Origin of the sequence: Paenibacillus sp. 37 (assembly GCF_008386395.1) — a bacterium.
In the GTDB taxonomy this organism is placed as follows: domain Bacteria; phylum Bacillota; class Bacilli; order Paenibacillales; family Paenibacillaceae; genus Paenibacillus; species Paenibacillus amylolyticus_B.
Genome location: NZ_CP043761.1, coordinates 6,224,880 through 6,340,222 on the forward strand (window position 1 = coordinate 6,224,880; position 115,343 = coordinate 6,340,222).

General features: G+C 47.0%; 94 protein-coding genes, 1 tRNA gene and 3 rRNA genes (2 of these 98 cut by a window edge). 12 read left to right on the forward strand and 86 right to left on the reverse strand.

The features are described from left to right. From rplK to F0220_RS26845, 14 genes are all read right to left on the reverse strand, one after another. A protein-coding gene (gene rplK, locus F0220_RS26780) for a 50S ribosomal protein L11 (protein ID WP_017692062.1) crosses the window boundary here: on the reverse strand, positions 1 to 308 show its 5' portion. 118 nt of this gene lie to the left of the window's left edge; the window shows 308 of its 426 coding nt (coding positions 1–308); it begins with the start codon at positions 306 to 308; the stop codon falls past the left edge of the window. A 68-nt stretch (positions 309 to 376) separates the two neighbouring features. Further along, a complete protein-coding gene (gene nusG / locus F0220_RS26785; protein WP_024633599.1) occupies positions 377 to 910 on the reverse strand; it encodes a transcription termination/antitermination protein NusG in 534 nt (177 codons plus the stop codon). A 21-nt stretch (positions 911 to 931) separates the two neighbouring features. Next, positions 932 to 1,123, reverse strand: coding sequence for a preprotein translocase subunit SecE (gene secE, locus F0220_RS26790; protein ID WP_017692060.1), 192 nt, complete (start codon positions 1,121 to 1,123; stop codon positions 932 to 934). Positions 1,124 to 1,140: 17 nt separating this feature from the next. Continuing rightward, positions 1,141 to 1,290, reverse strand: coding sequence for a 50S ribosomal protein L33 (rpmG, locus tag F0220_RS26795; protein ID WP_072735843.1), 150 nt, complete (start codon positions 1,288 to 1,290; stop codon positions 1,141 to 1,143). A 304-nt stretch (positions 1,291 to 1,594) separates the two neighbouring features. Continuing rightward, positions 1,595 to 2,239, reverse strand: a complete 645-nt coding sequence (sigH, locus tag F0220_RS26800) for an RNA polymerase sporulation sigma factor SigH (RefSeq protein WP_017692059.1) — start codon at positions 2,237 to 2,239, stop codon at positions 1,595 to 1,597. A 171-nt stretch (positions 2,240 to 2,410) separates the two neighbouring features. Continuing rightward, a complete protein-coding gene (locus F0220_RS26805) occupies positions 2,411 to 2,932 on the reverse strand; it encodes an NYN domain-containing protein (RefSeq protein ID WP_091020528.1) in 522 nt (173 codons plus the stop codon). Between the two features lie 5 nt (positions 2,933 to 2,937). Next, the gene (gene rlmB / locus F0220_RS26810; RefSeq protein WP_017692057.1) at positions 2,938 to 3,684 is read right to left on the reverse strand and encodes a 23S rRNA (guanosine(2251)-2'-O)-methyltransferase RlmB; all 747 of its coding nucleotides are present in this window, start codon (positions 3,682 to 3,684) and stop codon (positions 2,938 to 2,940) included. Between the two features lie 43 nt (positions 3,685 to 3,727). Beyond that, positions 3,728 to 4,201 (reverse strand): Mini-ribonuclease 3, encoded by a 474-nt coding sequence (locus F0220_RS26815; protein ID WP_105602470.1) that lies wholly within the window; start codon positions 4,199 to 4,201, stop codon positions 3,728 to 3,730. Next, positions 4,198 to 5,598, reverse strand: a complete 1,401-nt coding sequence (gene cysS, locus F0220_RS26820) for a cysteine--tRNA ligase (RefSeq protein ID WP_105602472.1) — start codon at positions 5,596 to 5,598, stop codon at positions 4,198 to 4,200. Before cysS ends, F0220_RS26815 begins: the two co-directional genes overlap by 4 nt. A 42-nt stretch (positions 5,599 to 5,640) precedes the next feature. Next, positions 5,641 to 6,300, reverse strand: coding sequence for a serine O-acetyltransferase (cysE, locus tag F0220_RS26825; RefSeq protein WP_091020522.1), 660 nt, complete (start codon positions 6,298 to 6,300; stop codon positions 5,641 to 5,643). A gap of 536 nt (positions 6,301 to 6,836) precedes the next feature. Beyond that, a complete protein-coding gene (gltX, locus tag F0220_RS26830) occupies positions 6,837 to 8,294 on the reverse strand; it encodes a glutamate--tRNA ligase (protein WP_036607153.1) in 1,458 nt (485 codons plus the stop codon). Between the two features lie 33 nt (positions 8,295 to 8,327). Then, complete coding sequence (gene ispF / locus F0220_RS26835) at positions 8,328 to 8,804, reverse strand: 2-C-methyl-D-erythritol 2,4-cyclodiphosphate synthase (protein WP_017692052.1); 477 nt, start codon at positions 8,802 to 8,804, stop codon at positions 8,328 to 8,330. Then, positions 8,801 to 9,496: a 2-C-methyl-D-erythritol 4-phosphate cytidylyltransferase gene (ispD, locus tag F0220_RS26840; protein ID WP_105602474.1), complete on the reverse strand. Its 696-nt coding sequence runs from the start codon at positions 9,494 to 9,496 to the stop codon at positions 8,801 to 8,803. Before ispD ends, ispF begins: the two co-directional genes overlap by 4 nt. Before the next feature lie 82 nt (positions 9,497 to 9,578). Beyond that, a complete protein-coding gene (locus tag F0220_RS26845) occupies positions 9,579 to 10,664 on the reverse strand; it encodes a PIN/TRAM domain-containing protein (protein WP_047841132.1) in 1,086 nt (361 codons plus the stop codon). 173 nt (positions 10,665 to 10,837) lie between these two features. Between F0220_RS26845 and F0220_RS26850 the strand changes: the two genes are divergently transcribed. Beyond that, entirely contained in the window at positions 10,838 to 11,233 is a 396-nt protein-coding gene (locus F0220_RS26850; protein WP_017692049.1) for a nucleoside triphosphate pyrophosphohydrolase family protein, read from the forward strand. A gap of 126 nt (positions 11,234 to 11,359) precedes the next feature. On the opposite strand, the gene pssA is transcribed toward F0220_RS26850, so the two are convergent. The 12 genes from pssA to F0220_RS26910 form a co-directional block, all read right to left on the reverse strand. Further along, positions 11,360 to 12,091, reverse strand: coding sequence for a CDP-diacylglycerol--serine O-phosphatidyltransferase (pssA, locus tag F0220_RS26855; protein WP_091020519.1), 732 nt, complete (start codon positions 12,089 to 12,091; stop codon positions 11,360 to 11,362). A 45-nt stretch (positions 12,092 to 12,136) separates the two neighbouring features. Then, positions 12,137 to 13,213, reverse strand: a complete 1,077-nt coding sequence (gene disA / locus F0220_RS26860) for a DNA integrity scanning diadenylate cyclase DisA (RefSeq protein ID WP_091020517.1) — start codon at positions 13,211 to 13,213, stop codon at positions 12,137 to 12,139. Positions 13,214 to 13,226: 13 nt separating this feature from the next. Next, positions 13,227 to 14,594, reverse strand: a complete 1,368-nt coding sequence (gene radA / locus F0220_RS26865; protein WP_036671578.1) for a DNA repair protein RadA — start codon at positions 14,592 to 14,594, stop codon at positions 13,227 to 13,229. A gap of 271 nt (positions 14,595 to 14,865) precedes the next feature. Beyond that, the gene (locus F0220_RS26870; RefSeq protein ID WP_036607223.1) at positions 14,866 to 17,328 is read right to left on the reverse strand and encodes an ATP-dependent Clp protease ATP-binding subunit; all 2,463 of its coding nucleotides are present in this window, start codon (positions 17,326 to 17,328) and stop codon (positions 14,866 to 14,868) included. Between the two features lie 184 nt (positions 17,329 to 17,512). Further along, the gene (locus F0220_RS26875; RefSeq protein ID WP_017692043.1) at positions 17,513 to 18,583 is read right to left on the reverse strand and encodes a protein-arginine kinase McsB; all 1,071 of its coding nucleotides are present in this window, start codon (positions 18,581 to 18,583) and stop codon (positions 17,513 to 17,515) included. Positions 18,584 to 18,611: 28 nt separating this feature from the next. Then, complete coding sequence (locus tag F0220_RS26880) at positions 18,612 to 19,136, reverse strand: protein-arginine kinase activator protein McsA (protein ID WP_105602475.1); 525 nt, start codon at positions 19,134 to 19,136, stop codon at positions 18,612 to 18,614. Positions 19,137 to 19,167: 31 nt separating this feature from the next. After that, complete coding sequence (locus F0220_RS26885; protein WP_036607135.1) at positions 19,168 to 19,629, reverse strand: CtsR family transcriptional regulator; 462 nt, start codon at positions 19,627 to 19,629, stop codon at positions 19,168 to 19,170. A 461-nt stretch (positions 19,630 to 20,090) separates the two neighbouring features. After that, positions 20,091 to 21,266 (reverse strand): GNAT family N-acetyltransferase, encoded by a 1,176-nt coding sequence (gene eis / locus F0220_RS26890; RefSeq protein WP_105602477.1) that lies wholly within the window; start codon positions 21,264 to 21,266, stop codon positions 20,091 to 20,093. A 179-nt stretch (positions 21,267 to 21,445) separates the two neighbouring features. Beyond that, positions 21,446 to 21,562, reverse strand: a 5S ribosomal RNA gene (gene rrf, locus F0220_RS26895). Positions 21,563 to 21,645: 83 nt separating this feature from the next. Next, positions 21,646 to 24,695: ribosomal RNA gene (locus F0220_RS26900) — 23S ribosomal RNA — on the reverse strand. Positions 24,696 to 24,903: 208 nt separating this feature from the next. Next, positions 24,904 to 24,979 (reverse strand) — tRNA-Ala (locus tag F0220_RS26905). 108 nt (positions 24,980 to 25,087) lie between these two features. Further along, a 16S ribosomal RNA gene (locus tag F0220_RS26910) occupies positions 25,088 to 26,640 on the reverse strand. Together the 16S, 23S and 5S rRNA genes with 1 tRNA gene alongside form the textbook arrangement of a ribosomal RNA operon. 599 nt (positions 26,641 to 27,239) lie before the next feature. Between F0220_RS26910 and F0220_RS26915 the strand changes: the two genes are divergently transcribed. Then, on the forward strand, positions 27,240 to 28,613 hold the full coding sequence (locus F0220_RS26915; RefSeq protein ID WP_105600041.1) for a molybdopterin-dependent oxidoreductase: 1,374 nt from the start codon (positions 27,240 to 27,242) through the stop codon (positions 28,611 to 28,613). Positions 28,614 to 28,747: 134 nt separating this feature from the next. On the opposite strand, the gene ligA is transcribed toward F0220_RS26915, so the two are convergent. From ligA to uvrB, 15 genes are all read right to left on the reverse strand, one after another. Beyond that, positions 28,748 to 30,769 (reverse strand): NAD-dependent DNA ligase LigA, encoded by a 2,022-nt coding sequence (ligA, locus tag F0220_RS26920; RefSeq protein WP_105600043.1) that lies wholly within the window; start codon positions 30,767 to 30,769, stop codon positions 28,748 to 28,750. Positions 30,770 to 31,180: 411 nt separating this feature from the next. After that, the gene (pcrA, locus tag F0220_RS26925) at positions 31,181 to 33,535 is read right to left on the reverse strand and encodes a DNA helicase PcrA (protein WP_105600044.1); all 2,355 of its coding nucleotides are present in this window, start codon (positions 33,533 to 33,535) and stop codon (positions 31,181 to 31,183) included. Between the two features lie 537 nt (positions 33,536 to 34,072). Then, positions 34,073 to 34,759 (reverse strand): heptaprenylglyceryl phosphate synthase, encoded by a 687-nt coding sequence (locus tag F0220_RS26930; protein WP_374954415.1) that lies wholly within the window; start codon positions 34,757 to 34,759, stop codon positions 34,073 to 34,075. A gap of 186 nt (positions 34,760 to 34,945) precedes the next feature. Further along, positions 34,946 to 35,821, reverse strand: a complete 876-nt coding sequence (locus tag F0220_RS26935) for a phosphatidylinositol-specific phospholipase C/glycerophosphodiester phosphodiesterase family protein (protein WP_105600048.1) — start codon at positions 35,819 to 35,821, stop codon at positions 34,946 to 34,948. Positions 35,822 to 35,956: 135 nt separating this feature from the next. Then, positions 35,957 to 36,838 carry a dTDP-4-dehydrorhamnose reductase gene (rfbD, locus tag F0220_RS26940; RefSeq protein WP_105600049.1) on the reverse strand — a complete coding sequence of 294 codons (882 nt, stop codon included), beginning with the start codon at positions 36,836 to 36,838 and terminating at the stop codon, positions 35,957 to 35,959. Next, positions 36,835 to 37,860 (reverse strand): dTDP-glucose 4,6-dehydratase, encoded by a 1,026-nt coding sequence (gene rfbB / locus F0220_RS26945; RefSeq protein WP_105600051.1) that lies wholly within the window; start codon positions 37,858 to 37,860, stop codon positions 36,835 to 36,837. Before rfbB ends, rfbD begins: the two co-directional genes overlap by 4 nt. Positions 37,861 to 37,914: 54 nt before the next feature. Next, a complete protein-coding gene (rfbC, locus tag F0220_RS26950) occupies positions 37,915 to 38,463 on the reverse strand; it encodes a dTDP-4-dehydrorhamnose 3,5-epimerase (protein WP_105600052.1) in 549 nt (182 codons plus the stop codon). A gap of 180 nt (positions 38,464 to 38,643) precedes the next feature. Next, the gene (gene galU / locus F0220_RS26955) at positions 38,644 to 39,522 is read right to left on the reverse strand and encodes a UTP--glucose-1-phosphate uridylyltransferase GalU (protein WP_105600054.1); all 879 of its coding nucleotides are present in this window, start codon (positions 39,520 to 39,522) and stop codon (positions 38,644 to 38,646) included. A 297-nt stretch (positions 39,523 to 39,819) separates the two neighbouring features. Beyond that, the gene (locus F0220_RS26960; protein ID WP_105600056.1) at positions 39,820 to 43,470 is read right to left on the reverse strand and encodes a DEAD/DEAH box helicase; all 3,651 of its coding nucleotides are present in this window, start codon (positions 43,468 to 43,470) and stop codon (positions 39,820 to 39,822) included. A gap of 106 nt (positions 43,471 to 43,576) precedes the next feature. After that, entirely contained in the window at positions 43,577 to 46,090 is a 2,514-nt protein-coding gene (locus tag F0220_RS26965) for a U32 family peptidase (protein ID WP_105600057.1), read from the reverse strand. Positions 46,091 to 46,472: 382 nt separating this feature from the next. Continuing rightward, positions 46,473 to 48,425 carry a stalk domain-containing protein gene (locus tag F0220_RS26970; RefSeq protein ID WP_223199785.1) on the reverse strand — a complete coding sequence of 651 codons (1,953 nt, stop codon included), beginning with the start codon at positions 48,423 to 48,425 and terminating at the stop codon, positions 46,473 to 46,475. Beyond that, positions 48,412 to 49,581, reverse strand: coding sequence for a S1C family serine protease (locus F0220_RS26975; RefSeq protein WP_223199786.1), 1,170 nt, complete (start codon positions 49,579 to 49,581; stop codon positions 48,412 to 48,414). The genes F0220_RS26970 and F0220_RS26975 overlap by 14 nt, the downstream gene beginning before the upstream one ends. A 277-nt stretch (positions 49,582 to 49,858) precedes the next feature. Then, complete coding sequence (locus F0220_RS26980) at positions 49,859 to 50,071, reverse strand: hypothetical protein (RefSeq protein WP_017692026.1); 213 nt, start codon at positions 50,069 to 50,071, stop codon at positions 49,859 to 49,861. Between the two features lie 338 nt (positions 50,072 to 50,409). Further along, complete coding sequence (uvrA, locus tag F0220_RS26985; RefSeq protein WP_091013108.1) at positions 50,410 to 53,268, reverse strand: excinuclease ABC subunit UvrA; 2,859 nt, start codon at positions 53,266 to 53,268, stop codon at positions 50,410 to 50,412. 739 nt (positions 53,269 to 54,007) lie between these two features. Next, positions 54,008 to 55,999, reverse strand: a complete 1,992-nt coding sequence (gene uvrB, locus F0220_RS26990) for an excinuclease ABC subunit UvrB (protein WP_091013102.1) — start codon at positions 55,997 to 55,999, stop codon at positions 54,008 to 54,010. 169 nt (positions 56,000 to 56,168) lie between these two features. On the opposite strand from uvrB, the gene F0220_RS26995 reads away from it, so the two are divergent. Together F0220_RS26995 and F0220_RS27000 are read left to right on the forward strand one after the other, a co-directional pair. Then, positions 56,169 to 56,966 carry a flagellar motor protein gene (locus F0220_RS26995; RefSeq protein WP_091013100.1) on the forward strand — a complete coding sequence of 266 codons (798 nt, stop codon included), beginning with the start codon at positions 56,169 to 56,171 and terminating at the stop codon, positions 56,964 to 56,966. Beyond that, positions 56,950 to 57,792, forward strand: coding sequence for a flagellar motor protein MotB (locus F0220_RS27000; protein ID WP_105600062.1), 843 nt, complete (start codon positions 56,950 to 56,952; stop codon positions 57,790 to 57,792). Before F0220_RS26995 ends, F0220_RS27000 begins: the two co-directional genes overlap by 17 nt. Before the next feature lie 113 nt (positions 57,793 to 57,905). Here F0220_RS27000 and F0220_RS27005 read toward each other — a convergent pair whose 3' ends face one another. The 4 genes from F0220_RS27005 to F0220_RS27020 form a co-directional block, all read right to left on the reverse strand. Continuing rightward, complete coding sequence (locus tag F0220_RS27005) at positions 57,906 to 59,609, reverse strand: molecular chaperone HscC (protein ID WP_105600064.1); 1,704 nt, start codon at positions 59,607 to 59,609, stop codon at positions 57,906 to 57,908. Between the two features lie 296 nt (positions 59,610 to 59,905). After that, positions 59,906 to 61,084 (reverse strand): ABC transporter permease, encoded by a 1,179-nt coding sequence (locus F0220_RS27010; protein WP_149846822.1) that lies wholly within the window; start codon positions 61,082 to 61,084, stop codon positions 59,906 to 59,908. Then, a complete protein-coding gene (locus tag F0220_RS27015; RefSeq protein ID WP_105600067.1) occupies positions 61,077 to 62,273 on the reverse strand; it encodes an ABC transporter permease in 1,197 nt (398 codons plus the stop codon). The genes F0220_RS27010 and F0220_RS27015 overlap by 8 nt, the downstream gene beginning before the upstream one ends. A 12-nt stretch (positions 62,274 to 62,285) precedes the next feature. Beyond that, positions 62,286 to 63,221, reverse strand: coding sequence for an ABC transporter ATP-binding protein (locus F0220_RS27020; RefSeq protein WP_105600069.1), 936 nt, complete (start codon positions 63,219 to 63,221; stop codon positions 62,286 to 62,288). A 212-nt stretch (positions 63,222 to 63,433) separates the two neighbouring features. On the opposite strand from F0220_RS27020, the gene F0220_RS27025 reads away from it, so the two are divergent. Next, positions 63,434 to 64,645: a sensor histidine kinase gene (locus tag F0220_RS27025; RefSeq protein WP_105600070.1), complete on the forward strand. Its 1,212-nt coding sequence runs from the start codon at positions 63,434 to 63,436 to the stop codon at positions 64,643 to 64,645. 21 nt (positions 64,646 to 64,666) lie between these two features. Continuing rightward, positions 64,667 to 65,356 carry a response regulator transcription factor gene (locus F0220_RS27030; RefSeq protein WP_091013085.1) on the forward strand — a complete coding sequence of 230 codons (690 nt, stop codon included), beginning with the start codon at positions 64,667 to 64,669 and terminating at the stop codon, positions 65,354 to 65,356. A 91-nt stretch (positions 65,357 to 65,447) separates the two neighbouring features. On the opposite strand, the gene F0220_RS27035 is transcribed toward F0220_RS27030, so the two are convergent. The 5 genes from F0220_RS27035 to ftsE all read right to left on the reverse strand — a co-directional run bounded on the left by F0220_RS27035 (position 65,448) and on the right by ftsE (position 71,510). Beyond that, positions 65,448 to 66,776 (reverse strand): PDZ domain-containing protein, encoded by a 1,329-nt coding sequence (locus tag F0220_RS27035; RefSeq protein ID WP_091013083.1) that lies wholly within the window; start codon positions 66,774 to 66,776, stop codon positions 65,448 to 65,450. Positions 66,777 to 66,840: 64 nt separating this feature from the next. Continuing rightward, positions 66,841 to 68,313 carry a S41 family peptidase gene (locus F0220_RS27040; protein WP_074096593.1) on the reverse strand — a complete coding sequence of 491 codons (1,473 nt, stop codon included), beginning with the start codon at positions 68,311 to 68,313 and terminating at the stop codon, positions 66,841 to 66,843. Positions 68,314 to 68,448: 135 nt separating this feature from the next. Beyond that, positions 68,449 to 69,729 carry a murein hydrolase activator EnvC family protein gene (locus tag F0220_RS27045; protein WP_091013080.1) on the reverse strand — a complete coding sequence of 427 codons (1,281 nt, stop codon included), beginning with the start codon at positions 69,727 to 69,729 and terminating at the stop codon, positions 68,449 to 68,451. 187 nt (positions 69,730 to 69,916) lie between these two features. Further along, positions 69,917 to 70,834 (reverse strand): permease-like cell division protein FtsX, encoded by a 918-nt coding sequence (ftsX, locus tag F0220_RS27050; protein WP_091013078.1) that lies wholly within the window; start codon positions 70,832 to 70,834, stop codon positions 69,917 to 69,919. Beyond that, positions 70,824 to 71,510 (reverse strand): cell division ATP-binding protein FtsE, encoded by a 687-nt coding sequence (gene ftsE / locus F0220_RS27055; protein ID WP_024631580.1) that lies wholly within the window; start codon positions 71,508 to 71,510, stop codon positions 70,824 to 70,826. The genes ftsX and ftsE overlap by 11 nt, the downstream gene beginning before the upstream one ends. Before the next feature lie 254 nt (positions 71,511 to 71,764). Between ftsE and F0220_RS27060 the strand changes: the two genes are divergently transcribed. After that, positions 71,765 to 73,198, forward strand: coding sequence for a VanW family protein (locus F0220_RS27060; protein WP_091013075.1), 1,434 nt, complete (start codon positions 71,765 to 71,767; stop codon positions 73,196 to 73,198). Between the two features lie 230 nt (positions 73,199 to 73,428). Here F0220_RS27060 and F0220_RS27065 read toward each other — a convergent pair whose 3' ends face one another. The 4 genes from F0220_RS27065 to F0220_RS27080 all read right to left on the reverse strand — a co-directional run bounded on the left by F0220_RS27065 (position 73,429) and on the right by F0220_RS27080 (position 77,139). Next, positions 73,429 to 74,982, reverse strand: coding sequence for an MFS transporter (locus F0220_RS27065; protein WP_105600072.1), 1,554 nt, complete (start codon positions 74,980 to 74,982; stop codon positions 73,429 to 73,431). Positions 74,983 to 75,054: 72 nt separating this feature from the next. Then, positions 75,055 to 75,738: a hypothetical protein gene (locus F0220_RS27070; RefSeq protein WP_105600073.1), complete on the reverse strand. Its 684-nt coding sequence runs from the start codon at positions 75,736 to 75,738 to the stop codon at positions 75,055 to 75,057. Between the two features lie 34 nt (positions 75,739 to 75,772). Beyond that, positions 75,773 to 76,501 carry a polymer-forming cytoskeletal protein gene (locus F0220_RS27075; protein WP_105600075.1) on the reverse strand — a complete coding sequence of 243 codons (729 nt, stop codon included), beginning with the start codon at positions 76,499 to 76,501 and terminating at the stop codon, positions 75,773 to 75,775. A gap of 14 nt (positions 76,502 to 76,515) precedes the next feature. Next, on the reverse strand, positions 76,516 to 77,139 hold the full coding sequence (locus tag F0220_RS27080; protein ID WP_105600077.1) for a YhbD family protein: 624 nt from the start codon (positions 77,137 to 77,139) through the stop codon (positions 76,516 to 76,518). Between the two features lie 298 nt (positions 77,140 to 77,437). Here F0220_RS27080 and F0220_RS27085 point away from each other — a divergent pair, with 298 nt between their 5' ends. Next, the gene (locus F0220_RS27085) at positions 77,438 to 78,226 is read left to right on the forward strand and encodes an alpha/beta hydrolase (RefSeq protein ID WP_105600078.1); all 789 of its coding nucleotides are present in this window, start codon (positions 77,438 to 77,440) and stop codon (positions 78,224 to 78,226) included. A gap of 205 nt (positions 78,227 to 78,431) precedes the next feature. Here F0220_RS27085 and argH read toward each other — a convergent pair whose 3' ends face one another. The 8 genes from argH to argC form a co-directional block, all read right to left on the reverse strand. After that, complete coding sequence (gene argH, locus F0220_RS27090; RefSeq protein ID WP_105600645.1) at positions 78,432 to 79,835, reverse strand: argininosuccinate lyase; 1,404 nt, start codon at positions 79,833 to 79,835, stop codon at positions 78,432 to 78,434. 106 nt (positions 79,836 to 79,941) lie between these two features. Further along, the gene (locus F0220_RS27095; RefSeq protein ID WP_017692004.1) at positions 79,942 to 81,177 is read right to left on the reverse strand and encodes an argininosuccinate synthase; all 1,236 of its coding nucleotides are present in this window, start codon (positions 81,175 to 81,177) and stop codon (positions 79,942 to 79,944) included. Between the two features lie 93 nt (positions 81,178 to 81,270). Then, complete coding sequence (gene argF, locus F0220_RS27100) at positions 81,271 to 82,236, reverse strand: ornithine carbamoyltransferase (RefSeq protein ID WP_047840650.1); 966 nt, start codon at positions 82,234 to 82,236, stop codon at positions 81,271 to 81,273. After that, positions 82,199 to 82,354 carry a hypothetical protein gene (locus tag F0220_RS32655; RefSeq protein WP_181155498.1) on the reverse strand — a complete coding sequence of 52 codons (156 nt, stop codon included), beginning with the start codon at positions 82,352 to 82,354 and terminating at the stop codon, positions 82,199 to 82,201. The genes argF and F0220_RS32655 overlap by 38 nt, the downstream gene beginning before the upstream one ends. 81 nt (positions 82,355 to 82,435) lie before the next feature. Continuing rightward, positions 82,436 to 83,689 carry an aspartate aminotransferase family protein gene (locus F0220_RS27105; RefSeq protein WP_105600080.1) on the reverse strand — a complete coding sequence of 418 codons (1,254 nt, stop codon included), beginning with the start codon at positions 83,687 to 83,689 and terminating at the stop codon, positions 82,436 to 82,438. Between the two features lie 324 nt (positions 83,690 to 84,013). Beyond that, positions 84,014 to 84,841 (reverse strand): acetylglutamate kinase, encoded by an 828-nt coding sequence (argB, locus tag F0220_RS27110; RefSeq protein WP_223199787.1) that lies wholly within the window; start codon positions 84,839 to 84,841, stop codon positions 84,014 to 84,016. Positions 84,842 to 85,187: 346 nt separating this feature from the next. Next, a complete protein-coding gene (gene argJ / locus F0220_RS27115; protein WP_105600083.1) occupies positions 85,188 to 86,426 on the reverse strand; it encodes a bifunctional glutamate N-acetyltransferase/amino-acid acetyltransferase ArgJ in 1,239 nt (412 codons plus the stop codon). Between the two features lie 129 nt (positions 86,427 to 86,555). Further along, positions 86,556 to 87,605, reverse strand: a complete 1,050-nt coding sequence (gene argC, locus F0220_RS27120) for an N-acetyl-gamma-glutamyl-phosphate reductase (protein WP_091013046.1) — start codon at positions 87,603 to 87,605, stop codon at positions 86,556 to 86,558. Between the two features lie 330 nt (positions 87,606 to 87,935). Between argC and cls the strand changes: the two genes are divergently transcribed. Further along, a complete protein-coding gene (gene cls, locus F0220_RS27125; protein WP_091013043.1) occupies positions 87,936 to 89,384 on the forward strand; it encodes a cardiolipin synthase in 1,449 nt (482 codons plus the stop codon). A gap of 251 nt (positions 89,385 to 89,635) precedes the next feature. Here cls and F0220_RS27130 read toward each other — a convergent pair whose 3' ends face one another. The 3 genes from F0220_RS27130 to secA all read right to left on the reverse strand — a co-directional run bounded on the left by F0220_RS27130 (position 89,636) and on the right by secA (position 94,775). Next, on the reverse strand, positions 89,636 to 90,544 hold the full coding sequence (locus tag F0220_RS27130) for a YitT family protein (protein WP_091013287.1): 909 nt from the start codon (positions 90,542 to 90,544) through the stop codon (positions 89,636 to 89,638). A 134-nt stretch (positions 90,545 to 90,678) separates the two neighbouring features. Further along, positions 90,679 to 91,792 (reverse strand): peptide chain release factor 2 gene (prfB, locus tag F0220_RS27135; RefSeq protein WP_101313559.1). Its coding sequence is split into 2 segments (ribosomal slippage): positions 90,679 to 91,719 and positions 91,721 to 91,792, totalling 1,113 coding nucleotides; the frame shifts between segments, so codons are not numbered across the junction. A 478-nt stretch (positions 91,793 to 92,270) separates the two neighbouring features. After that, positions 92,271 to 94,775, reverse strand: coding sequence for a preprotein translocase subunit SecA (secA, locus tag F0220_RS27140; RefSeq protein ID WP_105600085.1), 2,505 nt, complete (start codon positions 94,773 to 94,775; stop codon positions 92,271 to 92,273). An 88-nt stretch (positions 94,776 to 94,863) separates the two neighbouring features. Here secA and F0220_RS32660 point away from each other — a divergent pair, with 88 nt between their 5' ends. After that, a complete protein-coding gene (locus tag F0220_RS32660; RefSeq protein WP_188310506.1) occupies positions 94,864 to 95,031 on the forward strand; it encodes a hypothetical protein in 168 nt (55 codons plus the stop codon). A 531-nt stretch (positions 95,032 to 95,562) separates the two neighbouring features. Here F0220_RS32660 and hpf read toward each other — a convergent pair. Together hpf and F0220_RS27150 are read right to left on the reverse strand one after the other, a co-directional pair. Continuing rightward, entirely contained in the window at positions 95,563 to 96,126 is a 564-nt protein-coding gene (gene hpf, locus F0220_RS27145) for a ribosome hibernation-promoting factor, HPF/YfiA family (protein ID WP_017691993.1), read from the reverse strand. 410 nt (positions 96,127 to 96,536) lie between these two features. Continuing rightward, positions 96,537 to 96,734, reverse strand: a complete 198-nt coding sequence (locus tag F0220_RS27150) for a cold shock domain-containing protein (protein ID WP_017691992.1) — start codon at positions 96,732 to 96,734, stop codon at positions 96,537 to 96,539. Between the two features lie 596 nt (positions 96,735 to 97,330). On the opposite strand from F0220_RS27150, the gene F0220_RS27155 reads away from it, so the two are divergent. After that, the gene (locus F0220_RS27155; protein WP_105600086.1) at positions 97,331 to 97,852 is read left to right on the forward strand and encodes a hypothetical protein; all 522 of its coding nucleotides are present in this window, start codon (positions 97,331 to 97,333) and stop codon (positions 97,850 to 97,852) included. A gap of 440 nt (positions 97,853 to 98,292) precedes the next feature. Here the strand turns inward: F0220_RS27155 and F0220_RS27160 are convergent, their stop codons facing one another. From F0220_RS27160 to F0220_RS27235, 16 genes are all read right to left on the reverse strand, one after another. Further along, entirely contained in the window at positions 98,293 to 99,414 is a 1,122-nt protein-coding gene (locus tag F0220_RS27160) for a hypothetical protein (protein WP_105600088.1), read from the reverse strand. A 157-nt stretch (positions 99,415 to 99,571) separates the two neighbouring features. Then, positions 99,572 to 99,913: a flagellar protein FliT gene (locus F0220_RS27165; protein ID WP_074096609.1), complete on the reverse strand. Its 342-nt coding sequence runs from the start codon at positions 99,911 to 99,913 to the stop codon at positions 99,572 to 99,574. Next, on the reverse strand, positions 99,906 to 100,316 hold the full coding sequence (gene fliS, locus F0220_RS27170; protein WP_105600090.1) for a flagellar export chaperone FliS: 411 nt from the start codon (positions 100,314 to 100,316) through the stop codon (positions 99,906 to 99,908). Before fliS ends, F0220_RS27165 begins: the two co-directional genes overlap by 8 nt. Positions 100,317 to 100,333: 17 nt before the next feature. Next, entirely contained in the window at positions 100,334 to 102,211 is a 1,878-nt protein-coding gene (gene fliD / locus F0220_RS27175) for a flagellar filament capping protein FliD (RefSeq protein WP_105600091.1), read from the reverse strand. 17 nt (positions 102,212 to 102,228) lie between these two features. Then, the gene (locus F0220_RS27180; RefSeq protein ID WP_105600093.1) at positions 102,229 to 102,615 is read right to left on the reverse strand and encodes a flagellar protein FlaG; all 387 of its coding nucleotides are present in this window, start codon (positions 102,613 to 102,615) and stop codon (positions 102,229 to 102,231) included. A gap of 135 nt (positions 102,616 to 102,750) precedes the next feature. Then, the gene (locus tag F0220_RS33325) at positions 102,751 to 104,502 is read right to left on the reverse strand and encodes a flagellin N-terminal helical domain-containing protein (RefSeq protein WP_105600095.1); all 1,752 of its coding nucleotides are present in this window, start codon (positions 104,500 to 104,502) and stop codon (positions 102,751 to 102,753) included. A gap of 145 nt (positions 104,503 to 104,647) precedes the next feature. Continuing rightward, positions 104,648 to 104,893 carry a carbon storage regulator CsrA gene (csrA, locus tag F0220_RS27190; RefSeq protein WP_074096614.1) on the reverse strand — a complete coding sequence of 82 codons (246 nt, stop codon included), beginning with the start codon at positions 104,891 to 104,893 and terminating at the stop codon, positions 104,648 to 104,650. Between the two features lies 1 nt (position 104,894). Next, positions 104,895 to 105,323, reverse strand: coding sequence for a flagellar assembly protein FliW (gene fliW / locus F0220_RS27195; protein WP_223199788.1), 429 nt, complete (start codon positions 105,321 to 105,323; stop codon positions 104,895 to 104,897). A gap of 103 nt (positions 105,324 to 105,426) precedes the next feature. Further along, entirely contained in the window at positions 105,427 to 105,996 is a 570-nt protein-coding gene (locus F0220_RS27200) for a DUF6470 family protein (RefSeq protein ID WP_105600096.1), read from the reverse strand. Positions 105,997 to 106,013: 17 nt separating this feature from the next. Further along, positions 106,014 to 106,934 (reverse strand): flagellar hook-associated protein FlgL, encoded by a 921-nt coding sequence (flgL, locus tag F0220_RS27205; protein WP_105600098.1) that lies wholly within the window; start codon positions 106,932 to 106,934, stop codon positions 106,014 to 106,016. 24 nt (positions 106,935 to 106,958) lie between these two features. Further along, on the reverse strand, positions 106,959 to 108,497 hold the full coding sequence (flgK, locus tag F0220_RS27210) for a flagellar hook-associated protein FlgK (protein ID WP_105600100.1): 1,539 nt from the start codon (positions 108,495 to 108,497) through the stop codon (positions 106,959 to 106,961). A gap of 19 nt (positions 108,498 to 108,516) precedes the next feature. Continuing rightward, positions 108,517 to 109,020: a flagellar protein FlgN gene (locus tag F0220_RS27215; RefSeq protein ID WP_076333996.1), complete on the reverse strand. Its 504-nt coding sequence runs from the start codon at positions 109,018 to 109,020 to the stop codon at positions 108,517 to 108,519. Positions 109,021 to 109,031: 11 nt separating this feature from the next. Continuing rightward, positions 109,032 to 109,316, reverse strand: a complete 285-nt coding sequence (gene flgM / locus F0220_RS27220; RefSeq protein ID WP_047840678.1) for a flagellar biosynthesis anti-sigma factor FlgM — start codon at positions 109,314 to 109,316, stop codon at positions 109,032 to 109,034. 174 nt (positions 109,317 to 109,490) lie between these two features. Further along, positions 109,491 to 109,898: a TIGR03826 family flagellar region protein gene (locus F0220_RS27225; RefSeq protein ID WP_105600101.1), complete on the reverse strand. Its 408-nt coding sequence runs from the start codon at positions 109,896 to 109,898 to the stop codon at positions 109,491 to 109,493. 149 nt (positions 109,899 to 110,047) lie between these two features. Further along, positions 110,048 to 110,575, reverse strand: a complete 528-nt coding sequence (locus tag F0220_RS27230) for a fibronectin type III domain-containing protein (protein WP_146117081.1) — start codon at positions 110,573 to 110,575, stop codon at positions 110,048 to 110,050. A gap of 161 nt (positions 110,576 to 110,736) precedes the next feature. Beyond that, positions 110,737 to 111,327, reverse strand: coding sequence for a ComF family protein (locus tag F0220_RS27235; RefSeq protein WP_223199789.1), 591 nt, complete (start codon positions 111,325 to 111,327; stop codon positions 110,737 to 110,739). Between F0220_RS27235 and F0220_RS33065 the strand changes: the two genes are divergently transcribed. Beyond that, on the forward strand, positions 111,307 to 111,720 hold the full coding sequence (locus tag F0220_RS33065; protein WP_223199790.1) for a hypothetical protein: 414 nt from the start codon (positions 111,307 to 111,309) through the stop codon (positions 111,718 to 111,720). The two genes, F0220_RS27235 and F0220_RS33065, sit on opposite strands and share 21 nt — an antisense overlap. Before the next feature lie 31 nt (positions 111,721 to 111,751). Here F0220_RS33065 and F0220_RS27240 read toward each other — a convergent pair whose 3' ends face one another. The 3 genes from F0220_RS27240 to F0220_RS27250 form a co-directional block, all read right to left on the reverse strand. Further along, positions 111,752 to 113,641, reverse strand: a complete 1,890-nt coding sequence (locus F0220_RS27240; protein ID WP_105600106.1) for a helicase-related protein — start codon at positions 113,639 to 113,641, stop codon at positions 111,752 to 111,754. Between the two features lie 456 nt (positions 113,642 to 114,097). Beyond that, entirely contained in the window at positions 114,098 to 114,475 is a 378-nt protein-coding gene (locus F0220_RS27245; protein WP_036612497.1) for a hypothetical protein, read from the reverse strand. Between the two features lie 357 nt (positions 114,476 to 114,832). Continuing rightward, positions 114,833 to 115,343: the 3' portion of a response regulator transcription factor gene (locus F0220_RS27250; protein ID WP_026081439.1), read on the reverse strand. Its footprint extends 212 nt past the window's final position; only the last 511 of its 723 coding nucleotides appear in the window; its start codon lies beyond the right edge, outside the window; it ends in the stop codon at positions 114,833 to 114,835.

Here is a 115,343-nt window from a genome sequence, read left to right on the forward strand (position 1 = left end):
TCACGTTTAACTGTAGCAACTTTTTTCTTGTTCGGTTCGCCGGATCCTTTTTCAACTTTAGCTGCCACTTTCAACAGAACTGCTGCTGGTGGAGTTTTAGTGATGAAAGTAAAGGAACGGTCCTCGAATACAGAAATTTCAACTGGAATAATCAATCCCGCTTGATCAGCTGTACGAGCGTTGAATTCTTTACAGAATGCCATGATGTTGACACCTGCTTGACCCAAAGCCGGACCTACTGGTGGTGCTGGGTTTGCTTTACCTGCTGGAATCTGCAGTTTTACCATTTTAATAACTTTTTTCGCCATGATTGACACCTCCTTGCAAAATAGTGGTTAACGGGTTTTTCAACCCTCCCACAAGAAACTTGAAGAGACTATATCTTCTCCACTTGTGTGTATTCCAACTCAAGCGGTGTTTCCCGTCCAAACATGTTCACGTGCACTTTCAACTTGCTTTTGTCTACCAAAATCTCTTCCACGGAGCCTACGAAATTCGCAAAAGGGCCGACTTTAATACGTACGGATTCCTTAATATCGAACTCAATTTTCGGCTTAGGTTCAACCATACCCATGTGCTTCAGAATTTGTTCCACTTCTTCAGGCAACAATGCAGTTGGTTTGGACCCAGAACCTGTCGAACCGACAAATCCTGTAACACCTGGTGTGTTGCGAACAACATACCAAGAATCATCCGTCTGTACCATTTCCACCAAGACATAACCGGGGTAAACTTTACGCATAACGGTTTTTTTCTTACCGTCCTTGTTTACCACTTCTTCTTCCATAGGAACAAGAACGCGGAATATCTTGTCTTCCATGCCCATAGACTCTACGCGTTTTTCCAAATTGGCTTTGACCTTGTTCTCATACCCTGAATAGGTATGAACGACGTACCATCTTTTTTCCATATCAAGCCACCGGAACCCTTCTTAAATAATCGCTTCGATCACAAAGGAGATGCCAATGTCAATGACCCAAAAAAACAGCGTCATAACCACAACAGTACCAAGTACGATCAATGTGTAGTTGGTCAGCTCTTTACGATTAGGCCAGCGAACTTTTTTAAGTTCAGCCCAGCTTTCTGAGAAAAAGGAAATCAGAGATTTGAAACTTCGTTTCACGCCGACACCTCCAAAAACTATCTGGTTTCGCGATGAGAAGTCTGCTCGTTACAAAACTTGCAAAATTTCTTCATCTCCATGCGGTCGGGGTGATTACGCTTGTTTTTTGTCGTAGTGTAATTTCTTTGTTTGCAGTTAGTACAAGCCAAAGTAATAATTACCCGCATGATGTACACCTCCCGAAGACTTCCACATTCAAGCAGAGTCTCTAAATTGATCCTGAAAAAAAGCCATAAATTTAGGCCTACCTAAAACACTTTATCACAAGGGTATAACCATGTCAATGAAAGAATAGCCTTTCATTCATTGGGTATTACTTCCGTACAACGTACATTCGTTTCTCATCTCTGTTTTTCTCTTCTCCTGCATGGACCGAGCGATTACTAGTATGAACATTCTTAGATTTTATAAACTTGAGACACTAAAAAAAGACTCAAACACCGAGCCTTTTCCGTCAACGACAACATGTGTTTAATTATCTCGAACTTCCAGGTACTTTTCAAGTTTGCGCTTGACGCGCTGAAGTGCATTATCAATGGACTTCACATGTCTGTCCAAATCAACTGCAATCTCTTGATAAGATCTCCCGTCCAGATACAACATCAATACTTTACGTTCCAGATCACTCAGAATCTCGGACATTTTATCTTCCAGGCCCACAAACTCTTCCTGATTGATGATAAGTTCTTCCGGATCACTGACCTGGGTTCCACAAATCACATCGAGTAACGTACGATCAGACTCTTCGTCATAAATAGGCTTGTCCAGAGATACATAAGAATTAAGCGGAATATGCTTCTGACGTGTTGCTGTCTTAATCGCCGTGATGATCTGTCTTGTAATACACAGTTCGGCAAAAGCCTTGAACGAAGCCAGCTTGTCCCCTTTAAAATCTCGAATGGATTTGTAGAGGCCAATCATTCCTTCTTGAATAATATCTTCCCGGTCTGCCCCAATCAGAAAATAAGATCTTGCCTTGGCGCGTACAAAGTTGCGATATTTGTTAATTAGAAACTCTAACGCTTCGCTTTCGCCTTCACGGAAAGCTTCGACAATGTCTTCGTCACTTTGGTAATCATACTTGGATAACATGATATCTTTGAGGTCGACACTCACAGACAATCCCTCCGGCTGCAACGCAAGGTACCCCGTTACTCTACTCTATGAAATATAGGATCAGTATATATGATGGTACCTCACACCGTCAACCACGCTCTGCCTAAAAAAGAACATCAATAACATAAATGTCAAGAGTTTCAATATTCTAAATTCTGTAAAAACGTGCTGTTATTCCCGGCGCCATCGCTCAAACTCTTTTAATACATCGGGACTCAACTTGCCACCGAGTGTGTTACGCGTGGTCCTCGCCTGATCTTCTTCCAGCCGTTTTTTTAAATCTTTTTCGTTCTGCTCAACTTCAATTAGCAACTCCCTCGCAGATACACGTAGCGCTCCCTGTCCAAATATAACATGTTGCTCTACCATATCGCTCGTAGCCACATAGATTTGGCGTCTTCGCATGCTTAGTTCCCGAACGAGTCTCTCAATGCATTCGTCTGCCGTCTCTTTTTCCTTTGTAAAATAGATCTGCACTTTGCTCTGAGTAAAGGATTTACCGAGTCCAGGCACGAGGTAGGCGTCAAACACAACAATGACTCGCCGGCCGGAGAAAGCCTGGTAGTCTGCTAGACGAAAGAGAAGCCTGTTACGTGCCTCTTCGAGCCCACTTTCCGCCAGTTTGGTTAATTCCGGCCAGTCGCCAATCATGTTGTACCCGTCTACAAGAAGCACATCACGGGAATCAGCCATACCTTCTATTCCTGCGCTTGACGCGAACGGAGCACTTCATACATGACAACCCCGGCTGCCACGGAAGCATTCAGGGAATTAATCTGACCTTGCATTGGTAATTTGATCAGTACATCGCATTTCTCACGAATAAGTCGTCCCATTCCCTTGTTCTCATTTCCGATTACCAATGCCACAGGGCCAGTAAAGACTCCATTACCAAAGACACCTTCATGAGCCGTGACATCTGTCCCTACAACCCATACACCTTCCTCTTTGAGGCGATCAATGGTCTGTCCAAGATTACTTACTCGAGCCACTGGCACGTACTCCACAGCGCCTGCTGATGTTTTGGATACTGTCACGGTTACCGCTGCCGAGCGACGTTTGGGTACAATGACGCCATGCGCACCCGTGCAATCTGCTGTCCGCAAAATTGACCCCAGGTTATGAGGATCTTCAATCTCATCCAGCAGAATCAGGAAAGGATGCTCATTCTTCGCTTTTGCTGCGGCAAGAATGTCTTCTACCTCCACATAAGCGTAAGGTGCCGCTTGAGCAACTACACCCTGATGCTGAATGCCTGGTACCGTTTGATCCAGCTTACGCTTGTCCACGTGTTGAATGACAATACCTAGCTTTTTAGCTTCCGAGATAATAGGTTGAGTCAGATGTTTCTGTGCTGTATCGGCAATCCATATTTTATTAATGGTCCGGCCTGAACGCAGCGCCTCCGTCACGGAGTGTTTACCGGCGATCCATTCTTCTTCCATCGTTGTTCGATCCTCTCTGTAATGCGTTGTTTTGTTGAAATTTCTATTTTTGTGTCGGTGATTGTTGCTCCGCGTGCTCAATGCCAAGCCCGATCAGTTCAATCATGCGGTCGTGATGACCACTGCTGTAGAGGTAACCAATGAGACATTCAAAAGCCGTGGCATGTCTGTATTCCAACACATCTGCATTTTTGGGTACACTACCCGACTTGGCATTCCGCCCTTGCCGGACAATATCACGTTCTTCCTCTGTCAGTTCAGCCTCAATCGTTGTAAGTATGCGGCTCTGTGCCTTCGCTGATACCAACCCGGTTGCACTACGGTGCAAATGATTGGGACGCATGTTGGCCTTCGACAACAGATATTGACGAACAGCTACCTCATATACCGCATCACCAATATAGGCCAGTGCAATAGGTGGAATCAACCTCGCAGGTCTGGAAGGAGGATATGGGAACCATCCTCCGTCTGTGACCTGCTCCTGTTGTTTTGGTGTATTTGGATGTCCTTCGCTCATTTGCGCCGCCATCTCATGCCCTGCGCCGTATCTTCAAGCAGAATGCCACGTGCAGACAATTCATCACGAATTTCATCCGCTCTTGCCCAGTTTTTCGACTTACGCGCTTCTACACGCTCTTCAATCAGACGTTCCACTTCCTCATCCAGAAGTTCCGGCTCTGCGTCAGTATAGATGCGCAGCACAGCATTCAATTCACTGAACAACTCGAGGAGCGCACGAATGTCTGCCGCATTAACTACTTCTTGCTGCAACAGTTGGTTGGCTTCCCCTGCCCACTCAAACATCGCAGTAATTGCATCAGGAGTATTGAAATCATCCTGCATCTTCTCGTGATACTGCTGACGAATTTGGTCGAGTCTTGCCGCAAACTCTGCTGTGATATCCTGATCAACAGTTACTGCATTCAGACGATGGTTCAAGTTACCTACCGCATTCGCAATCCGGTCCACACTGTTCTGTGCCTGCTCCATCGTATCATCCGTGAAGTTCAATGGGTTACGATAGTGGGTAGACAACATGAAATAACGAATCGCTTCGCGTTTATATTGATTCCGCAAGTCTTTAACCAAAACACCATTACCGAGTGATTTTGACATCTTCTCGTTATCAATCCGGATGAATCCATTATGCATCCAGTAGTTCGCAAGTGGTTTACCTGTTAATACTTCGGATTGGGCGCATTCGCACTCATGGTGCGGGAACTGCAAATCCTGTCCACCCCCGTGAATGTCCAGTGTATCCCCAAGGTACTCCCTAGCCATGGCGGAGCACTCAATATGCCAGCCTGGTCGACCATCGCCCCAAGGACTGGACCAATAGATCTCACCTGGTTTGGCAGCCTTCCAGAGCACAAAATCTTCGGGATGCTCTTTGCGCTCATCCACACCCACACGGATTCCAAATTGCAGCTCCTGCAGGTTTTGTTTTGAAAGTTTGCCATATTCGCTGAATTTGCCTGTGCGATAATAGACGTCACCGCCATTTTCATACGCAAAGCCTTTTTCAACGAGCTCACGGATAAAATCAATGATCAGCGGCATGTTTTCCGTTACTCTCGGATTGCTGCTTGCCTTTGGAATACCCAGTCCCTCAAGGTCTTCATAATAGGCAGCAATAAATTTCTCAGCCACGTGAGGAACATCTGTTCCAAGTTGTTCTGCTTTGCGAATCAGCTTATCGTCCACATCCGTGAAGTTCACCACATAGTTCACATCATGTCCTGTCTGTTCCAGGTATCCGCGAACTGTGTCGAAAAAGATAACCGGGCGTGCATTCCCGATATGAATGTAGTCATATACCGTTGGTCCGCAAACATACATTTTCACTTTCCCTGACTCTTGGGGAACAAATTCCTCTTTGGTACGACTCATCGTATTATAAATCTGAAGCGTCATGGTCACTTATCCTTTCATCCTATACTGCCTTATTTTATTGTATCACGTATCACGCACAGTCTCATTTTCACGGGCATTCTGTAGTGTACGTACTTCTTTCTGCAATCGTTCAAGTTCTTTTTGCATACTGCGCAAGGAGTCAACGACCGGATCGGGCAATTGCTGACTGAGGCGATCTACCCGTCGGCCATCCTGTTTAACAATTCTGCCCGGTATACCTACCACGGTGCTATTGGAAGGGACCTCCTTAAGCACAACGGAGTTTGCTCCAATGTTGCTTTGATCCCCCACGCTAAATGAACCCAGCACTTTGGCTCCAGATGAGATAACCACATTATTGCCAATGGTCGGATGTCTCTTTCCTTTTTCTTTCCCTGTTCCGCCCAGGGTAACCCCCTGATAGATAACAACATCATCGCCAATCTCACATGTTTCCCCAATAACGACGCCCATTCCATGGTCAATAAACAACCGATTTCCGATCGTAGCTCCAGGATGTATCTCAATTCCTGTCATGAATCGACTTACCTGTGAAATGAACCTGGCGAACGAGAACCATCTTCGTTTGTATAAAAAATGTGCAATCCGGTGTGCCCATATCGCGTGCAGCCCTGAGTAGGTAAATACCACTTCAAACCATCCCCGGGCTGCCGGATCGTTCTCAAACACCGCCTGGATATCTGATCTGATCTTCTTGAACATGCTCGTTCCCCTCTTGTTCAGGTTCCCGTCCTCCGGCTTACCGGACGGCGCGTTCCTTGGTAGTGTACTGCACACTCGCCTAAACAAAAAACGCCCCTGCAGCATTTAGCTGCAGAGGCGTTTATCGCGGTCCCACTCTGCTCGGTCCATTCTTAAATAGAATGAGCCCTCAAGCGGTTTGGTAACGGAAACCAATCGTCACAACCTATCCTAACGTTTTCCCATGTCATGATCGACAAAGGCGGGGCTGGATTCGGCTATGCAGCTCACGGGTGCATTTCGACTGATGGACAGTGGATGGCTCACAGCCACCGCAACCAAAGAAATCTTTCTTTGCCACGGGACCATCCTCTCTGAATCTGTCCGGGTCAGTCTACTTCTCCCGATCTTTGCTGTTCTATTAGATAAATCATATCAATTATTCGTTGTGTTGTTATTATAGCGAAAAGGCCTCAGACTGACAACAGCCTCCTACGTAATCCATACTTCATAGACTGCGTTCAGATTCCAAATAAATGGAATGTCCTCAACTAAGATTATTTTACTTGTGCAAGCAAACGTTCGATCACCGTATCCCGACCCAGAAGTACGATCGTTTGGTTCAGATCCCGTCCATGTGTCTGTCCAGTCAAGGCTACACGAATTGGCATAAAGAGCTGTTTGCCCTTAAAGCCGGTTTCTTTCTGTACTTCCTTGATCAATGCAGCCATTTTGCTCGGAGTAAACTCTTCGCTTGCCTGTACTTTATCCGCAAATGCCTTCAGTACGGTTGGCACCTGCTCCTCCGCAAGCACTGCTTCTCCTTCACTTTCAAGCTCCAGATTGGAACGGAAGAATACTTCCGACAATTCGACAATATCAGAGGCAGAATTCATTTGCTCCTGGTACAGGTGTACCAGAGTATAAGCCCATTCTTTTTGTTCAGCAGACAGCTCGGAAGAAATACGTCCAGCCTTTTGCAGATGCGGAATGGCCATTTCGGCAATCCGTTCCGGGTCAGCATGTTTGATATAGTGGTTGTTCAAGTGAGCCAGCTTGTGGGTATCAAATACCGCAGGGCTCTTGGACAGGCGTTTCGTATCAAAAATGGAGATCAGCTGCTCTTGCGAGAAGATCTCTTCTTCCCCTTCCGGCGACCAGCCAAGCAGGGAAATGAAGTTAAACATCGCTTCAGGCAAATAGCCGAGCTGATCATACTGCTCAATAAACTGAATAACGGATTCATCCCGTTTACTCAGCTTCTTGTGATTTTCATTCACGATCAGCGTCATATGGCCGAATTGCGGCGGCTCCCAGCCAAGCGCTTCATAGATCATCAGTTGACGCGGCGTGTTCGAGATGTGATCTTCCCCACGCAGGACGTGGGAGATCTTCATCAAGTGATCATCCACAGCAACGGCATAGTTGTATGTGGGAATGCCGTCTTTTTTCACAATGACGAAGTCACCGGATTCCTTGCTGTTGAACGAGATTGTGCCTTTAACCATATCATCAAACGTATATGTGCGCTCTTCCGGCACACGGAAACGAATACTCGCTACACGGCCTTCCGCTTCAAACGCACTAATTTGCTCTGGAGTCAGGTCACGGTGTTTGCCAGAATAACGCGGTGTTTCTCCACGTGCTGACTGTTCCTCGCGCTCTTGCTCCAATTCTTCTTCCGTGCAGAAGCAACGGTAAGCCAGACCTTTATCCAGCAATTCCTGCGTATATTTACGATAGAGGTCCAGACGTTCCGTTTGACGGTATGGTCCGTATTCTCCGCCCACGTCAATACTTTCGTCCCACTCAATTCCGAGCCATTTCAGGTATTTCAGTTGGCTTTCTTCACCACCGGCAATATTCCGTTTCACGTCCGTATCTTCAATACGAATAATGAATTTACCGTTATTATGTTTGGCATATAAATAGTTAAACAGCGCCGTACGGGCATTCCCGATATGCAGGTGTCCCGTTGGGCTCGGCGCGTAACGCACACGAATATCCGTGCTCATATGATCCCCTCCGTCACTAATTTATTGATGATATCACACACGTACAAGGCAAACAACGGACTGAGCGGCAATGCCCTCTCCCCGTCCAGGGAATCCCAGTTGCTCTGTTGTGGTTGCTTTCACGTTCACCTGTGTTACATCCGCTTCCAGTGCCTTGGCAATAACCTCAGCCATCTGTGGGATGTAAGGAGCCATCTTCGGCTTTTGGGCAATAATCGTTGAGTCAATATTCCCCAACTTATAACCGCGATCCTTCACAAGCTGCCATACATGCTCCAGCAATTTCAGGCTGTCGGCATCTTTGAATTCCGGATCGGTATCCGGGAAATGCTTGCCAATATCCCCGAGTGCCAGCGCACCCAAAATAGCATCACTAATCGCGTGCAACAGCACGTCTGCGTCCGAGTGACCCAGCAGTCCTTTTTCATAAGGAATCGTTACTCCGCCAATAATACACGGGCGTCCCTCTACCAGCTGATGTACATCAAATCCCTGTCCTACACGTATCATCGCTTCTTCTCTCCCCCCAGCAAAAACGCAGCATATTGCAAATCTTCCGGCGTTGTTAATTTGATATTGGTATAATTGCCTTCCACAACCTTGACCGACATTCCCTGACGTTCAGCCAGCATGGCATCATCTGTCCCCAGAAATCCGTCCTGCTCGGCTGATTCGTAGGCGGAGAGCAGGGAAGAAAGACGAAAAGCCTGCGGGGTTTGAATGCTCCACAGACTGCTGCGGTCTGGCGTCGCCGTAACGACTCCTTCCGCATTCACTTGTTTGATCGTATCCTTCACGGGAACCGCAAGTACAGCTGCTCCACCACCGGCTATGGCGGCCGCCATGCATCCCTTGATCTGCTCATGGTTTACAAAAGGACGTACCCCGTCGTGAACGAGAACCCAATCCGTCCCAAGTGCCTCAAGGCCTTTATGGACAGAATGTTGTCTCTCTTTCCCTCCCGGGATAACACGGACACGTGAATCCAGTTGGTATTCTTTTACCCAATCCTGGCAACGTTCAACATCTACGGTTCCTGTGACCAGCACCATCTCGCGGATCTCGTCCAGCGCAGCAAATACCTCAAGCGTATGTATGAAAACGGGCTTGTCCTGCAGCAACAGAAACTGTTTGCTCTCGGTCGTCCCCATCCGGGTTCCGCGACCTGCTGCCACAATGACAACGCCCCACCCTTTATCCATGCTGCAATCCCTGCCTTGTCTGTCAGTTTATCGTCCAAAGATATACAATATCATTCAACGATACACTACCCATCATACCGCTTTATTGGGCTTTTTCCAACAGTTTCGGCTTGGCAAAAATCATTCGTCCTGCTGAAGTCTGCAACACACTGGTCACCAGCACTTCCATCATCATGCCGATATACTCGCGTCCGCCTTCCACAACGATCATTGTGCCATCATCCAGATAAGCTACACCTTGACCATGCTCCTTGCCATCCTTGATGATCTGCACCATGATCTCCTCACCTGGCAGAACAACCGGCTTAACCGCATTGGCGAGATCATTAATGTTCAACACAGATACACCCTGGAGTTCGCACACTTTGTTCAGGTTAAAGTCATTGGTGACCACTTTTCCCTGAAGCACTTTTGCCAGTTTAACCAGTTTGCTGTCCACCTCGGAGATTTCCTCGAAATCCCCCTCGTAGATCAGGACTTTTACATCAAGTTCCTTCTGGATTTTGTTCAAAATGTCCAGTCCACGCCGTCCTCTGTTCCGCTTGAGCAGATCCGATGAATCAGCAATATGCTGTAACTCCTCCAGAACAAATTCCGGAATTACGATCGTGCCTTCAATAAATCCGGTTTTGCATATATCAGCGATACGCCCATCGATAATAACACTGGTATCCAGAATTTTATGTTCTTCCATCCGTCTGTCCTCGTCCACCTCGGGATGACCCCATCGTCCAGACATCCAGAAGGCCCCCAGATCGTCTTTCTTCGCCATGGCAAGGGTATAACCGGAATAAGCACTAATCACCGTCAGCGCCACTTGCAGCACTTCTCCTGCCGTCCCCATCCATCCCACAACAGGGTAAAGTAACAAGGCCACGAGCAATCCTGCAACTGTACCTGCGGCACCTGCAGCCAATTCGTTCATAGGTACTTTTGCCAATGAGTCAATTCCACTATGCAACCTGTCTGCCATCAATGTTCCACCAATATTACATACAGCCATAAACATTACAGCTCCCAGCAGCGTTGATATACCAGCTCCCAGTAATCCTGCTGACTGAATCCACTCCGCCATCCATGGGACCGATTTTCCTGCCAGATGATATGCCGTGTAGCCGAACCATGCACCGCACAATCCTGTAAAAGTTAAAATGCCTTTTTTCCACATTAGTCCCTGCACCTCCTTCAATGTATCTTGATCTTTATATCCAGTATGATCCAATTCCTGAATTGCTAATCCCATCTGGAAGAACTTTTTGGAAATGTTGCAATCGTCAGTTGAAAGTAGGTAAATTATTGGCATATAATGAATTCAATTCATATCCCGAGGTGAGTGGCAAAATGAGTACGCTAAGTTTACAGGCTTTCCAGGATCAAGTTTCTGAACTGTTGTTGCGTCATCGCAGCCTGATTGATGTACTGTCCAAAACGGGACAAGCCGGAGCGTCTGTTAACCGTGCCGTGTCCAAAGCCATTACCGAATGCGGCTGCATTGAGCTGCACGCCACCAAGCAGAAATATGCCCCGGAGAGCGATATCGCTCAAACCAAGGGCCTGCTGGAAACGCATGTGGAAGGTGAGTTGTGTGAGAACTGCAGAGAGGTCATCAGCTCTGAGCTAGGGCGGAACCTGTTCTACATGTCGGCTCTCTGCAATCTGCTGGACATTAACATGGAAGAGGTCGTAAATCACGAATCACAGAAGTGTTCAACGTTAGGGATGTTTAATCTGTCGTAAGAAGATATGTATGTCGTTCGCAAGGGTTTCTTTTACCGTAAATAGATCTGAATAAACAAAAAGCACGCATTCTCCAGTTCAGGAGAGTACGTGCTTTCTTTATATAGTGTCTGTCCCCGAGGCGACTTAACGATCGGAAGGACGGGAAGATTTCTCATCCTTGCGCTTTTTCGCCCGACTACGTGAGGCCGCTGTTCGCACATTATGCTTCATTCCATACAGGGCGTATAACACCAACGGAATAAAGATCAATTTGGATAACTGCTCCGGGAAAATAACGGCTACGGCTATGGCAAATAACACAACCCATGGTGCAATCCAGATTGCCTTTCGTGGCAAACCGACCTTTTTGAAATTGGGATATTTAAGCGAACTCACCATCAGATACGATAACAGCAATGTAGCAATCATCATGCTAACCGGGCCAATATCCTTATTGAACAAGGACAGTGTGGCCAGTACCCCGCCGGCTGCCGGTATCGGCAGACCTGTGAAGTATCCAGGAATACCCGGACGAACGTTAAACCGTGCAAGACGAATGGCTCCACAGATCGGAAAAGCCGCTGTTGCAATCCAGGCGAGGATCGGCATCGACTCTTGAAACGACACCATAAATATGATCAGAGCTGGTGCTGCACCAAAGGAAACCATGTCAGACAAGGAATCAAGTTCCTTACCGAATTCACTTTGGGCATTAAGTGCACGTGCCACTCGGCCATCCAGACCATCAAGCAGCATCGCTACAATGACCATAATGGCAGCCAAACTGTAATTTCCATCAATCGCAAGCAAAATTGCCATCATTCCAAGAAACAGATTACCCAGGGTAAAGAGATTCGGAATGAATCTGGTTAGCATCGTTGTTTCACCTCATCCATTTCAAGCCTTTATATAGGCAAACCCTTACATCTGTCTGTCGATAAACATTTGCTCCTGCAAACGTTTGAGGCCTTCCTTAATGGTCCGGGCACGAACTTCACCAATACCATCCACTTCGTCCAGTTCTTCAATTGTAGCCATAATAACATGAGGCAATTGTTCGAATTGATCCACCAGGTTATGGATAATGACATTGGGCAGGCGGGGGATCTTATTTAATACCCGGTATCCGCGAGGTGCAACCGAATCCTCTGAAGTGGCCGCCGATGAAGGATAACCGAGCAGACGGACAATATGATGTGCATCCAACAACTCATCGTCCGACAATCTTTTCAGTCCCACAATAATTTCACGGATTTTGTCATCACTGTCGTCACGGGCATAGTCTTTATACAATAACCAGGCTTCTTCTTCCGTTGTACCCACGAGCTCTTCCATTTGCATGGAGATGAGTCGTCCCTCATTCCCGAGTTCATGAATATATCGTTTGATCTCCGTTTTGATCCGCATCACCATTTCGGTACGCTGAATCACATTAACCACTTCAGGAATCGTCACCAGTTCCTCAAATTCAGAGGCACTCAGATTCGTAAGAGACTGTGTTAATACCGCTTTGTATTTCTCCAGGGTTTGAATCGCTTGATTCGCTTTGGTCAAAATAACCCCAATTTCCTTGAGGGAATAACGAAGTGTTCCCTGATACAAGGTAATGATATTCCGACGCTGTGATATGGATACGACCAATTTACCCGTTTGCTTTGCTACACGCTCTGCCGTCCGGTGACGAATCCCCGTCTCTGATGAAGAGATAGATGAATCCGGGATTAACTGGGTATTGGCGTAAAGAATACGCTTCAAATCTTCGCTAAGAATAATGGCACCATCCATCTTGGCGAGTTCGTACAGGTAGTTTGGGGAGAAATCACAGTTAATCGAGAATCCCCCGTCCACCACTTCCATGACTTCAGGGCTGTATCCTACAACAAGCAGTGCGCCCGTCTTGGCGCGCAGCACATTTTCCAGACCTTCGCGGAAAGGTGTACCTGGTGCGATCAGCCTTAACAACTCATTCATATTATCCAGTTGGCTCATATCTTTCATCTTGTTATGCCCCCTAATCTAAAGCAACCGCTAGTGCATCTGCCACGGTATTCACACCGATCAGTTGTATCCCGCGAGGATGTTTCCAGCCCTTTAAGCTTTTTTCCGGTAAAATGACTCGTTTGAAGCCCAACTTTGCGGCTTCCTTCACTCGTTGTTCGGCCCGTGATACGGCTCGAACTTCACCTGTCAGACCGATCTCGCCAAAGATGACGTCGTCCGGCTTGGTCGGTACATCTCTCAAACTGGATGCAATGCTGACGGCAACCGCCAAATCTACAGCGGGCTCATCCAATCGTACTCCACCAGCCACGTTCAGATACGCATCCTGGGTCTGTAAGAACATACCCATCCGTTTCTCCAGCACTGCAATGATCAGATTTAATCGATGCAGATCTACCCCTGTTGCCATACGGCGGGGAGAAGGGAAATGGGTGGTTGAGATCAACGCCTGCAATTCCACGAGCAGAGGGCGTGTACCCTCCATACTGGCAACTACCGTTGAACCTGCTACACCCAGTGGACGTTCTGACAAAAAGAGTTCGGACGGATTGCCCACCTCACGAAGTCCATCCTCACCCATTTCAAAAATACCAATCTCATTGGTGGAACCAAAACGGTTCTTCACCGCACGCAGCAGGCGATACGTATGATGCCGTTCTCCTTCAAAATAAAGCACGCAATCCACCATATGTTCTAACATACGTGGACCGGCAATGGCACCTTCTTTGGTAACATGCCCCACAAGAACCGTTGCAATGCCTCTGCCTTTGGCAATCCGCATGAACCTTGACGTACATTCCCTTACCTGTGCTACACTACCCGGCGCACTGGTAACTTCGGGAAGATATACCGTCTGAATGGAGTCGATGACCAGAAAATGCGGCTGGATCTGATCCACCGCTTCCTCTACGCGTTCCATATTGGTTTCACACAATACATACAACTCGGCAGAGAGTGCCCCGAGGCGGTCTGCCCGCAATTTAGTCTGCTTGACTGATTCCTCACCGGAAACATATAACACACGCAAACCCGAATGCGTCAAAGCATGGGACGTCTGCAACATCAACGTTGATTTACCGATACCCGGATCTCCGCCCACCAGAACGAGTGAACCCGGAACAATTCCGCCACCCAATACCCGGTTCAACTCTCCGATTCCAGTCTGTACACGCGGTTCCTGACCGCTATCTATATCTATGATAGGAAGCGGTTTATCTTTACTGTCAAACAGAGGAGAATTTCTCCCTTGTGTTTTGACCACCGTCTCTGTTTCTTCCACCATTGAATTCCATGACTGACAACCCGGACACTTACCGTACCACTTGGGGGCTTCATAGCCGCATTCCGTACATTGAAACTTGGTTTTAACTTTGGCCACTTCAGCACTCCTATAATTTAGTTTTATAACAGCATTTTGCATTATTCGACGAATTTCACCCAAACTCCCTGACGTGCAGGGTTACTAAAAGTTTACCATTGTTTGAGATTTTTCGTAAAGGATTATCGCAAACTTTACACATGTTCCTGACATAATCATGTCCGTCTTCTGTCCAAAGTGCAAAAAATCCTCCCCGGCCGAAGCCGAGAAGGATTTGATTATGGAATAAGGATTAATACAAGCTGAAGCTCACTCCAAAGCTTGATGTATATTATTTGGTTTCGATTTCCTCATTGGACGGAACGACCACGTCTTTTTTCGTAACAGACAGTGCACCGTTCTCTTCGTCGATGAGCAATGAATCCCCTTTGGTTACGTTACCTGTGAGCAACTCTTCGGACAATTTGTCCTCAATATGCTTTTGGATCGCCCGACGAAGCGGACGCGCACCGTAAGCTGGATCAAAGCCTGACTTCGCAAGGAAAGACTTGGCATTATCAGTGAGTTCGAAATCGACCTCATGTTCGAGCAGTCGTTTACGAAGTTCTTCACTCATAAGCGTAACAATTTCAGCGATGTGTTTTTCTTCGAGTGAGTGGAACACGATAATTTCATCAATCCGGTTAAGGAACTCTGGACGGAAGCTTTTCTTCAGCTCATCCATCACTTTCCCCTTCATGTTGTCATAATCCGCTCCTGCATCTACAACTGCAGTGAAGCCCAGTGTAGAGTTACGTTTGATCGCTTCGGCACCCACGTTGGATGTTAGAATGATCAGCGTATTGCGGAAGTCAACGACGCGACCTTTGGAATCCGTCAGTCGACCATCCTCAAGCACTTGTAACAAGATATTGAATACTTCTGGATGTGCTTTCTCGATTTCATCGAGCAGGACTACGGAATATGGTTTGCGACGAACTTTCTCTGTCAGCTGGCCACCTTCTTCGTACCCAACATATCCTGGAGGCGCTCCGACAAGTCGGGAAGTCGAGTGCTTCTCACCATACTCGGACATATCAATCCGGATTACTGCATTTTCATCGCCGAACATCGCTTCAGCCAGAGCACGAGCAAGTTCTGTTTTACCTACCCCTGTAGGACCGAGGAAAATGAATGAACCCATCGGACGTTTCGGATCTTTAAGTCCTGCACGAGCACGACGAACCGCACGGCTGACAGACTTCACTGCCTCATCCTGACCGATGACACGTTCATGTAGAATAGACTCCAGATTCATCAGACGCTGTGTCTCTTCTTCTTTCAGTTGGTTCACAGGGATTCCTGTCCAGCTGGCTACCACTTGTGCGATATCCTCAGGAGTAACCTCGGAATCGGTGCGACCTTGTTTCTCTTTCCACTGGTTCTTCGTTACATCCAGCTCTTCACGAATTTTTTGTTCCGTATCACGCAGAGCTGCTGCTTTTTCGAACTCCTGACTTTGAACTGCAGCGTCTTTTTCCTTACGGATATCTTCCAGACGGCTTTCCAGTTGTTTCAGGTTTGGTGGGATCGTGTAAGAGTTCAATCTTACTTTGGAACCCGCTTCATCAATCAGATCAATCGCTTTGTCTGGCAAGAAACGGTCTGTAATGTAACGGTCAGACAGTTTAACCGCCTGCACAATTGCTTCGTCCGTAATTTTCACACGGTGATGCGCCTCATAACGGTCACGCAAGCCATGTAAGATTTGAATCGCTTCTTCCGGAGAAGGCTGATCTACAGTAATCGGTTGGAATCGACGCTCAAGCGCTGCATCCTTCTCGATGTATTTACGATATTCATCCAGTGTTGTCGCACCGATACATTGCAATTCTCCACGAGCCAGAGCCGGTTTCAAAATGTTAGAAGCATCGATGGCACCTTCAGCTCCGCCTGCGCCAATCAAGGTATGCAATTCGTCGATAAACAGGACAATGTTACCTGCTTGGCGAATCTCATCCATGATTTTTTTCAGACGATCTTCGAACTCACCACGATATTTGGTTCCAGCGACTACAGAACCCATATCTAGGGTCATTACACGTTTGTCGCGCAATGTTTCCGGAATCTCATTTGCAATGATTTTTTGTGCAAGGCCTTCAGCAATCGCTGTTTTACCTACACCTGGCTCACCGATCAATACCGGGTTGTTCTTGGTACGACGGCTGAGCACCTGGATGACACGTTCAATTTCTTTACTACGCCCAATGACTGGGTCCAGGTTGTTCTCTCTCGCATAAGCCGTGAGGTCACGTGCCAGACTGTCTAGCGTTGGTGTGCTTACATTGGCAGGTGTGCCATTATGGCTGGATACAGCTTCACTGCTGCCAAGCAATTGCAGCACTTGTTGACGTGCTTTGTTCAGGCTAATTCCCAGGTTATTGAGCACACGTGCTGCAACACCCTCGCCTTCACGAATCAATCCGAGCAGGATATGCTCTGTGCCTACATAGGTATGGCCCAATTTTCGAGCTTCATCCATAGATAGTTCAATTACTTTTTTCGCACGTGGCGTATATGCAATGTTGGTAGGTTGCTCTTGGCCACGGCCAATCAGCGTTTCTACTTCATCCTGAATTTTTTCCAATCCGAGTCCCAGGCCGATCAGTGCTTTGGCTGCGATACCTTCGCCTTCACGAATGAGGCCGAGCAAAATATGCTCAGTACCGATGTTATTATGACCGAGACGGACAGCTTCTTCCTGCGCGAGTGCGAGCACCTTTTGGGCCCGTTCCGTAAATCTTCCAAACATCATATCTCCTGCACCTCCATGGTTTTGGATAAAACGAGGTCATGTAATGAAATAACCGTCGTATTCTTCATATCATTTTTGTTTGCAGCCGTGCTGCGAATAAAGTCATTTGGCATTTGTACATGCCTTATTATATAAAAGCCGCAATGCGGCATGAAACCATATTTCAATACAAAATCAGGCTAAACTAGGACTGCTTCGCTGCATTGATCGTATCACGAATCAACTGAGCTCGGTAGATATCTCGCTCATCTGTGCGCATATCTTCCCCGAATGTTTTCTGCAAAAATCCCGGCTGTGTCATCACATTCAACTCATTCATTACCGTGATGGACAGTCCATCCAACAAGCCGAGATCCACGCCAAGGCGTACATCCGATAAGCGCTGTGCAGCTTCCTTGGAATCAACAATAGCTGCATGAGACAATATGCCGTAAGAACGCATGACCCGATCCGTAATCCGAAGTCTGGAGTCGGTCATTAACCGTTCTCTGGCTGTACGCTCATGACCTATCATCTGTAACACAACACCATGCAGGTTCTCGATGACTTCCTGTTCGGTCTGTCCCAATGTAATCTGGTTCGAGATCTGGAACAGGTTACCCATCGCCTCGCTACCTTCACCGTATATCCCCCTTACAGTTAATCCTACTTGGGAAACTGCGGTTAAAATGCGGCCAATCTGCTGTGTCATCACCAGGGCAGGCAAGTGCATCATAACCGATGCTCTTACACCTGTACCTACATTAGTAGGACAGCTGGTTAAGTATCCTCTGCGGTCATCAAAAGCATAATCCACGTGCGCTTCAAAAGCATCATCTATTGCGGAAGCTTTCTCCCAGGCTTCCTTCACCTGGAACCCCGGATAGAGGCACTGGATACGAAGATGATCCTCTTCGTTAATCATAATACTGACAGACTCATCCTCACTGAGAATAACCGCACCATTCCTGGATTCATTCGCAAGACTTGGACTGATGAGGTGTTTCTCCACCAGCACCCGTTTGTCGAGTTCGTCAATATCGATCAGATCCAACGTATGAAAATCCCCAAAGGCATGAACGTCATCGTATTGAAGTACTTCGCTCAGCTTATTCAGCACCTCTTCCGATTGCTCATTGGAAGCCAGCATCGGAAACGGAACATGCTGAAGGTTGCGTGCAATCCGGACACGGCTGCTAATGACGATTTCGGAATCAGCCGCATCACTGCGCATCCAGTCGCTGAGCGCCTTCTCTGTAAAGCGCAGATTAGGCATTACGCATCCCTCCTACTCATGACAAACTTTACTCCTGAGCTATTCCTTTTTCAAGTCCTCTGATCTGGTCACGGATCTGGGCCGCCTCTTCAAATTCCTCTTGCGCGATACTCTCCTGGAGCTCCCGCTTCAGATCAGCGATTTGCCGTTTCACCTTGATGCGACCACCAGCTCGTGCAGGCACTTTGCCTACATGGGACGTATTACCGTGAACCCGCTTGAACAAAGGATCCAGACGGCTGTCAAAATATTTATAACATGAACTGCAGCCGAACCGGCCTATCTTGCTAAATTGTGCGTACGTCATACCACACTCTTCACATTGAAGTGCTTTTGCAGGTGGTGTTCCTGCCGATCCACTTTTGCTGGCTGGATCAAAATCAAGCAATCCGGACAACAAGTTGTGAATGGAAAACCCACCTGCTGTTCCAGGGATCATTTCCCCTTTTTCACGGGCACATGACTCACAAATATGGAATTCCGTCTTCTCCCCATTTACGATTTTCGTGAAATGAAGTGTCGCCGGACGTTTATTGCATTCTTGGCACAGCATATTGATGTACCTCCTTTGACCCCGATAGTTTTCATTTACCGAGCAAAGATATTAACATCGCCTTCAACATTCTGGCACGAATTTGATCCCGGTAAGGAAGTTTGACTAATATAACCTCTCTAGATACAGCAGCTCGCATCAACCCGGCTTCCCGCTTGCTCAAGAAGCGCGCTTCTTCCAATTGATAGATCAGACCTTCGGCAGCTGTCTGCCCGATCTCTTCACCAATACTATGGTGCAAATGATTATGCAGAGCTGATTGGGCCGGTAATTCAATACGCTGTATGCGAACATAACCACCACCGCCGCGTTTACTCTCTACCAGGTATCCCTTCTCGAGTGTAAAACGTGTGCTGATGACATAATTGATCTGGGAAGGTACACATGAGAATTGATCTGCCAGATCATTACGCTGAATTTCAACCATTCCTTCGGGACTTTCATGCAAAATACTCTTCAGATATCGTTCGATAATATCAGAGATATTACGCATCCAATCATCCTCCACTGTCTGAAACGTTAAGTCAATAAGGACCCACACGCCCCCACAGAGTACACCTTCTCTACCCATTTAACCAATCAGGGAAACAGCGAATCTTGCTTCCACAGGTGTCAATAGGAGAGCGAAGGAAGCACGAAGGTCCTTTAATATTCCCTTGATCCTCCGATGAGATGAATCCCGTATATTGGCGATCATGCATCAGATTGTAGAAAGAAAGCTACTTAAGTATTAAACCTTTAGTTGACTTTGACTTTCTTTGACTTTATAACCATTATAGCATATTTTGTGGTTTTGCCAAGTGGGGTCACTATTCATTTTTTACGATTTTACACGAAATATTCCCCAGACACAAAAAAACCTCCCCAAAATTGCTGGAGAAGTCCATTTGTCTTTCAATCACGCCGTATTTCTATATAAGCTAATCAAGTTAAATGGAGCAGTGGGAATAGTCATCAGAAGAAATCGAGCAAATAGGTTTCCCGTTCAGGAATCACTTGTTCCAAAGCCTTGATTGCTGCTTCTGGTCCGTGAATTCTTCCGATCCGTGCCATTTCCGTTGGTCTGCGATACCCCATCAGCACTGCGGTAAGGGATTGAATATCCACCTTAATGGTCTGATCATCAGTAATTGGTTCCGAAGTTTTCCATATGGACGCTGTTCCGTTCATTGCCACGTTTAATTGCCATACCCCTTCATTCCATGGAGCGTGTGCATCTTCTACCTGAAGAACAATCTGCAACGGTGAGTCCTGATTTGCAAAGGGATACTGGGATATAAACTGCTCCACACTAACGATACGCGCCATAAAATAAGGTACAATCTCCTGCTGAATCCTCGGGTTATCCAATTGGAAGGCAAGTGTATCACTGGCAGGTGCCTGCAACGTAACTTCCTCGATCATGGAATCATGGTTAGCAATGAAGGTCCACAGTCCTTGCCTAGCCTCTTCGTTCAGATAGATGATCTCTTTAATAGTAAACTTATTTTCCTTAACCTCATATAAAAGATAACCTTGTGCTGCATCAGCTTCATCGTAATATACAGCCTTCTGGCTGCTTCCATTAACCAGAACTGAATTCTCCCACCTTGCATCATCCCGAACCAGAGTTCCGTTATAACGCTCAGCATAAGCACTGTATACTTCCTTTAATATGCTGAGGCCCGGATCCCCACGCCGAATTGTTCCAGGTGTCGCTTTTTTCATAGGCAAATGAGCTGTAGGTACTTTATAACGTTTAAATTCAACATACGTCTCCCATCCATACTTCCGATAGAAACCAAAAGAGAATGGATGCAAGAATGATATGCTCTGTTTGTTGCGATTCATTTCTTCCAACGCATGCTTCAGTAGACCCGCTACCCAGCCTTTGCGTCTATACTCTGGCCAGGTGGCTACACCCGCAATACCGCCCATCTCGAACGCTCTGCCATGAATATAGGTGTGAAAAGGAATGATGTGAAGTTTGGCTCCTAGCTGCCCGTCCTCATATACACCCCATATATCTTGTGACGAAAACTGACTCCGCCGCTTTTCTTTTTGTTCATCATTCATTACCACCTGAAAAGCATATTCGGAGAGTGCCATCGCTGGTTCAAAATCATCTACCGTCAATTTCTGAATTTCCATGTTGTCCTACACCCCATTCGCTAGAGTTATTATCAATCCAAATCATAGCCTGATATGTGATATATGTACCCCTTAGAGTGTGTCAGAGGATTCTTACAAAGTCAAATAAGAGATGCTTTCGCATCCCCTTAAATAAACAAATAAAAACCACCACCGAATAACATCGGCAGTGGTTCTTCGCTTGGCGGCGTCCTACTCTCCCAGGACCCTGCGGTCCAAGTACCATCGGCGCTAGAGGGCTTAACGGTCGTGTTCGGGATGGGTACGTGTGGAACCCCTCCGCCATCGCCACCAAACGCATAGCTTAACTAACATTTCAGAGTTGTTGTTCTCTGAAAACTAGATTCGAAACGAAACACGCGAATTGTCACTTGCATATTTGGATAAGCCCTCGACCGATTAGTACTGGTCAGCTCCATGCATTGCTGCACTTCCACCCCCAGCCTATCTACCTCGTCGTCTTCAAGGGGTCTTACATACTGGGAAATCTCATCTTGAGGGGGGCTTCACGCTTAGATGCTTTCAGCGTTTATCCCGTCCGTACATAGCTACCCAGCGGTGCTCCTGGCGGAACAACTGGTACACCAGCGGTACGTCCATCCCGGTCCTCTCGTACTAAGGACAGCTCCTCTCAAATTTCCTACGCCCACGACAGATAGGGACCGAACTGTCTCACGACGTTCTGAACCCAGCTCGCGTACCGCTTTAATGGGCGAACAGCCCAACCCTTGGGACCTACTTCAGCCCCAGGATGCGATGAGCCGACATCGAGGTGCCAAACCTCCCCGTCGATGTGGACTCTTGGGGGAGATAAGCCTGTTATCCCCAGGGTAGCTTTTATCCGTTGAGCGATGGCCCTTCCATGCGGTACCACCGGATCACTAAGCCCGACTTTCGTCCCTGCTCGACTTGTAGGTCTCGCAGTCAAGCTCCCTTATGCCTTTGCACTCTTCGAATGATTTCCAACCATTCTGAGGGAACCTTTGGGCGCCTCCGTTACTCTTTAGGAGGCGACCGCCCCAGTCAAACTGCCCACCTGACACTGTCCCCGCACCGGATTACGGTACCAGGTTAGAACCTAGATACGATCAGGGTGGTATCCCAACGTTGCCTCCACACAAGCTGGCGCTCATGCTTCAAAGGCTCCCACCTATCCTGTACAGATCGTACCCAAATTCAATATCAAGCTGCAGTAAAGCTCCATGGGGTCTTTCCGTCTTGTCGCGGGTAACCTGCATCTTCACAGGTATTAAAATTTCACCGGATCTCTCGTTGAGACAGCGCCCAAGTCGTTACGCCATTCGTGCGGGTCAGAATTTACCTGACAAGGAATTTCGCTACCTTAGGACCGTTATAGTTACGGCCGCCGTTTACTGGGGCTTCGGTTCACAGCTTCGGGATTACTCCCTAACCACTCCCCTTAACCTTCCAGCACCGGGCAGGCGTCAGCCCGTATACTTCGCCTTACGGCTTCGCACAGACCTGTGTTTTTGCTAAACAGTCGCTTGGGCCTTTTCACTGCGGCCCCCTCGTGCTATTCACACTACCGGGGCACCCCTTCTCCCGAAGTTACGGGGTCATTTTGCCGAGTTCCTTAACGAGAGTTCTTCCGCGCGCCTTAGAATACTCTTCTCGCCTACCTGTGTCGGTTTGCGGTACGGGCACCATCACCTGGCTAGAGGCTTTTCTTGGCAGTGTGAGATCATGACCTTCGCTACTATAATTTTCGCTCCCCATCACAGCTCAGCCTTACAATGTGCGGATTTGCCTACACATCAGCCTTACTGCTTAGACGGACATCCATCAGTCCGCGTCACTACCCTACTGCGTCCCCCCATTGCTCATAACGGCTTACGGTGGTACAGGAATTTCGACCTGTTGTCCTTCGACTACGCCTTTCGGCCTCGCCTTAGGTCCCGACTTACCCTGAGCGGACGAGCCTTCCTCAGGAACCCTTAGGCTTTCGGCGGATCAGATTCTCACTGATCTTTTCGTTACTCATACCGGCATTCTCACTTGTATAATGTCCAGCGCTCCTTACGGTACACCTTCAACCCTTATACAACGCTCCCCTACCCCTGGATCGACTTCACTCCAGCTTCGAAGTCCTGTGTTTATCCCCTGGGAAGCATTTGGTCATCCAAGATAGAGTCTCTTGTCAGACAAAAATGTCCTTGTGGTAAACACCGCCTCAAAGAAGCAGTGAAGTCGATCCAAGCCATAGCTTCGGTGGTGTGTTTAGCCCCGTTACATTTTCGGCGCAGAGTCACTCGACCAGTGAGCTATTACGCACTCTTTCAATGGTGGCTGCTTCTAAGCCAACATCCTGGTTGTCTGTGCAACTCCACATCCTTTCCCACTTAACACACACTTGGGGACCTTAGCTGATGGTCTGGGCTGTTTCCCTTTTGACAATGGATCTTAGCACTCACTGTCTGACTCCCGGAAGTAAGTCTATGGCATTCGGAGTTTGACTGAGCTTGGTAACCCTTGCGGGCCCCGCACCCAATCAGTGCTCTACCTCCACGACTCTGTTTTCCGAGGCTAGCCCTAAAGCTATTTCGGGGAGAACCAGCTATCTCCGAGTTCGATTGGAATTTCTCCGCTACCCCCACCTCATCCCCGCATTTTTCAACATGCGTGGGTTCGGGCCTCCAGTGCGTGTTACCGCACCTTCACCCTGGACAGGGGTAGATCACCCGGTTTCGGGTCTACGTCCACGTACTATGTCGCCCTATTCAGACTCGCTTTCGCTGCGGCTCCGGCTCTTCACCTTAACCTTGCACGGGAACGTAACTCGCCGGTTCATTCTACAAAAGGCACGCCATCACCCCTAAAACGGGCTCTGACTTTTTGTAAGCACACGGTTTCAGGTTCTATTTCACTCCCCTTCCGGGGTGCTTTTCACCTTTCCCTCACGGTACTGCTTCACTATCGGTCGCTAGGAAGTATTTAGCCTTGGCAGATGGTCCTGCCGGATTCATACGGGGTTTCACGTGCCCCGCACTACTCGGGATCCGTCTCGGAGGGAACAGACTTTCAACTACAGGGCTTTTACCTTCTTTGGCGGGCCTTTCCAGACCTCTTCGCTTAACCGGTTCCTTTGTAACTCCATGTGAGACGTCCCACAACCCCAAAGAGCAAGCTCTCTGGTTTGGGCTTCTCCGCGTTCGCTCGCCGCTACTGACGGAATCACTATTGTTTTCTCTTCCTCAGGGTACTTAGATGTTTCAGTTCCCCTGGTATGCCTCTACACAACCTATGTATTCAGTTGTGAGTAACTGGAAATTACCCCAGCTGGGTTTCCCCATTCGGACACCCCCGGATCAAAGCTTGCTTACAGCTCCCCGAGGCAGTTTCGTTGTTCGCCACGTCCTTCATCGGCTCCTAGCGCCTAGGCATCCTCCGTGTGCTCTTAGTAGCTTAACCATTGCGCTTGTGTTCGAGCTGTCGCTTCCCTTGTTTTGGACTACGTCCAAAGCCAAAAGTCACTCCATTTCGATCACTCGCTCCAGCAATCTACCTTATAAACACTTCACTTGTTTACACAAGATCAGCTTAAAGGAATGTTCTAATTCGCGTTTGTTTCGTTTCGATATCTAGTTTTCAAAGAACAAGCCAAATAGATGAAATTGTTTGGTGGAGCCAAGCGGGATCGAACCGCTGACCTCCTGCTTGCAAGGCAGGCGCTCTCCCAGCTGAGCTATGGCCCCTCAAATTCCATCAAAACTGAACAAATGGATAAGTAACTGTGTTGCTGGTGCAGGTTCTAAGAACCTGCGTATTTGAATGTTTCCGTTGCAGGAAACGATTCTCCATAGAAAGGAGGTGATCCAGCCGCACCTTCCGATACGGCTACCTTGTTACGACTTCACCCCAATCATCTATCCCACCTTCGGCGGCTGGCTCCTTGCGGTTACCCCACCGACTTCGGGTGTTATAAACTCTCGTGGTGTGACGGGCGGTGTGTACAAGACCCGGGAACGTATTCACCGCGGCATGCTGATCCGCGATTACTAGCAATTCCGACTTCATGCAGGCGAGTTGCAGCCTGCAATCCGAACTGAGACCGGCTTTGTTGGGATTGGCTCCATCTCGCGATTTCGCAGCCCGTTGTACCGGCCATTGTAGTACGTGTGTAGCCCAGGTCATAAGGGGCATGATGATTTGACGTCATCCCCACCTTCCTCCGGTTTGTCACCGGCAGTCTATCTAGAGTGCCCACCCGAAGTGCTGGCAACTAAATATAAGGGTTGCGCTCGTTGCGGGACTTAACCCAACATCTCACGACACGAGCTGACGACAACCATGCACCACCTGTCTCCTCTGTCCCGAAGGAAAGGTACATCTCTGTACCGGTCAGAGGGATGTCAAGACCTGGTAAGGTTCTTCGCGTTGCTTCGAATTAAACCACATACTCCACTGCTTGTGCGGGTCCCCGTCAATTCCTTTGAGTTTCAGTCTTGCGACCGTACTCCCCAGGCGGAGTGCTTAATGTGTTAACTTCGGCACCAAGGGTATCGAAACCCCTAACACCTAGCACTCATCGTTTACGGCGTGGACTACCAGGGTATCTAATCCTGTTTGCTCCCCACGCTTTCGCGCCTCAGCGTCAGTTACAGCCCAGAGAGTCGCCTTCGCCACTGGTGTTCCTCCACATATCTACGCATTTCACCGCTACACGTGGAATTCCACTCTCCTCTTCTGCACTCAAGTCACCCAGTTTCCAGTGCGATCCGGGGTTGAGCCCCGGGATTAAACACCAGACTTAAATGACCGCCTGCGCGCGCTTTACGCCCAATAATTCCGGACAACGCTTGCCCCCTACGTATTACCGCGGCTGCTGGCACGTAGTTAGCCGGGGCTTTCTTCTCAGGTACCGTCACCTTGAGAGCAGTTACTCTCCCAAGCGTTCTTCCCTGGCAACAGAGCTTTACGATCCGAAAACCTTCATCACTCACGCGGCATTGCTCCGTCAGGCTTTCGCCCATTGCGGAAGATTCCCTACTGCTGCCTCCCGTAGGAGTCTGGGCCGTGTCTCAGTCCCAGTGTGGCCGATCACCCTCTCAGGTCGGCTACGCATCGTCGCCTTGGTGAGCCGTTACCTCACCAACTAGCTAATGCGCCGCAGGCCCATCCCCAAGTGACAGATTGCTCCGTCTTTCCAGTTCCCTTCAGGCGAAGAAAACAATTATTCGGTATTAGCTACCGTTTCCGGTAGTTGTCCCAAACTTGAGGGCAGGTTGCCTACGTGTTACTCACCCGTCCGCCGCTAACCATCAGAGAAGCAAGCTTCTCATCAAGTCCGCTCGACTTGCATGTATTAGGCATGCCGCCAGCGTTCGTCCTGAGCCAGGATCAAACTCTCCAATAAAGTATTGAAAAGAGCGATAAGCTCATTTTGAATCTGACGATTCATTGTGAATCAAAAGTTACTATCCATTTGTTCAGTTTTCAAGGAACTTGTATGTCCGTTTATGTTGACGTTTGTCAACCGGACAGGAATCTTATCGTATCATGTTAACTAACTTACTGTCAACACTTTGTTTTCATCACCTTTAAAATGATTATGACAATCATTCGTTTGAAGCGACAAGAAATAATATATCATGTCATGATTTATTTAGCAAGCATTTTTAATCAACCTTTTGATATCATGATATCTTCATCTACGGTGTCTTGTCTCCAACCTGAATTCGACAGATTAGCACATTCTCTGAACCCAAGATGGGATAACGATCCCCTCCCTTCTGTTCGTTTGAAGAAAGTGATCCAAAAACTCTATAATAAGGTATATAGATATAGAGATAAGGTTTAGCAGTCAAGTGTACTACTTTCATAAGTAGCCCATGAACAATCGTATAACCATCTCGCATTGCACCTTTACACAGATCACGTACTCCATTCACAGCTAGCTATTACATATTAAAGTTCTGAATAAACTCATTACTAACCTATATGGGGTGATCGCACTTGAAGCAATGGTTAAAGAACAGACGCAAAGGTTACGGCAAAAAATTGGTTTCCATCCATGCTTGGAATGCCTGGATTGTTGTGATCCTTGCTATAACAGGTCTTATGCTGGTAGGCGGCTTTTGGCGCGAGATACTCGGAATTGGACGTGTCTGGTTAAAATGGCTACATATCATCGTTGGGCTAGCTATGCTGGCACCCGTAGTATATTACTTGATTTTGGCCGGAAAGCACTGGAAACAGCTTCGTAACAGACCATGGCAGAGGGTGAACACCATCTTTGTTCTTGCTCTGCTGGTAGGCTGGCTCCTCTCGGGTATTGTATTATGGCAGTTCAAGCTGGCTGGACCTCGATGGTCGAATGCTGCACTTTTGATCCATGACCTGCTGACTTGGGTGGGCTTACCTTATATTATCTATCACTCCATCACTCGGACCAAATGGTTAAAGGACCCTGCACGTCGTGCGGTTAAAACCACTACAGCTTCAACACGAACTCAAAATACAGCTGATCCATCTGATTCAATATCGGATGAAAAAGAAACTCCAGCTGCTGTATCTTCTTCCCAGTTTGATCGCAGTTCCGAGAGAGATCCCCTCAAATCTGTGGAGCGACCTCAACCGTTGTATACACGACGAGCTTTTATCCGCTCTGCTGTGGGGGTTGGTCTCGCCGTGACTCTTGGTCCTACTTTTATATCCTGGGTAGGACGAAATCTCAAGATCGATAATAGTATTGATAGCATGCTGGAGAACGATCCTAACCGTATGGTTCCTCTGCCACAACCGCTGTCCGCCTCTTCACCTCCCCTTGGAGGCGGGGCTGAAGGTCATTTCCGCGTATATACGGTTACGCCCATACCGACCTTCTCCAATGCTAACTGGTCTTTCCGTATTGATGGATTGGTTGAACGGGCACAGGTCTGGAACTGGGAACAGTTCGTGAAGCTCGCGCGTACCGTACAGGTTAGTGATTTCCACTGTGTGACAGGGTGGTCTGTATATAAAAATACCTGGGAAGGCATCTCACTTGCACAGCTTTTGAAGCAAGCCGGGGTCAAACCAGAGGCTCATAGTGTGAAGTTTTATTCCGGTGATGGTGTGTATACAGATGCGATTACGATGGATCAAGCACAAATGGAGGATATTATGGTGGCTGTCATGCATGATGGCAAACCCATCCCAGCTGATCTTGGCGGTCCGGTACGGCTCGTCATTCCTCAGATGTATGCCTATAAATCGGTAAAATGGTTAAATCGCATTGAACTCATCGACAGCGAACATATCGGTTACTGGGAAGAGCGAGGATATGACAAGGATGCATGGCTTACAGGCGCATCTCAGCGCATCCCTAACAATTTAAGTGGATCATGATCAGATAAGATAAGATTGATGAGCGTTCTTTCGTTGTATCAAATAATTCAATAAACAGCAAAAGCCCCCGATCACATATTCGTGTCTTCGGGGGCCTTTTTCTTTTTCCTCATTATGAACTCTCTGATTACACTTTAACCCTGTGGGTTCAAAAGACGTACAAGTTCGTCCTCATCCTCAATCGTAGGAATACCGAGATCATGGGCTTTGGTTAGTTTACTACCTGCCTTCTCTCCGGCAATAACCAAATCTGTCTTTTTCGACACACTGCCAGTCACCTTCGCTCCGAGCGCTTCCAGTCTTTGCGTTGCTTCTTCCCGCGTCAATTGGTGCAGCGTTCCGGTCAAGACGACCGTTTTACCACTGAAGAAGGAATCTTCCACAACAGCAACGGTTGGTGCCTCAGGTGCCTGTGCTTTCACACCCAAGTTAAGCATTTTCTCAATCGCAGCCTGTGTAAACGGATCTGCAAAGAAAGTTACGATGCTCTCTGCCACAATACCACCGACATCGGGTAGTTCAACCAGTTCTTCCACGGTTGCATTCATAATGGCGTGCAGATCTCGATAATGATCAGCGAGCATGCGCGTTGTCGATTTACCTGTGTTCGGAATACCCAGTGAGTATAAGAAGGAAGCCAAGTCTCTATCTTTACTAAGCTCCAGCGCAGCGATAAGGTTGTTCGCTTTCTTTTCCCCAAACCGCTCCAGCTTCACCAGATCATCAAACTGTAACGTATACAGGTCGGCAGGCTCACGTACGTTCAATTCATCATACAACTGAATCGCCGTTTTCTCACTGAACGTCTCGATGTCCATGGCATCACGGGAAGCAAAATGGGAAATACGTGCCACCGTTTGTGGTTTACACGCAAGTCTATTGTTACAGAACAGATGCGCTCCGCGTTGCTCCAGTGGGAATCCACATGCCGGACACTGCTCAGGGAAGACGATCTCCTCGCCATCACTTTCCTCCGTCACTTTACCCAGAATTTCTGGAATGACATCATTGGAGCGACGGATAAAGACCCGAGTGCCCAGAGCAAACTTCAGATTTTTGCGTTCAATATCGCCGACATTGTTCAGCGTACAGTTCTGTACCGTTACCCCGGCAAGTTCAACCGGTTCTACGCGTGCCAGTGGAGTGACTTTGCCGGTACGACCTACATTCCATACCACAGCATTAAGAACCGTCGTGGTCTCTTCTGCCTCAAATTTATATGCCACCGCCCAGCGAGGGAATTTATCGGTATAACCCAACACCTCGCGGGTGCGCATGTCTGTAATTTTGATAACCGCCCCATCAATCAGATAGTCCAACTGACCCCGGTTCTCCTGAATTGCAGCCAATTGTTCCATCACATCATCAAACTCATGGAAATAAGTAATGGATGGATTCACCTTGAAGCGGTTCTCACGCAGGAAGTCCATCATCTGCTGATGATTGGCGAACTGAATCTCATCTGAATAACCTACGTTATAAAAGTAAGCATTCAGTCGACGCTCAGCCGTCGCCTTCGGATTCAGGTTACGCAGTGCTCCCGCTGCTGCATTCCGCGCATTCTTGAGCGGTTCAGCCGCTGTCTCGTTGTATCGCTCCAGGACAGACAGGTTCATGATACCTTCACCTTGTACTTCAATCGTACCGCTTGTGTATGGAATTTTGAGCGGAACCGATCTGATCGTTTTTACCTGTGCTAAAATCCCTTCGCCTACGGTACCGTTCCCTCTTGTAGAGGCTTGTACCAACTCACCGTTGGTGTATGTCAGGTTCAGCGTCAATCCGTCAAACTTTAACTCAATGACATAACCTGGTTCCGGTAAAGGCGTATCGGGATTTTTACTGTTATAGTCGTTAATCAGTTTCAGTACACGGGTATTCCAGCTGCGCAGCTGCTCAATATTTTGCGCTTTGTCCAGACTCCATAATGAAGATAAATGGCGATGTGGGGTAAACCCTTTGAGCAGTTCGCCGCCCACACGCTGTGTTGGAGAATCAGGCAGAACCATGCCGCTTTCCTGTTCCAGCGTAACCAGTTCATCGTACAGAAGATCATACTCCTTGTCGCTAATCTGTGGCTGATCCATCGTGTAGTACTGATAATTATGCTGGTTCAGCTCGGTAACGAGTTGCTCCATCCGGTGCATCGGGTCCATACAGGGCCATCCCTCCGTTAATTTGATCTATGTAGAACGAACACTCCTATTGCACGTGAACTCCGATAACAGTATAACTTTCCATCGTTGATATCACTACATAATTTTAATGAATGAATATCCACACTGACACTCCGATAACAGAATAACATTCCGATCGCTGTTATCCCCGGATTTCTTTTAATCCATTTTAAAAGGTGGAAATCCGGGGATAAAGGCGAACGCTATGCTTCTTCAAGTTATTTCTGCTCTCTCCGTTATCGTGTGGATGTTAGATTGAACTTATATAGATTTCTATTCATATCAATCAAGGTTAGAAAACCCGTTACAAAACGAGGAAGATGCTTAAAAAGCAGTTTTCCTTATGGAAGTTATTTCTGTTATCGTGCAAAAGGAAGTTTCGTTCAAAAATTATTCCACTTTCGTAATTGGAGCAAACCCGGCAAGCAAACGTTTCACACCCACCGGAGCCGGGAAGGCAATCTGCAGTTCGGTATCATTACCCGTCCCTTTGACCGCAACAATGGTGCCTGTCCCCCATTTGCCATGCTGTACTTTATCTCCTGCCTTGAATCCTGTTTCACCATCAGAAGCTACCGGCTTGGAAGCAGACGATGGCGTAGAGTATGTTGGGCGGGAGGTACTTGTGGTCACACGCGAAGTTGGCGTGGATGAGGTAGCAGATGAACCGCTCTTGCTTTGGTGATCAAAGAGCTTGGTGCCACCACCGAAGTTACTTCCTCCACTGGACCCCAGTCCCCGTCCGCCATATGAGCCGCCTCCGCTACTTCCGCGACGGTAACGATCACGAGCCATGGAAGTGTCTTCCTTCAGCTCATCCGGAATTTCATCCAGGAAGCGGGAAGGTGGGTTCGCTGTGGTACGTCCAAACAAGGTACGCATCTGGGCACACGACAGGAAAAGTTGCTCTTCCGCACGAGTGATCCCAACATAAGCAAGTCGGCGTTCTTCTTCCAGTTCTTCATTGTCCATAAAGGCACGGCTGTGCGGGAAGACGCCTTCCTCCATACCCACGATAAAGACAACCGGGAACTCCAGTCCTTTGGCACTGTGCATGGTCATCAGGGTAACCGCATCGCTCTGGTCCTCTTCATCATCGTTCATGCTGTCGATGTCCGCAATCAATGCAAGATCAGTGAGGAACGATACGAGCGTTTTGTCTTCATTATTTTTCTCAAATTCCATGGTTACGGACAGGAACTCATCAATGTTCTCGAGCCGTGCACGAGATTCGAGTGTGTTTTCATTTTGCATCTCAAGACGATATTGGCTCATCTCAAGGATCTTCTCGGTTAATTCAGTTACAGACAGATATTCTACCATCTGATGCAACGCAGCAATCATGTCATAGAACTCCACCAGCGCATTCCGCGTACGGCCAGCAAAACCAAGATCATCCACGACCTGTAGCACTCGGAAAATGGAAATTCCACGCTCTCCAGCCGCAGCCGCCAGCTTCCCTACCGTTGTATCACCGATACTACGCTTTGGTACATTAATGATCCGGGTAAGGCTGATATCATCGTCAGGGTTGGATAACAGGCGCAGATACGCCAGAATGTCCTTGATCTCTTTACGATCATAGAACTTGATGCCGCCGACAATCTGATACGGAATATCAGACTTGATCAGAATTTCCTCTATAACCCGGGACTGGGCATTGGTACGGTACAAAATGGCATGGTTCTGATAGGATTTGCCGTTCTTCACATTTTTACTAATCTCGGAGGTTACAAAATACCCCTCATCATGTTCGGAATCCGCACGGTACACCTTGATTTTTGAACCACCCTCTTTGTCCGTCCACAGTTTCTTCGGTTTACGCCCTGTATTCAGGCCGATCACTTCGTTCGCTGCATTCAGGATATTGGAAGTAGAACGGTAGTTCTGCTCCAGCAAAATCGTATTTGCTTCAGGGTAATCTTTCTCAAAGTTCAGGATATTACTGATATCCGCCCCACGCCAGCGATAGATCGACTGGTCACTATCCCCTACAACGCAGATGTGGTGGTGACTGTCCGCGAGCATGCGGCACAACATGTACTGTGCACGGTTCGTATCCTGATACTCGTCCACGTGAATGTACTGGAATTTCTTTTGGTAAAAGTCGAGGACTTCCGGCACTTCCTTGAACAGTTGAATGGTCTGCATAATGAGATCGTCGAAATCAAGTGAGTTGTTGGCTCTTAACCGTTTCTGGTACATCTTATATACCTTCGCCACAATACCTTCGAAATAATCTCCCGACTGCTTCTCATATTGCTCCGGACTGATCAGTTCATTCTTGGCCGTGCTCATCATCGATTGAACTGCTTTGGGCTCAAATTTCTTGGTATCAATATTCTGATCTTTCATACAGCTACGAATTACAGATAATTGGTCCGATGAGTCCAAAATACTGAAGTTGGAGGTAAAGCCAATACGTTCAATGTCACGGCGCAAAATACGCACACACATGGAGTGGAATGTGGATACCCAAATGTCGCGGCCCTGAGATCCACCTACGAGTTGGGATACACGATCTTGCATCTCACGCGCGGCTTTGTTCGTAAATGTAATCGCTAAAATGCCCCACGGGGGTGCCTTCCGTGTTGCAATGAGATAGGCAATCCGGTGTGTCAGCACCCGCGTCTTGCCAGAGCCCGCTCCGGCCATAATCAGCAGCGGGCCATCCGTCGCCTCGACGGCTTGCCGTTGAGGGGTGTTAAGCCGTGCAACGGCATCATGTATATTTACAGGTTGCATGCATGCATGCTCCTTTCGTTGGTTGGTCTATAAAGCAAAATTAATAGGTTACACTCGCCACTCCGATGACAGAATAATCTTCCGATCGCTGTTATTCCCGGATTTTTCGATCTACTTTTTCAAAGGTAACAATCCGGTAATAAAGGCGAACGCTCCGCTTCTCCAGCTTATTTCTGTCCTCTGCGTTCTCGTTCTCGTGTAAAAATTAGTTTAGCTTATATTTAAGGGTAGTTGAATTCACAAGAGAGAACACTTCGTTTCTTCAGATTGCTTCTGGGACTCTCCGTTTTTGTGGAAACATAGTTCCTGTATACGAATTGCTTAGTAAAAGAACAATATCGGATAATAAGAGATTGCTTAGAATTTAGCTTTTGTACAGAAAGCTTATAACGAATGCTTCGCTTCTCTAGCTTATTTCGATCCTATTCGTACTCGTGTAAACGACATTACGCTCATATAACTTCTTTACTTAGTAAGGGCAAAGTTCTATTTTAACAGATCATAAGGGGAAAATGGGGGAATGGTAAACTAAACCGATTAAATGGTTTCTTTTACGGCCAACACCGTCTCAAGTGCTTTGTTCAGATCACTATACACAATGTTGCCTACCACGATGGTATCTGCAACCTGGGCAGCTTGCGTGGCTTTCTCCAGATCATCAATTCCGCCGCCGTAGATGAGATGTGCCCGCTCCAATTGTCTGTGTGTCTCACCAACAAGCTCCATATCTCCGAACGTTCCGCTGTACTCCATGTATACAATTGGAAGATTGAGCAGACGCTCCGCAGCCTGGGCATATGCCACCGCAGCTCCTGTCGTCAGATCCGTATCTGCCCCAGTCAACCGCGCTACCGTGGAGTTTGCATTAAGCACAATATAACCCTCGGCAATCAGGAGATCCCAAGGGATAAGATAACCGTAACGCTCTATAGCTTGCTGGTGGTGCCCAATCACCCATTTGCTGTCCGTTGCATTCAGGACCATTGGGATCAGATATCCATCAAAGCCGGGAACAACAGCCTCCAGATCGGATACTTCAAGCACACATGGCAACTCATAACGACGCACACGGGACATCAGGTCTACCGTGTTCTCGTAAGTAATTCCCGAAGATCCACCGACGATAATTGCATCGGTCCCCGACATGCAGACCAGATCGAGTTCTTCGTCTGTAATCTCCCGGTCCGGGTCAAGCTTAAACACATGTCTCCACTGCTTAATCATGTCTATCAACGAACATTCCTCCAGAGGTTCTTCTGCATCCTAGAAAGCTTGTAAACTAAGTCTAAGTCAGCAGGCAGTGAGTGTCAATGTTCGTATAAAAAGGGGAACAGAAAATCACAGACATTTCCCGGTCCTGGTAGGGAAAAGCCTATGATTTGGAATTTGCATAATTATAATTACGACATTTTACGGTCTCCAGGCAAACCGTGTATTCATCTCATCCAACTCTTGCTCCGTCAGCACGTCTGAGTATACTCCGTACACGCCCCACTTCTCATAGTTAGCCACCTGTTCAGTATCGTTGATGGTATGCACGTAGGTGACTGAGCCTGCACTATTCAGCTTGGCGACGAAATTCTGGTTTACTTTATATTCCGGCATAGTCACGGCATCAATATCATTCTTTTGCACAAAATCAACGACCTGATCTTCTGTATCCTGTGTGGCATATAACGTATAGATAATGGAAGGGAATGCATAGACTTCTTTCACCGTTTCGAGCATCGGTTCGTTATAGATTTGTACAACCACTCGATCCAGCACGGATGGATCATGTTCTTTGGCTGCATCCACGAGGGACCTTAACACCTGCTGAATATCCTCATCCTTCTGTTCCTTGGTGTCGGTTACGATATACATATCCGGGTACTGAGCCAGTACATCTATAATGCCGTCGGCATCCATGGGTTGATACATGCCCAGAATGGGCGTATTCATGAACTCATCATGTGTCAGCGCCCCGGCTTGTTTTTCCTCGGGAAGCTCTTGGTCCTGTTCTAGCATTTTGCTCATATTAGCGGTCCATTCATGTCTGGCTACAGCTATGCGATCCGAGGTCAGCATAAAGTCGATCTCAAAGACACGTGTGCCTTTCTCGTAATTGGCAATCATCGCTTCATAGGCGTTGGTATATGGTTGATCCCTGATGCTGCCCATCGCATGGGCGATTAATCTATAAGCGGTAAATCCGTCCCGTTGTTCCTCACTCTCGCTTTCATAGGCGAAAAAGAGTGTGCCCACGGTGACGATCAGTAGTATTAACACGGCGGCAATGCGTTTCATATCACATTCACATCCTCAGTACCTTTTTGTTAGCTAACTACCCGAATTAATTAGGTGTAAAACAAAATAGCCGCCCGGAGGCGGCTGTTAAATGGTGGATAGACTTTTAGGATAAAGCGCGGACCATCAAGATGCTCAGTTCTTTTGCTGTACACTTAACTCTTTCAAAAATGCAATCAGCGCCTCACGCCAAGGTCTCAGAGGTTCCAGACCGTTCGTTCGAATCGCCATATGATCCATCACCGAGTATGCAGGACGAGGGGCTGGACGCGGAAACTGATCGGTTGTGCATGGTGTAAGTTCGGCTGTCGGCTCGAACCCACTCTGCTTACCGGCCTCCTCTCTTATTGCCTCTGCAAACTCGTACCATGTGCAAGTTCCTGAATTGGAAGCATGATAGATGCCATACTTTTCACTTACGGAAAGGAGATAGATGAATCGTGCAAGATCCACCGTATAGGTAGGCGAACCTTGTTGGTCATGAACAACTTGCAGTTGTGGACGCTTCGCCATAAGTTCCAGTATGGTTTTGACAAAATTACTGCCATGCACGCCAAACACCCATGATGTTCGAATGATGAACCATTGCGTACACAAACTTTGAACCAGCCTTTCCCCGGCAAGCTTCGACTTGCCATAAACACTCTGCGGATTCGTTACATCGTACTCTCGGTATGGTGCACTCCCGCTCCCATCAAATACATAATCGGTGCTGATATATACCAGTTTTGCTTTCACTTTCTCGGCGGCAACAGCGATATTTCTAGTACCTGATGCATTGATTGCGTATGCTGTATCTTCATCTACCTCAGCTTGATCGACCGCCGTGTAAGCAGCGCAGTGAATAATGATGTGAGGTCGGAACGTTGTAATCCTATCTGTGCACTGCTGTTGATCGGTAATATCCATCTGGTTCTTGTCACAGGCCAATACCTGATGACCCTCTGCTTCGAAGGTCTTCACCACATCATAACCCAGCTGTCCGGCTGCACCAGTCACCATAACTCTATATTTCATTTGGACGAATCACCCATCCGCTTACCGTACTGAAGCTGAACATAGTCCTGATATGTGCCTGATTGAATTCTCGTCCACCAATCTTGATGTTTCAGATACCATTGGATCGTCTCCTTGATCCCTGTCTCAAAATTGTGTGCAGGTTGCCAGCCAAGCTCTGTACGTATCTTGGTAGGATCTATACCGTAACGTCGGTCATGTCCCAACCGATCTTGTACATATTGTATCAAACTCGCTGGCTTACCCAGTTGCTCCAATACGCTCTCCACAATGTATATATTAGTACGTTCATTATTACCACCAATGTTGTATACCTCTCCAGATTGTCCATTATGAATCACCAGATCAATCGCGCTGCAGTGATCCTCGACATAAAGCCAGTCACGAATATTGAGCCCGTCACCATATACCGGGATGGCTTCATCATTCAATGCACGGGATATAATCAGCGGAATCAGTTTCTCCGGGAATTGAAAAGGCCCGTAGTTATTGGAGCAACGTGTAATATTTACGGGAAGTCCATAGGTTTCATGATAGGCTCTTACAAGCAGATCCCCGCCAGCTTTACTTGCAGAGTAAGGACTGTTTGGCATCAGAGGTGTATCTTCAGTAAATAAACCCGTTGTACCTAGAGATCCATATACCTCATCCGTCGATACCTGAACAAATTTGGTGACTTGATACTTCTTTGCCGCATCCAGCAGAACCTGAGTACCCATCACATTGGTACGTACAAAGATATCCGGGGACAGAATACTTCGATCCACATGAGACTCGGCAGCGAAATTCACAACCACATCGATGCCTTCGGAAAAAACAGCTTCCATCTGCTGTACATCTGCAATATCTGCTTGGATGAAGGTATATCGGGGATTGGACTCTACCGTATGCAAGTTCTCCAAGTTCCCCGCATACGTTAATGCATCCACATTGATAATCTCATAACTCGGATGTTCACGAAGCATATATAGCACAAAGTTGCTGCCTATAAATCCGGCCCCACCCGTAACCAGTAGTTTCATGCTGTCACTCTCCCTCTACCTCCAGATACAGAAGTATCTGAATAGTCTGATTAATTAGTCGAAGTTCAGTTCAGCATCTTTCAGTAAAGGATGCTTCTGATCCTTCTCCGATAATATAGGTTTCGTCACAGGCCAATCAATGGCGAGCGCCGGATCGTTCCACAGAATTCCACGGTCATGTTCAGGAGAATAATAGGCGTCTACCTTATAAGTTACCTGAGAATGAGGCACCAAGGTACAGAATCCATGAGCAAATCCTTGAGGAACAAGCAGCTGCCGCTGGTTATACTCACTTAGAATGACACTTTTCCATTGACCAAAAGTCGGGGATGAAGTGCGGACGTCCACGATCACATCATATATAGCCCCTGATATAACCCTCACCAATTTAGTCTGTGCTTTGGGGTGAAGCTGGTAATGAAGCCCACGCACAACACCTGCTTCAGCCGACAAGGATTGATTGTCCTGAATAAAGATGTGCTTTATCCCCTGTTCATGAAGAACCTGCTCATTATAACTCTCCATAAAATATCCACGGTGATCACCATAAACCTGGGGTTCCAAGATGGCAGCGCCATCCATAAACAGCGGAAGTACCTTCATGACATCCCTCCGTTTTGCTGTTGACATTATTTCTTCATATTGACTATGTATATGTAAAGTGTCGAGTATGTGTTTGTTCATTGGCCTGTATAACACTCATATTTACTCTTCCATAAAATAAATTAAAGCCCAGCCGCGATATCATTCTTCGGCTGGACTTCAAGGCATGCGAGAAACCATTTATTGATCCTTTACGACCTGTTCCAAATACTTTAAGAGATCTTTCCGTAGATCCGGGCGCTGCAATGCGTAGTGAATCGATGTCTCAATAAAACCCAACTTCTCACCAACATCATGACGCAATCCATCAAAGTGATAGGCGAGAATCTGACGTTGCTCATTCAATCGGGACAAGGCATCCGTAAGTTGAATTTCTCCTCCGACGCCAGCCGATTGCTGACCCAGGATCTCAAAGATATCCGGCGTAAGAATATAACGTCCCATAATGGCCAAGTTTGAAGGCGAATCCTCGGTCTTCGGTTTCTCAATTAAGCGGCGGGCACGAAAGACACGATCATCGGTAGGGGTCAGCAACTCTCCGTCCACAATCCCGTAGCGGTACACCTCGCTCCAATCAACAGGCTGTACACCAACGATTGGAGACTGCAGCTCATCGTAGACTTCGATCATCTGCTTCAGGCAGGGATGGTCCGCTTCCACAATATCATCCCCTAACAGGACGGCAAAAGGCTCATTACCGATAAACTTGCGTGCGCACCAGATGGCGTGACCAAGTCCCTTCGGTTCCTTTTGACGGATATAATGGATATCTGCCATCTCGGAGGGTTTGCGAACCTCATTCAGCAAGTCCCACTTCTGTTTATCCGCTAGATTCTGCTCCAGCTCAAAAGAGTAGTCGAAGTGATCTTCAATGGCGCGCTTCCCTTTACCTGTCACAATAATGATATCTTCAATTCCTGAAGCTACGGCTTCTTCAATAATGTACTGAATCGTTGGCTTGTCCACGATCGGCAGCATTTCCTTAGGCATTGCCTTGGTCGCAGGCAAAAACCGGGTACCCAGCCCCGCAGCTGGAATAATCGCTTTGCGAATACGCACACGAACCCACTCCTTTTGTTAAACAAGTTGAACTAAAGCATATTTACACTTACCACTCCGGGTGACAGAACAACCTTCCGATCGCTGTTATCCCCAGATTTTTAATTCACTTTTACAAAGGTGAAAATCTGGGGATAGCGTATGCTTCCGATGCAGCTTTCTTTCAGAAAGCTTTTAGGCGAGCGCTCCGCTTCTCCAGTTTTTTTCTGTCCTTTACGTTTCTCGTGTAAATGATTAGTCCAACTTGTATAGATTCATATATTTAATGATTCTTATTGCTACGATGCTTGGACTCCATTATACCATCAACAATTCGCGGATATCCTGTTCCGATAAGGTCGTTGATCCTCCGTCTCCCGGTTCGATCACTTCGGCAATCAAGTCCTTTTTCCTCTGCTGGAGTTCCAGAATCTTCTCTTCGATCGTACCTTCGGTAACCAAGCGAATGACTTGTACCACTTGTTTCTGTCCCATGCGATGGGCACGGCCAATCGCCTGTTCTTCCACCGCGGGATTCCACCACAGATCATATAATATAACGGTATCTGCCCCTGTTAAGTTGAGTCCGGTCCCGCCAGCTTTCAGGGAGATTAAGAACAGTTCAGCTTCACCTTCGTTAAATCTGTGGCACATCTCGACCCGGCTCTGTGCAGGGGTCTGACCATCGAGGTAAAACAGGTTTCTTCCCTTTGCCGCAAGGGTCTGACGAATCAGGTTCAACATGCTCGCAAATTGGGAGAAGATGAGAATTCGTTTGCCTGCAGCCAAACAATCCTCGACCGTTTCAAGCAACTGTTCCATTTTCCCGGAATCGCCTTGATATCCTTCGACAAAGAGGGCCGGATGACAACACAACTGACGCAAACGCGTGATGCCAGCCAGAATTTTGATACGATTCTTCTGGAATCCGTTATCCTCCATGTCCTTCGATGCTTCATCCTGAAGCTGGGAAAGGTATGCGGCGTACAGTTTCTTCTGTTCAACCGTAAGCTCTGAGCGCTGTACCGTTTCAATTCGATCAGGCAATTCTTCCAACACATCCTTCTTCAGGCGGCGCAGAATAAACGGACGCACCATCCGCGAGATCCGTTCCGGAGGAAGGTCGCGGAATCTTCTGTAACTTGGAAATAACCCAGGGAATACGGCTTCAAAAATGGACCACAATTCATCCAGCGAGTTCTCTACAGGCGTTCCTGTAAGTGCAAAACGACGCGGGGCCTGAATTTGTTTCACTGCCTGGGCGGTCTGGGAAGAAGCATTTTTGATTGCCTGAGCTTCATCCAGAATGAGCGTATGGAAGGTTCGGCCCAGGTAGGTGTCCAAATCCCGGCGCAACAGAGGATAAGACGTCACAATCACATCTGCCTCATCCATTCCAGAAAGCATGCTGGCTCGTTCTTCTTTCTGACCGGCTGCGATCAGGACTTTCAGATGCGGGGCGAACCGCGCAAACTCATTAGCCCAGTTGTAGGTCAGCGAGGCAGGCGCCACGACAAGTACCGGGGGATGAATGACCCTCGTTCGGATTGTCAGTCCATCCTGCTGCATCGTGGACCATAAACCATCCTTATTCTCTGAAGTCATCTTATTCAATGGGAGTCCAGTTTCTAGATCGATGTCGGAAGTCACCAGCGTTTCAACGTCCCATAATGATCCGCTCTCCCGGTATTTATCAACGCCCGTATGGTCGATGTTGTACTCGGGTTTCTCCTGAAGAACCGCTGTGATATAGGCGATGCTTTGCAACGTTTTGCCAAGTCCCATATCATCCGCGAGAATGCCGCCAAAACGATAATAAGCGAGGGTACGCAGCCACTGATATCCGCTGTTTTGATAATCCCGCAGGATGGGGGTCAATGCTTTTGGTAATGCAAAATCCATCCGTTCAGGATCGCGCAGATCATCAAGGAAACGTTTCAGGGAGCCTCCCCACTTCACATGACCGGAAACTTCATCCCTGCCCGGCAACTGTAACGCCCGAACAGCTGGCAGCCGGATATGGCTGCTCTTGATGTCATCTGCTCCAAGTCCAAGCGAATCAGCCATGTGAGCGAAGCTGTCTGCACCTTCATTTTCAAGCGAAAGAAAGACACCGCTCTTGAGACGGAAATATGGTTTCTTTTCCACAATGCGGCGCATGAGTTCCTGAAGTTCCTGCTCGTCCACACCTTCCATCTCAAATGAAATCTCCAGCCAGTCCAAACCCCTTCCCAAATCTGCTCGTACTTTCGGCGGTGTTGGATAGGATTGCACCATCGCCTTCACGGCGTTTGGCATATAAATATCTGCCTGTTTCTCAAGCTCAGGCAACAGATGATACATGACATCATAGATGGCATCTTCGCGTTCGCTCGCCCAAACACTACCGTCTCTTTCGAGAAAGGATCGATCAAGCCGTTCAATCAAGTTTCGCTCTTTGTATCGATCACGCACCAAAATAACCTTTTTCTCTTCTTCATCAATCAAGTACTCTGCCAGCGGATTAATAACCATGACCTCATAGTCGAATTCCAGACGTGCTGTAATGCGTTCACGATAGAAGTCGATGTATAGTTTCGGTGAAAGTTCCGGTTCCGCAATCTGTTCACGCACCTGCGAATCAATGGACAGATGTCCAAGCGTACGCAGTTCTGGCACCACATGTTGTACAAACTCGTCCACCTGCTGGGGCGAAATATCGATGCTTTCCTTGATTCCATATGAAGTGAGTGCACCACTCAAGTCCTCCAGACTTCGCATCTGCATCGGCTCCAACATATGCAACTGTCCTTCCACCACAGCGGCATCATAAGCAGGGAGAAGAATCAGTTCACGCAGTCCCGAAATTTCAAGCTGATACCCTTCATTCGTTCCCTGGGCAATCCGGTAAAACAAAGGCAATACTCCCTCACCGAGCGTGAGTGGTCCATTGGCAAATCCTGTACCCTCCATCCGACTGTCGGCCTGTAGTAGCAATTCCAGCAATGGCTTCCATACGAGCGGAGCAATCAGTATATCCCGTCCGTCCGACGCTCCCAAATAACCGGAGATGGATTCGCGGTATGCCTCTTCACTCTGTCTCATTCGAATAAGCATCGAGAGAATGGCCTGATCCTGCGGAGTGAAAACATGCATCAATGGATCATAGTGGAACAGCTTGGTAAATGACATTGGCTCGCCCTTCTCGATACAGTTCAGGAATTGTTTCACTTTCTGCACCACATACAGACGTTTGTTACCCACTTTCAATTCAAGAGCAAGTTTCCCACCACCCTTGTGAACCTGTGTCAGCTTACATATAAACTGAACCTGCAATTCTTCCCGCAGGAAGGAACGGCTGACAGGGGCAGTGTATTTACGATCATTTCCATGCAGCGGTCTCCGATCCTTGGCAAACATGGACAGAATCTGATCCGCCGTACGGTAAGAAGGTTTATCTGCCGAGCGGCCCCACCCCGAAGCTGAGCTTGGCCGACCTGCTTGGGCAAAATGAACCGGAGGACGCTCTGGAACATCATTCGGTTGCTCTCGTTGTGAATCAGACTGTGGTCGCTCCCACCTGCTCTCTTCCACTAACGTCCCGACCCTGGACTTGGAACCTATGCTGGAACTGGTACTGGCTCCTTGGCCTGTAGCAGGTTGAGGAGGCTTCCCAGAGGCAACTGTGGCATTCCGTTCCTGCTGCTCACCCCATTCATGAATAGCCAACAGGACAGCAGCAACATGTTTACAGTAGTCATAGTGTCTGCCGTCACCCGGACAACTGCAGCCTGCCACAACCTCTCCAGCTTCATCTATATCCACCGTCACCTGATAGCGCTCCGATCCACGCACCTGTGCTTCATAATGAAGCTGATCGTTACTGACCACCAGATTGGTCACCCTGCCAGATTGGTTATAATCTTCTCCGCGCTTGAATGCCGTGACCCCGCACAGCAATTTGATATCCATAATTGTGAATGGCGCCACGCTTCTTCGCCTCCTGTATCATGATGTAAAAAAACCCCAAGAGCTCCTTGAAGCAGAGATTGGGGTTCCTTCATACTTGTAACTGTTGTTGTACCATACAATCTAATTATTTCACCAATTGACCACGTGTAACGCCCAGTTGGTTCGTTGCTTTGAGTGTTTTCCACACTTGTGTACCACTGATCTCGCCGCGCAATGCACGGTTGTACAGATCAATGACTTCGCGTACCTGCTCCGTTGTCTCTTCCAGGAATTCCACACGGTAACGGGATACACCCAGATCCATGAAGTTGGTCAGATACTCGGCACCTGACTGCTCCACTGCGTTGTATACCGTATTACGGCAGCCTTCATCCACACGTACTGGGTGGGACATGCCGATCCGGTCTTGCAGTGATGCACGCTGTTCCTCACAAGGACGACCACAGTTCGTATAGTCCGTTCCTTCACTCATAAACGTACAATACACACAGTGCTCGGTGTGGAACATTGGCAGATGCTGATGGATAACCACTTCGGTCTGACTTGTACGGGAGTGGCCCAGCAAATCAACCATTTGTTGAATGTTCAGGTCATAGGATGGCGTAATCCAGTCACATCCGGCTTCCAGGAACAATTCAACGGCTTTGTGATTGGCGATGTTCAATGAGAAGTCGCCGATCAGTTCCGGGTGCGTTGCATCCGGGTTTTCCATCCGGTGGCGAAGGTAGAAGTACAGTGCGCCTGTATTACGTACCAATACCGCATCCGGCTTCAGACGCAGGATGTTGTTATGATATCCGTTCTCCCCAGGCATGTGAATACGCGGTGTTGCCAGCGCGATCTTGCGACCAGCGGCATGCACAGCTTCCACGGCTGCCGGGAACTGCTTGATAAACTCGAAGTCGGCATAGATCATGCCGATGCCCGCTTCAATCGCTGCCTCCACTTGTGGCAGGCTGCGACAGAGCGCAGTCAGCTCTGCTTGACCGCGAGCGACTGGCGATGCCGGTTTAACCGAATCGCCGTACACATCGACCGCCCGTTTCACGTAGACAGGTGGTTTAGGACGTTCGCCCGCAAGTTGTTCTACCGCCTGACGGCGAATGTTATTCAACTCGCGCATCGGGATGATGACGTCACCGTGAAGATTGACGTCCATTCCCTCCAACTGGAACACGGTGCCTCCCAGACGTCCGAACTGCTCTTCGAGCAATTCATGCGTCATTGGACGCTTCTGCGCAATGTCCAGTTCCATCTCGGAATCAATACGGACGGTTGTGCCCTTCTGCACGTCTGTCCACCATGTGCTAAGCGGCTGGCCTGGGCTGCCGATGACCTTCACCTTCACCGGGAATACACGGTACGGTTTCTCGGTTTCGAAGCTTTGACGCAGACGTTTGTCCAGCGCCGGATCATTCGTTTTCCACACTTTGTCGCCAACTTTCACGCGTCGCAGATCCACATCACTGCGGCCTGGTACGACATCAACGATCCAACCCTCTTCGGCTTCGCCTTCGAGTTTTACGCCTTTGCGACGTACATCGTATACACGTCCGCCCTCTTCCTTCTGAGTCGGGTCTCCGGCGTCAAATACAATTCCGTCTCCACGTTTCACGGGTGCATCCAGCTTCAGGACCACACCATCGCGCAACACTTGATCTACACGACCAAGGTAGACGCCACGGCTTTTCGGGAACGTTCCATCCACCAGTTCTTTGTTGTTCGTACCACTGAGGAATCCATGCGTGAATCCACGGGAGAAGCTTTGCTGCAATTCGCGAACTTCTTCCTTGCTTGGCGGTGTGTTATCTCCATCAAAATAACGGTCAATCGCTTTACGATATTTGCTTACCACGTTCGCTACGTATTCCGGCGTTTTGAGACGTCCTTCTATTTTGAAAGAAGTCACTCCTGCTTCGATCAGTTCCGGCATCAGATCAATCGCTGCCAGATCCTTCGGAGACAACAGATAGGCTACATCACCCATCGGTTTGTGCACTCCATCCACCATTAGATCGTATGGAAGACGACAAGCTTGTGCGCACTCCCCGCGGTTCGCCGAACGTCCTCCCCACATTTCAGAAGTCAGACACTGCCCCGAGTAGGATACACACAACGCACCGTGAACGAACACTTCCATTGGAAGCTTCGCCTGTTCACCGATCTTCTGGATCTGCTTCAGGTTGTTCTCCCGTCCCAGAACGACACGTTCCATATCAAACGGCTTCGTGAACTCGACCGCTTCCGGTGACGTAATCGTCATCTGTGTTGAACCGTGAATCGGGAAATCCGGCGAGATCTCGCGGATCATCTTCACCAAACCCAAATCCTGAACAATTACAGCGTCCACACCTGCATCGACACATGCATCAATCAGTTCTTTGGCATCCGTCAATTCATTTTCAAAAATCAATATATTAAAGGTCAAGAAACCTTTTACGCCATAACTGTGCAAAAACGCCATAATCTCCGGCAGCTCGTCCATGCGGAAATTGTTCGCTCGTGCCCGTGCATTAAACTTTTCGACTCCGAAGAAAATTGCATCTGCGCCATTGGCTACCGCCGAACGCATACAATCCCAGTCACCAGCAGGTGCCAGAAGTTCAACGTCTTCTCTTCGTATTGTTGCTGTTTTCATGTAGATCCTCCCCATAACCGGCTATCCGCCGGATTTCATCCCTATATCCTTAAACGCCTGAACATACCAAGCCTAAGACTGCACCTTATCGGGTACACCTGCATTGTCACGGTATTACAATATCTATCTATTATGTCTGTATTGCCTGAACTCCAAGCTTACAGTCATTCATATTCACCAGATCAGCAGTCATAACTCCTGAACTAGTATAGTGTACCACTTCTGCACCGACTCTTCTACGTTTTCCTGAAAAAACCGTTTACCATTTTCATTTCCATTAAGATTTACACTAGGCACTCCGATTACAGTGTAAATATTTAATTTATCTTATACAGACAACAAATAAGCCGGAAGGTCTTTTGACCCTCCGGCTCCGCTACAATTATTTAATAAAAGTAAATGAGTTCACTGCTTTTTCCAAGGCTGCCGCCTGAACTTCTGTCTTGTTGGCATCATTCAGGCCACTTGTAATCGTATAGGTTGTTCCGTCCTTTTCAAACACGATCTGGCGACCCGCATATGGCACGCCTTTGTCCAGTTCATGATACGTAAAGGAAAATGCAGGCACACCCGCAAACGTCAGCTCCTCACTGCCAAGCAACTTGAAGTTCTTACGGGTTTTGGTGGCTTCGGCATAAGCTTCTCTCAGTTGGCTGACCGTCATTTCGATCGACTTGTCTTCGCTCGCCGCAATGGAGAATTCTCCGCCGGTAAAGGTGTACACTACAGGTGAATATTCGAATCGATCACTGTAAGGTGTCCAGTAACGCGGAATATCTACACTGTATTTATAACGTTTGGACGTACGTGTAAGTGTCTTCGTTTTGTCTGTCAGATAAGGATCTTCATCCAGCTGACCGAAATTATCGGCAACCGTATCAAAATCAATCTCCACACTCTTCATAATCCGTTCAAACCATGCCCGATCTGCAATCTGCTCCTCAGGAAACGTATACTCTGCATAATAGCGATACCCATTCTTCTGCAAAAGAACATCAAACTCGGTCTGCCAGCCCCCGCCAAAGTTATAACGGAATTCATTCACCTCGGCAGTCTCTCCCGAGATATCCATCGTATATGAACCAATTGGCTCGTAACTCTCTGGTGTAAATGTCTCACGCATCCACTTATCCAGTTGGCCGCTCCAGTCTTTTACCGTAGTACCTGCCTTCGCCGATGTGACACGCCATTGCAGATATGCACCATCCTTGGCTTCATAGATCATCTGATTGTTGTCAATCGACCAGCCGGCAGGAATCATCAACTCAATACCATAGTCATCGTTCCACGCGGAGCGCATGCCATTATCTACGGTAGACAGATCCTTGATCGTTCGATCCGATTCCGCATAGGTTGGCTGGAATGAATTGAGTAGCGCTGCACGTTTGCCCAGATCTTTATAATTCAATGCTTCGTAATCCGCGAGATACACATCATATTGACGACCTTCGCTCAGATACTGACGCATCTCCCATAACATACCGTCTACATCTTTCACGATAATCCGTGCATAAGGCGTTTTGCCTTTCGACACCGCTTCACGATCCAGCACCGTATCTCCCGATTGTTTGGCCTCCTGGACGAGTTGCTGCAACAAATCATCCGCATCCAGAGCCACATCCTGATCGCTGACGTACACCTCAAGATAATAACTGTTGTCTGCAGCGCCGAAAGTCATCATGCGCTCCTGCTCACCGGTCTGGAAAACCATAAGGTCTGCCGGGTAGTTAATGGACCAGCCGTAAAAACTGTTGCCGATTCTGGTTTTGCCTTCATCCGGATGAATGCCATCCTCGTCATCCACCGAATCATCGGTTTGCAACAGACGAATGACCATTTCTCCAGAGCTGGTTGGAGCTAGCGTCGCTCCGATACCGGCAGCAACCGGACGAAGTGGGACCATGAGTACGCCATTCACCATCTTGGGAGCGGCACCCATCTCATGTTTCACACCATCCACCCAGGCAATTGGACTTCCAATCGTTAGGGTAACCGTGTGCGGACCTTCCTTGATTTTGACGACATCATTTTTCTCCAGCCGGATTTCACTGCCAAATGCTTTCTTGAACACACCAACAGGCACCATCGTAACACCCTTGAATTTGTAAGGTTTGGCTATGGCCTGCTTATCACCGTTAATGTAGGCGCTCGTGCTACCCGCTTTGACCCGTAGTTCACTTGTCGTCAGATCAGATGCCCATACAGGCAATGCCGCGCCAATGGTCAGCATCCCGGTTAATACACCTGTGCTTAGCACACGTATCCATGACTTTTTCATTCCGTTCTTTCGTCCTCTCTCCATCCGGGCTGATCGCCGGGCTTTATTGTTCTTCATCTGCAAGGAACGCTTCATCTTCCTCGTCTACGATGTCTGCGCGATCAGCAAGCACCAACGTGCGGGTGACGATATCACCATCCGTTTGCATTAACAGCTTTACCTTTTGCCCAGGCAGATACTTTTTGAGCAACTCATTGATATCCACTACTGAAGAGACACGTGTGCCCGCGACACTGTAAAGGACATCGCCCTCTTTGATTTTGGCTTTCTTGGCTTCAGGAGACAGTACGCCCGTAATCGTTAAGGGATCATCTGTAGGCAGGCCCACAATTGCAGACCAGCTTTCTTCCAGCTGTAGTCCCAGACTTGCACGTTTTATTTTGCCATATTTAAAAAACTGATCGATGATATATTGAACGGTATCCACTGGAATCGAAAATCCCAAACTCTCTACGCCTACCGCAGAGAATTTCATGGAATTGATACCAACCACTTCACCTTTCAGGTTGACCAGTGGTCCTCCGCTATTTCCTGGGTTAATGGCTGTGTCGGTCTGAATCAACCGGTAAGTCGCCTCAACACCACGATTCAAGCCGCTAATTACCCCTACCGTTGCCGAGTTGCGCAAAGAAAAGGAAATCGGCGTACCCAAGGCGATCACCGTTTCTCCAACAGTAGTTTGTGAGGCTTTGGCAAAGCTCGCCGGTTTGAGTGATTTGGCATTGATTTTGATTAGCGCCAGATCACTGAGTGCATCACTGTATGTTTTCGTAATTTTGTATGTATTGCCATCCGTCGTTACGACAACCGGATTCGTTAATCCGTCGACCACATGTGCATTTGTTACGATCCATCCGTTCGACCGGATAATGACACCTGTACCATGTGCAAGATTATAACGGTCGTCTGATGTTGCACCGTCCTGCACTTCGGTAGATTTCCCAATAATGCCTACGACCGAAGGAGATACCTTTTCGATCACTTTGGGAATGGCTTCACTTCCCTTGTACGTGTACGTTCCGGATTTGGCATCATATTGTCCACTTCCACCAACTGCCTTGAGCAAATCTTTGGTGTTCACATAGACTTGACCGTCTACCACTTTCGCTTGCATCGCCGCTTTGGATTCAGCTGCACCGGCCGTTGCCGCTACACTAATCGAGAGTACAGCAGCCATCAGTATGGCTATCCCCTTTTTACCCAACACGCTCATATTCTCACCTGACCCTCTCTATACATCCTTCTTGCGCGACTCGACATCGGATTCATCGCTGAATCTATTCGCTCTTTCTCTCATCTGCAATTCCGGTATCCCTCAATGTATCATACAGAATCTGGATATACAATTGTTTTAAGTCCTATTTTAGTAGAGAAGGTAGAATCTTGTTCAATCGTTTCAGTATAAATGAAAAAAACACCCTCCATGTCTCTCTGGAAAGTGTTCGTCTGTACCTCTTTTGGCTTAAATTCCATTCACTTCAGTGGCATTCCTACTGAGCAAACCAACCCGTTATCATCGCATAGTCTGTCATCAGAAATACCAGTAGGCTGACTACTGCAAATCCGATCGCAAACAGATTTTTCTTCGGTGCCCGAAGAAGCCGAACAACTCCGATGAAAATCAGGATCGTAAATAAGATGACAAAAATATCAAATGCATTAAAATTCGACGTACTCGCCGTGGCAGCTTCTGCAAACAGCATGGATAGACAGACCTCCTTACCATAGTTGAACAGCTAACGCATACCCTAATATCTTCCTCTATGTTATCTGTACCCTGCTTGTAATGCAAGCCCTATCATCCATAAAAATGAAAAAAAGACAATTTGGCCGAATATTCCTGTAACGCTCGTCATAATGCATATGTAAACACTTTCACGAAATAACCTTAGTCCGAGGAAAACACTGTGCATAACTCAAAATGAAAAGCCCTTCTTCTCGGAAGCAGAGCACATCAGATCATAATCCAACGTCTTTAACTTTTCGAAAAGAAGGGCCAATACTGCCACTTCATATTGATATAACTACTGGTTAGAGGACCTTAGTCTACTAATTGCAGTGCCTTGCTCCGCTCGGTATCCCGCTCCAGAACCGGCTTCAAGTACTTGCCGGTATAGGAAGCTTCCACTTTAACGATATCCTCAGGTGTTCCGGTTGCAACAATGGTTCCTCCACCGCTACCGCCTTCTGGACCCAGATCAACAACATAGTCTGCCGTTTTGATCACATCCAGGTTATGCTCAATCACTAATACCGATTCCCCAGAATCAACCAGACGGTGTAATACGTTCAGCAAACGGTCGATATCATCGACATGCAAGCCCGTAGTCGGCTCATCGAGGATGTAAATGGTTTTCCCGGTACTGCGGCGATACAGCTCGGAAGCGAGCTTCACACGCTGGGCTTCACCACCAGACAATGTGGTTGCAGGTTGTCCCAGATTGATATAACCCAGACCCACATCCATCAGTGTCTGCATTTTACGATGGATCTTCGGAATGTTCTCGAAGAATTGGGTAGCATCTTCAACCGTCATTTCCAGCACATCGGAAATATTTCTGTTTTTATATTTCACTTCAAGTGTTTCCCGGTTGTATCGTTTGCCTTTGCAGACTTCACAAGGAACATAAACGTCCGGCAAGAAGTGCATCTCGATTTTGATAATACCGTCTCCACGGCAGGCTTCACAACGTCCACCTTTGATATTAAAGCTGAACCGGCCTTTCTTGTATCCACGGACTTTGGCTTCATTCGTCTGAGCAAACAGATCCCGGATATCATCAAAGACTCCTGTATACGTAGCCGGGTTAGAACGTGGTGTCCGCCCGATCGGTGATTGGTCAATATCGATAACTTTATCGATATGCTCCAGACCACGAATCTCTTTATGTTGACCCGGACGTACCCGAGCACGGTTCAGATCACGAGCCAGCGTTTTGTACAGGATCTCATTGATCAATGTGGATTTACCTGATCCGGACACGCCCGTTACCGCAGTAAATACACCTACTGGGATCTTCACATTGAGATTCTTCAGGTTATTTTCTTTGGCTCCACGTACTTCCAACCAACGGTCTCCTACACTTCTACGTTCTGTACGAATCGGAATGAATTTGCGTCCACTCAGATATTGACCGGTCAAGGAGTTCTCATCGTTCATGATCTCCTCCGGTGTACCCTGTGACATGATGGTACCTCCGTGGATACCTGCACCTGGGCCAATGTCAATTATATAGTCGGCAGCCATCATCGTATCCTCATCATGTTCAACCACGATCAAGGTGTTACCAATATCTCGCATATGCGCAAGTGTTGAGATCAGACGGTCATTATCCCGTTGATGCAAGCCAATACTTGGCTCATCCAGAATATATAGCACACCCATCAGGCTGGAACCGATCTGTGTAGCCAGTCTGATCCGCTGCGCTTCCCCACCGGACAATGTTCCGGCAGCACGACTCAGTGTAAGGTAATCCAGACCAACATTCACCAGGAAGCCGAGGCGGCTGTTGATTTCTTTCAAAATCAGTTTGGCAATCGTCTGCTCCTTCTCCGACAATTCCAATGTATCGAAGAATCGGCCAGCCTCACCAATGGACAAACTAGTCACATAGGCCATGTTGTGATCATTAATCGTAACCGCAAGACTCTCGCGTTTCAGACGCTGACCTTTACATGTACCACAAGGCTTCGCACTCATGTAACCCTCAATAAATTCACGGATACCTTCAGATGCTGTATCACGATATCTACGCTCTAAGTTATTCACGATACCTTCAAAGGTAACCAGTGCTTCCTTCCGTTGTCCAAAATCATTCTCATAGCGGAAACGGATTTTCTCCGTACCTGTACCCTGCAACAACTTGTTCATCTGCTCAGCTGGCAGATCTTCGACAGGTACATTTTGCGGAATGTTGAAGTGCTCACATACTGACTTCAGGAACTGCGGATAATAAGTGGATGTGCCACCTGTCCAGGCATCAAAAGCTCCATCTTCGATGGTCTTAGTCCGATCCGGTACGAGCAGATCAGGGTCAACGATCATTTTGACACCTAACCCATCACAATCCGGGCAAGCGCCGAAGGGACTGTTAAATGAGAACATCCGTGGTGCAAGCTCTTCAATACTGAATCCACACACCGGGCAGGCAAAGTTGGAACTGAATCGCAGCTCTTCTTCACCCATAATGTCCACCAGGAGTTGTCCACCGGACAAATTAAGTGCTGTTTCAATAGAGTCGGCCAGACGTGCCTGTACATCATCCTTAACAACGATCCGGTCAACAACGACTTCAATCGTATGCTTTTTATTTTTCTCCAGTTGAATATCTTCTGAGAGGTCACGAAGTTCCCCATTCACCCGTACACGGACAAAGCCCTGCTTGGACACATCAGCAAACACACTCTTGTGCTCACCCTTACGACCCGAGATAATGGGTGCCAAAATCTGCAACCGGGTACGCTCTGGATATTGCATAATGCGGTCAACCATTTGTTCTACGGTCTGGGAGCTGATCTCCACGCCATGATCCGGACAATGCGGATGGCCCACACGTGCAAATAACAGACGCAGATAATCATAGATTTCGGTCACAGTTCCAACCGTGGAACGTGGGTTACGGCTTGTTGTTTTTTGATCTATTGAAATGGCAGGAGATAATCCTTCGATGGAATCCACATCCGGTTTCTCCATCTGTCCCAGAAACTGCCGTGCGTAAGCTGACAATGATTCTACATACCGGCGCTGTCCTTCGGCATAGATCGTGTCAAAAGCCAGCGAGGACTTGCCTGAGCCACTCAGGCCGGTCAATACAACAAAGCGATCACGCGGGATGGTAATGTCGATATTTTTCAGGTTATGCGCTCGTGCGCCTTTAATGACAATGTTATCGCTCGCCAATAGTATTCATCCTCTCAAATTTACTATCCAACCTTTTAAAAGGCTTTTCGATCCCTCCCAAACCCTCCCTTCCAAGGGAGGGCCCCAGAGGGCGCAGCCCTCTGGACACCCGAAACAAGCGGTGCAACGGTGAGGGGTCGGGTCTTGCTATGTGAAGGGTTGTCGTGTGCCCGCGGTTTCTGATAAGATTCCAGCCTATTGCCGGAACCTTATCAGACCACTCTACTGCGAGGTGACGCTCTCGGCTTCGCCTTGGTCGCGGCAAAGTCGCCATTGCCTTTGGCTCGGCTCCAAGGTCAAGAGCGGGACGCTCTCGGCTTCGCCTTGATCGCGACAAGGTCGCCATTGCCTTTGGCTCGGCTCCAAGATCAAGAGCGGGACGCTCTCGGCTTCGCCTTGGTCGCGACAAGGTCGTCATTGCCTTTGGCTCGGCTCCAAGATCAAGAGCGGGACGCTCTCGGCTTCGCCTTGGTCGCGACAGGTCGCCATTGCCTTTGGGCTCGGCTCCAAGGTCTACCAGGCGCTTCTTGGCTCTCAGGGGGACACGACTCCCAATTGCTTTCCTATAAACCTTTTAACCAATTTCAACATTTCTATCAGTATAGACTTGATTTCAAGATTTCAACATCTCTTATTATCGGTAGATATCAACGATTTCCTTACTCAACAAGAGAACGGCCAATTGGCCGTTCTCTTGTTACAGATCCATCTTTACTGGAGCATATGAATGAGCAGTATCTTATTCAGCGCGAAGTTCCAGCAACGCATCACGAAGCTCGGCGGCACGCTCGAACTGCAGGTTTTTGGCTGCATCTTTCATCTCTACCTCTAAGCGCTGAATAAGCGCCTGGCGATCTTTCTTCGACATCTTCTCGGCTGCGCCTGTGAGATAGTCTTTCTTGGATTCGGCAACTTTGGTTGCCTCAATCACATCACGCACTTTTTTGCGAATTGTCTGTGGTGTAATTCCATGCTTCTCGTTGTACTCGATCTGAATTGCACGACGGCGTTCTGTTTCCTTTATCGCCTTATCCATCGAATCCGTCACTTTGTCACCGTATAGAATAACACGACCCTCGCTGTTCCGTGCTGCACGACCAATCGTTTGGATCAGTGAGCGTTCGGAACGCAGGAATCCTTCCTTATCGGCATCCAATATGGCTACCAAGGATACTTCGGGCAAATCGAGACCTTCCCGGAGCAAGTTGATTCCGATCAGGACATGGAAAACGCCCAACCTTAAATCACGTAAAATCGCCATCCGTTCCAATGTTTTGATCTCGGAGTGCAGATAACGAACCTTGATTCCAACTTCCTTCAGATAATCCGTCAGGTCCTCAGACATCTTCTTCGTTAATGTTGTAATCAATACACGCTCGTCTTTGGCAATCCGGTCGTTAATCTCACCGATCAAGTCATCAATCTGCCCCTTGGTTGGACGCAGTTCAATAATTGGATCAAGCAGACCGGTTGGACGGATAATCTGTTGCACCATCGTATCGGTATGCTCAATCTCATACGGACCCGGTGTGGCTGATACATAAATAATCTGATCCATCTTGCCTTCGAACTCTTCGAATTTGAGCGGACGATTATCCAGCGCTGACGGCAGGCGGAAACCATGCTCAACCAATACCGTCTTCCGTGCTTGGTCACCATTGTACATCGCACGGATCTGTGGGAGTGTCACGTGAGACTCATCGACCACAATCAACATATCATCCGGGAAGTAATCCATCAGTGTATATGGGGTATCGCCGCGTTCGCGGAAAGTCAGCGGACCGGAATAGTTCTCAATTCCCGAACAGAATCCAACTTCCTTCATCATCTCGATATCGTACCGTGTGCGCTGCTCCAGTCGCTGAGCCTCCAGCAGTTTTCCCTGTTCACGCAACACTTCTAGACGCTCCTCCAGTTCACGCTCAATGTTCACCAGCGCAACCTTCATTGTCTCTTCTTGCGTTACGAAGTGAGACGCCGGGAAGATGGCAATATGTTCACGTTCGCCAATCAGTTCTCCGGTTAACACATCAATCTCCGTAATTTTCTCGATCTCATCACCGAACAATTCAACCCGAATTGCATGTTCACCCTTGGAAGCTGGGAAAATCTCAACAACATCCCCACGAACACGGAACGTCCCCCGCACAAAGTTAATATCGTTCCGCTGATACTGGATCTCTACCAGACGGGACAAAATCTGATTGCGGGGTTTCTCCATGCCTACCCGAAGTGACAGCAACATGCTTGAATACGAGTGCGGTGAACCCAAGCCATAAATGCAGGAAACACTCGCTACAATGATAACGTCCCTGCGCTCAAACAACGAACTTGTCGCTGCGTGCCGCAGTTTGTCGATCTCTTCATTAATACTTGAATCCTTCTCGATATACGTATCGGAGGACGGGATATATGCTTCTGGCTGAAAATAATCGTAATAACTGACGAAATACTCAACCATGTTATTCGGAAAAAAATCTTTGAACTCACTTGCAAGCTGCGCTGCCAACGTTTTGTTGTGTGCAATAATCAGCGTCGGACGTTGCAGTTGGGCTATCGTCTGGGCGATCGTAAACGTCTTACCCGTACCCGTTGCACCCAGCAGTGTCTGGTACCTCTTCCCCTCCTGAACACCCTTCACCAATTCTTTAATGGCTGCAGGCTGATCACCTTGGGGAGAAAACTCTGACTCGATTTCGAACGTTTTGTCGCTCATTATAATATCGCTCATTGCCGTATCTCACCCTATCGTCTAAAATAATAGTCACTATATATTGTCGAAGTTCCCCGAATTTTCATATGGGAAAACTTATAGTAATAGGAATATTTGTTCCCGTTTAATTATACCTCGTTCGTTTTAGTGATGCAAACGTGAAATGAAGATAGGAGTGGGTTAATTTATGGATATTGCGACACTTATCGGTATTATTGCCGGAATTGCCGCAGTCATTAGCGGTTTTTTGTGGGAAGGCGGTCAATTGTCTGGTCTCCTGCAAAAAACGGCTGCTTTAATTGTATTCGGTGGAACGATTGCTGCTGTGGTTGCCAGTTTCCCGGCGCATCGCCTTCGTACGATTCCAGCTGCCCTGCGTATGGCTTTTGGACGTAACAATAACGAATCAGGCTTGTGGGTTGAAGAATTGGTGGAGATGTCTTCTATCGCACGCCGCTCAGGTGTACTTGCATTGGAACGCAAGGTTATGGATCATCCGCATCCATTTTTGCAAGACGGTATTCAGATGGTTGTTGATGGTACCGATCAGGATGTGGTTCGCCAGATCCTGGAGATGGAGATTGATTCAATTGAACAAAAACATGAGGGCTACGCCAAAATATTCGAATCTGCTGGTGGTTACGCCCCAACCATGGGCATTATCGGAACCGTGATGGGACTTATTCAGGTACTTGGCAGTTTAACCGATCCAACCGGACTCGGACCTGCCATTGCTGTTGCCTTTACCGCAACCCTGTATGGGGTCGCCAGTGCCAATCTTATCTTTTTGCCCATTGCCTCCAAGATCAAATCCAGAGGTGCCGACGAAGTGCAGACCATGGAAATGCTTCTTGAAGGTGTACTTGCCATTCAGAACGGTGAGAATCCCCAGCTTGTACGCAAAAGACTGGAGTCCTTCACCCTTACGCATCGTCAGTCTATACGCCCCCTAGCAAAGGAGGGATTGGATGAGTCGGCGCAGTAAACGGCGCGGAAAACGTGAAACTATCGATCATCGGGATCGCTGGATGATTACTTATGCCGATCTCATAACGCTGCTTCTGATCTTTTTTGTCATCATGTACGCCATGAGCAATCTGGATTCCGGTAAATATGACGTCGTTACCCAGTCGTTACAAAATACATTCAATGCATCTGACTCTGTCCTTGAGCTTGGTGAGGGACTCAGTGAGAAACCCGGACAGACGATTACAGAGACTCCACCATCCGGAATTCAAGGTGAAGATTCTTCAAAAGGTGAAGGAAACCCTTCCGACTCCGGGACTGTAACGCCAGATGATGATGACAAGCCTCTCACAGAACGGGAAGAACAATTCAGATCACAGGAGCAGGAATTGCAAAATCTGTTCAATGTGATTACCCAATATATCGAGGATAATAAACTGGAAAATCAGATTTTTGTTGCGGACAAGCCACAGGGCCTATCCATTACACTTAGTGACCGCTTCCTGTTTGATCAGGGACAGGCCGCTCTGAAGGACGGTGCAGCACCAACACTCAGTAAGCTTGCCAGCTTGTTCCGTGATCTAAATACCGTTGTCAGCATTGAGGGTCATACCGATAACGTTCCTGTCGGAGCAAACTCCGCCTATACCGATAACTGGCAGCTTTCCGGGGAACGTGCACTGTCTGTTTTACGATTTTTTCTGGATACAGAGAAACTTAACCCGGACAGCTTCCAGTATGCTGGATATGCGGATACTCGCCCAACGGGTGACAACACCACAGCGGCCGGAAGACAAAAGAACCGTCGGGTCGAAATAACTGTCTTGCGTCAACTCCAACCTTAATCTTCACTTCTTAAAATGGTCTAATGTTATCTCATCTTTTATAACTATCGAAAAAGCACGATCTCTGTTCCTCTTCGAACAAGACCGTGCTTTTCGTTATGATGTTACACTTCTCACCATAATCGGTGACTGTTTTCAATCTCATCCAACGTCACTTTCAATTTTTCTGCTTCCTTCTTAATTTCACGATCTTCTTGCTGTTTTAACTTCTCTTCAAACTTCAACATGGCATCTAAGATTACCAAACGTTGCTCTGCCAGAGATTCTTCGTATAAGCGTTCTCCACGCGCCACTAAATGCCGGTTTTCCATCCGCTCACGAGGATGTATTTTGATAGACTCCAACTCTTTGAAACGTTGGGCAATCTCTTCGTGGGACAAACCGCTTTCTTTCTCTTCTATGATCGCCACTTTCTTTTCACCCGTATCCACGGAAGACACTTCCACTTCCAAGATGCCATTAATATCGTAAGTAAAGCGAACATCTATTGCCTGTTCCCCCTCCGGTGCAGGTGGTACATTAATCGTCAGTTCACCAAGTTTAATATTGTTTTCGACCAGGCGACTTTCGCCTTGATACACATCAGCTGTAATTTTAGTTTGATTGTGCCTTAATGTACAGTAACGTTGAACCCTGCTTACCGGAACAACCGTATTCCGTTCGATGATTGGGTCAAAAATACCCGATTCATATCGACCTTCACCTAAAGGTTTCGAGATGGAAATCCCTAAAGTATATGGACATACATCTGTCAGAATAACTTCCTGCACATCCGCATGGCGAGCTTTCATAGCAGCTTGAATTCCCACGCCAATGGCGATGGCTTCATCCGGATGCAAGTAATTTGCTGGCAGTCTGCCAAATAATTTACCCGTAAACGAGTAGATTACAGGCATGCGGGTTGCTCCTCCAACAAGAATAACGGCATCCAATTCATCGAGTTGCACGGCGGCATCACGGAGCGCACGTTCCACAGGCTTTTGCAACCTGGCAAGCAGCGGCTTCGCTAACTGTTCAAATTGGGTGCGATCAATGCTCACCTCTTTCACACCATCTTCAAGTGTCAAGGTTATCGTTCCTTCACGCCCTTCGCTCAATGCCTGCTTGCATAGCTCTGCCTGTTTCCAAAGCGCCATCTGTGTCTTGTCAGACAGATCATTCTGCTGAATTTGGTGATGATTCAAAAACCAATGCGTAATCAGTTCGGTAAAATCCTCCCCTCCCAGAAAGTTATCCCCTGCTACTGACTTCACTTCCATAATTCCGTCAAACAATTCCAGGATGGATACATCAAAGGTTCCACCTCCAAGGTCAAAAATGAGGAATTTTGTCTCTGGTTTCTGTTGATGCAGGCCATACGCAATCGCTGCGGCGGTTGGTTCACTGAGCAGTCGATCCACTTTAATTCCTGCCAGTTGTCCAGCACGTTTGGTCGATTTTCGCTGAGTATCATTGAAATATGCTGGCACACTGATAACAGCCTCTGTTACTTCAACACCTAAATAGGCTTCGGCATCCGCTTTCAAAGATTTCAAGACAAAGGAGGATAACTCTTCAGGCAAAAATTGATATGTACCCAAACTAAACGTTCTGTTTGTTCCCATGTATCTTTTAAATACAGATGCTGTTTTTTCTGGATGCGTGATTAATCGCTCTTTGGCAATCTCCCCTACTAAAATTTCCCCATTGTCGTCCACACTCACCACTGAAGGTGTCAAACGATTCCCAAGAGCATTCGGGATAATAACGGATTCCCCGTTGACCCAGCATGATACCAAACTATTTGTTGTTCCAAGATCTATTCCTATTATTGTCATAAAGCTTCTAACCCTCTTTCTGTTTAACATCTACACTTGCTATAGAAGAGACCGCGCGCTGTTATGCGCCGACTGCAACATATCATACGTGACAGATCGTAACCTGTCTAGTTCAGCCCTACACAAATAATCTACCATAGATTTAAAGCAACAGAACATAGGTATAACTCCATACAATGAAGTACAAGTCTAGTGTATAAATAAATTCAGTCAAATCATCTGTTTCACTGAGCCCTTAATATAAAAGAACCGAATGCCCCCTTATGCATTCGGCTTCTTCAAAATTAGTATTTACCTTATGCCTCTACTCCTGGCTGGCTAGGGCGTAGAATCGCAGAACCAACCGTCAGCAAAATGGCAGCCATGCCAAACAAAATCAATAGTGGCAATGTGATATCCGACAATGTACCACCAGCAGAGATCGTTTCCACCGCCTGAATCGCCCATTTCTGCGGAACAAAGTTGGCGAGCTTTTGCATATAATCTGGCATCAACGAGATCGGCCAGAAACAACCACCTATCATGCAAGTTGGCATAATGACAAGTGAATTCAGCATGTTGGCATTTTTAGGATTACGGATTAATCCGGCCACGGTACTTGCGATCCCCATGGAGACCAGCATGAATGCGGCCAAGATGATGAAATGAATGCCAAAAGGAATACCGGCATCATAATGCAGCAGCCACCTGCTGACTCCCAAAACCATAACAATCTGAATCATGCCAATGACAAAGCTTCCGAGGAAATTACCAAGCGCAATCTCATATGCACGGACGGGTGCCGTATATACTCTGGCCATCGTACGTTTCCTGCGATCTTCCATGATCATAGCCACTGCACTGGTCAGCAGTCCCATCATAAACATGATTGTAAATCCAGTCACATTGTTCAGGCCTGGCTTGGGATAGATCTGCAGATCGGTGACTTCACCAGCAACCTGATGTTCTCCTATCTCCTGTAAAAGTTGTTCAAAGGGCTTCTGTATACTCGATAGTATGTCCGTCTCACTTGAGACAGGACCTGCCGCCACCTTAACAGCTGAAGCAGATTGTAACAATCCGCTCGTCAAACCTTCAACTGCTTCTCGTAGGGTATAGGAACTTTCACTTATACGCAGTTCCACCAATTGAATTTCGGTTGGCTTTCCTTGTAACAGATCCTCCGTATAATGTGCCGGAATGATGATGCCAGAACTTCCTTTTTGCTGAGCGATGTCTTCCTTCACTTCTGCTTCATTTGTCATCGGCTTGAGCAGGTACTGCTCGTTGCCAGCAAGTTCTTGAATCATCCACGCTCCTGCTGACCCTCCATCCTCATTGACATAGGGAATAACAGTACGTGTAATCTGCTCGCTTCCAAAGAGAGCAACCGCTCCTGTAACCACCAAGCAAGGCAGAAGCAGAAACGTAATGAAGCCCATTTTACGGCCAAGTGTACGTCTAATCATCAACCAGGCGATGTGCAGACTATTCATATCGGTATCCTGCCTTTCTATAGATCATTCCTGAGATAAGCAGTAATACAGCGCATACCACGCCTAACATTAAAATGTTATACACAATCTCTGCTACAGGTGCATCCAGCATCATTCTCAGGAAAGTTTGAAGCGCCCAGTGGTTAACCGTAAATTGGCTAAGCCGTTGTACAAAATCAATCGGAATGGGCATGAACCCACCACTGATGAATGTCATGGCAACGATGATACCTTGTAAGGTTGCACTGGCCGATGCCGTGGTTTTGCATACCAATGCCACAATCACGCCAAGAGTCATGGATGCCAGTGTAATGAATACACAAGTCAGCACAATATACCAAGGATGGGTTCCCCAATCCACACCGTAGAGCCAATATGTCATAAGGATAATCGTTGTTGCTTGTAAGAAAGCGAGCAGACTATTACCTGCAATTTTGCCAGCGAAAATGACTCCGTTACCTATCGGCGCAGCCTGAAGGCGGATTAACGTTCGGTTATCCCGTTCTCCGAAAAGGCTGGTGCTGGTTGTCATGCCTGAGTACAACATGAACATTGCCAGCATGGAAGCTGCATAGTATTGGGAGGCACTATACGCCGTACCTGTCTTACCGGGATTAGTGACAGCAATGGAGGTGGAATTCACCATACCAGACTCCGAAGCAGAGGCCATGGCAGCAATCACTTCCGGACCGAGCACTTTGGTAATCGCCATCTGTCGGTTCCATTCATCCGTAAAACGTGTGAACAAAGTTTCACCCAAGGTATTAAGTGTGTTGTCCTTTCCCCGTATCCACTGTAACCTGGCCTCTTTCCCCATCATCACGTTTTGCTCAAAATCCGAAGGAATCATTACAGCAAAGTCCAGCTTGTCGGTACGCAGCGAATGAACGGCCTCTTCTTCAGTCGTAAAGTTCTGCACCTTGACCATCTCAGCCACTTCCGGGGATTCAACGAATGTATCCAGCGCTTGATTAACCGTACTTGATCCTCCGCCTGAATCAGTGCTCAAATGGATGATTCCCACACGTACAGTATCCGGAATAACATCCTCCGCCGTACCCATCGTACTGGAAAGTGCCGTGCCCAATATAAAAATCAGTAACAATGGCAAAATAAACAGGTTTAACACCACAGATCGAATCTTAAGAATACGCCTTAATTCAAAGATGCAAATATGCCATATATTCATCTCTTGTTCCCCCTAGTCCCGAAGCGTACGCCCGGTCAGATTGAGGAACAACGTTTCCAGATCCGGCTCTTCGACCTTGAGAGACTGAATGGATACTTCATGTTTGCTGCAAATGAAGAGCAGATCCTGGAGATCCTGCTGTGCCGAAGGCAGCGTAATGGTCAGTGTATTCTCTGAAACGTCTACCATCCGCACGCGGGGGTGAAGTTTCAGTTCTTCCACAACGTCGGGACCGATACCGGAAGTGGAGAGCACTACTTTTTCCTCCGATGCTACCCGTTCTCTCAGCTCTGCTTCAGTCCCACAGGCAATAATTCGCCCCTGATCCATAATCGCAACCCGGTGACTAATCGCCGCCACTTCCTCCATGTAATGACTTGTATATATGATCGTTGAACCCATCTTGTTAAGTGTGCGTACCGATTCAAGAATATGATTTCGAGATTGCGGATCAATGCCAACTGTCGGTTCATCCATGATAATGAGATCCGGGCGATGTGTAATCGCACATGCGATGTTTAACCTGCGTTTCATACCGCCAGAGAAGGTCGAGGGGGCATCCTTTGCTTTATCCTGCAACCCTACAAATTCAAGAGACTCCTGCACTCTTTCCTTAAGCAATTTTCCACGCAGTCCATACAGTCTGGCAAAAAAAGTCACATTCTCCGCAGCAGACATGGTTTCGTATAAAGCCAGATCCTGCGGAACGAGTCCGATCTTGCGCTTTACTTCAAGTGGTTGCTCCTTGACCGATATCCCATCTAATCTGATTTCACCCTGATCCATATTCAGGAGCCCTGCAATCATGCTGATGGTGGTACTTTTTCCTGCTCCATTGGGACCAAGCAATCCAAAAATTTCGCCTTTGCCAACACTAAGGTTCAAATGATCCACGGACAGCTTGCTGCCGTATCGTTTTACTACATGATCTACTTCAAGTATGCCCATCCCTTTTACGCCCCTTTTCCGTTTCGGCCTTCGCCGCTGGATTTCATAATTTTATTGTAACGGATCGCACTCTGTAGCGAAGGTACGAAAAGTCATGAATCGAAGGTGACTTAAGTCATCTCCTGATTCGAATGCTGCTTATGGTATAATCAAGGGCGCATTACCGAGAGATTTTCTAACTCCATTTTTTATATAAAGGATGTCATTTACATATGCCAATGCGGTTTCTGCAATACGGATTAATTATCGTTCCAGCCGTACTGTACCTGTTGATGCTGCCCTTGGAAAACGAAGCCGTCTACACCCTGTATATCATCATCGCGCTTGGACTCTCCGTGTGGAAAGATTTCAACCGTTCAAGTACACAGCAATGGCTGTTGCTTCTGGCCGAAATACTCTGGAGCTGCTGGCTGATTGCTTCATATGGACCATTTATGTTTTTCCTCTCTCTCTCCGTGCTCTACGTGTATATATACAGACTGGAGGGAAATCGGAGATGGTTGATGTTTGCCATTCAGCTTGTCGCTAACAATGTCGCTTTGCATTGGCATTATTCTGACTCACAGGCGCCGCAGCCAGGGTTAACCACACTAAATACAACCGACATTACCTTACTCTCCACAGAGACAACTGCGATGGTTCTTGGCAACCTGCTTCTACTTATCACAGCGGCTCTGTCCCGGCAGGGATCAAGAACGGCGAGCAGCCGCGGACAACTGGAACAAATCTATGACGAACTTCGCAGCAAACATTACGAGCTCCAAGAAGCGCGTGCGCAGCTGCTGTTATTTACAAAGCAACTTGAAGGAGTGGCTCAGGCAGAGGAACGTACCCGTATCTCCAGACAGCTTCATGACGATATCGGGCATCGACTGATTCGCACCAAAATGATGTCGGAAGCCGCCCTGTTGACCCTACCTCTCGATATGGAACAAGGAACGGAAATGGTGAGACAGATTCGCGATCAATTGGCCGATAGTATGGATGATTTGCGCAACACACTACACAAACTGCAACCGAATTCCTATGCATCCGAAGCCTACGCCCTGGATCGTCTTCTCGAGGAAGTGGGTAGAGATACTGGCGTGAAGACAAATTATGAAGTTCATGGCCCATCCCATGTGCTGTATCCCAGCATACAAATCGTTCTGTTCAAAAATGCCAAAGAAGCCTTGACCAATGCCCTGCGACACGGAAATGCTTCTTCGATCACTGTGGAGTTGGTATTCGGGGATCAGGAAGTCTGTATGAGTGTAAGTAATGATGGCAAAATCAATCCCCATTCTTCCAAGCGAAATGGCATAGGACAGGAAGGCATGCTTCTGCGCACACAAATGGTGGGAGGAGTCCTGGAGATTCAATCTGCTTATCCGTATACAGTGATTACACGCATTCCATTAACGAACCAGATGGATATACTCTGAAAAAAGGAAGTGAATGTTCTCATGTCCGAACGTAATGATGTGAACAACAAGAATGATTCAGGCCAGCTCCCACTTATTCGGCTGATTCTCGCAGACGATGATTACTTCATTCGTGAGAGCCTGAAAGTGCTGCTCGGACTGGACTCCGGCATTCGCGTTACAGGTACAGCCTCAAATGGACAGGAAGCGTTGGAATTGCTTGAAGCAGGGACGCCTGCGGACGTGGTTTTAATGGATATTCGGATGCCGGAATGTGATGGAGTTGAAGGTACCAAACGCATCAAGTCACGTTTTCCTGAAATCCAGGTGCTCATGCTGACTACGTTTGACGACGATGAGTATATTATTCAGGCATTACAGGATGGAGCAAGCGGTTATTTGCTCAAAAATGTTCCACCCGAGCGGATCATTCAAGGCATCAAGACCGTACATAATGGTGATATGTTAATTCATCCAGATATTGCTCGCAAGCTAACAGGACTTCTTCGTCCTGCTACGACTCCCCTGACACAGAATCCAATCGAAGCCTATGGACTGACACGTATGGAGCTGGCGGTTGCCGAGGCCATATCGGAGGGTTTATCCAATAAGGAAATTGCCGCCAAATTGTTCCTCAGTGAAGGCACGGTCAAAAACTACGTCACAGATATTCTCGGCAAGCTGAGCTTGCGTGATCGGACTCAAATCGCCATCTTTATGCTAAAACAATAACAAAAAAGGTATTTCCCTTGCCTGCGACGGCGCTCGGAAATACCTTTTTCATTGCTTGATGTATGCAACATACTTCATCACGTATGCTTAGTTACATCTCTATGGATCCTTTATCACTGGCCACAGGGGCTGGCGGTAACGCCAATGGGGCTTCGTCCCTTTGTGGTTTTTTCAAGCGGGCAAACAATTTGAGATTGATGATATGGAACAGCGTCAGTGGACGTAACCGAATCGCCCAGACCTCGTGATTGTCCGGTGCCATAATGACCCCAAGCTGATGATGCTCCCCTTCATAGATCGCTCGTTGCATGAACTTGCTTTCTCCTTGGTGATTTCGCACCTCAAGTTTGCAAAAAGCCGGGTTCATCCGCAGGGCACGATGTAACTCTTCTGGTGAATGAACCAACTTACCGTTCACCTTGTACAAGGTCTCTCCTGCTTCAATCCCCAAATCTGCAGCAGGACTCTCCGGAATAACAGCCAATACCTTCAGCCCATGCTGCGGATGGACAAATACCGGACTCCGGTTTTGCTCTTCAAACGCGCTGTACCATACCAGAAATTCATGTCCAATAAATGCAATTAGCGCAGCAACCACCATGAGTGGAGACCACCATGCAGCAAGCAAGCTGAACACGAGCAAAGTTGCCCCGTATATCATCAACCGCTTTGATGAGATCTGCACCTTTTGTCCCGGAAGCATACTCTGCGTTATCTCACCAAATCCGAGCATGATGGGCAATGCAACCAGCATATAACTATGTCCTGCATTCATCAGTGGATTCCATGCCAGCTCCGCGCCACCTCCTGTGACGGGAACAAGAATCAGTAGAGGAATGGCCCAGAACTGTTGCAGTTGATATCCACCAACCAGTTTCCCACGTTTCCCCTCGAAGAGAAGTGGTGATGCCATCGATACCCCCTGCATGCGTACCAACAGGGCTTCACCCATATGTAGAAGCGCCGCTAGGACAAGCAGTGCAGGCATATCCAGGGCACGAAGCGTTTCCGTGATAGTGCCCATCCAACCGGATGGTTGCCAGCCTGAAGCCAGATTCAAACCAAATTGCACCACACCCAGCAACCCGGCCGCGTAGGCAAAGCACAGATACCGGATACGGAACAAGGATAGAATTAATGTTGCAGCCCATATGCATATGAGACTTCCCAGTGTAAGATGTGCACCAAGGAATAGGGACAAGATCGAGACAATGGTACCGATGAGTATGCCTCCGAGCACCGCACGAATCGTCTGTGTTATCGAGCTTTGCAAACGGACATGAAACAATTTACGCTCCTGCAGTAACTGACGATGATAGATCAGCGCAATCAGGATCACCGCAATATAATAAAACGGCTGAATAAACAACTGCAACAAAGCTTCCCCTAATGTAGTTAACCACGGCCATACCCATTCCATTGTGGTCGGTCACCCCTCTCTTTCAGCCGATTCAGAAAAAAAGAAGGCTGAAAATCAGCCTTCTTTATGGCTTCGACACAGCGGACGAAATATCCTTTGAGACATTTTCGATCGCGCGTTTCAGCTGTGCATCATATTGAGGATTGGCAATACGTTCAATCAGAGCCGCTTCCAGTGATTCAGCGGTTTTCTCGTCAATCTGGCCTGTAGCCTGAATGCCTTTTTGCTTCTGGAATGCCTTGACCGCTTCTTCTGTCTTCTGGTCGTAGTATCCATCCACACGATCCGGTTTGAAATCGAGTCCTCTCAGCATCGTCTGCGCACTTTTCACATCCGTGCTATTGCTGTCATATTTAAGTGGTAACTTCTCTTTGTTAATCGGTGCCACCGAGAAATAATCCGGCTGGTCTACCGCAATATCCGGTTTGATTCCTTTTTCATGAATCCAGTCTCCGTTCGGAGTGAGCCATTTGGCAATGGTGATCTTCAGCAAGCTGCCGTCACCCATTTGCTTGTCATAACTCGTCTGCACGGTTCCTTTACCAAAGGAGTTCTCACCAATCAACTTCGCACCTGCTGACTGTTGTAATGCACCGGCCAGAATCTCCGACGCGCTCGCGCTACCTTTGTTCATCAGGACTGTGACTGGATAAGCTTTAGCTGATCCATTGGATTTACTTTGTTCCTTTTTGCCGTTCTTGTCTTCAACTTGCACAATAACCTTGCCTTTAGGAACAAACTGTTCAGCAATATCAATAACGACTTGCAATACACCGCCTGGGTCATTCCGTACGTCGATGACCAGACCTTTCATGTTCTGCTTCTCGAGCTTCGCCAACTCTTCCTTGAAGCGATCGCCTGTATTCAAAGAGAATTGAGTAATGGCAATAACGCCAATTCCGCCATCTTCCATGTGAGCATATACGGTTTCCAGATCAATGTCATCCCGTACAATCACAAATTCAATCAGCTCGGAAGATCCGGCACGTTTGACCTGTACCTTCGCTTCACTGCCCTTGGGACCTCTGATTTTGTTGACAGCCTTGTTCAGTTCCAAACCTTGCAGGGATTCGCCGTTGACTGACATAATCATGTCTTTGGCACGAATACCCGCTTTCTCGGCAGGTGATCCTTTGATTGGGGAAACAACAACAACGTTTCCATCCTGTGAGGATACCTCTGCGCCAATACCGGTAAATGAACCTTCGATCGACTCTTCAAACTGAGCAGCCGTTTCCTGCCCCATATAGTTGGAGTACGGATCACCAAGCGATTCCATCATGCCGTTGATCGCACCGTCAATCAATTTGGTCTGATCCACGTCTTTATAATAGTTGCTTGAGATCAAATCCATCGCAGTTTCAATCTTTTTCAAATCGTTCTTCTGCTGTGTATTGCCGGTTACACTAGCCAGCAAACCTTCGCCAGCTGTGGTTTGGTTTGCTATTCCCGGGTAAGTCATTAGTACCAGGGTTAGCAAACTACCACCCAGGAGACCCACAATGACAAGCAGTAGCGCCGATCTTTTCTTCATCATCCGTTTGTCACCGCCTTTAGTTTTGAAGCGTGTCCGATTCCATTGTTGCCAGAATCCATTCCCTGAACATGCCAGCTTATTATATGTCTAGCTTGTACGGAATATGTTTTTTCCATTCGAACGATGGAGCAATAATTACAAATAGTTCATCGGATTTACAGCGGTACCGTTATCTCTCACTTCAAAGTGCAAATGAGGTCCAGTAGAGTTCCCTGTATTTCCTGACTCAGCAATGGTATCCCCTTTGCTTACTGTGTCTCCCTTGCTGACTTTGAATCCACCTTCGCGCAAGTGACCATATAACGTCCATAGTCCACCGCCGTGGTCCACAATAACCGTATAGCCATAACCGCTATACCATTCAGCCATGATCACGATTCCGCCAGAAGCAGCGTGAACCGAAGTTCCCTGAGGAACAGCAAAATCGACACCTGCATGCATCTTACCAACTACGCCCGTAATTGGATGGGTACGGGGGCCGAATCCAGAAGAAATACGTCCTCCAGATACTGGTTTTGAGAAGATACCATTACCGGATGAATAGGTAACCTCACTGCTGCTATCCGAGCTGACTCTGGTTGGTGCCTTGGCTGCAGCTTTCGCCCGGGCAGCAGCTGCGGCTTTTGCTTTAGCCGCTGCGGCTGCCTGCTGTTCACGCAATTTATTTTTCTCTTGAAGAAGGGCCGAACGTTTGCTGGCAATCTGCATTAACACATCTTCCTGCTCTTGTGTCAGCTCTTCTGACTCTTCAATTTTAGCATCATATGAAGCGAGAAGCACTTGCTTTTCCGCTTCTTTTTCATTCAATTGGGACTTGCGCTGTTTCTTCTGTGCATACAGGCTCTTGGCTTCCGCATATTGCACATCCAATTCTGCCTTTTTGTCCACGACCAGTTGCTTGTCCGCTTTGTGCTCATCCAGCAGATGCTGATCCTGGTCCACAATCGTTTTGAGTGAATCCGCACGGGTCAGGAAGTCAGTGAAGCTAGTAGAGGACAACAATACATCCAGATAGGATACAGCACCGTCCGTATACATCAGGCGCACGCGTGACTCCAACAATTTTTCCCTTGCAACAATGCGTTCTTCTGCCGCTTGCAGATCTTTTTTCGTTGTACGGAGATCTTCCTCCGTGTTCTCGATCTGCAAGGATACACTCGCCAGTTCATCACTAACGACATTGATCTGTTCCATGACAACCTTCAGATAAGCGTTGGTTTTGTTCTTGTAATGCTGTGCTTCCTTTTTGTTGGAAGCCGCTTTTTTTTGCTCCTGCTTGGCAGAAGCCGCCTTGCTCTCCAGTTGCTGAATCTGTTGGTCAATATCGCTGATGCTACTCTTGGCATATCCGTCAGAAGGTTGAAGCGTCAAACTGGCCAATAACGTAAAGGCCAGCAGCGAAGCGGTTTTTTTCAAAATGATGATCCCCCATCCTATGATTTCACAAGAAAGCAACCTGCACAGGTGGTGAACAGCATGTTCTTTGCTTTCTTCAATCTTAAAAGACTCCGTCTTTCCTACATATCGTCAAACAGCGTCCATTAATGAACCTGCTTTACCATTCTTTTCGACATATTCTGCAATTCGACCGTTGAAAACAAAATTAAACATTGAGTGATTTCCGAATGGACAGTGTACTTCCCAAAATACCTACCAGCACACCGAGTCCAATCAACAGTGTTCCAAACAGCAACCAGATTTCGCCGAGCGGAATCAAGTTAAGCATCTGCATGAAGACATCCTGACCAATCGTCTTCATCAACTGGCTGTATCCAACGAACAGCACCCCAACCGTAATGACCGATCCAATAAATCCAATGAGTGCACCTTCAATAAAGAAAGGCCAGCGAATAAAGGTATTGGTTGCACCAACAAGCTTCATAATTCCGATCTCCCGGCGACGTGCCAGAATCGTTACGCGAATCGTATTCGAGATCAGGAACATGGACATCAGACCCAGTCCCCCGACAAAAATAAATCCGATGTTACGAACAAGTTTCGTAAATTTGAACAACACTTCCACCGTTTCCTTGCCGTAGTTCACTTTCATGATCGGCTTCTCCGGGTGTTTTTCGTTCAAAGCTTCGATTTTTTGCGCCACAAAAGTGACGGTTTCCGGTTCAATGACCTCAACTTCAATGGTCTCCGGCAGTGGGTTGTTGTCCACATCGAAACCGCTAAGCACGTTATCTGCACTCTCTCCAAGACGCTCACGGAACTCCTTGAGTCCTTCTTCCTTGGAAACAAAACGAATCTCACTTACTTCAGGCATCGCGCTGATTTCTTGCTCCAGTGTGTTACGCAGGTTCTCGTCCACATTCAGCTCGAGGAACGTGCTGATCTCCACTTGGCTATCAACCTGATTCGCCATGGAGTTCACATTGAGCACCAGTAGCATAAACACACCAAGAATCAATAGCGACACAATGATGGACATGATGGAGGCCACAGACATCCAGCCGTTGCGGAATACGTTTTTGAATCCCTCCCGCAGATGGCGCAAGAGAGTACTAAAATTCATAACCGTATTCCCCTCTCATCTGATCCCGTACAATCTGTCCACGTTCAATGGCGATTACCCGTTTACGCATCGTGTTTACGATATCTTTGTTGTGGGTCGCCATAACAATGGTTGTCCCCCGGAAATTAATCTCATCCAGCAGTTGCATAATCCCCCATGACGTCTCCGGATCGAGGTTCCCCGTAGGCTCGTCCGCGATAATAACCGACGGGTTATTGACGATAGCCCGTGCAATGGCAATACGTTGCTGTTCTCCACCCGAGAGCTGTGAAGGTTCGCGATTTGCCTTACTCCGCAGTCCCACCAAGTCGAGCACTTCCATCACCCGTTTTTTGATATGACGTTTCGGCGCTTCAATAACTTCCATCGCAAATGCCACATTCTCAAATGCTGTCATCCGTGGCAGCAGACGAAAATCTTGGAACACAACGCCGATGTTACGACGCACATAAGGAATCTTTCTTGGCTTCAACTTACCAATATTAAATCCGTTAATGGATATTTGTCCTTTTGTCGGAACTTCTTCTCTGTACATCAATTTCATAAATGTCGATTTACCTGCGCCGGACGGACCGACGATATAGACAAATTCATTGCGGTCGATCTTCACCGACACCCCTTGTAATGCGTGGGTCCCATTGGCGTAGGTCTTCCACACGTCCTGCATTTCTATCACATCATCACTTCCTGCTCGCATAGTTAGCCATTATCATTTCGACACAATCCCGGCATTTCCTTTAAAAAGACCTGAATTTCATCAGGGAAAAATCCACTTCGTTCCTGTTTCAATGGTGAAGCATGGATTCATATGAAGTTTATTGTAACAAATTTGTTACCTATTGAGTACCCGAAAGTTTTCCTGCATTGGATCATATATATAGAAAGTGTTACAAAGTCGGGAACAACTGAAGTATAAAGGAGCGTACGGTTATGAAAAAAATACATTTGACGGTCATTGTTCTATTCTCCATCCTCTTGATCGGCTCCGCGTCTTATGGATTGCTGTATATGTACGTGAATCAACCTGCCCTGCCCAAAGATGTTCATGTTGGCGGCATGCTGGTGGAGGGGAAGAATCGCAAGAACGTATTGCATGAATTGGATGAACAGATCCAAAAGCTGGAGGACTGGCCTGTCACCTTTGAAGTGACTGAACCCACCCCCCAGACGATGTCGTATACCGCAGCTCAGGTGGGGGTGAGCTACAACGTTAACAGCTTGAAAACCGCGATACAGCAGCTGGAGGAAGGTAACCTGTGGGAACGCGCTTATGCACGTTATCATTTTCCGAAAGAGTTCTCTCTCGATATGAACTACGACTCCAGACCACTCCAAGAACATCTCAGCCCTGCCTGGGAAAAAGAAACCTTCGGTACACCTGCGGACGCTGTTCGCCGCATTACCACAAGTGACAAAGTCCAGTATATCCCGGAAAAGGGCGTCCGCCGCATTGATTGGAATACACTCACAAATCTCATACAAACGAAGCTGCACAGGGATTTCAGTGTACTGAACCCGGATGAGAAACCTGCCCCATTGCTAATACATGTACCACTGTATACGCTGAAGCCTGAAGTAACCCTTGATTCGCTGCGCCAGGAAGGCATTGACCGAAAGATCATCCAGTTCTCCACGGGTCTGGGTAATAGTAGTGAAGGCCGCATACATAATGTCAGCGCAGCGGCGGAAGCGATTAACGGCATGATTTTACCACCGGATGCCACATTCGATTATGAGAAAGTCATCCGTAAGGCTGAAAAAGATTATGGGTTTCGTGAGGCCCCGGTCATTGTCAATGGAAGACTAACCCCCGGAATTGGCGGGGGAATCTGCCAGGTATCAAGTACAGTGTATAATGCAGCGCTATTGACGGGTCTTGATATTATTGAGCGTCGCAACCATTCCCTGCCGGTCAAATATTTGCCCAAAGGACTGGATGCCACCTTTGCGTCGGGAGCCATCAACTTTCGCTTCAAAAATAATACTGGAAAATCCTTACTCATTCATGCAGAGGTGAAGAATCACCAATTGATGGTGAAATTTTTCGGCACCTTCCCGGAGAACGTCAGCTATGCACTTGAATCTCGGACCATTGAAACATTAAGTGTTCCAGTAAAATATGTGTCTAGTACGGTACTGCCTGATGGTGCACAGCAGGTGCTGCAAGACGGACAGCCTGGATATATTGTGGAGACGGTAAGAACCAAGAGGCTGGACGGCAAAGTGGTCGAATCCAAAACGATTACACGGGACACGTACAAAGCTCAGAATCGCCTCATTGCCCGCTCCGGTCATAGCAGCCTACCTGACCCGCAAGGGCCTTCTGTGGTCGAGGACGGGATCAGCGATACAAAGCAGCCTTAATTTTGTTCAAAGCAACCGACAACTTACAGATCACGGAATGGTACAAACAAGGTCCTGCCGTAATTCATGGATAAGCATAAGCTGATCACACGAAAACAAAAAGACACACTTCACGTCCCTTTTGAGGATAAGCGAGAAGTGTGTCTCTACATTTTCAAGATAAGTTAATCGAGTTTTACCAATCTAAGATTAACTTTACTACCGTAACTCACGATTTACTGCATTACGGTTTAGTGACCGCCGGTGTATTCGCCTTGCTCTTCGCCTACAACCATCTTCTCTTTTCCCATGAAGAAGGAAGCGACCAACGCGAGTGCAGCCGGAATCACAGCCCAGGCAAATAACTGCACGATGGAAGAAGATAGAGCATGTGTGATGGTATCCAGCACCTGAGGCGGAATCGCCTGTCTGAGCTCTGGTGAGAGCAACGCATGTGGATCGGTCAGATCCACTCCCTGCGGCACGCCACCCGCTGAAGTACCACCTGCTTCCGCAGCTGAACCAGCGAGGGCATCATTCATTTTGCGTGTAAACACCTGGCTCTGGACGATACCAAAGATCGTAATCCCCATTGTCATACCGAGTGACCGCAAAAAGTTAAGTGTGGAGCTTGCGGCTCCGCGTCTTTGCGGTTCAAATGCATTCATGGCTGCATTGCTAAGTACGGAGAACGAAGCACCGACACCCAGACCAACCATCACCATGTAGATACGTATCGTCCAGAGGGAAGAACTCTCATCCAACGTAGTCAGCAATCCGAGTCCAATGACAAGTAAGGCCAACGTAGGAATCATGATATTGCGATATTTGATTTTGGTCATGAGCACACCGCCCAGGGACGCCGTCACAACGGACCCCAGCATCATCGGTAAAAGTACGAGACCGGAGTTGGTCGCTTTACCACCAAGTACCCCCTGTATAAAGATCGGAATGTACACGGATGCTGTAATGAACGCCGCACCACTGAACATACCAATAACGTTACTGGACCAGTAGACCCGGTTGCGGAACATGCTGAAGGAGATGATTGGTTCTTTGGCTTTGGTTTCTGCAAACAGGAAAAGCAGCGCTAATGCTACAAATCCGGCAAACAAGCCAAGAATCTGCCAGGAACCCCAGGCAAACGTTTTGCCGCCCAGTTCCAGACCAAAGATCAGGCACACAACAGCACCGATCAGCGTTACAGCACCCAGCCAGTCGATCTGTTGGGATTGATGCTGATGAGACTCTTTGTAGAAGAATGCAATAAACACAAATGCAATCAAGCCGAGTGGCAGGTTGATATAGAATACCCATTCCCATGTCGCATACTGAGTAATATAAGCACCAAGCAATGGTCCAAAGACGCTGGACAGACCAAAGACCGCTCCAAACAACCCACCCAATTTACCACGAGATTCTGGTGCAACGACATCAAACATAATCGTAAAGGCAATCGGCACCAAGGCACCCGCACCAATACCCTGAATCGCTCTGTACATCGTCAATTCCACAATAGACGTTGCCGTTCCGCACAGTGCTGAGCCGAGCATAAACACAATAATACCAAATACAAAAAACTTCTTTCGTCCATACATATCGGATAACTTACCGAAGATCGGCATCCCTGCCATCTCAGCCACCATGTACGCGGAGGTAACCCAGACGAACTTGTCGAGCCCACCCAGTTTCCCGACAATATCCCCCATAGCCGTTGCCACGATGGTATTATCCATCGAAGCCATTAGTATGCTGAGCAGTAACCCTGCCAGCACCAATCCAATACTGTTTTTACGTGCAACCATTGTACTCAATCTCTCCATTCACGCTCTATTCATATGACTGCATTAGTATATCCGAAAAGAAGTTTACGTTAATCAGTCCAAGGACCGATTGCTTTGCAGCAAAACTTCCGATTGCGGATGAATTTGCAGAGATGAACGGTATTCCACTGTACCGATCCGGCAGCCAGGACCGATTTTTATTTTATCGCCACGCACAATCTCGGCCTCCGTATTTTCTAATTCAATATCATCACCTTCGATAATCTGTGCCTTGAGAATTGACTTATTCCCCGTAAACAAGTCATTCAACCGGCCACTCTTCACCGAGATGATGGCACCGCCCATTTCCTTGACCTCTGATGGACCCATGATTTTGAGTGACATGTGTTCAGCGCTGAGCATCCCCGCTATCGTCAACCGTCCGTTCAGCTTGATATTTTCCGCCTGACAATCCCCGGACAGATGAAGTTCACCTACCACTTTTATATGCTCAGCTTTGGCATGCAGGCCAGATGCCTGGATTCCATCCTCACCATCGTTGCTGGTCTCTCGCTCTGTTAGAGTCAGGGTTCCGGTAATTTTAATATCTGTGGATTCAAGCGATCCGTATATGACCGATGTACCCGTACATTTGAAGCGATCACAAGATAGATTGTCGTTGAAGGATGCATCCCCTACGACCTTGACCTTGCCGTACACGCCCCCAGCAGAACTGCCATCACCAACGATGCTGATATCCATTTTTCTGTCCAAAGAACGCCCAGGATTGTTATTCATGTCGATCCCATCCCTTTCTCTCCATATCCAAAATTTAAATTCGCTGACTGCTGCCCACCTTGGCATCCTGATCTACCTCAAGTTCACCTGAATACTCGACCAGCCTGATGTTACAGCCGCGACCGATAAAAATGTTACTCCCCCGAACAATATCAGCTTCGGTATCTTCCAGCACAATCTCATCACCTTCAATTAAGGATGTCTTAAACGATGGAGTCCCGCCCAGGCCAATACTTTTCCAAAATCCATTCTGTTGTTCCTTGCGACGAATATCGATACGCTCTCCGCCAATCTCTTTAGCCGAAGAAGATGTGTGAAGTCGGATCTCCACCGTTCCTGCATTCAAAAAGCCACTGATCTTAATATTGCCTCGTACATTCAGGGACTCGCATTGCACATCCCCTTCAATATCAATCACACCGCCAATATCAATACGTTCCCCATCCACTCTTCCCCGTACGGTGCATTTCCCGTTCACTTCAAGCTCAGGGCTATGAAGATCTCCGTTAATTGTTGTCATACCATCCACACGAACACGCGAACTGGTCAAGGGGCCGTTCAACGTACACATGCCGTTAATCGTTGCACTCTCGGAGCTTAAAGCGCCGTGCATCTTCAATGTTCCATTCACTTCCATAGAGGTGCAGTCCAGGTTACCGTTCACCTTAGCCATGCCATCAATAGATACACGGTGAAAATTCCCGCCTGCCGTTTGACTTATGCCCGCCACATTCAGATCATTCCGCTTATTCCGCTCTTCCATAGATGATCCTCTCCTTATCCCAATTTGAGTTTTAATTCTTCCATAAATGTTCCCATCGGCTGCCTAAGAACCACTTTCACACCATTGTCAAAATAAAACTCCGTTCCTGCTGTTACCAGCATGAATGAAGGAACACCCATCTTACGAATAAGCACGAGTTCGCTGGGTTTGCCTGTAAAACGATAATAATGTTCAGACATCACATCGATCAGCAACGCACCCTCTTGCCGAGTAATATCTCCGCTCATTAACAGCTTATCAAGGACGTAGAGCATCATAATCTGCTCCAAAGCATACAACTGTTGTTCCCGACCTGCTTCTTTCAATAGATCCAGCGAGATTTGTGAAACAATGTTTCGCTCTAACAGTTGCTCTGCAGACATCTCCACTTCACCCAACGTAGGTGAGAACACGTCTGCCAGCTCATCCAGTGATAATCCGTCTTTCATATTGAGAATCTTGTCAATGCGCAGTAAAATCTGTTGTTTTGGAAAAAAGGTCTCTTGTCCGGTGTAGGACGACTTCCGAATGAACCATTCTTCCGGAATGAGATTTTTCCGCTTCCAACGGTATAACTGGCCGTATGAGATTCCTGTCAGGTCCAACAATTCTTTCTTGGAGATCAAATCTTCCGTCATATATGGTCCCCCTTTTTATTGAAATGAGTGTAACATAACATTGTTACGTTGTAAACAACGTCGTAACAATGTTGATCTTCCCTCCATTCCACTCATCTAACTTAGCCTGTTGAAACCTTACAATTTAGAGATACTCCTGCATGATTTTTTAATGTGCATCTTGTTATTGCATTGCACGAGCAATGCGTATAACCTGTTAAATATGGACACTTAAAAGCTATTAGGGAGCAATCCCGGCTCATCCTCTCAAGTCAAAAACACGTGGTTAACGAACTTATGAAAGGGGTTTCTTATACTCATGGCACTTATTAAATGTGATTTTTACTCCGATACACTTGGGCTGAGTACCAGCATGCATGTCATTCTGCCGCAACAAACCCACAATCAGATCGGTATGGAGAACGTGACAGGCAAAGGACTTCATCCAACCCTGTACCTGTTACACGGTCTATCGGATGATGATTCCATCTGGCTGCGCCGCACATCGATTGAACGTTATGTAGCGAACCTTGGAATCGCCGTTGTAATGCCGCAGGTACATCGCAGCTTCTATACGGATATGGTCGAAGGCGGACAATACTGGACGTTTATCAGCGAAGAACTGCCCTCACTTGCTCGTTCTTTCTTCCCTCTATCACCAAAGCGTGAAGATAACTTCGTTGCTGGATTATCCATGGGTGGTTATGGCGCATTCAAGCTGGCCCTTCGTAAACCGGATCAATACGCGGCAGCTGCAAGTTTGTCCGGAGCACTCGATATGTCTGCACATATGGATAGAAACGCATCCTCCGCATTACAACAGACGGAGTTACAACGGATTTTTGGACCAGAGGTGGCAGGCACTGAGAATGATCTGATTCATCTGTTAAAAGAAAATCAATCTGGCGAAAGTCCTCGACCTTTGCTCTACCAATGTTGCGGAACGGAAGATTTCCTGTATGAGGATAATCAAACTTTCCGTCAAGCCTGTGAACAAACGAACTTCGAATTAACATACGAGGAAGGGCCTGGCGAACATGAGTGGGGCTATTGGGATACCAAGATTCAGGATGTATTGAAATGGTTGCCTTTACAAAAGCGCGATTAGTAGAGAATTGCAATCGAGCTACCGCGAGTAACTAAACTGGTACTCCGATAGTAGAACAACCTACCTTCCGTTCGCGGTTGAGTTCAATATATCTAGAGCACATCGCTGTAAAACACAAAAAAGCAGGCCATGGAGAACAAAGTTCTCTGGCCTGCTTCTTTATTGTCCTGTCGTATCTGTACAAATACCTATAGTGACCGTGGTATTAACCGCGGTTCGTAATCCATTGCTCGGTAATTTCCAGTACCTTCTCACTGCGTCCAATCGCTTCAGCAACTTGACCCGAAGCTGTCCCGCCGTAAACATTACGAGCGTTCACTACTGCTTCCGGTTGCAGCACATCATAGATGCGTTCATCAAACAGTGGTGAGAACTGACGGAATTCATCAATCGTCAGATCCAGCAAATACTTGCTGTTCTGGATGCAGTACAGTACCGTTTTACCAATCACTTCATGCGCCTGACGGAAAGGCAAGCCTTCGCCCACGAGGAAGTCGGCAATATCCGTAGCGTTGGAGAAATCCTGGTTGACCGCTTGACGCATCCGATCCTTGTTCACTGTCATTGTTGCGATCATTGGAGCAAACAGTTGCAGCGCACCCTCCAGCGTCGCTACTGTGTCAAACATGCCTTCTTTGTCTTCCTGCATGTCTTTGTTGTATGCCAGTGGAAGAGATTTCAATACCGTCAGCAAACCGATCAGGTTGCCGTACACACGTCCTGTTTTACCACGAACGAGTTCAGGAACATCCGGGTTTTTCTTCTGAGGCATAATGCTGCTGCCTGTGCAGAACGCATCGTCCAGTTCAACAAACCCAAACTCCGTGCTGCTCCACAGTACCAGCTCTTCACTCAGACGGGACAAGTGAGTCATGATGAGGGAAGCGGCTGCCAGGAACTCAACGATAAAGTCACGGTCACTTACTGCGTCCAGACTGTTCTCGTACACGCCATCAAAGCCCAGTTGTTCCGCCACAAAATGACGGTCAATCGGGAATGTTGTGCCTGCAAGCGCACCTGCGCCCAGTGGCAGGATGTTAATGCGTTTGTAGCTGTCCATCAGACGCTCCGCATCCCGTTGGAACATGGAGACATACGCCATCAGGTGATGGGCGAACAGAATCGGCTGTGCCCGTTGAAGATGCGTATAACCCGGTACAATGGTATCGAGGTTATCTTTTGCTTGTCCAATCAGTGCTTCCTGTAAGGAATGCAGCATGCCTACAAATCCAACCACGCGCTCACGCAAGTATAGGTGCATATCCGTTGCAACTTGGTCGTTCCGGCTACGGCCTGTATGTAACTTGCCACCTACAGGGCCAATCGTCTCGATCAGGTTTTTCTCAATATTCATGTGGATGTCTTCGTCCGATACGGAGAATTCCACTTCACCCGCACGGATTTTGTGCAGAACGGTGATCAGTCCTTCTTTGATGGTCTCTACATCTTCCGCCGGAAGAATACCACATTTGCCCAGCATCGTCACATGGGCCAGACTTCCTTGAATGTCTTCCTCAGCCAAAGCTTTGTCAAAGTTAATCGATGCCGTATATTCCTCAACCAAATGATTGGTTTGTTTTGTAAAACGTCCTCCCCACAGCTTGCTCACAGTGAGTACTCCCCTTTCGCTCATGGACAAAGCCGCTCCTGCCAGATGTGCAAGAACGGCCTGTCTTGTCAATTATATTAGTGTCGCTCTAGTATGCGGGTTGAAGTTAGTTTTTGTTTTGCTCCACACCGGAGTTTACTTTCAAACGCAGTGCATTCAGGCGGATAAAGCCTGTTGCATCGCCTTGATCGTAAGCTTGCGTTGGATCAGCTTCCATCGTTGCGATGTCCGGATTGTAGAGGCTGACAGGACTTTTCACACCTGCGCCGATGATGTTGCCTTTATACAATTTCACACGAACGGTACCTGTTACGTTCTTCTGGCTTTCAGTCACCAGCGCTTGCAGCGCCAGACGTTCCGGTGCGAACCAGAAACCGTTGTATACCAGTGTGCTGTAACGTGTGATCAGGCTATCACGCAGGTTCATCACTTCACGGTCCATCGTGATGGATTCCATTTTGCGATGAGCAGTGAACAAGATTGTTCCACCTGGTGTTTCGTACACGCCACGGCTCTTCATACCAACAAAACGGTTCTCAACCATATCTACACGACCAATGCCATGTTTGCCACCCAGCTCGTTCAGTTGCTCCATTACTTGCAGCGGGCTCAAGCGCTCACCGTTCAGAGCAACACAGTCGCCTTGTTCGAATTCAAGCTCAACATATTCCGCTTGATCTGGTGCATCTTCAGGTGCACTGCTCAGCAGGAACATATCTTTGTTCTCGTCCGCGCTTGGATCGAACCAAGGATCTTCTAGCACACCGCTCTCATAGCTGATATGCAGCAAGTTACGGTCTGTGGAGTATGGTTTAGCCGCAGATGCCGTTACCGGAATACCATGTTTCTCAGCGTAAGCAATCATCTCCGCACGTCCCGGGAATTGGTTACGGAATTCTTCCAGACGCCAAGGTGCAATGACGTTAATGTCTGGTGTCAGCGCAGCCGCGTTCAACTCAAAGCGAACTTGGTCATTTCCTTTACCCGTAGCGCCGTGAGCGATGGCTGTAGCGCCTTCTGCACGAGCGATATCCACCATGCGTTTAGCGATCAGTGGACGAGCAATACTTGTGCCAAGCAGGTATTGTCCTTCATAGAGGGCACCCGCCTGGAACATCGGATAGATGAAATCTTTTGCGAATTCATCGCGTAGATCGTCAATGTATACTTTGGAAGCGCCTGTTGCCAGTGCTTTTTCCTCCAAGCCATCCAATTCATCCTTTTGTCCGATATCCGCAGTGAAAGCGATAATCTCAGCATCATATGTTTCTTTCAACCATTTCAAAATTACAGATGTGTCCAACCCGCCTGAATACGCGAGCACAATTTTTTCCTTAGCCATGTTCAGTGGTCCTCCCCAAGATCAGTTACTATAAACTTTAATCTATCATCGCGAAATCTGCGCCTAAAATCAACCCATTCAATGAAATAGCAGCTATTCGCTCATTAACGCAGCCATCAATGCTTTCTGTGCATGCAAGCGATTCTCCGCCTGATCAAAGATCAGGGAGTTCGGTCCGTCAATTACTCCGGCACTCACTTCTTCGCCGCGGTGTGCTGGCAGACAATGCAGGAACATGTAGTCCGGCTTCGCGCCTTTCATCAGTTCCTCGTCCACTTGGTATGCCGCAAATGCCTGCTCACGAATCTTCTGCTCTTCCTCAAAGCCCATGCTCGCCCATACATCCGTATACACGATATCTGCATCTTTCGCAGCTTCCTGTGCACTGTACGTTACAGTTACTTCAGAACCGCTCTCCTGTGCGATAATGCGCGCCTGCTCCACAACTGCGCTATCCGGCTCATAACCTTCTGGCGTTGCTACAGCAACATGCATACCCATCTTCGCTGCACCGAGCATCAGGGAGTGCGCCATATTGTTGCCATCTCCGATGTAGGCCATTTTCAGACCTGCGAGCTTGCCTTTGTGTTCCAGCACCGTTTGGAAGTCTGCCAGTACCTGACAAGGATGCGCTGCATCGCTCAGGCCGTTAATGACTGGAACATCAGCATGCTCTGCCAGTTCAGTTACATTATGGTGTCCAAAGGTACGGATCATGATGCCGTCCAGGTAGCGGGACAATACTTTGGCTGTATCATGTGTTGTTTCCCCGCGCCCTAGCTGGATATCATTTTTGCTCAGGAAGAGCGCGTGCCCACCCAATTGGAACATGCCCACTTCAAAGGATACACGCGTACGTGTGGATGATTTTTCAAAAATAAGTCCGATCGTTTTGCCTTTCAACGGTTGAAACGGTACACCGCTTTTTTGCTTGCCTTTAATCTCAATCGCGAGATCAAGCAGATAACGAATCTCCTCTGCCGTGTAGTCCGTGAATTCGATAAAATCCCGGCCTCTCAGATCAATCTTCTGAATCTTTTCCGTCTGTTGTGCTGTCATCTATAATGTCCTCCTTATTTCCGGTTCCCTGCACCCGCATGGGCAGAAGAGAGAGCAACGTTGACACGTTGGCTTCGTGCTTCTCAAATTTATTCATTTCCACCTTCTGCGAGTTCACCGCGCGGCTACAGGGATTCATCATCTCATTCTGCTTCGAGGCCAGTTAGGGCCCCGAGACAGAAAGGTTCTCATTTTTATATTAGGCTTTCGCCGCTACGTGCTCTTCAATCAGTGTGGCTACCAGCGATACGGCCTCGTCGATCTCTTCTTTGCTCACATACAGGTTCGGAAGCAAACGAATCACATTTGGTCCTGCAGAGACGAACAAAATACCGCGTTTTTGCCCAGCAAGTACAATATCACCTACCGGCTCAGCACATTCAATACCGACGAGCAATCCCATGCCACGTACTTCCTTCACAAAGGAATTGCCTGCCAAACGATTTCGCAGGGAGCTCATCAGGTATTCGCCCATCTCCGCTGCACGTTCTGGCAAACGATCTTCCAGCATCGTTTCGATGGTTGCAATCACAACGGATGAAGCTAGTGGTGTTCCTCCAAATGTTGTCGCATGGCTACCTGGCGTGAACGCATCCCGCAGGAAGCCTTTACCCAGCATCGCCCCTACAGGGAAACCACTACCAATACCTTTGGCAACGGTGAACACATCCGGCTCAATACCATAATGTTCGTGTGCGAACAGTTTGCCTGTACGTCCCATTCCTGTTTGGACTTCATCAACAATGAGCAACAATCCATGCTCGTCACACAATTTCCGTACATGTTTGACGAATTCTGGTTCAACGGGATATACACCACCCTCGGCCTGAACCATTTCCAGCATAATAGCTGCTGTGTTGGGTCCAATTGCCGCTTCAAGGGCAGGGATATCATGCAAAGGTACGGTTACAAATCCGGCTGGCAATGGCAAAAATCCTTCTTTCACCTTATCTTGTCCGGTTGCTGTCAGTGTAGCGAGTGTCCGTCCATGGAAGGACTGGGCAAATGTGATCACTTCATAACGATCTGTGCCTTTCACCTTCTGGTGATAACGACGCGCAACTTTGATAGCTGCTTCGTTCGCTTCGGCACCACTGTTACAGAAGAACACTGCGTCAGCGCATGTATTGGCTGTCAACAATGCTGCTGCCTTCTCCTGGCCCGGAATCTGGAACAGGTTGGACACATGCCACAACTCATCAATCTGAGCTTTCAGCTTGGCTCCAACTTTCTCCGGTGCATGGCCCAGGCTAGTTACAGCGAGTCCGCACATGAAATCGAGATAACGGTTGCCCTGATCATCCCACAGCCAGCTGCCTTTACCTTTGACCAGACTGATTGGATAACGTGCATACGTTTGGAAAAGCGAGCTTTCCGTCTGTGCCGCTGCACTTGTTGCTGTTGCGCCCGCTACCGCTGTGCCAGAACCTGGCTGTTCGTTGCCTTTTGCCATGACCATATCACTCCTATTGGTTGGTGCAACGGCACTCATTATGAGAACACCTTAACTTTACACTTGTCACTTCGATGACAGAACAACCTTCCGATCGCTGTTATCCCCGGATTTTTTTGATTGTCCCTTAAAGGTGGAAATCCGGGGATAGTGTATGCTTCCGAAGTAGCTTTCTTTCAGAAAGCTTTTAGGCGCACGCTTCGCTTCTTCAGGTTATTTCTGTCCTCTACGTTATTGTGTGATGTTCAATCTTCACATAAAAAAGCCGTGCACATATTTTTTATTTACTATCAAACCATGAAGACCCTAGCGCACTGAGAATAATTATTGCATACGGATAATTTTTGTTCCGATGATTTCTCCACCAAGCACTCGGCTCAGGATCTGTGGTTCGCTTCCGTCTACGATGATGACCTCACGTACTTGACCATGAATACATGCGATTGCTGCACGCACTTTGGGAATCATGCCGCCATAGATTTCTCCGGTTTGGATCATATCCTCGATCTCTTGTACAGATACGGATGGCAGTACTTTTTTCTCGCCGCCTACGTTCTTCATGATGCCAGGAACGTCGGTCACGACAATCATCCGACTTACGCCAAGATGAGACGCCACAGCACCCGCAGCTGTATCTGCGTTGATGTTGTAGCGTTGTCCGGTGGCATCCACACCAACTGGCGCGATAACCGGCATGTAACCCATGTTCACGATGCCTTGGATAATTTCTGCGTTCACACCCGTGACATCGCCTACCCAACCGATCTCTGCGTGGTTTTTAACAGGTTTAGCCTGAATCAGGCCACCGTCCACGCCAGACAAGCCTAGTGCACGACCGCCCACACGTTGGATCAGGCGCACGATCTGTTTGTTGATACTGCCCGCAAGCACCATCTCCACTACGTCCAGCACAGGTTCAGTTGTTTTGCGCAGGCCATTAACGAATTCAGTTTCGATACCAAGCTTCGCCAAGTTATCCGAGATCGCAGGACCTCCGCCATGCACGATTACTGGCTGCGTGCCCTGAGATTGCAAATCACGCAGATCCGCAAAGAAGGACTCTGGCAATGCCGCCAGCGTGCTGCCTCCACATTTCATGACAAACATCTGTTTCTCTGTGCTCGCTTCCGTTGCGGTACTGTTGTTTGGCATTGTTGAATTCATGAGGGCAAGCTCCTTTCTTAGTAAAAATCACATTCAATAAAATTCAACACTTTTAAAAGATGACATTGTCGTAGGAGTCCATTCCAAATTCGGATTGTTCTTTCGATCGCTGTTGTCTCCCAGATTTCTTGAATTATCCCTATTATAGGGGGAAATCCGGAGACAAAGGCGAACGCTCCGCTTCTTCAGAATCAATTCCGTCTTCTCCATTACTATCGCTATATATCAAACATTAAATAACAAGTTTAAATTTCATTGATGATTTTTGAAATATTTCAAATCAGCTTCACAATAGAAGATAGCTGTTTCGTAAACATTTTGTCCCAAAGGCTTATTACGTTCGGTATGCGGCGTTAATTCGGACGTAGTCATACGTCAGGTCACAGCCCCAGGCTGTTGCTGTTCCTTCGCCGTGGTGCAGATCCACCACAATGCGAACTGTATCGGTCTGTAAATACGCCAATGCCAATTCTTCGTCGAAAACGACTGGACGGGATTGTTCAAGTACCGAGATCTCTCCCAACCGAATATTTACCGTATCCGGGTTCACTGGCTGTCCTGCACGCCCTACGGCTGCAATAATCCGTCCCCAGTTAGCGTCAGCGCCAAACATGGCTGATTTGACCAGACTGGACCCGATGACGGTTTTGGCAATGGCTTGCGCGGATTCATCACTTACCGCACCAGTCACTTCTACCTCAACCAGTTTGGTTGCTCCTTCACCATCGCGAGCAATGGCTTTGGCCAGCACTTGGCATACATAGGTGAAGCCGGCTGCAAAAGCGTCCCAATCCGGATGATCTGTGGTCAGCTCTTCATTGCCTGCATATCCACTGGACATGGCTACCAGCATGTCGTTCGTACTTGTATCCCCATCGACGGTAATCATGTTGAATGTATGATTTGTTGCCTGGCGCAGCAGGCGCTGCAACGCTTCTGCACCAATGACCGCGTCAGAGGTCATGAAAGCGAGCATTGTCGCCATATTCGGATGAATCATTCCCGAGCCTTTGGCGGCACCCGCAATCGTAACCGTCTTGCCGTTAACCAGAACGGAGACACAGGCTTCCTTTTTCACCAAATCCGTTGTCAGAATCGCTTGTGAAAATTGTTCCGCCTCATTCGACTCCTTGCCCATATGCGCCGGAAGGCCGGTAATGCCTGAATGCACAGCATCCATTTTGAGCAATTCCCCAATGACACCTGTGGAAGCCACCGCCACGTCCTCTTCTGCCACAGCCAACTCACGCGCAGCAGCCGAACGCATCGCATAAGCATCTTCTTCCCCTTGTTGCCCTGTGCATGCATTAGCGTTACCGCTGTTAACGATAACAGCCTGAAGACGTCCATTGTTTAAGCTTTCGCGCGTTACTTTAAGTGGTGCAGCTTGAAACACATTCGTTGTATATACAGCCGCAGCTGTAGCCGGTACATCACATCGGATCGCTCCGATGTCATTCCGGGATGTCTTTTTCAACCCGCAGTGAAGTCCACCAGCAGTGAATCCCCCAGGGGTTACAATTGTTCCGTTCTCAACCACGGTAAAACTCTGTTGCTCCACATTCGTTCCCATATCATATCCCCCGTATGCGTTCAGCTATATGCCGATGATCCGCCTGCTTAACCTGATCCAATCTCCATAAATGACCCCGAGAAAGCACTTTACACTGAATGTTCCAGTACTCCTCCTGAATTCCAGCTCTTATGGATATACCGGTGTCATGTTCAGCCCGAGGTTCTCCTCCCATCCCATCATCAGGTTCATATTTTGAATCGCTTGCCCGGATGCACCCTTCACCAGGTTGTCGATGACCGAAATAATCGTCAAACGCCCTGTGCGAGGATCTACCGCAAATCCGATATCACAATAGTTGGATCCGTACACTTCTTTGGTAGAAGGCCAGATGCCCGGTTCACGTACACGTACGAAAGGTCTGTTCTCATAATATTTGCGGTATAAATCTACGATCTCCCGATCGCTGTGTTCCCCAACGAGTTTTGCATACATCGTACTCATGATTCCACGTGTCATAGGCACCAGATGTGTTGTAAAGGTAACCGTAACAGGCGTTCCCGTTAGATCACCAAGCACTTGTTCGATCTCGGGAATATGTTGGTGTTTGTTCAGTTTATAGGCTTTGAGATTTTCATTCATCTCTGCATAATGGTTTGTCAGACTTGTTCCGCGTCCTGCCCCGGACACGCCTGATTTGGCATCAATAATAATAGTAGAAGGATCAATCCAGCCTGCCTCTACTGCAGGGATCAGTCCAAGAAGTGTAGCCGTTGGATAACAGCCCGGGTTGGATATGAAATTCTGTCCCTTCACCTTTTCACCGTACACCTCAGCCATGCCGTATACCGCTTGTTCCAGCAAATCAGATGAAGGCGCCGGATGTTTGTACCACTCTTCATACACCGTTCCATCCTTGAGTCTGAAATCGCCAGACAGATCAATGACCTTAAGCCCTGCTGCCAGCAAGCTTGGTACGAGCTTTGCACTTACGCCGGACGGGGTTGCTGTGAATACCAGATCTGCACGACTCGCAATTTCAGCCGGATCTACACCGTCGAGTGGCCTGTGAATCACGTCCGTCAAATGCGGAAATCCATCTGCGATGGATTCACCACTGCTCGATGATGAGATCACCGATGTGATTTCAACCTGCGGATGGTTCTGGAAAAAACGAATCAGCTCCACCCCGCCGTAGCCGGTGGAACCGACGATTGCTACTTTTAATTTGTTATTCACTCTCGCTCCCCCAATCTCGATGTATGCGCTACTTGTGCTATGTCCTTGCCTGAAGGATACTTGAACACAGCAATTCCGTCGCTTATATGCATATTTGTGTATTATTATACGACTCTGGTTATATAAATACAACACTCTATCATCAATTTCACATGGATTTCCATCCAACCCGAACATATCTTTTTTACTATCCGGGACGAATAGGTATACATCTGTTAAAATACGTATTAGTAGGAAACATTACAATCAGGGTCTCATTCATAACTAACCTGCTAATCAAGGACATATGAATAGATTCATGATGGTCATTATGAGACGTGGGGGACTATAGTGCATATCGAATCCATTTTACTTATTGTACTCCTGGGCCTGAATATTATTTTTGCGGCAGCAGTCGTTTTCTTCGAACGGAAGGATGCCAGCGCTTCCTGGGCTTGGCTGCTCGTCTTGAACTTTATTCCGGTGTTTGGGTTTGTACTTTATCTTTTAACCGGTCAGAACCTGACCCGATACCGGCTTTTCCAGTGGAAGGAACGCAAGAAGCTCGGGCTAGAGGAACGTATTGAAGCCCAGCTCACACAGTTGCACGACAACCGCACACCTTTCCGCAACCAAGCAACCGAGAGTAGCCAGGACATGATCTATATGAACCTGAAGCAGAACGGCGCTCTGTTAACGGAGGATAATGCGGTTGAGATCATTACAGACGGAACAGACAAGTTCCAACGGCTCTTGGACGACATCGAAGCGGCTCAGGATCACGTGCACGTACAATACTACATTTATAGAGGCGACCGTCTGGGCAAAAGAATTCGGGATGCACTTATCCGCAAAGCGCGGGAAGGCATCAAAGTTCGTCTACTGTATGACGCGCTCGGATCACGGCGGGTTTCCAAACGCTTTTTCAAAGAATTGCGCGAAGCAGGCGGTTTGGTTGAAGTCTTTTTCCCATCCAAATTCAGTCTGATCAACTTGCGTATGAACTACCGGAACCACCGTAAGATTGTCATCATCGATGGTAACTTGGGGTACACAGGCGGGTTTAACGTTGGAGATGAGTATCTCGGCTTGAACTCGAAATTCGGTTACTGGCGTGACACACATCTGCGTATTCAAGGGAACGCCGTTCATGCGCTGCAGACCCGTTTCCTTCTGGATTGGAATGAAGCGTCCAAACAACACGACACACCTTACGTTCCGGCGCATTTCCCTCATATCGAGGGCACAGGAAAGATCGCCATGCAGATTGTCTCCAGTGGACCGGATGCAGAGACTGAACATATCAAGAACAGTTATCTCAAGATGATTAACGGGGCCAAACAATCGATTCTGATTCAAACGCCTTATTTTATCCCGGATGCCAGTGTATTCGAAGCTATTCGTCTCGCGTGTCTGTCCGGCATAGATGTTCGCATCATGATTCCAAATAAACCCGACCACGCCTTTGTATATTGGGCTACGTTATCTTATATTGGTGAGTTGTTGAAGGTGGGCGCCAAAGTATTTATATATGATAATGGCTTCATTCATGCCAAAACACTTATCATTGACAGTTTGGTTGCATCCGTGGGAACCGCCAATATTGACTACCGCAGTTTCCGGTTGAACTTTGAGGTTAATGCCTTTATGTACGATGAAGCGATTGCGACAGCACTTGTACAAACCTTTGAGCATGACCTGCATGTATCGCGGGAAATGACGCTTGATGAATACCAAAAACGAAGTCTGATCATTCGCTTCAAAGAAGCGATTTCCCGTCTGTTATCTCCAATTCTGTAGCGGTGGCACTCTAATGACAGAATCGCCTTCCGAAGTAGCTTTCTTTCAGAAAGCTTTTAGGCGCACGCTTCGCTTCTTCAGGCTATTTCTGTCCTCTCCGTTATCGTGATGTTTAATTAAAATTATAGTAATAGTAAAAAAACAGGCATATCCTCTCCCGTCATTTCGGAGAAGGATATGCCTGTTTTTTCTTGTCTTGAACTTCCAAACTTATGAGCCTACACGGCTCAATCACCAGTTTCTACACCCGTTCACACATGTTCTCCCCGCTTAAAACCTTCGCCGAGCACTTCGTGCGCGTTACTGATAATGACAAAAGCTCCCGGGTCCACAGACCGGATTAATGCTTTGAGTCTTGGTACCTCATTTTGCCCAACCACGACCATCAGTACGGTTCGTTGATCGTCGGTGTAACCGCCCTTGGCTTCCAGCTTCGTTAATCCGCGATCCAAGTCATCCAGAATCACTTTGCTAATCGCTTCCGTCTGGTTGGAGATAATATAAGCCACCTTGGAGAAACCCAACCCCATCTCAACGGCATCGATCACTTTACCGGTAACATACAACCCAATCAGCGCATAGAGGGATTGCTCCAATGACAATACAAAAGCAGCCATAATAATAACTGTAGCATCCATAATTACGACACACAGAGAATAACTCAGTCCACTGTATTTCTGTACGATTCGGGCAAGAATGCTCATGCCACCTGTTGATCCTCTACCTCGGTATACAATTCCAATCCCTAAACCAACACCAATCCCACCATACAGTGAACCAAGGAGTGGATTCGTTGTTGGGATGGCCCAATCCTTTGTGAGATAGACTAAGAGCGGCAGGACAATACTGCCCAGGACTGAACGAATACCATACTGCTTACCAATAAGCAGAAAACCCGCGATTAGAAGTGGGATGTTAATCGCCCATTGGGTATATGCCGGTTCCCAATTAAGCCATTCCTTGCCCAGGATCGATAACCCGGACACCCCACCTGAAGCGATCTGATTCGGTAATAAAAATAAATTAAAGGCCACTGCAATTAAAAACGAACCTAAAATGATAGATACCGTGTCCACGACGTTTCTCCATGGACCATTGAGTGGAATGAGGCTAGTTATCCTCTTTTTGCGGCTGTTGTGAAGTTGTGATCGTTGTTGCATGTTCTCGTGCTCTCCTTTGTTGGGACTGATCAGTTGTTTGTTCATATTCTCTATATCTTATAAAATGATTCAAAAAAAAGCTCCTGTATACACCAGCATACGCCTACACGTATGGGTCCATACAGGAACTTATATTAATCGGTTTCTACTTTAATCTGGCTACGCAAATAACCATCGATGAATGCATCGAGGTCGCCGTCCATTACTGCCCCTGTATTTCCAGTCTCTACGCTTGTACGGTGATCCTTTACCATACTATAGGGATGGAACACATAGGAGCGAATCTGGCTACCCCATGAAATATCCGACTGATCTCCTCGGATTTCATCCAGCTGTTGTTTTTGCTCTTCAATTTTACGCTCATACAATTTCGAACGAAGCATCTTCATCGCCCGCTCACGGTTCTTGATCTGTGAACGTTCATTCTGACACGTTACAACTACACCTGTTGGAAGGTGGGTAATCCGCACGGCTGAGTCGGTGGTATTGATATGCTGTCCACCCGCGCCACTCGCACGGTAGGTATCAATCTTGAGATCCTCTGTTCGAATGTCCAATTCAATCGTATCATCAATCTCAGGAACCACATCACATGATACGAAGGAAGTATGCCTACGGCCCGAGGAGTCAAAAGGAGAGATTCGCACCAGTCGGTGTACACCCTTCTCGGCTTTCAGATAACCATAAGCATTGTGCCCCTTGATCGACAACGTAACACTCTTGATCCCCGCCTCATCACCTGGCAGATAATCCAATACCTCAACCTTGAAGCCCCGCTTCTCAGACCAACGTGTGTACATCCGGAGCAACATCTGTCCCCAGTCCTGTGACTCGGTACCACCTGCCCCCGGATGAAGCTCTAGAATGGCATCCATCTTATCATACGGCTGGTTCAGGAGAAGTTGAAGTTCGAACTCTGCCACCTTGCTCACGATCGCTGTGACGCTTCTACCGATCTCTGCAGCGAGGTCTTCGTCGCCTTCCTCGTCAGCCAGTTCTACCATCATCACCGCATCATCATAATCCTGTTGGAGTTTGGTGTATTGATCCACAGAACCCTTCACCGCATTTAGCTCAGCAATTACGGATTGCGCCTTGTCACTATCGTCCCAGAAATCGGGGGCAGACATCTTCACTTCGAAGTTGCCGATCATCTCTTGCTTCAGATCTAAGTCAAAGAGACCCCCTAAGGTTTGTTAGTTTTTTGCCTATTTCACGCAGGTCATGCTTCACATTTGGATCGATCATGTGCAATTCCTCTTTTCATTAAGATAAACTCCCCGCATCCAGGGCATTCCTCCAGATCAAGTAAGTGATGCGCCACCCTGGTGTTGAGACTACTGTTATATCAGTATATCTCTTCCCCGTGATCATGGTCATATGATTATAACTATGCACCATTAATCGGTTTTGCATCCTTCACTTCATTCTATGGGATACCCGGCTGCGAGGAGCCGTTCATGTCATGCTATCTAAGTTGACCTCATGCATGTTACACCTGTTACTCCGATTACAGCAGCATCTTCCGATCGCTCTTATCCCCAGATTTTCTTGATTCCCTCTTACAAGGGAAAAATCCGGGGATAGCGTATGCTTCCGATGTAGCTTTCTTGCAGAAAGCTTTTAGGCGAACGCTCCGCTTCTTCAGATTGCTTCTGCACTCTCCGTTATGGTGTAAAATCAAGGTTCAACTTATTACACTATAGTGTATATAAAAACCATCGATCTACTCTTGACCGTGGCAGTGTTTGAACTTCTTGCCACTACCGCATGGGCATGGATCGTTACGTCCGATTTGGTCAGAAACCTTCACTGGACGTTTCTCAGCAGGTTCACCGCTTGTCGAGATCTGACTTTCCTCAACAACCGCTTGACGCTCCTGATTGCTCTCGATCTGTGCTCTCATCACATAAGTCGCTACTTCTTCTTGAATCGAAGCGATCATTTGATGGAACATCTCGAAGCCTTCGAACTGGTATTCACGCAGTGGATCTGTACCACCGTAGGCGCGAAGGTGGATACCTTGACGCAATTGATCCATTGCATCAATATGATCCATCCACTTGCTGTCTACTGCACGGAGCACAACCACTTTCTCGAACTCACGAACCATCTCTTCGCCAATTCGCTCTTCACGTGCATTGTACTTGTTTTGAACTTTCGTGAACAGGAACTCGATAATCTCTTCTGCTTCCTTACCCCACAGATCATCTTTTGTTATCGAACCATCGTCCAGCAATTTGCTGTTCATGTAATCGGCAACTTCCTGCAGCTCCCAGTTTTCCGGAATATCGTCACCACAATGTGCTTCAACGATACGTTCAATGGAAGGTTTGATCATATCCATAACGATTTGTTTAATATTTTCGGACTCCAGTACCTCGCGGCGCTGTTTATATATAATTTCACGTTGTTGGTTCATAACATCATCATATTGGAGGACGACTTTACGTACGTCAAAGTTGTTACCTTCAACACGCTTCTGCGCCGATTCTACTGCACGGGTAATCATTCGGCTCTCAATCGGTTGGTCTTCTTCAAAACCAAGGCGCTCCATCATGTTCAGTACATTGTCTGCACCGAAACGTCTCATCAATTCATCACCCAGTGAAAGGTAGAATTGTGTTGAACCCGGGTCACCCTGACGTCCAGCACGACCACGCAGCTGATTATCAATCCGCCGTGATTCGTGACGCTCTGTACCGATGATATGAAGGCCGCCTACTTCAGCTACACCTTCACCCAAGATAATATCTGTACCCCGTCCAGCCATGTTGGTTGCAATCGTTACTGCACCCGCTTGACCAGCTCCTGAGATGATCTCTGCTTCTTCCGCATGGTACTTGGCGTTCAGTACCTGGTGTTTTACCCCACGGCGTTTAAGCATGTCTGACAGGCGCTCCGAGTTCTCGATCGATACTGTACCTACCAGAACCGGTTGATTCTTGCTGTGGCGTGCCACGATTTCTTCCACAACCGCGTTGAACTTGCCATCTATGCTCTTGTACACAACGTCAGCCATGTCATCCCGTTTGTTAGGACGGTTGGTTGGAATCTGGAGTACTTCGAGACCGTAGATTTTTTTGAACTCTTCTTCCTCGGTTTTCGCTGTACCCGTCATACCCGCAAGTTTACGGTACATCCGGAAATAGTTCTGGAAGGTAATCGTAGCAAGCGTCATGCTCTCGTTTTGTACTTCAATGCCTTCTTTGGCTTCAATTGCTTGGTGCAATCCATCACTGTAACGACGTCCAGACATCAGACGACCTGTGAATTCATCAACGATCATGACTTCCTCATCACTGACCACATAATCCACGTCACGACGCATGATTACGTTCGCTTTCAAACCCTGTACAATGTGATGGTTGAGAGTTACATTGGCATGATCATACAAGTTCTCGATACCAAATGCTTTCTCTGCTTTTGCCACGCCCGCCTCAGTCAACGCTACGGATTTCACTTTAATGTCTACTGTAAAGTCTTCTTCTGGCACCAAACGTTTCACAAAACGATCTGCTGCATAGTATAGATCCGTCGACTTCTGAGCTTGTCCAGAGATAATGAGTGGCGTACGCGCCTCATCGACCAGGATGGAGTCCACTTCATCAATGATACAGAAGAACAATGGACGTTGTACCATTTGCTCTTTGTACAGAACCATGTTGTCACGCAGATAGTCAAAACCAAACTCGTTGTTCGTTCCGTACGTAATATCACATGCATACGCATGCTGTTTCAAAGCATGGTCCATACCGCTCAGGTTAACCCCTACCGTCATGCCCATGAATTCATAGATTTGTCCCATTTCCTGGCTATCCCGCTGTGCCAAATAATCATTGACCGTGACCACGTGAACACCTTTGGACATCAACGCGTTCAGATATACCGGAAGTGTTCCTACCAGCGTTTTACCTTCACCCGTTTTCATCTCGGAAATACGGCCTTCATGCAGAGCGATCCCGCCCAGCATCTGTACATCGTAGTGACGTTTGCCCAGTACACGGCGCGATGCCTCACGTACGGTTGCAAATGCCTCTGGAAGAAGCTCATCTGTTGTTTCTCCCTTTTCAATACGAGCACGGTATTCGTCCGTTTTACCTTTCAGTTGTTCATCAGACAACGCCTGAAATTGTGGTTCCAGTTTATTGATCACATCGACCGTCTTCATCAGACGTTTAACATCACGTTCATTCATGTCGCCGAAGATCTTTTTGACAAGTCCTAGCATGGTATACCCCTTTCGTGCAAAACAGAATAGACCCCCTGTTGCCGCCACGCGACACCATCGGATGGATGTTGCATCCACTTGCCCGGGGGTGACAAACAATATAAAAAGTAATATGGATGAATCAACTCCAGGCTTGCCAAGGGTTCCTCATGAAGCTGATTCGGTATTCAAACGGATTCGGTTATTAAAAACTAGCCGAAGCCCGAGCCTTGCGAATCATGTTCATGGTGCTGTGCCTGTCATTGATTATGATTAGCGATCATTCGTTGACAATTCCTCATCAGGACAATGATTCTCTTTGCATAAATTGTAACAGTTTGTAAGGGCCGCCGCAACACGCCACGGCACACTTCTTTGAACTTCTGAGACATATCAAATGGAGTTTAAGTGCAAAAAATCATAGTCGTTAGCGGAAGCGTTCGATTGTCATGTTTCGTTTTGCGGGATAGACAGCCCTGTCAACAAATTTTGATGGAAAATTTGGATGGAAATCTCAATATCCAGTTCTCGAATGTAGGCGTACAAATATTTTCGCAAGCATCGGAATCTGGCAGTAAACTTTTACAGTTTGTGCTTCTTCTTACTATCTATTAGACGCAGCAGCATAGGGAATAGTTTCACCATTTTATTTCCAAAGGTGATTTCCCAGCTCCTCTACGCACAAAAGAGCCCCATCCCCTACGGGATGGAAGCTCTTGTTAAGTCTAATCCAGGAAAATACAGTCCCTGTCTTCATTATTATTAGATATTAAACGCAAATCCGATCCGATGATCCTGTACGTTAAGATTAACCTTGTTCGATCAATCCGTACTTACCATCGTTCCGTTTGTAAACAACACTCACTTCTTCACTGTCGATGTTGGAGAATACGAAGAAATTGTGTCCAACCATGTTCATTTGGAGGATAGCCTCTTCCACGTCCATTGGTTTCAACATAAAACGTTTCGTCCGTACAACTTCAAAATCATCGTCATCCGTGTCCGCATCCAGTTCAGCTGTAGCTACCGTACCTGTTGGATCTTCAACGAAGAGTGTTTTCAGGCTGCCTTCCTGGCGGAACTTACGGTTAATTTTTGTTTTGTGTTTGCGGATCTGACGTTCCAGCTTGTCCACCACGGAGTCAATGGATGCATACATATCATCGCTCTCATCCTCAGCGCGGAGCACAATGCCTTTCAAAGGGATCGTCACCTCTACCGTATGCAAACCTCTCGTCGTGCTCAATGTAACAGCACCGTCAGAGTTAAGGGGTGCATCGAAATACTTCTCGAGTCTACTCAACTTTTTGTCGACATAATCCTTCAAAGCATCAGTAACCTCGATTTGTTGACCTCGAATACTTAAATTCATAGGGCACTCCTCCTTTTTCCTTTGCCACTTCATTATAACACGAATGTAAGCGCCATGTAAAAACTCCCGGTGACCGAATAATGACATCTGTTCAAGCCACATCTGCCAACGTAGGCATAGCGCCATATTTCGCGATATTTCATCATATTCAGCCATAATCGAATATTTACATGGTATGTTTTATTAGGCGCTTGATGATGTATTTAACCGTTTTTGAGCTACCTCAATCTAATATGTAAAATGAACTCTTGAATCTATTAAATTCAATAGAAAAATGTTCCTGGGATGATTCTCAAATCTCTAATCTATTTAATCAAAAAAAGACCCCGGAAAGTACCGGAGTCTGATGCTAGCGATAATTCAATTTGGTAACCATCTAACCATATATGTAGGTCGGATTGTCCGGATGATTATAATTTGATTACGTTAGCTGCTTGCGGTCCACGCGCGCCTTCGACGATGTCGAATTCTACGGATTGACCTTCTTCCAAAGTTTTGAATCCTTCGGTTTGAATTGCGGAGAAATGTACGAATACGTCGCCGCCATCTTCAGTCTCAATGAAACCGTAACCTTTTTCTGCGTTGAACCATTTTACTTTACCTTGCATGCACTAACATTCCCTTCGTCATCAAATGAAGTGAAGCTTTCGGCCTTAACCTCTGCCCACAATTCAGATAATACCATCCAAAGTTATCTATTGTCAATTGGAAAAGTAAATGTTTTCTTGGAATTTTTTGTAGATTAATTGGGGATTGTGTTGAAAGGTGGGATGACTTGAATATATCAGGAAATTGGCGGGTTGGTAAGTCTATTTTCAGCTATTTATTATGATCATTAATAGATTTCGTTAACACAACTCCTTAGCTACCAATTACAAAAAGTAGGATTTGATGGTGAACGATTAAGCAGAAGAACTAAAAAAAACCAGTCGCTTATCCTTCACACTTCGCGATGCATACCAAACGCAATATACAGTCTATATTTTTGCTTAAGATGAAAAAAAATCAACTCTAAAGGAGGAAGATTTCTGGACCAATAACAAACCCGGTGACATTACATATACAGGCACTTATCGCGCAGCTTTGTTGAAGAAAGGAGACTCTTACGGTACAGTACAATCCGCGGACCTTGATCTTCATTTTATAACATTACCTCAAACCTGGCATTACACCATTAAGAGCAAAGGATACGGGTACACCCGATATGCTACTCATCACAGAGTGGGGATCGTCCAACTTCAATCTAGCTAAACCATTCATCATACGTTCAGGCATATTGCAACCCTTAAAATTCGTAGATAACAAAGGTAAAAAGTTAAATGATTTTGATTTCTACCCTGCTGGCAGAGATGACGGCATACGTATGTTATCTGGTTCCCGAGTGCAATTCAAGTTCTATAATAACACTGTATTTAAATATGAGATAGAAACCTTCAAACTCAATATTAGTAAATTGGAGTTGTGTTTAAGTGACACTCGCTATGTTAATTTTAATCAGCCTAACTGGCCTAATTCAGGAATCGGGGATCGTGCCTATCTTGAAAATCTGAAGACATCTGTAATGAAAGGAACTCTGCCGAATCAGCCCAATATCAAGCTGGGCATGACCCACAAATCTCTGCTTAATACATTAAAAAAAGCTAAACTCAGAGAGAACGGCGAATGGGGAGCATATTACGTTTATTCGCAATACGCGATCGGTTTTAATCCTATTTACATGAACTGAATAATGATTCAAAAGTTAAAGTCTTCAACCTGTTCTCAGAGCAACGTAATCTCTATCCCGAAATGGTTAAGTTGTGGCTAGGTAAGCCCTCAGACAGAATATTTAAATGAAGCAGAAGGCGGATATGACATGATCTATAAATATGGTTCCCGCACACTATCCTTCATTATCTCGAAGAAGATGAACAAATTCATCTGATTTCCATCTACTAGTTAAGCCAGACCGGGAATCGTTGGATTACAAAACTTAATCAAACTTCACGAATTCGAAGTTGTAGGAAACTGATTGTAAGACATAGAGTCAGTGGAATCTAACGCTAATAACATGTAACTTTACACAGAAAAAATTAATAAAAGCTCATCGTAAAATTCTACGATGAGCTTTTATTATTTGAGTCAACTTTTCCAATATTCGAATCCAGTACTTTTAAATGTCTTAAATTATCTATAATAAACAACAGAAGGGAATGCCTCTATCCCCTTGGCATACCAATAGTTCAAGCTACTCGCGAAATCAATAACCTTTTTCTTATCCAAGTCATAAACCAAGAGGTCGGGATCACCAAGCATATCAATTTCATCAAGTCTGCGAGGTGTTGTTCTGCCTTGAACATCTTCAAATGTACTCCAGCTGGAAGTAGGAACCCCAGAAACGAAATTAGAACGGAATGAGGTAAATAAAGTTCCTTTATCTAGAGTTATGAAAACAGCATTATCAGACTGCGCATATTGAGATGTATACTTAAGTGGAATTGTGACACTTTTAATCCGTACATCATCAATATCATGATTTATGGACGAATGCGCTCCACCGCTTGTAAAGGTATATTCCCTTGCCCATGTGAGATGAGCATTGATATTACTTAAAGCCGAGGTATTCCCAATCTTTTCTCCATTTACAGTAATATCACCATTAGGATACTCCATCACTGCCGAGATTAGGTTCTCAGAGTACGAAGTAAGCTTCGCCGTATTGGCAGGGTTACTCGGATCAGGAACCACAGAAGGATTCGCCATATTGGCATGGATGCTGTACGAGTCCCCTACACTGCCTGTAGACGTAACTCGGAGGCCCCAGTCACCTGCAGCTAAATCCGTTGCAAATCTGATCTCGCCTGCCTTGCCCCAAAATGGTGTTGGAGTTGCAGTTCCTGTATGCCAATCAATTGAATACAAATCAACTCTGTAATTAGCATTAGCAGATCTTAACTGTGTCAGGATTGTGCGATCAGTTGGCACACTAAAAAACCAAAAATCTGCTGGGTCAGCTGCAGTCAAACTGTCACTAAAACTTATTCGATCGCCCGTCACGTTAAAATTGGACAGAATAGAAATCTCAGGACGATCAACCTCAATCTTTTTACCTCTAGCAAACCCTTTAGTTGAAAAACTTCCTTCAGGAAATTCTAACTTGGAGACATTGTTAGGCAGTTCAAGCTGGACAGGCTTCGGACTCTCTTCATTGATTTCAGCAGATTCTGCCCATGTTGTTCCACTCCATGATCCGCTTATTAATGTGAAGCCTAGTAAACATTTAGAAACTACTAATAATACTTTTTTCATAGCAATTCTCCTTTTATGTATTTTCATAACAATTATATATTCGACAAAATCAGATACATTCCCTTCTTTTTATTACAAATAAAAACAAATAAAAGAAAACCTGTATGCATTGATCGACTAATTAAGTCAAGCAACGCATACAGGTTTAGTAAAATAATCATTTCTTTTTGTCCATTAAAAAACTATCTGGTGTATAACCTGACTCATAAGCATTTCGCTGTGTTTTGGCTTGTCCTCGTTTATGCAACCAGTCCTGAGCTTCTAATCGCAGAACATTCATACGTGCTACAATTTCGTTGTCGTTGCCCAAGAGCTGTTCGATCTCTATCTTCTCAGTTACACTTGCGGGCTGGAGAGAAAACTGCTCCACAAGTCCATTAATAATAACTTGGCGCTCTTCAACGAAAGCTTCGAGTTGCTCATACTCAGCTTCATATAACACGTCCATGATATTACTTGTCAGCTGCTGTAACTGAGTCAGATATGACGATTTATCCATGAGCACTTTCAGTAGTAACAGGTGGTGCTTCCTGACCTGCAACAATCTTAGAAGCTTGTAGCCACGTTTCACGAAGATCCGTTAAATATCCTACTGCTTCTTTAGCTTTGGTTACATCTTTGCGAACGTTTGCCTCCACAAGCAGATGATTTGTGTATTCATATAATGAATGCAGACTCTTAGAAATATCGTAAGAACGGTCCAAGGTACTCATCAATTCACTAATAATGGTCTGGGCTTTCCCCAAATTCAGACTTGTCTTCTCATTATCCTTCTGGGTCAATCCATCAATAGCTGTCTTTACAAAACGAATTGCTCCATCATACAACATAATGACCAATTGCGCCGGATTTGAAGTCTGAACTGAGGATTGACGGTATTTATCATAAGGAGATGTAATCAAAAGTCTCACCCTTTATATTAAGATTGTCCTAAACTGGAAAAGAGACTGGACGACTGTGTTTGCATCTTGTTCATTGCCGCTTCCATCGCAGCAAATTGTTTGTAGTATCTGTCTTCTGTTCGTTGCAAGTTGGTTTGCATCATCAGAATTCGATTATTATAATCTTTCATTTTACGACCCATGATGTTTTCATCACGGAATGCGCTTGTTACATCTGTTGTATATCTGTTGGTCCCGGCGCGTTGGTAGACTTTCTCAATTGCGTTAGATACCTTGTCTGCCAATTTGTCGAACAAGCCTTCTTTAGGAGCGTTTGCTGGCCCCTGAAATAGATCGAGTGCAAGCTGTGGATTAGAACTAATCATACCTTTAAGCTTTGTTTCATCCAATATAACTAACTTACCATTCTCTGAATAGTTTCCTGTTGTAATACCCAAGGCACTCAATGGACCGAGTTTCTCCGTGATCACTTGACGCATTTCGGACAATACAGTTTTAATGATATCGTCATTTTTAAGCAAACCACTTTTTGCCTTTTCAGTCCAAGTATTGATCTCGGTTTCTTTCAATTCTTTCTTCTGCTCATCTGTTAGAGGTTTAAAGTCACGATACTTCGTCTCCTCAACCTTTGAGTTTAGAGCCTTTATCAGGCTATTATAATCTTCGATAAAGCTCTTAATAGATTCCAGTGCCTTATCTGGATCACTTTGATTTTTGATTACAGCTAAATTATCAGTTGTGCCCGTCTTAGTAACACCCAACAAAGTGATTTGTACTCCGTTGAGAGAAAAAGAATTGCTCTTGATCCCCTTTATAGCTTCACCATTCACCGTAACAATTGCATCTTTACCTACAGTAGCAGTATATGGAGCACCATCCTCATAAGACTTAATTCCTTTGAACAAACTCATAAATTCGTAGGATCCACCGCTCATCTTAAGCTCCTTATCCACTTGAGCAGTAATGCTTAATCTCCCATCCTCGAATTTTGCTATTGCATCAGAACCAGAACCATTGATTTTATCTAGCACATCAGATATCTTATCAGTTTCACTAAAGTTTAGAGTTTTACCATTTAGAACGAAACTGTACGTTTTGGCAGGTGCACCTGGTTCTGGATCTTTACCACCATTCAACTTGTAGAGATCAGCCAGTGTTTTGTCGGCTGTAACACCGGTACCTGGACCGTTTGTTTCAATCAAAGTCTTTTTAGAAAATAGAGCCATTATGGAATTCCCACCGCTAGGCGTTTCCACCGTAACCGTATTACCTTCTCCACCTGTTTTAGAAGCAATAGACAACTTACCTGTGATTTCATCATAAGTTGCAACTGCATTTGCCTGAGCATTGGAATTTATGGTCGAGACCAGTGTAGAGATCGAAGTCATTCCATTAAACAACGATTTTCCATCTTTATCTGTGAAGCTTACACCATTAATCTTGATATCAAAACCCTTTTGGAGGTATTTGGCCAAATCCGCTGAACCCATCTTAGATAGGTCTACGCCTTCCAAAGCCGCCAGTGATGTGGAACCACTAACCCCTTGGCCAAGCCCAGATGTTGTGATGGTTGCACTTTCGGCCAGCTTTTCAACACTAATCCTCATTTCAACTCCACTAGCGGTTGCTGACGCTTCAGCTTTGACCGCATCAGTGTTTCCGGTGACTGTTGCTTTGTTGGCATTCAACGCCGTGGAATTTCCGTATTTTGTAATTAACTTATTCGTTCCGAAATCATATAGTTTACTGCTCAATTCACGATAGCTTTCCCGTTGCCATTGCAGAAGTTGCTTTTCCTGATTGAGTTTATCTAAAGGCACACGCTTCGTCGCCATCATACTCTTAACCATACTTTCAATATCCATACCGGAAAATCCATTAATACGTGTAACCATTTTGCCACCTCCGTAATCTATATTTTCTCATCAATTAAGATACCCGCAATTTCCATCATCTTGGCTACTAAATCCAACGTTTTCTCCGGTGGTATCTCACGGAGCAATTCCCCAGTTTCCTTATTTAAAACTTTGACCATGATATCATGTGTCTTCTCATGAATACTAATATCTAATGTCGTTTCCGGACCTTGCAAGGCTTTCACCGCTCGATCAATGTTGCGGATCAGCAGTTCTTCCCCTACAGATAAGTGTACACCTTGTTTTTCTTTGGCATAAGCTTCCTTCGCTGTCCTGATGTTTGCTGTGTCGGTTACCGCTTGAGAAGCGCCTGCTGGGTGCTGCACCTCAGTAGCAGGGTTTGTTACAGATGAGGCAGCAGATAAGGAAAATTGAATATTCACCCTTGAACGACCTCCAACCTTTTCGCATTTATAATATATATCGGCGTATACTCTCACCAGCTTTAGGAAATATGTAAAATCTAATAAAAAAACCTTGGATCAAAGATCCAAGGTTTAGTATAGAGCTTGATAAAATTAACGAAGCAATTGCAGAACACCTTGTGGCGCTTGGTTTGCTTGTGCCAACATCGCTTGAGCTGCTTGAGCCAAAATGTTGTTTTTCGTTTGTTGCATCATTTCTTTCGCCATGTCAACGTCACGGATACGGGATTCAGCAGCTGTCAGGTTCTCAGAAGCTGTTCCCAAGTTGTTGATTGTGTGCTCCAGACGGTTTTGAGTAGCACCCAGTTTAGAACGTTCGCTGGATACAGTTGCAGTTGCTTTATCCAGAACTGCGATTGCAGCAGCAGCGCCTTCTTTCGTAGAGATGTTCAAAGCAGCTTCGCCTTTAACATCATTCGTTCCATCAGTAACTGTATTATCTTTAGTGAAACCAGCATCGCCAGCTTTACCAGTGATACCCAGAGCGGAAGAACGCATGTCGCCAATGGACAGGCTCATGGATTGACCAGTGTTAGCACCGATTTGGAAAGAAGTTTCGAAGTTCTTTTGAACTCCGCCATCTTTCAAAGTGATTCCGTTTCCAGCTTCGCCTTTAGCGTTTGCTGTGATTACCAATTTATTGGTATCAGCACCTGCTGTACCTACTGAAAGTGTTACACCTTCAATTTTGGTAGCAAGAGTGTCTACAATCGCTTGAGCAACGTCACCAGCACCTACAGTAGCACCAGTTTTAGTCAAAGCACTAATGTTAACTCCTAATGCGCTTCCTTTGTACTCACCTTTTGTTGCATCGTAGAACTCAACTTGTTGACCGTTAATTGTTAAACCAGTACCAAGCAATTTCTCTGCTGCAGCTGGAGAATTTACACTTGTAAAGTCAAGAGTTCCTTTAGCATCAGTGTAAGTTGTAGTACCTACAGAAGCTACTCCATCAGTTGCGGCCCAAGCCAATGTTCCAGTGCTTGTCGCTTTTGCAATGTTACCAGCAGAACCGTCAAACTTCCCACCATTTTCTTTATCTACAGCAGTGATAGTAACTTTACCTGTTCCATCAGCAGTTGCAGTGTAACTACCTTTCAATTTCTCATTGCTGTCAATAACTTTTTGCAGGGCATCTGCAATTGCAGTACCAGTAGTTACAGCGCTAGGTGTAGCAGCTATTGCTACATTCGCGGAATTAGAGGTAACATCATAACCCTTTGAATCAAAAGTTGCAGCAGTACCATTAGATCCAGATGCAGTAAAGCTGATCTTCAGATCTTCACCATTCAATGTAAACGTAGCTGTGTCACCAGCTGCAGCATTTGCAGTTGCTGTCAATGCTTGTGTAGCTGCTGCGTTGTTTGTAACACCATTAGCCAAGAATCCGTCTTTCGCTACTCCAGTACCTGTAAGGTTAGATTTACCGTCACCTTGCAACAATTTTTGAGTATTGAACTCAGTTGTGTTACCGATACGGTTGATTTCGGAAGTCAGAGCGTTCATTTCATCTTGCAGCGCTTGACGATCGGAATCTGTGTTTGTTCCGTTAGCAGATTGGTTAGCAATCTCGCGTTGACGTTGCAGGATGGAGTGAGTTTCGTTCAAAGCACCCTCAGCTGTTTGGATCAAAGAGATACCATCTTGAGCATTACGGGAAGCTTGGTCCAAACCGCGGATTTGACCGCGCATTTTTTCGGAAATTGCCAAACCTGCAGCATCGTCACCAGCACGGTTGATACGAAGACCGGAAGACAATTTTTCGATGTTTTTATTAGTGTTACCTGTGTTGATGGACAATTGGCGGTGAGTGTTCAACGCCGGTACGTTATGGTTGATAATCATTAGAGTGTTTCCTCCCTGAAGATAAATTAGTTCCACATCCATGTGGTAAACGCCGCGACATTAAGGTCGGCCGCCCTGCCGAAGCAGCGTCTAAATTATATATCGACGGAAGGTGAGCAACTGTTTATAGCAAATTGGAATATTTTTAATCTTTTTTATTTTCTGTTTTTCTTAAACGTTCCATAAACGCTTCAATATTGGCTGCGAGAGGTGTAGCTGACTCCCGATTCGCTTCCTGAATGGACGCGTAGATCTCCTGCCGAAAGATATCTATATGCTTAGGTGCAGAAATACCGATTCGTACGGTATCTCCTTCTACAGCAAGTACGGTCACCTCAATATGATCCTGAATCACAATGGATTCGCCTTTTTTACGAGATAATACCAGCATATCAGACTCCACCCTTCACTGAATTTGCTTTGTCTTCAGCCCAAATGAGATGGCGTGTCTCATAGCTGGATTGATGGAGTACCACTTGTTTCCCCAAACGTTGCTCTGGATTAAGTACAACGGGAGCCAGTAAATTCATGGTAGATTTATTTGTGTCAGAATGAATAGTTACCAGAGAGAAAACCGACACCTGCTCTTCAATCCCTAACTCTTCCTTATCCACCTCGCCCAATTCAAAACTATAATCAGGTACAAACATAAATGGACTAACCAACAAGAACGATAATCCAGGTTCTTTTACTGATTGTAAATAACTGAATGGCGTATCTTCCCATGGAATTAACGCGTACTCCGTCTCTTCCTCAAATCCTGGTAACCCTTTGGAAAATTGATACAAATCTTCCTCATTGACCTCTAATTCTCCCCACATGCTTGTCTGAATAAGAATAACAAACGCCTCCTTGGCGAAGATTTTATACAAAAAGAGCCATAGATGGCTGCATACGAGACCGTCTATAGCTCTACATTATAACTTACAATCCCACATCTATGGCAGGTGGAGTATATTGAACTGACGCATACTGTTTCACATAAATATCAAGCTTCCCCCGTTGATATGCTATCTCGGGTTTGTTAACAATAACGTTCATTTCAGAAACGGCGGGTTGAAAGTTAATATCCGGTGGCCTTGTATCAACACGTGTGTCAACATTGTCAAATGAAGCCGGAGTCCGCGTTTCAGGGAATGGCTGTGGTTTCCAGTCCATGCCCACTATATTGGCAATCGTATTACCCGACTCATGGATCGCTGCCAATTGATTCCCTTGTTGAACGCGTTCAGCCATGTTTTGCAGAAATTGTTGCTGTATTCCAGAATATATTCGTGCGTTCATATCGATCATATTCCCGCCATTGTAAGCCGAGAAAGCCTTACTTTGATCTACATGAAGCGTGATAGGATGACTCTCTACCGTTAGCTTGGCAGGTCTGGTGTTTAGCTGTACTTCTGCCTTAGGCTGACGAATAGAGTACTGACCAGGATCAGCATCCATATTGAGAATGGACGGCGTTGTTCGAATCTGGACAACAGGAAGAGTGTTCACTAGTTAAGTCCTCCTTTTTATCTCAGGAAGTCTACCAGAGAAGGAGAGATGATTTTGGCACCTGCAGACAAGGAAGCATTATAGATGTTTTCCTGTATTTTAGATTTCATTGCCAGTTCAGCATAGTCGGCATCCTCTACTTTGGCTTGCAGATCTGTCAAATTGATATTAAGGTCATCGAGACGTCCCATCATCAGATCAACACGGTTGGTTTTTGCCCCAAGCTCCGAACGAATTGCTAGCATCTTGTTCATTCGGGCATCTATATTATCCAGTTGTTTGGATAACGCCTCGGTATCCCCTTCTGTTAGAGCCTTCATAATGTTATTAACCGTTACGAATAGATTATCCTCTTCCGTTCCAGTACCAAATACCTCATTGCCATTCACATTGATGGGTAACTGTACACTCTCACCAACAATAAAGTTAATTTTACCCTTGTCCGTTACAATAGATGCAGCATTCGAAGTATCAAAGGACCCATCTGGATTGGTAGGAAACTCATAAGGTTTTACGTCATAGGTTTCACCGTTGAAGATATACTTGCCGTTCAGTTTACTATTAGATACATCAATTAGTTGTTCATTCAACTGTTTTACTTCCTCGTTAATGCTGTCTAGTGCAGATTGAGGATTAGTGCCTGTCGATCCCTGAACTACCAGTTCACGTAGGCGTTGAACAACGTTCCCAGCTTGATTCATAACGGTATCATTGAATTCCAACCAAGAAATAGCACTGTCTACGTTTTTCTGATACTGCTCATTGGAGGATAGCTCTGCACGATAACGAAGGGAGTACGTTATTCCTACCGGATCATCTGAAGGTTTGTTAATCTTCCGACCTGTAGCTAATTGGGTCTGGGTGTTATTCATCTGTTGTGCGTTCCGGTTCAGGTTTAACAGTAGCTGTGAACTGAGCATATTATTTGTTATTCTCATGGTCTGTTATGTCACTCCCTTCTATTATCTGCCTACTGTCCCAGTAGAGTTAATTAATTTATCAAGTAATTCATCATAAGTGGTCATAAATCGAGCGGATGCGTTATAAGCATGCTGAAACTTGATCATATTGGACATCTCTTCATCCAAAGATACTCCGCTAACCGATTGGCGACGTGTCTCCACCTGCTCCACCAAAAATTCCGAGTTGGATGTCTGACGTGCGGCTTCCTGAGACTGCACACCCAGCTGTCCAACAATGGCGCTAAACTGTGCGCCAATAGCTGCATTACGCATGCCGTCGGCAGACTTCATTGGTGTATCTTTCAGATTGGCGAGCAAGATGGCAAGTGTATTATTACCTTTGATTACAGTCTCTGTGCCGGACGCATCCGTAGTACGCAAAGAAGTAGCAATTTTATTCGGATCAGCCAAAATTTCTGCGTTCAATGAGATATTGCCAGCTGTAATGGCTGTTCCCCCACCTGCTGCTGTGAAGAAAGGTAGACCTGGGGTGGTTGTACCATCCATCGTATACCCCAGCTGATGCAGACCATTGAGTCCCTTTACGGTTACCTTCGTGTCTGTTGCTAATGCCCCCCCTGCAAGTCCTAAGGCATTCGTAGCAGGGATAACCGATCCTGCTGGAAGTGTGATTTCAATATCACCATTTGCAAGCGTGTTAGCAAGTTCATCCATCTGCTTCTTATAATCACTTACCAACGTGTCTCTCGACTTAATCATGCCATGAACCTCACCATTAGTGAGTGTTCCCGCTGTATATGCTGTATTCAGAAAAGCAGGATCGACCGCCACTTGTACCGCCCCGCCAGTGACTAGTGCCTGTCCATTCATCTGGATAGCATATCCTTGCGGGGAATCCGTAACGGTAACATTCATGATTTTGGACAGCTTGTCCGTCATTAAATCCCTTTGGTCACGTAAATCGTTGGCATTGTCGCCAAGAGACTCAATTTTCACGATTGCACTATTGAGGTTTGCAATGTTACCCAGGTAACCCTGGATCTCATTACTTTTCACAGCGATGTTACTGTCCAAATCCTGACTAAGCGCATCCAATTGGCGGCTAATCTGATTCATTGCATCCGTAAGCGCGAGTGTAGTTTCCTTGACAATCCGGCGTGCCGTAACGTCCTCAGGGTTTTTACTCAGATCTGACCATGATTTGTAGAAGTTATCCATAACCGTCCGAAATCCCGTGTCAGAAGGTTCGTTGACAATAGCTTCAAGTTTCTCAAGTGTATCTCGTTGAATGGACCAACTCCCGAAGTTGGTGTTTTCATTACGATACTGGTCATCCAAGAATTTCTCACGCACACGGGTAATGGAGTCGAACTCTACCCCTGTACCAAGCTGTCCTGGTGTTGTGCTATGCAAAAATGCAAATGGCTCCATTGGAATGGATGCCTGCATGTTTACCTTTTGACGTGAATAGCCTTCCGTGTTGGCATTGGCTACGTTATGGCCTGTTGTGCTAAGAGCTGTCGTCTGTGTGAACAAACTGCGTTTAGCCGTTTCGATTGAATGAAATGTAGATGTCACCTGGTTTCCCCCTAATTAATCAGGCACGCGTGTCAAACAGACCGATTCGCCCTGGATTGCCGTTCTTATCAGCAGGATGCTGATATGTGGCATCCTGTTCTGGCCGAGAAGCAAAGATATCCATTGAAAGATCAATAAACATCAACGATTGCTCGATCAGCTTTTGATTCAGTTGATTGATTTCTTTTAACTCCTGCAGTGTTCCCGCCAGCTTCTTCTGGACTTCGAGCAATCGCTGTTTGTCAGCCGGATCAAAAATCAGTTTGGAGATCTCTGTAATGTTCAGGTTCAGCATGGACTTGATCCCACGCTCCTGAAGCAATTCGTGAACTGCGCTCTGCCGCTCGATCTCCAATGGCTCCTGTTGTTTCATGAAACGGGATTCTTTGTTCAGAACGGCAATGAGTTCATCCACATCGTTTTTGACAATGACCTGTCTCTTGACCTCGCTGAGTGCCAGCATATCGCGGTGACTTTGTTCCATTTGCTGCAAAACTGCAATTAATCTGTCCAGTGCTGCCATTACGTGATCACCTATTCCTTATCAAAAGACTTAAAATACGGTAGCAATTTGTCAGCAAGCTTGCTACTATCTACCTGATACGTTCCCGAACTCACCTGTTCCTTCAGTTCCTGTATCCGTTGTATGCGTCCTGCATCCTGTGTACGACTTTGTTCTTCAAGCATCTTCATCGCCTCCGGAGAAATGGATACTTCGTCCTTACGGCGGCTCTTCTTGGCATCAGCCTGCTGATTGGATTCAACGTTCCTTTGATATGAATTGATGGCGCCAATTCTACTCGGTTCATTGATTTTCATTTAACTTGCACTTCCTTCCAAATAGGGTTTTTAACGACGATATACGTTTTTCTTACTTTATCTTTATGTTATCAAAATGATTAGGAAAATAAAAAAAACCGATAATCTTTAATAAGTTTATCGGTACGTTTCAAAACATTTGTTATAGCAAGATCTGTATTTAAGACCTCGTTCCTATGAATCGCGTAGTTTGTCGACAGCATTGTAGGTTCGTCCGCCTACATTGTTGTTATCCTTCTGACCTACATCGCGAGCTGCACTAGCCAAGTCTTTCGTCAAGCGATGACGACAAGAGTCACACATATGACCTTCACGAATCAATGTTCCGCATACTTCACAAGGATACATCATATTCGGGGCATTTTCGATGGAAATCCGTCCCTCACGGATGAACTTGGTAATGGTTTTGATCGAAACTTCTGTTGCATCAGATAGTTCCTGTATATTGGTGCCTCTGTTTTCGCGCAAATAATCTACACAGATCTGATATTCCTGTTCCATTTCCTTAATACAATTCGAGCATACATCTCGAAAATTCAACGCATATAATTTACCACAGCGAGGACAATTGCCTAGATTCATCGCTAAAACGCCCCTCTCAAACTTCCATTTCCGAATAGATAATAACTATAGATTACCTTATTTTCTCTGATGAAGCCATAGTCTATTTGCAAAACAAATGAGGGGAACAGGATGCACATATATGCAACCCCGCTCCCCATTATAAATCACTAATTTAATGTCCTCATACTTAGAACAGAAGACCATGCACTTGTGTTCTGATCGTTGAACGCCCGAATACGATATTTATGCAAACTGGACGGTAACAGGTCAGAATGAATAAACGTTGTATCACTGACCGTCGCCACGATTTGCCCATCGGCTTCAATTTCGTAAGACGAAGCACCCATAGCCGCGTCCCATGTCAGAATAACGTTTGTTCTGTCCGAAGTTCCCTTGAGCACAGGTGTAGTTAATTGAGTCATTCCCGCTATAATCTCACTCCAAGCTCCTGCACCAGAAGCATTTTTAGCACGAATCCGGAATGTATGCTCTGTATTCGGTGCAAGTCCACTCTTCGTATAAGCAACTCCACTCACGGCAACCACCGTACCATCAATCTCCAGATCATACCCGGTAGCTCCAGTTACAGTAGTCCATCTCAGTGCAATAGCCGCTGTGGTTGCTGAGTTAATACTCAAACCTGAGACACTCGCAGGTAATGTAGTTTGCGACAATATCGCTGTCCATGCACTCACATTGGTGTCAGTCAGGGCACGAATACGATATTTATGAATGGTGCCACCAAGTACTCCATTATGGACAAATTTTCCTATCTATTAGAAAGTAAAGCGTAGGTTGTGTATGCAGGGAGACTTGAAGAATATGTAAACATTAGCTCAATAGACTGATTTGCCTATTAGGATCTTGCCAGTGTTAGTGTGTAGATCTCAACCCGAATTTCCACGGAGAAGCCAGCATTCAAGATGGCCTGTCCACAAGCGTTCAAGGTGCTACCTGTTGTGTATATGTCATCAATCAGCAATATCTTTATGGCTCTGGCATATGACATGCCCGTTTGTGTTGGCAGATAAGATTCTCTGTATAGCTCTTCAATTAGATGCATGCCATCCGGGTTGATGGAAAAAGCGTTCTTCATCGTTTCGATACGCTCACCGCGAGATTTAAAGCTTTGTTTGGTAGTGTTGATCTGGCGCTGCAACAGATCAACGATGGGCAGGCGGCAGGCGGTGGCGAGCCCATCAGCCAGCCGCTCCGCCTGATTGAAGCCGCGCTCGGCCAGGCGCTCGCTGCTCACCGGGACATAGGTGACCGCGTCAGGCCGCCATTGCGGCTTCGGTTGTTGAGCAAATGTGGCGGGATGAGCCACGGGGGCTGGGGGTTCTTTTGCCAAAGCAGAAATTTGTTCCTCGCTCATCGCTTGAAAGGCTTGAATCAACAGCGCGGTTAAGAGCGGCGCGTATCGTTCATGACCTCTGAATTTGTACATGCCAATCCATTCTCTCATAAGAGGGTTGTACTGTACGGCGCTGCGGTTGAGGATAAAAGAACGGTTTTGCATATGTGGACGAGCACAGTCCGGGCATCCGACACCCCGACCACACCGCAGACAGCGGATGGAACGAATCCATGGAATCTGCTTCACACAACGTGGGCATATGCCCGGATAGAGCGAGGAAAGGATCGACCGAGTGCCGCATGTCAGACAAGTCGCTCCAGGTGGGGCGAGCAGATGATGGAGGCGTTGGGTAAGGTGCTGCGCGTGATCGGTTATGTTGCTGAGCCAGTTAAACATAATGGTGCAAACCTCCAATCTGGTCTGGGGAATCTAATGGTATGTAGGGAACTATACGCTGTGTGTACTTTGAAATATGGATATTAATTCATATATTTAGACAGATAACAATTAACTATTATGTCTGGGATGGTGGATGCAGGTAGCCTTTGCGACGAGCGATGGTGTTCATTTTCCGAATCTGGGCAACGGCCTTCACCTGTGAACGTGTCCGACGAGATGATGCAAAAACCACTCTACCCGCCGGGTCATCCATGGAACGCCCTGCTCTACCCGCCATCTGGACCAGCGACGCTTCATCAAAGAGACCATTGTCTGCATCCAATATAAAAACATCACTGCGCGGAATGGTAACGCCACGCTCCAGAATTGTGGTGGTTACGAGCAGACGAATTGTGCGTTCACGAAAGGCTATAACTTTGCTAGCGCGATCAGGGTCCTGAGATGAAGTTCCTTCGATATGAATTCCGGGAAAGGTACGGCGCATCAAGTTCACAAACGCCTCAATCTGGGCAATGCGTGTTACAAAGACAAATACCTGAGCGTCACGCTTCAATGAGATTTGGATGTTAGTCCTCAAGGCAGAAGGGAGATTTCGTTTCTTAATACATTCAGCAACGGTAACCATTTTGATCAATCTTGGCACGGGCAAAGGATGACGGTGGAAACGTACCGGCACTTTGGCATGAGTGAGTTTTCCCTGCGCTGCTTCCCTCTGTAGCCGAGCTGGTGGTGTAGCAGACAAATAGACGAAATTGCCATCCGGTTTACAGGAAGATGCAGCCGCGTGAGCGAGCATGGGATCGTTATGGTACGGGAAAGCATCCAGTTCATCGATGATCACGAGGTCAAACCCCTGATAAAAACGCATCAGTTGATGTGTGGTCGCGAGCGTCAGTTGAGCGTCTTTCCAACGTTCGTCACTGCCTCCGTAAAGGGTAGCGAGCGAGGTGTCCGGAAAGGCTTTGGCCAGACGCGGAGCCAGTTCCAGTACAACGTCTCTGCGCGGCGTAGCGACCAGCGCTCGTCCTCCGCGATCCAGTGTATGTTGGAGCAGTGGAAAAATCATCTCGGTCTTGCCGGCCCCGGTCACGGCCCACAGCAAGAACCGTCCCGGCCCATCCCCTGCGGGTGGCCGGGCCAAAAACGCAAGCGCCGCGGCTGCTGCCGCGCTCTGCGCTGCGCTAAGCCCCCACCGGGCGAGCCCGCCGCCGGTGGGGGCCAAGGCCGTGCCACGCGGTGCTTCGCCGCGTCGTGGCACGGCCCCTTGCGCTGCACTGCGTAGCAGCAGCGCACAGGCACGGCTGCGCCCCAGCGCGAGGCAAGCCTCGCAGTAGGCGCACGCCGCCAGGCCGCAGGCAGCGCAGGGCACGCGCTGCCTGGCTTCGCTGCCACAACGGTGGCAGCGGGGCGCGCTCCGCGCGCGTCCAAGCCACGCGTGCCGACGGCGCGTGGCAGGCCCTTCGAGGGCGGCTGTGATACTCAGCCTCCCGTGCAAGCGCGCGAGCTGCGCAGCCGCGCGCCACTCCCTTGGCGGCTGGGCGGTATCCGCCAGCAACGCCTCCGCCTCGGCCGCCAGCAGTTGGCGGCCGCTGATCCGCTCAGCCAGCAGGGCCGCGTCCTGCTCCAGGTGAGCCCACTGCCCGGCGGGATACGGCTCTGGTATCCCGCCTACCTGAATGCGACGCACAGCGACACTCCCTGCTTTGCCTGCTACACCTTTTCTCGCCTCAACTTCCCCCGAGGTCAGTTCATATACATCCAGCTTCCGCGCAAGATAACTCTGCCATTCGTGCTGGCCCCACTTGTCCATATCTCGCTCCCTCTCAAAATGTTCAACCAACCAGGATGCCTGACTTAACGGCAACGCCTGATCTAAAAGCAACCAGCGCAGCACATGTCGCCCGCTTCCTCCCTCTAGCCACCAAGTCACATCCACACGAATGTCGAGTGATAACACCAAGCTCCACCCTTCCCCTACACGGCACACATATAAGGCAACCTTCATTTTCTCTCCTCCCCCATCGTACTTACTCCTGAACGCAAAAAAAGCACATGCCAAGCCGGCTGTTCGCCGGAGCATGTGCTTCATGTCCATATTCCATCTTCTTATGATCAATCTACTTATCACTATACCAATTGAATCTCTACATCACAAGGTTAGTCACACAATATGAATCCATCATACAATTCTGCTAATAACCAGAATCTTTCTTTAAAATTGCGAAACTTTTTCCAATCTGAATCGTCTATACTTTTAAATTAAGAGTTCTGACTTCGAAAAGTTTATTTTAGTGCTCATGAACTCACCATACCCAGACAATAACCATAGATTGCATAAAAACCCATTTTTAATTTAAAAGCAGACTTGGCTACAATTACAAAAAAAGACTACAGCTTCTGCTGTAATCTTTTCACTGTAAATCTGCGAAATGATAATCCCATTTCCCGTTCACATGATGATTTATTGTTCTGACTCACGCAAATCAATCAGGCGAAACGTGTGATCGGTCTGTGCTACCCGTTCAATATCAGCAGGGACAGCAGGCAGATAAGATGTCTCCATGCCTTGCCTTTGCATAAGCTTTTCAATAATCGTAATCGTTTCCGCTTCTGTACGATCAGCAACAACGGTTAATCTGAAGCTCTTACCACGGTATAATAATTCCCGGCAAAGTTCTCTTACAATGCCTTCGATCCGCCCTGCCTGATTGGAAGGGATGAGCAGAATCTGCTCGAAACCTTCAGATTCCGGACGGGAAAGATGGCGCTGGTGCATGGCATGAACGGCCATTGCCGCCAGGAAGTATATGAGCAGAATCATAGTCAGATGAGCAACCATGGCAACTGCACCTCCTCGGAAGGTCATGCTCACCCATGGCGAACATCCCTGTATACAACAAGTATATGCTGCACTTCCTGAAGGGTTACACTTGCATTTCCTATCACTCATATTCCACGCTGATCGACACCGGACGAAGAAAGACAGGCCAGGTCATTCATTCACGCCTAAGCTTGAACATATGTTCCGCACAACCTTACACTTTGCTCATTTGCAGTGATAAAGTCCATTAACCCGCAGACCAATCCAACATTCTGGAAAGGGCGCGAGTGAACACCAATCTATACTTCGTCTAGGTTGAATCAACCAATGGACTGACTTACCGTAAGAATACTGCTTTACGAAAAACATAAGGTATTAGAGCGTAACCCAACCATATTTGATCGAATTAATAACAGCTTGAGTACGGTCGTCCACTTCCATCTTCTGCAGAATACTGCTGACATGGTTTTTTACTGTTTTTTCACTGATGAACAAGAATTCACCAATCATTTTGTTGCTCTTACCTTCTGCCATCAAACGAAGTACTTCAGCCTCACGACGTGTAAGCGGGTTATTGTCACCAGCAACAAATTTAACACCCGCTTCCTTCGAAGCCCCTTCACTCATTGCCCCTGTTTCATTAAGATACGTCATACGACGCAGCTGCATGATCAGTTTGCCTGTTACTTTCGGATGTATGAACGCATGTCCTTCATGCACGGAACGAATCGCATTGATCAGAGACTCTGCCTCCATATCCTTCAGCAAGTATCCGTTAGCCCCTTTACGAAGCGTCTCAAATACATAACTTTCATCATCATGAATGGACAAGATAATGACTTTGACATCAGGGAACAGCTCACGCAATTTCTCCGTTGCTTCAACC

Bases quoted from the DNA above. Each gene is read 5' to 3' on its own strand.
- nusG (WP_024633599.1), bottom strand. From the start codon at position 910: ATGGAAAAAAGATGGTACGTCGTTCATACCTATTCAGGGTATGAGAAC.
- rpmG (WP_072735843.1), bottom strand. From the start codon at position 1,290: ATGCGGGTAATTATTACTTTGGCTTGTACTAACTGCAAACAAAGAAAT.
- F0220_RS26805 (WP_091020528.1), bottom strand. From the start codon at position 2,932: ATGGCTGATTCCCGTGATGTGCTTCTTGTAGACGGGTACAACATGATT.
- rlmB (WP_017692057.1), bottom strand. From the start codon at position 3,684: ATGGAAGAAGAATGGATCGCCGGTAAACACTCCGTGACGGAGGCGCTG.
- F0220_RS26815 (WP_105602470.1), bottom strand. From the start codon at position 4,201: ATGAGCGAAGGACATCCAAATACACCAAAACAACAGGAGCAGGTCACA.
- cysS (WP_105602472.1), bottom strand. From the start codon at position 5,598: ATGACGCTTCAGATTTATAATACGATGAGTCGTACCAAAGAGGAATTT.
- cysE (WP_091020522.1), bottom strand. From the start codon at position 6,300: ATGTTCAAGAAGATCAGATCAGATATCCAGGCGGTGTTTGAGAACGAT.
- gltX (WP_036607153.1), bottom strand. From the start codon at position 8,294: ATGAGCACGGATATTCGTGTGCGTTACGCGCCGAGCCCAACGGGACAC.
- ispF (WP_017692052.1), bottom strand. From the start codon at position 8,804: ATGATACGTGTAGGACAGGGATTTGATGTACATCAGCTGGTAGAGGGA.
- ispD (WP_105602474.1), bottom strand. From the start codon at position 9,496: ATGGATAAAGGGTGGGGCGTTGTCATTGTGGCAGCAGGTCGCGGAACC.
- F0220_RS26845 (WP_047841132.1), bottom strand. From the start codon at position 10,664: ATGTGGAAAAAAGGCATTTTAACTTTTACAGGATTGTGCGGTGCATGG.
- F0220_RS26850 (WP_017692049.1), top strand. From the start codon at position 10,838: ATGAGTACGCTAAGTTTACAGGCTTTCCAGGATCAAGTTTCTGAACTG.
- pssA (WP_091020519.1), bottom strand. From the start codon at position 12,091: ATGCTAACCAGATTCATTCCGAATCTCTTTACCCTGGGTAATCTGTTT.
- disA (WP_091020517.1), bottom strand. From the start codon at position 13,213: ATGAAAGATATGAGCCAACTGGATAATATGAATGAGTTGTTAAGGCTG.
- F0220_RS26870 (WP_036607223.1), bottom strand. From the start codon at position 17,328: ATGATGTTTGGAAGATTTACGGAACGGGCCCAAAAGGTGCTCGCACTC.
- F0220_RS26875 (WP_017692043.1), bottom strand. From the start codon at position 18,583: ATGCCTAATCTGCGCTTTACAGAGAAGGCGCTCAGCGACTGGATGCGC.
- F0220_RS26880 (WP_105602475.1), bottom strand. From the start codon at position 19,136: ATGCTGTGCCAAGAATGCAATAAACGTCCGGCGACACTTCATTTCACG.
- F0220_RS26885 (WP_036607135.1), bottom strand. From the start codon at position 19,629: ATGCGTAATATCTCTGATATTATCGAACGATATCTGAAGAGTATTTTG.
- eis (WP_105602477.1), bottom strand. From the start codon at position 21,266: ATGGAAATTCAGAAATTGACGGTAGATGATTTTGAACCAGCGATGGCA.
- ligA (WP_105600043.1), bottom strand. From the start codon at position 30,769: ATGGACCCGATGCACCGGATGGAGCAACTCGTTACCGAGCTGAACCAG.
- pcrA (WP_105600044.1), bottom strand. From the start codon at position 33,535: ATGCAACCTGTAAATATACATGATGCCGTTGCACGGCTTAACACCCCT.
- F0220_RS26930 (WP_374954415.1), bottom strand. From the start codon at position 34,759: ATGATTAAGCAGTGGAGACATGTGTTTAAGCTTGACCCGGACCGGGAG.
- F0220_RS26935 (WP_105600048.1), bottom strand. From the start codon at position 35,821: ATGAAACGCATTGCCGCCGTGTTAATACTACTGATCGTCACCGTGGGC.
- rfbD (WP_105600049.1), bottom strand. From the start codon at position 36,838: ATGAAATATAGAGTTATGGTGACTGGTGCAGCCGGACAGCTGGGTTAT.
- rfbB (WP_105600051.1), bottom strand. From the start codon at position 37,860: ATGAAACTACTGGTTACGGGTGGGGCCGGATTTATAGGCAGCAACTTT.
- rfbC (WP_105600052.1), bottom strand. From the start codon at position 38,463: ATGAAGGTACTTCCGCTGTTTATGGATGGCGCTGCCATCTTGGAACCC.
- F0220_RS26965 (WP_105600057.1), bottom strand. From the start codon at position 46,090: ATGAAAACAGCAACAATACGAAGAGAAGACGTTGAACTTCTGGCACCT.
- F0220_RS26970 (WP_223199785.1), bottom strand. From the start codon at position 48,425: ATGAAGAACAATAAAGCCCGGCGATCAGCCCGGATGGAGAGAGGACGA.
- F0220_RS26975 (WP_223199786.1), bottom strand. From the start codon at position 49,581: ATGAGCGTGTTGGGTAAAAAGGGGATAGCCATACTGATGGCTGCTGTA.
- F0220_RS26980 (WP_017692026.1), bottom strand. From the start codon at position 50,071: ATGCTGTTTGCAGAAGCTGCCACGGCGAGTACGTCGAATTTTAATGCA.
- uvrB (WP_091013102.1), bottom strand. From the start codon at position 55,999: ATGAGCGATATTATAATGAGCGACAAAACGTTCGAAATCGAGTCAGAG.
- F0220_RS26995 (WP_091013100.1), top strand. From the start codon at position 56,169: ATGGATATTGCGACACTTATCGGTATTATTGCCGGAATTGCCGCAGTC.
- F0220_RS27000 (WP_105600062.1), top strand. From the start codon at position 56,950: ATGAGTCGGCGCAGTAAACGGCGCGGAAAACGTGAAACTATCGATCAT.
- F0220_RS27005 (WP_105600064.1), bottom strand. From the start codon at position 59,609: ATGACAATAATAGGAATAGATCTTGGAACAACAAATAGTTTGGTATCA.
- F0220_RS27010 (WP_149846822.1), bottom strand. From the start codon at position 61,084: ATGAATAGTCTGCACATCGCCTGGTTGATGATTAGACGTACACTTGGC.
- F0220_RS27015 (WP_105600067.1), bottom strand. From the start codon at position 62,273: ATGAATATATGGCATATTTGCATCTTTGAATTAAGGCGTATTCTTAAG.
- F0220_RS27020 (WP_105600069.1), bottom strand. From the start codon at position 63,221: ATGGGCATACTTGAAGTAGATCATGTAGTAAAACGATACGGCAGCAAG.
- F0220_RS27025 (WP_105600070.1), top strand. From the start codon at position 63,434: ATGCCAATGCGGTTTCTGCAATACGGATTAATTATCGTTCCAGCCGTA.
- F0220_RS27030 (WP_091013085.1), top strand. From the start codon at position 64,667: ATGTCCGAACGTAATGATGTGAACAACAAGAATGATTCAGGCCAGCTC.
- F0220_RS27035 (WP_091013083.1), bottom strand. From the start codon at position 66,776: ATGGAATGGGTATGGCCGTGGTTAACTACATTAGGGGAAGCTTTGTTG.
- F0220_RS27040 (WP_074096593.1), bottom strand. From the start codon at position 68,313: ATGATGAAGAAAAGATCGGCGCTACTGCTTGTCATTGTGGGTCTCCTG.
- ftsX (WP_091013078.1), bottom strand. From the start codon at position 70,834: ATGAATTTTAGTACTCTCTTGCGCCATCTGCGGGAGGGATTCAAAAAC.
- F0220_RS27060 (WP_091013075.1), top strand. From the start codon at position 71,765: ATGAAAAAAATACATTTGACGGTCATTGTTCTATTCTCCATCCTCTTG.
- F0220_RS27065 (WP_105600072.1), bottom strand. From the start codon at position 74,982: ATGGTTGCACGTAAAAACAGTATTGGATTGGTGCTGGCAGGGTTACTG.
- F0220_RS27070 (WP_105600073.1), bottom strand. From the start codon at position 75,738: ATGAATAACAATCCTGGGCGTTCTTTGGACAGAAAAATGGATATCAGC.
- F0220_RS27075 (WP_105600075.1), bottom strand. From the start codon at position 76,501: ATGGAAGAGCGGAATAAGCGGAATGATCTGAATGTGGCGGGCATAAGT.
- F0220_RS27080 (WP_105600077.1), bottom strand. From the start codon at position 77,139: ATGACGGAAGATTTGATCTCCAAGAAAGAATTGTTGGACCTGACAGGA.
- F0220_RS27085 (WP_105600078.1), top strand. From the start codon at position 77,438: ATGGCACTTATTAAATGTGATTTTTACTCCGATACACTTGGGCTGAGT.
- F0220_RS27095 (WP_017692004.1), bottom strand. From the start codon at position 81,177: ATGGCTAAGGAAAAAATTGTGCTCGCGTATTCAGGCGGGTTGGACACA.
- argF (WP_047840650.1), bottom strand. From the start codon at position 82,236: ATGACAGCACAACAGACGGAAAAGATTCAGAAGATTGATCTGAGAGGC.
- F0220_RS27105 (WP_105600080.1), bottom strand. From the start codon at position 83,689: ATGGCAAAAGGCAACGAACAGCCAGGTTCTGGCACAGCGGTAGCGGGC.
- argB (WP_223199787.1), bottom strand. From the start codon at position 84,841: ATGCCAAACAACAGTACCGCAACGGAAGCGAGCACAGAGAAACAGATG.
- argJ (WP_105600083.1), bottom strand. From the start codon at position 86,426: ATGGGAACGAATGTGGAGCAACAGAGTTTTACCGTGGTTGAGAACGGA.
- F0220_RS27130 (WP_091013287.1), bottom strand. From the start codon at position 90,544: ATGCAACAACGATCACAACTTCACAACAGCCGCAAAAAGAGGATAACT.
- secA (WP_105600085.1), bottom strand. From the start codon at position 94,775: ATGCTAGGACTTGTCAAAAAGATCTTCGGCGACATGAATGAACGTGAT.
- hpf (WP_017691993.1), bottom strand. From the start codon at position 96,126: ATGAATTTAAGTATTCGAGGTCAACAAATCGAGGTTACTGATGCTTTG.
- F0220_RS27150 (WP_017691992.1), bottom strand. From the start codon at position 96,734: ATGCAAGGTAAAGTAAAATGGTTCAACGCAGAAAAAGGTTACGGTTTC.
- F0220_RS27155 (WP_105600086.1), top strand. From the start codon at position 97,331: ATGCTACTCATCACAGAGTGGGGATCGTCCAACTTCAATCTAGCTAAA.
- F0220_RS27160 (WP_105600088.1), bottom strand. From the start codon at position 99,414: ATGAAAAAAGTATTATTAGTAGTTTCTAAATGTTTACTAGGCTTCACA.
- F0220_RS27165 (WP_074096609.1), bottom strand. From the start codon at position 99,913: ATGGATAAATCGTCATATCTGACTCAGTTACAGCAGCTGACAAGTAAT.
- fliD (WP_105600091.1), bottom strand. From the start codon at position 102,211: ATGGTTACACGTATTAATGGATTTTCCGGTATGGATATTGAAAGTATG.
- F0220_RS33325 (WP_105600095.1), bottom strand. From the start codon at position 104,502: ATGATTATCAACCATAACGTACCGGCGTTGAACACTCACCGCCAATTG.
- csrA (WP_074096614.1), bottom strand. From the start codon at position 104,893: ATGCTGGTATTATCTCGTAAAAAAGGCGAATCCATTGTGATTCAGGAT.
- fliW (WP_223199788.1), bottom strand. From the start codon at position 105,323: ATGTGGGGAGAATTAGAGGTCAATGAGGAAGATTTGTATCAATTTTCC.
- flgL (WP_105600098.1), bottom strand. From the start codon at position 106,934: ATGAGAATAACAAATAATATGCTCAGTTCACAGCTACTGTTAAACCTG.
- F0220_RS27215 (WP_076333996.1), bottom strand. From the start codon at position 109,020: ATGGCAGCACTGGACAGATTAATTGCAGTTTTGCAGCAAATGGAACAA.
- flgM (WP_047840678.1), bottom strand. From the start codon at position 109,316: ATGAAAATCAATGAACCGAGTAGAATTGGCGCCATCAATTCATATCAA.
- F0220_RS27225 (WP_105600101.1), bottom strand. From the start codon at position 109,898: ATGAATCTAGGCAATTGTCCTCGCTGTGGTAAATTATATGCGTTGAAT.
- F0220_RS33065 (WP_223199790.1), top strand. From the start codon at position 111,307: ATGACCTCTGAATTTGTACATGCCAATCCATTCTCTCATAAGAGGGTT.
- F0220_RS27235 (WP_223199789.1), bottom strand. From the start codon at position 111,327: ATGTACAAATTCAGAGGTCATGAACGATACGCGCCGCTCTTAACCGCG.
- F0220_RS27240 (WP_105600106.1), bottom strand. From the start codon at position 113,641: ATGAAGGTTGCCTTATATGTGTGCCGTGTAGGGGAAGGGTGGAGCTTG.
- F0220_RS27245 (WP_036612497.1), bottom strand. From the start codon at position 114,475: ATGGTTGCTCATCTGACTATGATTCTGCTCATATACTTCCTGGCGGCA.